At 70.3% G+C, this 113,156-nt stretch carries 108 protein-coding genes and 1 riboswitch (1 of these 109 running past the window's edge); of the genes, 53 read left to right on the top strand and 55 right to left on the bottom strand.

Annotated features, from left to right (window positions below; all coding sequences use genetic code 11):
• Positions 1-301 (top strand): zinc-binding dehydrogenase (locus KME78_RS21290; protein WP_219530881.1); only part of this gene is annotated, 301 nt, incomplete at its 5' end.
• Positions 301-1,179 (top strand): LLM class flavin-dependent oxidoreductase, encoded by an 879-nt coding sequence (locus tag KME78_RS21295; protein ID WP_219530882.1) that lies wholly within the window; start codon positions 301-303, stop codon positions 1,177-1,179. The genes KME78_RS21290 and KME78_RS21295, both read left to right, overlap by 1 nt.
• Positions 1,180-1,695: 516 nt before the next feature.
• Here the strand turns inward: KME78_RS21295 and KME78_RS21300 are convergent.
• The 4 genes from KME78_RS21300 to KME78_RS21315 are packed head-to-tail and all read right to left on the bottom strand — an operon-like array spanning position 1,696 to position 5,036.
• Positions 1,696-2,331, bottom strand: a complete 636-nt coding sequence (locus KME78_RS21300) for a TetR/AcrR family transcriptional regulator (RefSeq protein WP_219530883.1) — start codon at positions 2,329-2,331, stop codon at positions 1,696-1,698.
• Positions 2,332-2,335: 4 nt separating this feature from the next.
• Positions 2,336-3,256: a carbon-nitrogen hydrolase family protein gene (locus tag KME78_RS21305; protein ID WP_219530884.1), complete on the bottom strand. Its 921-nt coding sequence runs from the start codon at positions 3,254-3,256 to the stop codon at positions 2,336-2,338.
• A gap of 5 nt (positions 3,257-3,261) precedes the next feature.
• A complete protein-coding gene (locus KME78_RS21310; protein WP_219530885.1) occupies positions 3,262-3,639 on the bottom strand; it encodes a hypothetical protein in 378 nt (125 codons plus the stop codon).
• On the bottom strand, positions 3,636-5,036 hold the full coding sequence (locus KME78_RS21315) for an APC family permease (RefSeq protein ID WP_219530886.1): 1,401 nt from the start codon (positions 5,034-5,036) through the stop codon (positions 3,636-3,638). Before KME78_RS21315 ends, KME78_RS21310 begins: the two co-directional genes overlap by 4 nt.
• 256 nt (positions 5,037-5,292) lie before the next feature.
• Here KME78_RS21315 and KME78_RS21320 point away from each other — a divergent pair, with 256 nt between their 5' ends.
• A complete protein-coding gene (locus KME78_RS21320; protein WP_219530887.1) occupies positions 5,293-5,523 on the top strand; it encodes a hypothetical protein in 231 nt (76 codons plus the stop codon).
• Here KME78_RS21320 and KME78_RS21325 read toward each other — a convergent pair.
• Positions 5,497-6,987 carry a PucR family transcriptional regulator gene (locus KME78_RS21325; RefSeq protein ID WP_219530888.1) on the bottom strand — a complete coding sequence of 497 codons (1,491 nt, stop codon included), beginning with the start codon at positions 6,985-6,987 and terminating at the stop codon, positions 5,497-5,499. The two genes, KME78_RS21320 and KME78_RS21325, sit on opposite strands and share 27 nt — an antisense overlap.
• Positions 6,988-7,114: 127 nt before the next feature.
• On the opposite strand from KME78_RS21325, the gene speB reads away from it, so the two are divergent.
• Both speB and KME78_RS21335 read left to right on the top strand, forming a co-directional pair.
• Entirely contained in the window at positions 7,115-8,077 is a 963-nt protein-coding gene (gene speB / locus KME78_RS21330; protein WP_219530889.1) for an agmatinase, read from the top strand.
• A gap of 549 nt (positions 8,078-8,626) precedes the next feature.
• The gene (locus tag KME78_RS21335; protein ID WP_219530890.1) at positions 8,627-9,601 is read left to right on the top strand and encodes a hypothetical protein; all 975 of its coding nucleotides are present in this window, start codon (positions 8,627-8,629) and stop codon (positions 9,599-9,601) included.
• A gap of 243 nt (positions 9,602-9,844) precedes the next feature.
• Here the strand turns inward: KME78_RS21335 and KME78_RS21340 are convergent, their stop codons facing one another.
• A complete protein-coding gene (locus KME78_RS21340; RefSeq protein ID WP_219530891.1) occupies positions 9,845-10,870 on the bottom strand; it encodes a LacI family DNA-binding transcriptional regulator in 1,026 nt (341 codons plus the stop codon).
• A gap of 135 nt (positions 10,871-11,005) precedes the next feature.
• Between KME78_RS21340 and KME78_RS21345 the strand changes: the two genes are divergently transcribed.
• The 6 genes from KME78_RS21345 to KME78_RS21370 are packed head-to-tail and all read left to right on the top strand — an operon-like array spanning position 11,006 to position 16,872.
• Entirely contained in the window at positions 11,006-11,845 is an 840-nt protein-coding gene (locus tag KME78_RS21345) for an ABC transporter permease (protein WP_308127056.1), read from the top strand.
• Positions 11,846-11,852: 7 nt separating this feature from the next.
• Positions 11,853-12,875 carry an ABC transporter substrate-binding protein gene (locus KME78_RS21350; protein ID WP_219530893.1) on the top strand — a complete coding sequence of 341 codons (1,023 nt, stop codon included), beginning with the start codon at positions 11,853-11,855 and terminating at the stop codon, positions 12,873-12,875.
• On the top strand, positions 12,872-13,660 hold the full coding sequence (locus KME78_RS21355; protein ID WP_219530894.1) for an ABC transporter ATP-binding protein: 789 nt from the start codon (positions 12,872-12,874) through the stop codon (positions 13,658-13,660). Before KME78_RS21350 ends, KME78_RS21355 begins: the two co-directional genes overlap by 4 nt.
• 48 nt (positions 13,661-13,708) lie before the next feature.
• Positions 13,709-14,446, top strand: coding sequence for a hypothetical protein (locus KME78_RS21360; protein ID WP_219530895.1), 738 nt, complete (start codon positions 13,709-13,711; stop codon positions 14,444-14,446).
• A 39-nt stretch (positions 14,447-14,485) separates the two neighbouring features.
• On the top strand, positions 14,486-15,937 hold the full coding sequence (locus KME78_RS21365; RefSeq protein ID WP_219530896.1) for a PQQ-dependent sugar dehydrogenase: 1,452 nt from the start codon (positions 14,486-14,488) through the stop codon (positions 15,935-15,937).
• Between the two features lie 32 nt (positions 15,938-15,969).
• Positions 15,970-16,872, top strand: a complete 903-nt coding sequence (locus KME78_RS21370; RefSeq protein WP_308127058.1) for a LamG-like jellyroll fold domain-containing protein — start codon at positions 15,970-15,972, stop codon at positions 16,870-16,872.
• A 44-nt stretch (positions 16,873-16,916) separates the two neighbouring features.
• Here KME78_RS21370 and KME78_RS21375 read toward each other — a convergent pair whose 3' ends face one another.
• From KME78_RS21375 to KME78_RS21410, 8 genes are all read right to left on the bottom strand, one after another.
• Positions 16,917-17,258 (bottom strand): hypothetical protein, encoded by a 342-nt coding sequence (locus KME78_RS21375; RefSeq protein WP_246651558.1) that lies wholly within the window; start codon positions 17,256-17,258, stop codon positions 16,917-16,919.
• 183 nt (positions 17,259-17,441) lie between these two features.
• Complete coding sequence (locus tag KME78_RS21380; RefSeq protein ID WP_308127059.1) at positions 17,442-18,491, bottom strand: leucine-rich repeat domain-containing protein; 1,050 nt, start codon at positions 18,489-18,491, stop codon at positions 17,442-17,444.
• A complete protein-coding gene (gene cutA, locus KME78_RS21385; protein WP_219530899.1) occupies positions 18,478-20,880 on the bottom strand; it encodes an aerobic carbon-monoxide dehydrogenase large subunit in 2,403 nt (800 codons plus the stop codon). The genes KME78_RS21380 and cutA overlap by 14 nt, the downstream gene beginning before the upstream one ends.
• Positions 20,881-20,882: 2 nt before the next feature.
• Positions 20,883-21,359, bottom strand: coding sequence for a (2Fe-2S)-binding protein (locus KME78_RS21390; RefSeq protein ID WP_219530900.1), 477 nt, complete (start codon positions 21,357-21,359; stop codon positions 20,883-20,885).
• Positions 21,360-21,372: 13 nt separating this feature from the next.
• A complete protein-coding gene (locus KME78_RS67225; RefSeq protein ID WP_219530901.1) occupies positions 21,373-22,254 on the bottom strand; it encodes an FAD binding domain-containing protein in 882 nt (293 codons plus the stop codon).
• Positions 22,251-23,621: a uracil-xanthine permease family protein gene (locus KME78_RS21400; RefSeq protein ID WP_219530902.1), complete on the bottom strand. Its 1,371-nt coding sequence runs from the start codon at positions 23,619-23,621 to the stop codon at positions 22,251-22,253. The genes KME78_RS67225 and KME78_RS21400 overlap by 4 nt, the downstream gene beginning before the upstream one ends.
• A gap of 294 nt (positions 23,622-23,915) precedes the next feature.
• The gene (locus tag KME78_RS21405) at positions 23,916-24,119 is read right to left on the bottom strand and encodes an RNA-binding S4 domain-containing protein (RefSeq protein WP_372454919.1); all 204 of its coding nucleotides are present in this window, start codon (positions 24,117-24,119) and stop codon (positions 23,916-23,918) included.
• Positions 24,120-24,138: 19 nt separating this feature from the next.
• Entirely contained in the window at positions 24,139-25,785 is a 1,647-nt protein-coding gene (locus KME78_RS21410; RefSeq protein ID WP_219530904.1) for a PucR family transcriptional regulator, read from the bottom strand.
• A 131-nt stretch (positions 25,786-25,916) separates the two neighbouring features.
• Here KME78_RS21410 and KME78_RS67230 point away from each other — a divergent pair, with 131 nt between their 5' ends.
• The 4 genes from KME78_RS67230 to KME78_RS21430 all read left to right on the top strand — a co-directional run bounded on the left by KME78_RS67230 (position 25,917) and on the right by KME78_RS21430 (position 32,139).
• Positions 25,917-26,801: an oxamate carbamoyltransferase subunit AllH family protein gene (locus KME78_RS67230; protein ID WP_219530905.1), complete on the top strand. Its 885-nt coding sequence runs from the start codon at positions 25,917-25,919 to the stop codon at positions 26,799-26,801.
• Positions 26,798-28,165: an AllF/FdrA family protein gene (locus tag KME78_RS21420; protein WP_219530906.1), complete on the top strand. Its 1,368-nt coding sequence runs from the start codon at positions 26,798-26,800 to the stop codon at positions 28,163-28,165. Before KME78_RS67230 ends, KME78_RS21420 begins: the two co-directional genes overlap by 4 nt.
• On the top strand, positions 28,162-29,544 hold the full coding sequence (locus tag KME78_RS21425; protein ID WP_219530907.1) for a YlbE family protein: 1,383 nt from the start codon (positions 28,162-28,164) through the stop codon (positions 29,542-29,544). The genes KME78_RS21420 and KME78_RS21425 overlap by 4 nt, the downstream gene beginning before the upstream one ends.
• A gap of 249 nt (positions 29,545-29,793) precedes the next feature.
• On the top strand, positions 29,794-32,139 hold the full coding sequence (locus tag KME78_RS21430; protein WP_281428828.1) for a serine/threonine-protein kinase: 2,346 nt from the start codon (positions 29,794-29,796) through the stop codon (positions 32,137-32,139).
• A 59-nt stretch (positions 32,140-32,198) separates the two neighbouring features.
• On the opposite strand, the gene KME78_RS21435 is transcribed toward KME78_RS21430, so the two are convergent.
• On the bottom strand, positions 32,199-32,981 hold the full coding sequence (locus KME78_RS21435; protein WP_219530909.1) for an alpha/beta hydrolase family protein: 783 nt from the start codon (positions 32,979-32,981) through the stop codon (positions 32,199-32,201).
• Between the two features lie 77 nt (positions 32,982-33,058).
• Between KME78_RS21435 and KME78_RS21440 the strand changes: the two genes are divergently transcribed.
• A complete protein-coding gene (locus tag KME78_RS21440; RefSeq protein ID WP_219530910.1) occupies positions 33,059-33,874 on the top strand; it encodes an MOSC domain-containing protein in 816 nt (271 codons plus the stop codon).
• A 106-nt stretch (positions 33,875-33,980) separates the two neighbouring features.
• Complete coding sequence (locus KME78_RS21445) at positions 33,981-35,261, top strand: MFS transporter (protein WP_308127060.1); 1,281 nt, start codon at positions 33,981-33,983, stop codon at positions 35,259-35,261.
• 2 nt (positions 35,262-35,263) lie between these two features.
• Here KME78_RS21445 and KME78_RS21450 read toward each other — a convergent pair whose 3' ends face one another.
• Positions 35,264-36,829 (bottom strand): bifunctional 3'-5' exonuclease/DNA polymerase, encoded by a 1,566-nt coding sequence (locus KME78_RS21450; RefSeq protein WP_219530911.1) that lies wholly within the window; start codon positions 36,827-36,829, stop codon positions 35,264-35,266.
• 21 nt (positions 36,830-36,850) lie between these two features.
• Entirely contained in the window at positions 36,851-38,338 is a 1,488-nt protein-coding gene (locus KME78_RS21455) for a metallophosphoesterase family protein (protein WP_219530912.1), read from the bottom strand.
• 148 nt (positions 38,339-38,486) lie between these two features.
• On the opposite strand from KME78_RS21455, the gene KME78_RS21460 reads away from it, so the two are divergent.
• Positions 38,487-38,897, top strand: coding sequence for a tetratricopeptide repeat protein (locus tag KME78_RS21460; protein WP_219530913.1), 411 nt, complete (start codon positions 38,487-38,489; stop codon positions 38,895-38,897).
• 5 nt (positions 38,898-38,902) lie between these two features.
• Here the strand turns inward: KME78_RS21460 and KME78_RS21465 are convergent, their stop codons facing one another.
• Positions 38,903-40,498, bottom strand: coding sequence for an FAD-binding oxidoreductase (locus tag KME78_RS21465; RefSeq protein WP_219531213.1), 1,596 nt, complete (start codon positions 40,496-40,498; stop codon positions 38,903-38,905).
• A gap of 31 nt (positions 40,499-40,529) precedes the next feature.
• On the opposite strand from KME78_RS21465, the gene KME78_RS21470 reads away from it, so the two are divergent.
• The 4 genes from KME78_RS21470 (at position 40,530) to KME78_RS21485 (ending at position 43,931) form a co-directional block, all read left to right on the top strand.
• On the top strand, positions 40,530-41,039 hold the full coding sequence (locus tag KME78_RS21470) for a TetR/AcrR family transcriptional regulator (protein WP_214636010.1): 510 nt from the start codon (positions 40,530-40,532) through the stop codon (positions 41,037-41,039).
• Positions 41,032-42,543: a glycerol-3-phosphate dehydrogenase/oxidase gene (locus tag KME78_RS21475; RefSeq protein ID WP_219530914.1), complete on the top strand. Its 1,512-nt coding sequence runs from the start codon at positions 41,032-41,034 to the stop codon at positions 42,541-42,543. The genes KME78_RS21470 and KME78_RS21475 overlap by 8 nt, the downstream gene beginning before the upstream one ends.
• A gap of 60 nt (positions 42,544-42,603) precedes the next feature.
• Positions 42,604-43,518 (top strand): sucrase ferredoxin, encoded by a 915-nt coding sequence (locus tag KME78_RS21480; RefSeq protein WP_219530915.1) that lies wholly within the window; start codon positions 42,604-42,606, stop codon positions 43,516-43,518.
• A gap of 101 nt (positions 43,519-43,619) precedes the next feature.
• Positions 43,620-43,931 carry a WhiB family transcriptional regulator gene (locus KME78_RS21485; protein ID WP_080036407.1) on the top strand — a complete coding sequence of 104 codons (312 nt, stop codon included), beginning with the start codon at positions 43,620-43,622 and terminating at the stop codon, positions 43,929-43,931.
• Positions 43,932-44,217: 286 nt separating this feature from the next.
• Here KME78_RS21485 and KME78_RS21490 read toward each other — a convergent pair whose 3' ends face one another.
• Together KME78_RS21490 and KME78_RS21495 are read right to left on the bottom strand one after the other, a co-directional pair.
• A complete protein-coding gene (locus KME78_RS21490; protein ID WP_219530916.1) occupies positions 44,218-44,451 on the bottom strand; it encodes a DUF397 domain-containing protein in 234 nt (77 codons plus the stop codon).
• A gap of 115 nt (positions 44,452-44,566) precedes the next feature.
• Positions 44,567-45,454, bottom strand: a complete 888-nt coding sequence (locus KME78_RS21495) for a Sco1979 family transcriptional regulator (protein ID WP_308127061.1) — start codon at positions 45,452-45,454, stop codon at positions 44,567-44,569.
• Between the two features lie 129 nt (positions 45,455-45,583).
• Between KME78_RS21495 and KME78_RS21500 the strand changes: the two genes are divergently transcribed.
• A complete protein-coding gene (locus tag KME78_RS21500) occupies positions 45,584-46,060 on the top strand; it encodes an ATP-binding protein (RefSeq protein ID WP_219530917.1) in 477 nt (158 codons plus the stop codon).
• A 16-nt stretch (positions 46,061-46,076) separates the two neighbouring features.
• On the opposite strand, the gene KME78_RS21505 is transcribed toward KME78_RS21500, so the two are convergent.
• Both KME78_RS21505 and rsgA read right to left on the bottom strand, forming a co-directional pair.
• Positions 46,077-46,706: a phosphoribosyltransferase gene (locus KME78_RS21505; protein ID WP_219530918.1), complete on the bottom strand. Its 630-nt coding sequence runs from the start codon at positions 46,704-46,706 to the stop codon at positions 46,077-46,079.
• 17 nt (positions 46,707-46,723) lie between these two features.
• Complete coding sequence (gene rsgA / locus KME78_RS21510; protein ID WP_219530919.1) at positions 46,724-47,821, bottom strand: ribosome small subunit-dependent GTPase A; 1,098 nt, start codon at positions 47,819-47,821, stop codon at positions 46,724-46,726.
• 291 nt (positions 47,822-48,112) lie between these two features.
• On the opposite strand from rsgA, the gene KME78_RS21515 reads away from it, so the two are divergent.
• The 3 genes from KME78_RS21515 to KME78_RS21525 all read left to right on the top strand — a co-directional run bounded on the left by KME78_RS21515 (position 48,113) and on the right by KME78_RS21525 (position 50,836).
• On the top strand, positions 48,113-48,661 hold the full coding sequence (locus KME78_RS21515; protein ID WP_246651560.1) for a sigma-70 family RNA polymerase sigma factor: 549 nt from the start codon (positions 48,113-48,115) through the stop codon (positions 48,659-48,661).
• Positions 48,658-49,374: an anti-sigma factor family protein gene (locus KME78_RS21520; protein ID WP_219530920.1), complete on the top strand. Its 717-nt coding sequence runs from the start codon at positions 48,658-48,660 to the stop codon at positions 49,372-49,374. The genes KME78_RS21515 and KME78_RS21520 overlap by 4 nt, the downstream gene beginning before the upstream one ends.
• Positions 49,375-49,534: 160 nt before the next feature.
• Positions 49,535-50,836, top strand: a complete 1,302-nt coding sequence (locus tag KME78_RS21525; protein WP_219530921.1) for a CHRD domain-containing protein — start codon at positions 49,535-49,537, stop codon at positions 50,834-50,836.
• 540 nt (positions 50,837-51,376) lie between these two features.
• Here KME78_RS21525 and KME78_RS21530 read toward each other — a convergent pair.
• Entirely contained in the window at positions 51,377-52,246 is an 870-nt protein-coding gene (locus KME78_RS21530; RefSeq protein WP_219530922.1) for a helix-turn-helix domain-containing protein, read from the bottom strand.
• A 272-nt stretch (positions 52,247-52,518) separates the two neighbouring features.
• Between KME78_RS21530 and KME78_RS21535 the strand changes: the two genes are divergently transcribed.
• The 3 genes from KME78_RS21535 (at position 52,519) to KME78_RS21545 (ending at position 55,134) form a co-directional block, all read left to right on the top strand.
• Positions 52,519-53,496 (top strand): aldo/keto reductase, encoded by a 978-nt coding sequence (locus tag KME78_RS21535; RefSeq protein WP_219530923.1) that lies wholly within the window; start codon positions 52,519-52,521, stop codon positions 53,494-53,496.
• Between the two features lie 74 nt (positions 53,497-53,570).
• Positions 53,571-54,419 carry an aldo/keto reductase gene (locus KME78_RS21540; protein WP_219530924.1) on the top strand — a complete coding sequence of 283 codons (849 nt, stop codon included), beginning with the start codon at positions 53,571-53,573 and terminating at the stop codon, positions 54,417-54,419.
• Positions 54,420-54,435: 16 nt separating this feature from the next.
• Positions 54,436-55,134, top strand: coding sequence for a flavodoxin (locus KME78_RS21545; RefSeq protein WP_219530925.1), 699 nt, complete (start codon positions 54,436-54,438; stop codon positions 55,132-55,134).
• Positions 55,135-55,209: 75 nt separating this feature from the next.
• Here KME78_RS21545 and KME78_RS21550 read toward each other — a convergent pair whose 3' ends face one another.
• The 6 genes from KME78_RS21550 to KME78_RS21575 all read right to left on the bottom strand — a co-directional run bounded on the left by KME78_RS21550 (position 55,210) and on the right by KME78_RS21575 (position 60,377).
• Positions 55,210-55,707, bottom strand: coding sequence for a recombinase family protein (locus KME78_RS21550; RefSeq protein ID WP_219530926.1), 498 nt, complete (start codon positions 55,705-55,707; stop codon positions 55,210-55,212).
• A gap of 597 nt (positions 55,708-56,304) precedes the next feature.
• Positions 56,305-57,582: a serine hydroxymethyltransferase gene (gene glyA / locus KME78_RS21555; protein WP_443687477.1), complete on the bottom strand. Its 1,278-nt coding sequence runs from the start codon at positions 57,580-57,582 to the stop codon at positions 56,305-56,307.
• 1 nt (position 57,583) lies between these two features.
• Positions 57,584-57,662: riboswitch (ZMP/ZTP riboswitch) on the bottom strand.
• Positions 57,663-57,709: 47 nt separating this feature from the next.
• A complete protein-coding gene (locus KME78_RS21560) occupies positions 57,710-58,189 on the bottom strand; it encodes a protein kinase family protein (RefSeq protein ID WP_219530928.1) in 480 nt (159 codons plus the stop codon).
• A 6-nt stretch (positions 58,190-58,195) separates the two neighbouring features.
• On the bottom strand, positions 58,196-59,131 hold the full coding sequence (locus KME78_RS21565; RefSeq protein WP_219530929.1) for a YihY/virulence factor BrkB family protein: 936 nt from the start codon (positions 59,129-59,131) through the stop codon (positions 58,196-58,198).
• A 61-nt stretch (positions 59,132-59,192) separates the two neighbouring features.
• Positions 59,193-59,567, bottom strand: a complete 375-nt coding sequence (locus tag KME78_RS21570; protein WP_219530930.1) for a YccF domain-containing protein — start codon at positions 59,565-59,567, stop codon at positions 59,193-59,195.
• Positions 59,568-59,603: 36 nt separating this feature from the next.
• Complete coding sequence (locus tag KME78_RS21575; protein WP_219531216.1) at positions 59,604-60,377, bottom strand: TIGR03084 family metal-binding protein; 774 nt, start codon at positions 60,375-60,377, stop codon at positions 59,604-59,606.
• A gap of 243 nt (positions 60,378-60,620) precedes the next feature.
• Between KME78_RS21575 and KME78_RS68025 the strand changes: the two genes are divergently transcribed.
• From KME78_RS68025 to KME78_RS21590, 4 genes are all read left to right on the top strand, one after another.
• The gene (locus KME78_RS68025; protein WP_311132608.1) at positions 60,621-60,704 is read left to right on the top strand and encodes a putative leader peptide; all 84 of its coding nucleotides are present in this window, start codon (positions 60,621-60,623) and stop codon (positions 60,702-60,704) included.
• 108 nt (positions 60,705-60,812) lie between these two features.
• Positions 60,813-62,489 carry a nitrite/sulfite reductase gene (locus KME78_RS21580; protein ID WP_219530931.1) on the top strand — a complete coding sequence of 559 codons (1,677 nt, stop codon included), beginning with the start codon at positions 60,813-60,815 and terminating at the stop codon, positions 62,487-62,489.
• Between the two features lie 163 nt (positions 62,490-62,652).
• The gene (locus KME78_RS21585) at positions 62,653-63,381 is read left to right on the top strand and encodes a phosphoadenylyl-sulfate reductase (protein WP_219530932.1); all 729 of its coding nucleotides are present in this window, start codon (positions 62,653-62,655) and stop codon (positions 63,379-63,381) included.
• On the top strand, positions 63,363-64,190 hold the full coding sequence (locus tag KME78_RS21590) for a sirohydrochlorin chelatase (RefSeq protein ID WP_219530933.1): 828 nt from the start codon (positions 63,363-63,365) through the stop codon (positions 64,188-64,190). The genes KME78_RS21585 and KME78_RS21590 overlap by 19 nt, the downstream gene beginning before the upstream one ends.
• A gap of 9 nt (positions 64,191-64,199) precedes the next feature.
• Here the strand turns inward: KME78_RS21590 and KME78_RS67235 are convergent, their stop codons facing one another.
• Positions 64,200-64,760: a TetR/AcrR family transcriptional regulator gene (locus KME78_RS67235; protein WP_219530934.1), complete on the bottom strand. Its 561-nt coding sequence runs from the start codon at positions 64,758-64,760 to the stop codon at positions 64,200-64,202.
• 62 nt (positions 64,761-64,822) lie between these two features.
• Here KME78_RS67235 and KME78_RS21600 point away from each other — a divergent pair, with 62 nt between their 5' ends.
• Entirely contained in the window at positions 64,823-65,242 is a 420-nt protein-coding gene (locus KME78_RS21600) for a nuclear transport factor 2 family protein (protein ID WP_219530935.1), read from the top strand.
• A 24-nt stretch (positions 65,243-65,266) separates the two neighbouring features.
• Here the strand turns inward: KME78_RS21600 and KME78_RS21605 are convergent, their stop codons facing one another.
• Positions 65,267-65,971, bottom strand: coding sequence for a DUF1707 SHOCT-like domain-containing protein (locus tag KME78_RS21605; protein WP_219530936.1), 705 nt, complete (start codon positions 65,969-65,971; stop codon positions 65,267-65,269).
• A 272-nt stretch (positions 65,972-66,243) separates the two neighbouring features.
• Between KME78_RS21605 and KME78_RS21610 the strand changes: the two genes are divergently transcribed.
• Entirely contained in the window at positions 66,244-67,593 is a 1,350-nt protein-coding gene (locus KME78_RS21610; RefSeq protein ID WP_246651564.1) for an ankyrin repeat domain-containing protein, read from the top strand.
• A 45-nt stretch (positions 67,594-67,638) separates the two neighbouring features.
• Here KME78_RS21610 and KME78_RS21615 read toward each other — a convergent pair whose 3' ends face one another.
• Entirely contained in the window at positions 67,639-68,532 is an 894-nt protein-coding gene (locus KME78_RS21615) for a maleylpyruvate isomerase family mycothiol-dependent enzyme (RefSeq protein ID WP_246651599.1), read from the bottom strand.
• Positions 68,532-69,089 (bottom strand): sigma-70 family RNA polymerase sigma factor, encoded by a 558-nt coding sequence (locus tag KME78_RS21620; protein WP_219530938.1) that lies wholly within the window; start codon positions 69,087-69,089, stop codon positions 68,532-68,534. The genes KME78_RS21615 and KME78_RS21620 overlap by 1 nt, the downstream gene beginning before the upstream one ends.
• A gap of 151 nt (positions 69,090-69,240) precedes the next feature.
• Here KME78_RS21620 and KME78_RS21625 point away from each other — a divergent pair, with 151 nt between their 5' ends.
• A complete protein-coding gene (locus KME78_RS21625; protein WP_219530939.1) occupies positions 69,241-69,666 on the top strand; it encodes an OsmC family peroxiredoxin in 426 nt (141 codons plus the stop codon).
• Between the two features lie 33 nt (positions 69,667-69,699).
• Positions 69,700-71,802 carry a glycogen debranching protein GlgX gene (glgX, locus tag KME78_RS21630; protein ID WP_219530940.1) on the top strand — a complete coding sequence of 701 codons (2,103 nt, stop codon included), beginning with the start codon at positions 69,700-69,702 and terminating at the stop codon, positions 71,800-71,802.
• A 337-nt stretch (positions 71,803-72,139) separates the two neighbouring features.
• On the opposite strand, the gene KME78_RS21635 is transcribed toward glgX, so the two are convergent.
• Complete coding sequence (locus KME78_RS21635; protein ID WP_219530941.1) at positions 72,140-72,544, bottom strand: hypothetical protein; 405 nt, start codon at positions 72,542-72,544, stop codon at positions 72,140-72,142.
• A 167-nt stretch (positions 72,545-72,711) separates the two neighbouring features.
• On the opposite strand from KME78_RS21635, the gene KME78_RS21640 reads away from it, so the two are divergent.
• Genes KME78_RS21640 through KME78_RS21650 form a run of 3 tightly spaced genes read left to right on the top strand, consistent with a single transcriptional unit; the run spans position 72,712 to position 74,974 of the window.
• Complete coding sequence (locus KME78_RS21640; protein ID WP_219530942.1) at positions 72,712-73,434, top strand: pyrimidine reductase family protein; 723 nt, start codon at positions 72,712-72,714, stop codon at positions 73,432-73,434.
• Positions 73,431-74,603: an ATP-dependent DNA ligase gene (locus tag KME78_RS21645; RefSeq protein ID WP_219530943.1), complete on the top strand. Its 1,173-nt coding sequence runs from the start codon at positions 73,431-73,433 to the stop codon at positions 74,601-74,603. Before KME78_RS21640 ends, KME78_RS21645 begins: the two co-directional genes overlap by 4 nt.
• Before the next feature lie 26 nt (positions 74,604-74,629).
• Positions 74,630-74,974, top strand: coding sequence for a hypothetical protein (locus KME78_RS21650; RefSeq protein ID WP_219530944.1), 345 nt, complete (start codon positions 74,630-74,632; stop codon positions 74,972-74,974).
• A gap of 207 nt (positions 74,975-75,181) precedes the next feature.
• Here the strand turns inward: KME78_RS21650 and pgeF are convergent, their stop codons facing one another.
• The 7 genes from pgeF to KME78_RS21685 all read right to left on the bottom strand — a co-directional run bounded on the left by pgeF (position 75,182) and on the right by KME78_RS21685 (position 84,402).
• Positions 75,182-75,889: a peptidoglycan editing factor PgeF gene (gene pgeF, locus KME78_RS21655; protein WP_219530945.1), complete on the bottom strand. Its 708-nt coding sequence runs from the start codon at positions 75,887-75,889 to the stop codon at positions 75,182-75,184.
• 269 nt (positions 75,890-76,158) lie between these two features.
• Positions 76,159-76,914, bottom strand: coding sequence for a GntR family transcriptional regulator (locus KME78_RS21660; protein ID WP_219530946.1), 756 nt, complete (start codon positions 76,912-76,914; stop codon positions 76,159-76,161).
• Positions 76,911-77,726, bottom strand: coding sequence for a tryptophan synthase subunit alpha (trpA, locus tag KME78_RS21665; protein ID WP_219530947.1), 816 nt, complete (start codon positions 77,724-77,726; stop codon positions 76,911-76,913). Before trpA ends, KME78_RS21660 begins: the two co-directional genes overlap by 4 nt.
• A gap of 25 nt (positions 77,727-77,751) precedes the next feature.
• Positions 77,752-78,933: a tryptophan synthase subunit beta gene (gene trpB / locus KME78_RS21670; RefSeq protein ID WP_219530948.1), complete on the bottom strand. Its 1,182-nt coding sequence runs from the start codon at positions 78,931-78,933 to the stop codon at positions 77,752-77,754.
• 141 nt (positions 78,934-79,074) lie between these two features.
• Entirely contained in the window at positions 79,075-82,287 is a 3,213-nt protein-coding gene (locus KME78_RS21675; protein ID WP_219530949.1) for an efflux RND transporter permease subunit, read from the bottom strand.
• 241 nt (positions 82,288-82,528) lie between these two features.
• A complete protein-coding gene (locus tag KME78_RS21680) occupies positions 82,529-83,200 on the bottom strand; it encodes a response regulator transcription factor (RefSeq protein ID WP_219530950.1) in 672 nt (223 codons plus the stop codon).
• Entirely contained in the window at positions 83,197-84,402 is a 1,206-nt protein-coding gene (locus KME78_RS21685) for a sensor histidine kinase (RefSeq protein WP_443687413.1), read from the bottom strand. The genes KME78_RS21680 and KME78_RS21685 overlap by 4 nt, the downstream gene beginning before the upstream one ends.
• A gap of 140 nt (positions 84,403-84,542) precedes the next feature.
• Between KME78_RS21685 and KME78_RS21690 the strand changes: the two genes are divergently transcribed.
• Together KME78_RS21690 and KME78_RS21695 are read left to right on the top strand one after the other, a co-directional pair.
• Positions 84,543-85,982, top strand: a complete 1,440-nt coding sequence (locus KME78_RS21690; protein WP_219530952.1) for an aldehyde dehydrogenase family protein — start codon at positions 84,543-84,545, stop codon at positions 85,980-85,982.
• A 17-nt stretch (positions 85,983-85,999) separates the two neighbouring features.
• Entirely contained in the window at positions 86,000-86,878 is an 879-nt protein-coding gene (locus KME78_RS21695) for a tetratricopeptide repeat protein (protein WP_219530953.1), read from the top strand.
• A gap of 14 nt (positions 86,879-86,892) precedes the next feature.
• On the opposite strand, the gene KME78_RS21700 is transcribed toward KME78_RS21695, so the two are convergent.
• Positions 86,893-87,528, bottom strand: a complete 636-nt coding sequence (locus tag KME78_RS21700; RefSeq protein WP_219530954.1) for a response regulator — start codon at positions 87,526-87,528, stop codon at positions 86,893-86,895.
• Complete coding sequence (locus KME78_RS21705) at positions 87,525-88,640, bottom strand: sensor histidine kinase (protein WP_246651603.1); 1,116 nt, start codon at positions 88,638-88,640, stop codon at positions 87,525-87,527. Before KME78_RS21705 ends, KME78_RS21700 begins: the two co-directional genes overlap by 4 nt.
• Before the next feature lie 127 nt (positions 88,641-88,767).
• Here KME78_RS21705 and KME78_RS21710 point away from each other — a divergent pair, with 127 nt between their 5' ends.
• Positions 88,768-89,520, top strand: a complete 753-nt coding sequence (locus KME78_RS21710) for a CPBP family intramembrane glutamic endopeptidase (protein WP_219530956.1) — start codon at positions 88,768-88,770, stop codon at positions 89,518-89,520.
• Here KME78_RS21710 and KME78_RS21715 read toward each other — a convergent pair.
• On the bottom strand, positions 89,508-91,799 hold the full coding sequence (locus KME78_RS21715; RefSeq protein ID WP_219530957.1) for a M20/M25/M40 family metallo-hydrolase: 2,292 nt from the start codon (positions 91,797-91,799) through the stop codon (positions 89,508-89,510). The two genes, KME78_RS21710 and KME78_RS21715, sit on opposite strands and share 13 nt — an antisense overlap.
• Positions 91,800-91,935: 136 nt before the next feature.
• Between KME78_RS21715 and KME78_RS21720 the strand changes: the two genes are divergently transcribed.
• The gene (locus KME78_RS21720) at positions 91,936-92,505 is read left to right on the top strand and encodes an ArsR/SmtB family transcription factor (RefSeq protein ID WP_219530958.1); all 570 of its coding nucleotides are present in this window, start codon (positions 91,936-91,938) and stop codon (positions 92,503-92,505) included.
• Between the two features lie 55 nt (positions 92,506-92,560).
• Here the strand turns inward: KME78_RS21720 and KME78_RS21725 are convergent, their stop codons facing one another.
• Positions 92,561-93,241 carry an alpha/beta fold hydrolase gene (locus KME78_RS21725; RefSeq protein WP_219530959.1) on the bottom strand — a complete coding sequence of 227 codons (681 nt, stop codon included), beginning with the start codon at positions 93,239-93,241 and terminating at the stop codon, positions 92,561-92,563.
• A 240-nt stretch (positions 93,242-93,481) separates the two neighbouring features.
• On the opposite strand from KME78_RS21725, the gene KME78_RS21730 reads away from it, so the two are divergent.
• A complete protein-coding gene (locus tag KME78_RS21730; protein WP_219530960.1) occupies positions 93,482-95,569 on the top strand; it encodes an acyl-CoA dehydrogenase family protein in 2,088 nt (695 codons plus the stop codon).
• 15 nt (positions 95,570-95,584) lie between these two features.
• Here the strand turns inward: KME78_RS21730 and KME78_RS21735 are convergent, their stop codons facing one another.
• The 3 genes from KME78_RS21735 to KME78_RS21745 all read right to left on the bottom strand — a co-directional run bounded on the left by KME78_RS21735 (position 95,585) and on the right by KME78_RS21745 (position 97,594).
• Positions 95,585-96,298 carry a class F sortase gene (locus KME78_RS21735; RefSeq protein WP_219530961.1) on the bottom strand — a complete coding sequence of 238 codons (714 nt, stop codon included), beginning with the start codon at positions 96,296-96,298 and terminating at the stop codon, positions 95,585-95,587.
• Between the two features lie 21 nt (positions 96,299-96,319).
• Positions 96,320-96,817: a hypothetical protein gene (locus tag KME78_RS21740; protein ID WP_219530962.1), complete on the bottom strand. Its 498-nt coding sequence runs from the start codon at positions 96,815-96,817 to the stop codon at positions 96,320-96,322.
• A 159-nt stretch (positions 96,818-96,976) separates the two neighbouring features.
• Entirely contained in the window at positions 96,977-97,594 is a 618-nt protein-coding gene (locus tag KME78_RS21745; RefSeq protein ID WP_219530963.1) for a VC0807 family protein, read from the bottom strand.
• 118 nt (positions 97,595-97,712) lie between these two features.
• On the opposite strand from KME78_RS21745, the gene KME78_RS21750 reads away from it, so the two are divergent.
• A complete protein-coding gene (locus tag KME78_RS21750; protein ID WP_308127062.1) occupies positions 97,713-98,324 on the top strand; it encodes a TetR/AcrR family transcriptional regulator in 612 nt (203 codons plus the stop codon).
• Here the strand turns inward: KME78_RS21750 and ligD are convergent.
• Both ligD and KME78_RS21760 read right to left on the bottom strand, forming a co-directional pair.
• Complete coding sequence (ligD, locus tag KME78_RS21755; protein ID WP_219530964.1) at positions 98,321-99,319, bottom strand: non-homologous end-joining DNA ligase; 999 nt, start codon at positions 99,317-99,319, stop codon at positions 98,321-98,323. The two genes, KME78_RS21750 and ligD, sit on opposite strands and share 4 nt — an antisense overlap.
• 321 nt (positions 99,320-99,640) lie before the next feature.
• Complete coding sequence (locus tag KME78_RS21760) at positions 99,641-100,033, bottom strand: hypothetical protein (protein WP_219530965.1); 393 nt, start codon at positions 100,031-100,033, stop codon at positions 99,641-99,643.
• Between the two features lie 621 nt (positions 100,034-100,654).
• Here KME78_RS21760 and msrB point away from each other — a divergent pair.
• Positions 100,655-101,056 carry a peptide-methionine (R)-S-oxide reductase MsrB gene (gene msrB / locus KME78_RS21765; protein WP_219530966.1) on the top strand — a complete coding sequence of 134 codons (402 nt, stop codon included), beginning with the start codon at positions 100,655-100,657 and terminating at the stop codon, positions 101,054-101,056.
• Positions 101,057-101,282: 226 nt separating this feature from the next.
• Here msrB and KME78_RS21770 read toward each other — a convergent pair whose 3' ends face one another.
• The 4 genes from KME78_RS21770 to hemG all read right to left on the bottom strand — a co-directional run bounded on the left by KME78_RS21770 (position 101,283) and on the right by hemG (position 105,697).
• Positions 101,283-102,107 carry a patatin-like phospholipase family protein gene (locus KME78_RS21770; RefSeq protein ID WP_308127063.1) on the bottom strand — a complete coding sequence of 275 codons (825 nt, stop codon included), beginning with the start codon at positions 102,105-102,107 and terminating at the stop codon, positions 101,283-101,285.
• A 359-nt stretch (positions 102,108-102,466) separates the two neighbouring features.
• Complete coding sequence (locus KME78_RS21775; protein WP_219530967.1) at positions 102,467-103,504, bottom strand: hypothetical protein; 1,038 nt, start codon at positions 103,502-103,504, stop codon at positions 102,467-102,469.
• A 104-nt stretch (positions 103,505-103,608) separates the two neighbouring features.
• A complete protein-coding gene (gene hemQ / locus KME78_RS21780) occupies positions 103,609-104,310 on the bottom strand; it encodes a hydrogen peroxide-dependent heme synthase (RefSeq protein WP_219530968.1) in 702 nt (233 codons plus the stop codon).
• On the bottom strand, positions 104,303-105,697 hold the full coding sequence (gene hemG, locus KME78_RS21785) for a protoporphyrinogen oxidase (RefSeq protein ID WP_308127064.1): 1,395 nt from the start codon (positions 105,695-105,697) through the stop codon (positions 104,303-104,305). The genes hemQ and hemG overlap by 8 nt, the downstream gene beginning before the upstream one ends.
• A 137-nt stretch (positions 105,698-105,834) precedes the next feature.
• On the opposite strand from hemG, the gene KME78_RS21790 reads away from it, so the two are divergent.
• Positions 105,835-106,785, top strand: a complete 951-nt coding sequence (locus KME78_RS21790; RefSeq protein WP_219530970.1) for a DUF4349 domain-containing protein — start codon at positions 105,835-105,837, stop codon at positions 106,783-106,785.
• Here KME78_RS21790 and hemE read toward each other — a convergent pair.
• A complete protein-coding gene (gene hemE, locus KME78_RS21795; RefSeq protein WP_246651609.1) occupies positions 106,773-107,723 on the bottom strand; it encodes a uroporphyrinogen decarboxylase in 951 nt (316 codons plus the stop codon). The genes KME78_RS21790 and hemE overlap by 13 nt on opposite strands.
• Before the next feature lie 652 nt (positions 107,724-108,375).
• Between hemE and KME78_RS21800 the strand changes: the two genes are divergently transcribed.
• From KME78_RS21800 to KME78_RS21820, 5 genes are all read left to right on the top strand, one after another.
• Positions 108,376-108,972 carry a DUF3000 domain-containing protein gene (locus KME78_RS21800; protein ID WP_219530972.1) on the top strand — a complete coding sequence of 199 codons (597 nt, stop codon included), beginning with the start codon at positions 108,376-108,378 and terminating at the stop codon, positions 108,970-108,972.
• A 45-nt stretch (positions 108,973-109,017) separates the two neighbouring features.
• Positions 109,018-110,244, top strand: a complete 1,227-nt coding sequence (locus tag KME78_RS21805) for a ribonuclease D (RefSeq protein WP_219530973.1) — start codon at positions 109,018-109,020, stop codon at positions 110,242-110,244.
• 72 nt (positions 110,245-110,316) lie between these two features.
• On the top strand, positions 110,317-111,462 hold the full coding sequence (locus tag KME78_RS21810) for a Gfo/Idh/MocA family protein (protein WP_219530974.1): 1,146 nt from the start codon (positions 110,317-110,319) through the stop codon (positions 111,460-111,462).
• On the top strand, positions 111,459-112,619 hold the full coding sequence (locus KME78_RS21815; RefSeq protein ID WP_219530975.1) for a dihydrodipicolinate synthase family protein: 1,161 nt from the start codon (positions 111,459-111,461) through the stop codon (positions 112,617-112,619). The genes KME78_RS21810 and KME78_RS21815 overlap by 4 nt, the downstream gene beginning before the upstream one ends.
• A protein-coding gene (locus tag KME78_RS21820; protein ID WP_219530976.1) for a sugar phosphate isomerase/epimerase family protein crosses the window boundary here: on the top strand, positions 112,616-113,156 show its 5' portion. The gene runs 311 nt beyond the window's last position; the window shows 541 of its 852 coding nt (coding positions 1-541); the start codon lies at positions 112,616-112,618; the stop codon falls past the right edge of the window. Before KME78_RS21815 ends, KME78_RS21820 begins: the two co-directional genes overlap by 4 nt.

A 113,156-nucleotide genomic window follows, 5' to 3' on the forward strand; every position in this document is an offset into this window, starting at 1 on the left:
CGCCCGGACCGCCTTCCACCTGCTCGGCCACGGCGGCCGGATGGTCAGCTTCGGGCTGGCGAGCGGAGAGTGGGCCGGCATCGAGGAGGAGGCCGCTGTCGCGCGCGGCGTCACGCTGGTCCAGGCGCGACCCACCCCGGAGACGATGCGCGAGTACACCGAGAGCGCCCTCGCCGAGGCCGCCGCCGGACGGCTGCGGCCGCTGATCGGGCAGCGTTTTCCCCTCGAACGGGCCGCCGCCGCGCACGCCGCCATCGAGTCGCGCGCGAGCGTCGGCAAGACCCTGCTCGAGGTGCGCTGATGCTCAAGGTCGGCGTGAACCTACCGTCGTTCGGCGTGGATGAGACCGCCGGGGTGCGCGAGCATGCCCGGCACGCTGAGGAGCTCGGCCTGGAGTCGATCTGGGTCGGCGACCATCTGATCCCGGTGCGGCCGTTCCTCGACAGCACCATAGTGCTGGCCACGGCCGCCGCCGTCACCGAGCGCGTCAAGATCGGCTTCGGGGTGATGGTCTTGGCGCTACGCCCGGTCGCCTGGGCCGCCAAGCAGATCGCCAGCCTGCAGCATCTGTCCGGCGGTCGGGTGCTGCTCGGCGTCGGCTCGGGCGGCAACGTGCACGGCGACGCAGCCTGGCGGGCCGTCGGTATCTCCTACGCCGAACGCGCGCAGCGCACCGACGCCGCCCTGGAGATCCTGCCGAGCCTGGTCGAAGGCAAGCCCACGAACGTGAACGGCGAGGTGATCACCCTCTCTCCGGGCGCGACGATGCCGCCCGTCCTCATCGGCTCCGGCCCCATGCGCCGAGCCGCCCGTTTCGCCGACGAATGGTATCCGGCGTTCTCCACGCCGGCTGAGATCGCCGAACAGACCCGCCAACTGGCCGGCCTCGCCGCCGAATACGGTCGCCCGGCGCCGCGCGTCACGATCGGCCTCAGCGTCGGTCTCGGCGACCTGCCCGCGTCGGTGATCGCCGCTCAGGCCCGGTCGCTGATGGAGTACGGGATGACCGAGGAGGAGGCCCGTGGTGGCCTGGTCACCGGCCCACCCGCCGCGGCTGCCGAACGGCTGGCCGCACTCGCCGAGGTCGGCGTGCACCGCGTCATCGCGATGCCGTTCCCCGCCGACCGCCTCCGCCAGAGCGAGCTGCTGGCCGAGACCAACCGCCTCCTCAACCCCTGAAGATCTGGACCTGCCGCCAGGGTCCGTGCCACCAGCCTCAAAGTAGAGCGTCTCCGCAGGCCACAGTGAGTGACGGCTGCGGTGCCCAACGTCCGGTTTCGGCCCGGGCGTTCGGGGATGAGTTCGGCGCTCTCCGCCTCGAAAGCGACGCTGTGGGCGTTCTCGCAGGTCGCCCTGTTTGCGGATGACTTATGAAAAGCCGTCCGCAAACTTCCGGATACCCACAGCTACTTTGCGTCTGGTGACGCGGACCCGAGCGGAGGGCCAGGTTCTGCTCCCCGTGAGCAGGCGCCGATCGGGCCAAAAGGCGGTTCCGGAACAAGTGCCGGCTGGACGCACGCAGGCCCCGGCCACGGGTATTGACAGCGGGTCTTACGAAAGCCCGTGGCAGACCAGCGGCCACTGTCTGCCTATCGGCACCGTGGCGCCTGATCGACCTTGAGCCACTTTCCTGTGCGGGCAACGCCTGCGAATTGATCAATCACAGACTCCAGTAGCCGACAGAGTCCGATTGGGTCAGACCAGTTGTTCGAGTTCGGCCAGTTGGGAGGGATCGCGCAGGAGGCCACCGAGGATGAAGCGGGCGCCGGCGCGGGCGAGTTGTTCGGGGTCGCCCTGGTCGTACTGTGCGGCGTACTCGATGTGAGCGAGGGTGACCCCGGCGAGCATGGTCTGGCCGAGGGCCGGGTCGATGGAGGTGAACTCTCCGCTCTTCACGCCCTGTTCGATCAGCGAGCGCAGGGCCTGGTAGAGGACGTTGAGTTTGTCGGCCCAGTGGGAGAGCTCCGGAGAGAGCAGGACGTCATTGGCGTAGACGCCGGACAGGACGAGCGGGAGGCGGTGCAGGGCCGCCAGGTCCCCTACGACGTAACGATACAGCCGCTCGGCCGGGGAGCCCGGGGAGTGCGCCGCGCGGTCGGCGGCCGCGAGGGAGTCGTCGAGGCTGAGGGCGAGCAGTTCCTCGAGGATCGCCTGCTTGTTGGGGAAGTGGTAGAACAGCGTGGGCTGCCGCACCCCCACGGCCTCGGCGATCTGCCGGGTCGAGGTGCCCCGGTAGCCGTGGCGCCGGAACAGCGCCGCGGCCTCGGCGAGGATCCGCTGCCGGGTGTCGGTGCTGGCGGCGAGTTCGGCCGCTTGTCCTACTCGTGCCACTGCCTCAGCGTATCCGGGTTCTGTCCACGCTCCATTCCAAGATCCCCGGCCGATCGTAGTGGCCAGTGACGTCGAGGTCGTGCTTGAACGCGACGGTCTCGGCGAGGTTGACGTCGGCGACGACCAGGTCAGGGCCGTAGACCGGCCCGACGCGCCACTCCCCGTCGGGGCCGATGACCCCCGAGCCGCCGGGGAAGAAGATCTCGTCCCGCACATCGGCGCCCACTCCCCTGGCGTAGGCCTGGTGAAGCTGCAGCGGCACGGAGTCGACCGGGAGGTAGGTCGCGGCGGCGACCACGAAGCAGCGTCCCTCGAACGCGTAGCAGCGGGAGGCCAGCAGGTGCGGCTCGGGCATGTCCGGCCAGAGCGCGATGTGGACCTGTTCGTCGTCGGCGTGCAGCGCCTGCCGCGCGACGGGATGCCAGTGCTCCCAGCAGATCAGGCCGCCCACCTGCCCGGCAGGGGTGTCGTGGGCACGCAAGCCGTGGGCGTCGCCGGGGGTCCAGACGAGCCGCTCAGTGTGGGTCGGCAGCAGCTTGCGGTGGACGCCGAAGATCTGCCCGTCCGGACCAATGGTGATCATGCTGTTGTAGAGCGTCGCTGCGGTGGGGCGGGCTCGTTCATTGAAGCCCATGACGACGGTCACGGCGTTGCTCGCCGCCGCGTCGCACAGGACTTGGATGTGCGGTCCCGGCACGGTGGCACTGGCGTTGACCAGTTTCGTGAACCAGTGCCGGGCCTCGGAGTCGTCCCAGCCCGCCAGGCCGAAGACCCAGGCCGGGTAGCCGCCGAGCCAGGTTTCCGGGAAGACGACCAGATCGGCGCCCAGAGCCGCGGCCTCGGCGATGTAGCGGGAGGCGCTGCTGACTCCGGCGTTCAGGTCGAGCAGGTGCGGGGGTCGCTGAACGATGCAGATACGGGTCATTTTCCTTACCAGTTGATGATGGCGCGGGCCGCCACCCAGGTCCATGCGAGCGCGAAACCCGCAAAGCAGGCCCATTCGATGATCTGGAGCGGCCGCGAGCGGTCCACGAAGTCCGGCCACCACGCCAGGGCACCGGTGGACAGCGCGGTGTAGTAGCCGGTGATGAGCAGGATGATCGACGCGCCGAGGTCGACGACCCCGGCGGAGTCGGCCGCCACGAAGACGGTGCCGATGATGAGGGCGTCCACGTGGCCCTGGCGCAGCCGCGGCAACTGTTTGATGCCCGCCCAGCCCTTGGGCTTGGCCACGCACGCGTAGAGCAGCAGTCCCGACCAGGCGCCGATGACCAGCAGGACCAGCCCGCCGATGCCGAGAACGTTCATCGCCGCCGCCCCGACATGAGGATGACGGCCAGCGCGAGTACGGCGATCGCGGCGAAGACCCACACGCCCGCCCAGACCTGCCAGGCGGGCGCACCGGGCGATGCAAGCTCTGCGCGCGGCCAGGCGATGTTGACGGTTTCGAACGCCAGCCAGCCGAACGCAACCAGGTTCACCGGTGTCCCGGTCCGGCTCAGACGGAGCGATCCGGCGGGCCGCCAGCGCCCGGTCAGCCGCGCAAAGAGGGCGGCGGCCACGACCAGCAGGAAGGTGATGTAAAGCCCGCCGGTGCCGAAGGTAATCATCGTGCCCATCGCGCCGTCGTTCAGGCCGAGCAGCAGGCCCGCGCCGGCGCCCAGGGTCACGACGGTCATCGCGGCCAGCGGCACCCGACTGCGCGGGCTGACCCTGGCCAGGTAGCGGGGCAGCTTCTCGTCCCTGGCCAGGCCGAAGGCGACCCGCCCAAGATAGCCCTGCATCGACACCAGGCAGGCCAGGAACGTGGTGACCACGATGGCCAGGAACGGTTTGGCCGACCACGCGCCGAACGAGTCGAGCACGGTGGGCGTGACCGGATCCGGCACCTCGCCCCTGGCCAGGGCGCCCAGGTCCTTGGAGGCGAGAGTGACCGCGACCGCCACGAGGATCACCGCGCCGCCGACGACAGCGGTCGCGGCGGTGATGGCCCGTGGCACGTTCGCCCCAGCGCCCCTGGTCTCTTCGGCCACCGACGCGCTCGCGTCGAAGCCGACGAATGCCCAGCCGCACACCGCCAACGTGGCCAGGAACGAGCCGCCAGTTCCCGCAGTGTCGAAGAGCACCGAGAAGTCCTGCTCCTGGAAGAAGAGCAGCAGCGCCAGCCCGATGACCACGGACCCGATGATCTCGGCGACGATGCCCGCATTGACGATCGTCCGCATGACGCGGACGCCGTAGCCGTTCACCAGGAGCGCCAGGGCCAGCAGCCCGGCCGACACCAGCAGCCTGGTCGCGCCGCGCGGCTCGGCGCCGGTGAACAGCAGGCCGACCCAAGGCGCCGCCAGGTAGGCTACCGTGGCCAGCGCGGCGGTCACCGCCGCCAGATAGACGATCCCGGTGAACCAGGCGAAGCGCGGACCGACCAGCCTGCGCGCCCATTGGTATGGCCCACCCGCCACCGGGAACTCCGAGGCCAGCTCCGCGTATACGACCGCGACCAGGAGCTGCCCGGCCAGCGCCACCCCGAGCATCCACAACCAGGCGGGCCCGCTGAGCAGCGAGCCCAGCGAGAAGATCGCGTACAGGCCCACCACCGGTGCCACGGCCGCCACACCGATCGAGAACGTGGAGAAGACCCCCAGCCCTCGGCGCAATTGTTGCTGGTATCCGAGCTGTTCAAGCCGGGTGTCGTCAGTCTTCACGGGAACCTCTCTATCGATTGATAGAGAAGCATTCGTCAGACTTTCTAAAAAGTCAAGAGGATCCGATCCAGGGTCGTTCAGATAGCAGGCGATCATGATCGTTTCACTCTGATCGGCGGACCGGGTCGACCATCTCGCAGGCCAGGCCGCTTCAGCGGCGCCTCGCGTCCACGGACAAGCGGACGAACTGCGCCGTGGACGTTATCTGAGGTGACTATTAGTAGTCATCCATGTGGGCCAAGTAAGGCGGTCGTGGATGGTGGTCGATGAGGACTTCGGGTTGCATGTCGAGGCGTGCGCGTACCTGGCGCGCGGGGGCACGGGCCCGGAGGAGTACCACCTAACGCCCGCCGGCGAGAAACGGCTGCTCGTGCTGCAGACCACGATCCTTCCCGGAGGCGCCAGCGCCGAGGAGCCCTACGTCCTGCCTGGGCATGTGGAGTTCGTGCTGCTGCTGAGGTCACAACCAGTCAAGAGCGAGCCATAGCCGGGCCCGCTCACCGGCGTCGGCGAGGTCTGTGTCCAGCAGACGCTGGACGCGGGCCAGCCTTTGGCGGACGCTGTTGCGGTGCAGGCCGGTCGCCGCGGCCGTGCTCTCCCAGCCGCCGTGGTGCGCGAGCCAGGCGCGCAGCAGCGTACACAACTCTTCACCGTCCTCAGCGGCCAGAAGCGGACCCAGCACCGTCCTGGCCCAGGAGCCAGCGGTGCCCCGCTCCACGAGCGCTCCCACGCCGGGACCGGACGGGCGTGCGACAAGAGGCACACTCGCGGCCACGGCCCGGGGCAGCAGGTCGCGGGCCTCCCGGTCAGCGGTCGGAAGATCGGCGGGATGAACGGGACGGCTGAGCACCCCGAGGGCACCGGTGGAGTCCCGCAACGTGGCGAGGGCTTCCTCATCGGTGTCAGCCGACACCACGGCCCGCAGCTGCGTGCCGTTGATGTCCAGGATCGGACTGCTCAGGGCTCGAGCGGCGGCGGTGGCCTCCTCCGGGTCGGGTTGCCCCTCCGGACGGATGGCCCGCAGCACGCGGACGGGTTCGCCGGGAGTACGGCCGAGCAGCACCGCCAGAAGCGCGGCCGCGGGCGTCGGCGGTGTGTCGTCCGTGCCGAGGCCATCGCCGAGCAGCAGCCGGGTGAGAAGACGCCCTTGACTGTCGTCAGAACGGGCGGAGCGGGTGAGTAGGCCCAGCAGGCCGACGCAGACCGCCGTGACGGCCCGATCGGGAGCGGTGAACGGCCGGGCGCGCCCGACCAGGAGCACTGCGGAGCCGCCTCCTACCGGGTGCAGGTCTACCTGCCCGCCCGAGGTATGGGTGCTCGCCGCGCGTGGGCCCGCGGCCCGGGCAAGGCGCCGGGCTAGTGCGATCGTGTCGGTGTCGGGTTCGGGCGCGCAAGGGCTCCGGGCGATCGTCCGGCCGGACGCGCTGATGAGAAGCGCCCAGCCGTCCAGGACTTCGGCGGTCGCGGCCACCACCGCCCCGAGAGGCCTGCGGGCCTCCAGCGCCGCGCTCGTTACCCGGCTCTGGGCCTCGGCGAGTGCCCGCATCTGCTCGACGCGCAACTCCTCCCACGCCCGTGCGACGGATCGGGAGACCGCCAGGAACGGCGTGTGCTCCGGGACGGCCAGCAACGGAAGCCCGTGTTCGCCGCACGCTCGGGTAAGGCCGGGAGGGATCTCGCGGTGCACGGGCGCCAGGCCGAACCCCAATGCGGCGACGTCTGCGTCGATCAGCCCTCGCACATATCGGTCCAAGCGTTCGCCATCGGCAGGCAGATCCACGCCCGCGGTCAGCAGCAGTTCACCGCCGAGCAGATAGGGCGCGGGGTCGGTGAGCTCGCTGACATGTGCCCACTGCACGGGACGATCAAGCAACTGCTCGCCGGTCACAACGATCAGCCCAGTTTCGGCGACGATCCCGCGCAGGCTGACGAACGGCATGAGCTCCCCCATGGGAGGAATCATCCCAGATAGGGAGGTTATTGGTGCAAACCATCCAGTGCGCAGGCGACAACGCGCTCCTAGCCTGGACGCACTCGCCGCCCAGCCGTCAGCGCGACCTTGGAGAAAGACCGACTGTATGTTCGCTTCCGTTCCGGGCCCGATCGGCCCGATCGACAGTTCCGTCGTGCCGCGCTTCGCGGGGATCGCGACGTTCGCCCGGCTGCCCCGGCTGGATGAGGCAGGCCGCGCGGACATAGCGGTCGTGGGCATCCCCTTCGACTCCGGGGTGTCCTACCGGCCCGGAGCGCGTTTCGCGCCCGCTGCGATCCGTGAGGCCAGTCGGCTGCTGCGCCCCTACCACCCGGTGCTTGACGTCTCGCCCTTCGCGGCCGTCCAAGTCGTCGACGCCGGCGACATCGCGGTCAACCCCTTCAACATCGACGAGGCCATCGAGACGGTGCGGACCGAGGCCGGTCTGCTCATGAACACCGGGGCTCAGGTGGTCACCGTGGGCGGCGACCACACTCTCGCCCTGCCTCTGCTACGGGCCGTCGCTGACCGACACGGACCGGTGGCCCTGCTGCACTTCGACGCGCACCTGGACACCTGGGACACCTACTTCGGCCAGCCCTACACCCATGGCACCCCGTTCCGCCGCGCGGTAGAGGAAGGCCTGCTGGACACCGAGGCACTCAGCCACGTCGGAACGCGCGGACCGCTCTATGGGAAGGCCGACCTCGACGAGGACGGGAGGCTGGGTTTTGGGATCATCACGTCGGCCGACGTGATGCGCCGTGGCGTCGACGAGACCGTCGACGCCCTCCGCCAGCGCATCGGCGACAGACCGCTGTACGTCTCCATCGACATCGACGTCCTCGACCCTGCCCACGCCCCCGGCACCGGAACCCCAGAAGCGGGCGGAATGACGTCGCGGGAACTCCTGGAGATCCTGCGCGGACTGCGCGGACTGAACCTCGTCGGCGGTGACGTGGTGGAGGTCGCCCCCGCCTATGACCACGCCGACATCACCTCCGTCGCCGCGGCCCACGTAGCCTACGACCTGATCAGCCTGCTCGCCCTTCGAGCAGCCTCCGCATGACCCGTTACACCGTGATCGATCCCGCCACGGGAAGAACACTCAAAAAGCCGTGCGGGACCAGGTCGGGCGAGCCGCGACCGCATACTCCCGGTCTGACTGTGGCTGAACGCGCCGGATGCTTGAGCCGCGTGGCCGATCTGCACACCGAACGGCGCGAACGACTCGCCGAGATCATCGTCGGGGAGATGGACAATCCTGCGACCTGACCAGCTTCTACGACGTCATGTGGGTGACCAGCGGCGAAGGTCAACCGCTACGCCGCAGACGAGCGTCAGCCCGCCTGGGAGAACGCCGGAAGCGAAGCGGAGACCCGTTGTGGGCGGGCATCAGACGGCATGGACACGGTCGGCCCCGAGGCAATCCCCTTCCCCTCCCTCGTGCGGGGGACGAGACCATCGCGGTTCACACCGTGGAGGGATCCTGCCCGATCGACGGCTCCAGAAAGATCGACGGTGTCGAGATCCGTCGGCTTAGGGGGTTCGGGTTCAGGTGGCACAGGATTCGGCGGGCTTTCCGGCTGCGACGAATGTGGGCGCGCGATGGAGCAGGGTGCGCACGCTGGCGGGCTATACGGCGGCACTCGGGATGTCGCTCTATTTGGCCGTCAAGGTGGTCTGGGTCGCTGCGGCTCTGCTGGGGCACGGTCCGGACGACTACAGCACCGCCGACTGGGTGGCGCTCAACGCCGTCACCGTGCTGATGGCGGTGACCGGGATCGGGTTGGGGCTGGCGCTGGCCCAGCCGTGGGGCCGTCGGTTACCGGCCATACCAGTGATCTTCGTTTCCTGGGTGGGTGCGGGGTTCCTGGTCCCGATGCTGCCCAATGTGGTGATCAATAATGTTCTCGGCGCACTCGGGATCGACCTGGGTGGCGGAGGTGACGACTCCGCCTCGCGTCCACAAGGTGAGGAGATCTTCATCACCATCGGCTTCGCCGCGATGGCAGTGGGGCTGGCCGTGGCCTTGCCGATCTACCTGAGAGAGCGATGGCCGCATCCCTTTCTCGGCCGGGTCGGGGACGGCACCACCCGCCCATCGAAGCCCGTCACGGCGGCGATGGCGGTGGCCGTCGGACTGGGCCTGCTCTGGTGCTACTGGGCGCTGGGCGGGACGTTGGGCCTTGACCCGGCTCATCGCGATCACTGGGATCTCAACGGGCGACTGCTGAACGCGAGTTCGGGACTGTGGGCCCTGCTGGGCTCCTGGAGCATCTGGACGGTCACGCGGCGCCGGCCGGTCCGCCTCCGACGGTGGATCCCCATGACGCTCGCCTTCGGGGCCTCGGGCTCGCTGTTCGCGTGGAGTTGTTGGAAGCTCCCCATGGCGATTCTGCGGCCCGGGGGGTTCGTGACCGCGGAATATGCGACGGTCGCCATCATTGAGCACGTCTTGAGCATCGGTGTGGGCCTGACTCTCATGGCCGCCATGCTGCAGGTCGCTAGGTCGCTAGGTCGCCAGGTGGCCACGGGGGCGGTGCTGCACGGCTGGAGAATGTCGCACCCTCCGAATGAGCACTCCGCCTAGCGAATGAGGGCGCTGTCGCGGGATCAGGAATTCGTGGGTGAAAGGGTGGCTGATGAGTTGGGTCAACGCATCCAGCCAGCTCAGCGAAGCGTCTAAGAAGTGGGTCCGAGCGGAGCGAGGTCCTTCAGGAGGGCGGGCGGCAGCCCGCCTGGGAGGACGTCCGGAGCGAAGCGGAGGGCCGTTGTGGGCGGGTGGGCATCAGACGGCCCACCGGATCGGGTAAGGGGCGGGGGACGAACGCCTTCAAGACGGCCCGGCGGTGCTGGCACGAAGAACGACCCGGCCCGCGATCCGTTCGATCCGCCGCCGCCCCCGACTCCCACCCCGCAGCGCAAGGGCCATCACCCGCTCCCCCATCTCCTCCAACGGCAGTGCCACCGTGGTCAGCGGCGGCGTCAGGTCACGTACCACGGGAATGTCGTCGAACCCCGCCAGCGACACGTCCTCCGGCACCCGCAGCCCCCGCTCCCGCAAGGCCGCGAGCGCGCCGACGGCCATCACGTCGGTGGTGGCGAACAGGCAGGTGGCGTCCAGGCCTCGGTCCAGCAGAGCGGACGCCCCGGCGTAGCCGCCCTCGCGGCTGAACGGCCCCTCCACGACCTGGCCGACCGACACCCCGGCCGCCGCCAGCGCGTCGCGGAAGCCGCCGACCCGGTCCACGACCGTGCTGAGGCCGGGCGGCCCGGACAGGACGGCGAAGCGCCGGTGTCCGAGCGCCAGCAAGGCCCTGGCCAGGGCGGCGGCGCCCTCGCGGTTCTCCGGCAGTACGGTGTCGACGCGCAGGCTGCGGTGCCGGCTGACCACCGCGACCCGGCCGCCGGCGTTCAGGTAGGGCCGCAGTTCGACGTCCATGGCCCGCTCCCACCGCCGGTCCTCGAAGCCGGAGCCGATCAGCAGGATCGCGCGGGCGCGCTGGGCGCGCAGCATCGAGACGTAGGCCACCTCGCGGGCGCTGTCTCGGAACGTGCTGGCCAGCATCACCAGCAGGTCGCGCTGCGCGGCGGCGCGCATGACGCCTCTGGCGATGCCGGAGAAGTAGGGGTCGCTGACGTCGTGGCAGATCACGCCGACGGTCTCGTTGGAGGCCCGGACGAGGGCCTGGGCGTGGGCGTTGGGTGTGTACGCGAGCTCGGAGGCGGCGGCCTCGACCCGGTCGCGCAGGTCTTCGCGGACCTTGGCGGTGCCGTTGAGGACACGTGAGGCGGTGGCGAGGGAGACTCCGGCGGCCGTCGCCACATCCCGCAGGGTGACGTGAGCGCGATCGGCCACTCGCCCTCCTGTAACAGGAAGTTCACGACCTTGACCCCTCGACCGTACCGGGTTAGCGTACCGCAGGAAAGCGCTTTCAGATAGCGCTTTCTCGCATATGGCCTGATGGCACGCGGTGAAGGGAGACCTTCGATCGTGGTACAGACCGTTGATGGGATCGTGCGGCGCGAGAGCCCGGCCTCGCGCGACCGCGTCGTGGAACTGGTGGACCGCTCCTGGCGGCCCCTCGCCCTGCTCGCCGCCTGCTATGCGATCTGGTGGGCGATCACCGAGTTCGAGATCGTGCCCAAGTATCTCGTACCGTCGCCCGGGATCACCCTCCAGGTGATGGCCGACAAGGCCGGCTACCTCGGTCACCACACGCTGGTGACCGCCTATGAGACGGTGCTCGGCTTCGCGATCGCCGTCGTCGTCGGCGTCGCCGCGGCCGTGCTGATGGTGGCCTCGGCGGAGGTCGAGAAGACCCTTTACCCGCTGCTGCTGTTCGCGCAGGTCGTCCCCAAGATCGCGATCGCCCCGCTGTTCGTGGTCTGGCTGGGGTTCGGGCTGACTCCGAGGATCGTGGTCGCCGTGCTGATCGCGTTCTTCCCCGTCGTCATCTCCATGGTCACCGGCCTGAAGTCGGTGGACCCGGAGATGCTCCAGCTGGCTTCGACCATGGGCGCGAGCCCGTCGAAGACCTTCGCCAAGATCAGGTTTCCCGCCTCCCTGCCGTTCCTGTTCTCCGGGTTGAAGGTCGCCGTGACGCTCGCGGTCACCGGGGCGGTCGTGGGCGAGTTCGTCGGCGGCAACGACGGGCTCGGCTCGGTCATCCTGCAGGCCAACGGCAACATCGACACGCCCATGCTGTTCGCGGGACTCCTTGTCATGTCATTCCTCGGCGTCGTGCTCTTCGTCGCCGTCGAGTTCGCCGAGCGGCTGCTGCTGCCCTGGCACGCCAGCCGCCGTGGTGACGCCGTAACCGTGACTTATTGAGGACGCCATGAAGACACGCACGCTGATCGCCGCCTTAGCCCCGGCCCTGCTCCTGTTCGCCACCGCGTGCGGCTCCGGCGGCGGCGAGAAGACCACCAGCTCGTCGGGCAAGCAGCTCGACAAGGCCACGCTCACGCTCAACTGGTATCCGTACGGCGAGCACGCCCCGTTCTACTACGGCAAGTCGAAGGGCATCTTCGAGAGGCACGGCATCGACCTGACGATCCAGGCCGGGCAGGGCTCCCAGAAGACCGTGCAGGCCACCGGTGCCGGCCAGACGGACTTCGGCTGGGCCGACACCCCGGCGCTGCTCGGCGGGGTGAGCCAGGGCGTGCCGGTGAAGAGCCTGGGCGTCTTCCTGCAGACGACCCCGGCCTCGGTGCAGTTCTTCCAGGAGAAGAACATCACCAAGCCGGCCGACCTGAAGGGCAAGACCATCGCCTCGACGGCCGGTGACGCGCTCACCAAGACGTTCCCGGTGTTCCTCAAGGCCAACGGGATGACCGACGCCGACGTCAAGATGCAGAACACCGACCCGGCCGGCAAGATCGCGGCGGTCATGTCGGGGCAGACGGACGCGCTGCTCGGCTACGCCTCCGACCAGGGCCCGACCATGCAGAACAAGGCCGGCAAGCCGGTGGCCTACCTGCGCTTCTCCGAGTTCGGCCTGAACTACTACAGCAACGGCCTGCTCACCTCCTCGAGCTTCCTGCAGAGCAAGGCCGACCTGGCCAAGCGGATGGTCGCGGCCACCAGCGAGGCGTGGGCGGCGGCGGAGAAGGACCAGCAGGCCGCGGTGGACGCCATGAAGGGCGCCTCGGAGCAGCTGCCCCCGGCGCAGGTGCTGCTCGACCAGTTCAAGACCACGACCACGCTGCTGCACACGGACGCCACCCAGGGCCAGGCGCCGGGGGTCAACACCGAGGCCGACTGGCAGAAGACGATCGACACGTTCGCCAAGGCCGGCCTGGTCTCCAACCCGCAGGCGCCCAGCGCCTACTGGGACTCCAGCGTGGCGCCGAAGGGATGACCGTGACGCAACAGGCCCCCGCCGTCGAGATCGACACGGTGGCGGTGCGGTTCCGGGCGAAGAAGCGCGACGTGCTCGCGCTGGAGAACGTGTCGATGGACGTCCGCCCCGGCGAGTTCGTGTCCATCGTGGGCCCGTCGGGGTGCGGCAAGTCGACGCTGCTCAAGCTGGTGTCCGGGCTGCTCAAGCCGTCGGCGGGCGCGGTGCGACTGCTCGGCGGCGCCGTCGGCGGCCCGCGTCATGACGTCGGGTACGTCTTCCAGCGCGCCGCCCTGCTGGAGTGGCGTACGGCGCGCAAGAACATCCTGCTGCAGGCAGAGATGCGCGGCATGCCGCAGAAGGAGGCCGCCGCCCGGGCGGACGAGCTGATCGCCATGACCGGGCTGACGGGCTTCGAGGACTCCTTGCCGCACGAGCTGTCCGGCGGGATGCAGCAGCGGGTGGCGCTCTGCCGCGCGCTGCTGCACCGGCCGCCGGTGCTGCTCATGGACGAGCCGTTCGGCGCGCTCGACGCGCTGACCAGGGAGCAGATGAACGTCGAGCTGCACCGCATCTGGCACGAGACCGAGACCACGGTCCTGCTGGTCACGCACTCCATCGCCGAGGCGGTCTACCTCGGCAACCGGGTGGTCGTCATGACGCCGCGGCCGGGCACGATCGCCGAGGTCATCGACGTGGCGCTGCCGCGGGTGCGTGACTACGCGGCGACCATGTCCCAGCCCGCGTTCGCCGCCGCGACCAGCCACATCCGCGATCTGCTGGGGGCCGCCGGCCACAACGACTGACCGCCCCGGCCATTCGGATCCGCCCCTCCCCCCACTGAGAGGATTCCGATGCCCACGTTCATCCGCCTATGCGCGCTCGGCCTGGTGCTGATCCTGGCCCAGTTCATCGCGCCCACCGCCCACGCGACCGCCGCGGATCAGCCGGCGACCGGCCAGGCGGGAGCCGCGGCCGAGTGCGGCAGGGGCCGTACGGTCGTCCGCAACACCAACGCCGCCGCCAACTGGGCGCCGGTGACCCCGGCGAAGTGGCAGTTCCCCGGTGACCAGGTGATCCTGGCCGAGGCGGGCGAGCAGCGTCCGGGCCCGCGCCGCCCCTTCGAGTACGCCGTGCTCAAGAAGGGCCCGGAATTCGGCTCGGTGCAGATCGACGCCGAGGTACGCCTCGACACCCCGACCAGCGTCAGCAACCGTGACGTGATCATCGTGTTCGGCTACCGCTCGGACACGGAGTTCTATTACACCCACCTCTCCCAGGACAACACCATCTACCCGCACAACGGCATCTTCGTGGTGAACAACGCCGACCGGCTGCGCATCGACGACCAGTGGAACGGGCAGGTCGGCGCGCCGCCCGCGGTCACCGACGAGCAGTGGCACAAGGTCCGCGTCCGGTTCTGCACGGACACCGGCCGCATCTCGGTCTTCGTCGACGGCTCGGCCACGCCGCTGATGACGGCCACGGACCACACCTTCACCGCGGGCCGGGTCGGCTTCGGCTCGTTCGACAACATCGGCAGGGTGCGCGGCCTGACCGTCACGGGCACCCCGGCCTGCAAGACCGACTGAACAGACAGACTCCCAACAACCCTCAGGTGGTGGACAGGAATGCCGAAATCCCTCCGGTATCTCTTCGCCGCGCTGCTGACGACCGCGTTATGGGCGTCGCCGGCAGCCGCGCTGGACTCGACCCCGCTCGACGATCCCATCCCGGAGAATCCCACCGCGTCCAATCTCACGCTGACGCTGACCGAGTACGCCACTTTCCCCAAGACCGAGCCGGTCCCCACGCCCACCGACGCGCGGCTGATGCGCTGGGCCAGGATCAACAACATCGGCGAGATCCCCGACGGGTCGCACCGCCAGTTCGTCAACGACCTCAACGGCAAGCTGTACCTGCTGAAGAGCGGCCAGCCGCAGGAGTACCTCGACGTCGGCGCCACGTTCGCGCCGGACTTCCTCTCCGGCCGCGGCCTGGGCTCCGGGTTCGGGTACGTCGCCTTCCATCCGGACTTCGCGCGTAACGGGAAGTTCTACACCGTACACACCGAATGGGGAGCGGCACTCACCACCAAGACGCCGGACCTGACCCCCCAGCCCGACACCAAGTTCCACGGCGTGCTCACCGAGTGGACGGCCACGAACCCGAAGGCCGACACCTTCAGCGGCACCCGCAGAGAGGTGCTCAGGCTCGGCTTCACCGGCCAGGTCCACGGCATCCAGCAGATCGACTTCAACCCGTTCGCGCGGCGCAGGGACGCCGACTACGGCCAGCTCTACATCGCGGCCGGCGACGGCGGCCGGGGCGTGTCGAGCGACGACCCGCAGAACCTGGCCATCCCGCAGGGCAAGCTGCTGCGCATCGACCCGCTGGGCACGAACGCGGCCAACGGCAAGTACGGCATCCCGGCCAACAACCCGTTCGTCACCAAGGCGGGCGCGATCGGCGAGATCTACGCCTACGGCATGCGCGACCCGCACCGGTTCAGCTGGGACCCGCAGGGCAACAGGCTGTACCTCGGCCACATCGGCGAGCACGCCATCGAGGCGATCTACGAGGTCAAGGCCGGTAACAACCTGGGCTGGAGCGAGCGCGAGGGATCCTTCGTGTTCAACAAGGCCGACCGCTGCCACCTCTACACGCTGCCCGACAACGACGCGACGTTCGGCTACACCTACCCGGTCGCGGCCTACGACCACGACCCGCCGCCCGGGCACTCCTGCACGGCCGACAGCGGTCACGCGGTGGCCGGCGGATTCGTCTACCGCGGCTCGCGGCTGCCGCTGCTCAACGGCAAGTACCTGTTCGGTGACATCGTCGACGGCCGCGTCTTCTTCACCATCGCCGGCCAGATGAAGCAGGGCGCCCCGCGCGCCACGATCTACCAGCCCAAGCTGGTGAACGCGAGCGGCACCGCGGTCACCATGCGCGACCTGGCCGGGGACACCCGGGTGGACCTGCGCCTGAGCCGGGACGCCGCGGGCGAGCTCTACCTGCTGTCCAAGGCCAACGGCAAGATCTGGAAGGTCACCGGCGCCTGCTTGACGGCGACGCCATGAGACCCCGGTATCTGGCTCCATTGGTGGCTCTCGTGCTGACGGCGACGGTCGCCACGCCGGCCGCCGCCCACGACCGGCCCGGCGTGCTGCCCACGCTGCGCCACAACCTCGTCGCCGCGTACGACTTCGACCACCCGGTCCCCGCGGACCCCGCGCAGGAGCGTGACCAGGGCAGGTCGGGGACGAACATCACGCTGATCAACGGCGGCGCCGCCATGCGCGTGGCCGACAACGCCCACCGGGGCAGCGGGCACGCCATCCAGCTCCAGCAGGTGAACCCCGCCACGATGGGCAACGACGACTGGAAGGCCGGGATCTACTCCGAGACCGGAGTGCCCACCCTGCATGCCTTCAACGCCGTCAAGGGCGCCACCGTCATGGGCTGGTTCAAGATGACCGGCCAGAACCCCAGCCCCAACTCCAACACCGAGGACCCGGCCGACCAGTTCGGCGCGATCGGGCTGGCCGGGGTGCTCAGCGGCAACTCCCAGGGCCACGACGTGCGGGCCCTGCTCGAACTCATCACGGTGAACGGGGAGCTGCGCGTGGTCGCGCTGGGCAGGCGCGTCGACGGGAGCAGCTCCCAGACGTTCGCCGCGAGCGAGCCCTGGCAGAGCGTGCTCCCGCTGAACGAATGGGTCTTCCTCGCGGCCACGTTCGACTTCGACAACGCGACGATGAAGCTGTACAAGAACGGCCACCCGCTCGACGGCTTCTACACCCTCACCGGCGACCCGTGGGCCGTGGAGGGCGCGCCCGAACCCGATCTGACCTCGGCCACCGACCCCCGAGGCATCAAGATCGGCGGAAGCTACCCGCAGAACACCAGAGAGAACAACCCTTGTAACTGCCGGATGGACGACCTGATGTTCCTCGACAGGGTCGCCGCGCCCCTAGAGGTCTGGGCCCAGTACAAGCTGGCGACCCGAGGCTGAACGGCTGGGGCTGGGAGGACTCCCACCGCCTTCCCAGCCCTCCGTCAGCCGCTGGTGCCGCTAGTCTGCATCTGCTTGGTCCTGTGGTCCTTGAGATGGAGCTCACCGTGCAGCCGCTCCTTGATCAGATCGAGCACCTTGCGGCTGGACAGCACGGTCCACCGGTTGCCGACCAGGTGCGGGTTGTATTCGGGCGCGGTGTCCATCCAGGCGTCCTTGCCTTCCTGGGTGGCGAAGGTGTTCACGAAGAACTCGCCGTCCTGGGTCTTGCAGAAGCCCGTACGAAGCTCTTTGGCGTCCACCTGGATCTTCGGCTTGCAGCCCACCTTCTCGGACAGTTGCTCGACGGTGTACACGTTGTTGTCGACCACCTTGGGCTTCTGCACGATGGCTTCGCCCCCAGCATTCGCAGCGCTCTCGCCTGCTCCTACTGAGCCGCTGGCGTTCGTACAGCCAGCGACGAGCCCGACCAGCAGCGCAGTAGCGGCCAGACGTGGAAATGTCGTCATGTGCCGAGATACGCAACCCTCATAGGGGCGGTTCACTTCCGCCTGAGATAAAACCGAGATTCACCGCAGGACGACGCAGCCACGCTCGGTCAGGCGGCGCAGCGCGTCCGGCTCGCCGTCGAGCTTGTTCCAGCGCAGGTCGAGCTTCTCCAGCGCGGGCAGGTCGCCGAGGCTCTCCGGCAGCGTCCTGAGCCGGTTGTTGCGGAGGTCCAGGTGCGTGAGCAGGGCCAGCCCGGCGACCGCGCCGGGGAGCGAGCGCAGCTGGTTGTTGCGCAGGTCAAGCACGCGTAGCTCGCCGAGCTCACCGATCGAGGCGGGCAGCGCGGCCAGCCGGTTGCCCTGCAGGTGCAGCTCGCGCAGCCGGCCCAGGTCGCCGATGGAGCCGGGCAGCTCCGCCAGCCGGTTGTTGTAGAGCCGCAGCTCGACCAGCGACGCCATGCCGCCGAGCGCCTCGGGCAGCCCGGTCAGCAGGTTGTCGGTCACGTTGAGGTAGGCGAGCCGGTCGAGCCGGCCGATCGCGGCGGGCACCTCGGTGAACCGGTTGTCGCTCAGGTAGAGGTAGTCGGTCAGGTCCAGGTCGCCGATCTCCGGCGGGATCGCGGTGAGCTGGTTGTGCCCGAGGTCGAGCATGCGCAGCCGGGTCAGGCCGCCGATCGCGGCGGGCACCTCGGTGAGCGCGTTCTCGGCCAGGTTGAGCGATTCGAGCCGGGTCAGCTTCCACAGCGCGTCGGGTACGCCGGTCAGCCGGTTGCCGCCCGCCGCCAGGTGCCGCAGCCCGCCGGGGAGCAGCGTGGGCAGCGTCTCGATGGCGTTGCCGTACAGGTAGAGCGTCTCCAGGGACGGCGGGCAGCCGGGCACCTCGGTCAGCCGGTTGCCGTCGAGGTGCAGCGCCCGCAGCCCGGTGAGCCCGGCCAGGCTCGGCAGCGAGGTCAGGCGGTTGCCGTCTAGCCGGAGCTCGGTCAGCGACGTCAGGCCGCCCAGCCACGCGGGGAGCTCGGCGAGCTCGTTCCAGGCCAGGTCGATCAGCCGCACCTCGCCGAGCTCGGCGGCCGAGCCGGGGAACGTGGTCAGGCCAGCGCCGGGTGCGCGCAGTTCGTCATGGATCGTCACGGCGCCGATCATCGCACGCGCCGCCGCCGGCCTGTCCGGCGAGGTTTCTGAGGTCGAACAGCTCGGACGGCGAGATCGGCATGCGGTCGATCTCGATGCCCTCCGCGTCCTCGATCGCCCCCGCGATCACCGCCGAGACCGGGATCACCCCGGCCTCCCCCGCCCCCTTGACGCCGAGCGGGTTGAGCGGCGACGGGGTCTCCAGGTGGGCGGTCTCGATGTGCGGGATCTCGGTGACGTACGGCATGAGGAAGTCCATGAACGAGGCGTTGAGCAGTTGCCCGTGCCCGTCGTACACCATCCGCTCGTACAGGGCGCCGCCGACGCCCTGGGCGACTCCCCCGTGGATCTGCCCCTCCACGATCATCGGGTTGATCAGCCGGCCGCAGTCGTGCACGACCGCGTACCGCAGGATCTTGATCTCGGCGGTCAGCGGGTCGGTCTCGACGATGGCGGCGTGCATCCCGGCCGCGAACGTGGACCTGATCGGCGAGTAGTAGTCGCGCCCCTCCAGCCCCGGCTCCTCGCCCTCGGCCACCGGCGGCTTGTCGGGCGAGGAGTTGCCGGAGAACTGGGTCGCCTTGGCCGTCTCCTCGTCGAAGGCGTACCGCAGCGGGTTGGCCAGGACCGCCACCGTGGACAGCGGGATCGAGGCGGACGGCGCGCCCACCACGTGCACCAGGCCGTCGGCGATCTCCAGGTCGCCCGGGTCGGCCTCCAGCGCCTCGGCGGCGATGCGCAGCGCCTTCTCGCGCACCTTGCGGCAGGCCAGCGCGACGGCGTTGCCGCTCATCACGGCCGCGCGGGAGGCGAACGTGCCCACCGCGTAGCCGAACCTGCGCGTGTCGCCCGTGACGACCGAGATCCGCTCGATGGGCACGCCCAGCTCGGTGGCGGCGATCTGGGCGAACACGGTCTCGTGGCCCTGCCCCTGCGAGGTGAGCCCGGTGGAGACGTGTACGCGGCCGTCGGAGGTGATCTGGACGTGGCCGCCCTCGTACGGGCCGACGCCGGTGCCCTCGACGTAGCAGCCGATGCCGATGCCCCGGTGCTCGGCGGGCTCGAAGTCGTCCCAGCCGATGAGCTCCTTGATCATGCGGAGCATCTCGGGGTAGTCACCGCTGTCGTAGATGAGCGGGCGCCCGTCCTGGAACGTCATGCCCTGGTCGTAGGGGAACTCGTCGGGCCCGATGAAGTTCGCCGCGCGCACCTCGGTGCGGTCCTTGCCCAGGTAGCGGGCGATCTTGTCCATCGTCCGCTCCATGCAGAACACGGCCTGCGGCCGTCCCGCTCCCCGGTACGGGGTGACCTGCACGGTGTTGGTGTAGACGGCGGAGAACTCGACCCGATAGGCACCGATCCGGTACGGCCCGAGCAGCTGCGTCGAGGTGATGATCGGGACGATGATCCCGTACGGCGTGTAGGCGCCGTGATCGTGCAGGATCGTCACGTCCAGCCCGTTGACCACCCCGTCGTCGTCGAACCCGACCCTGACGTGCTGCACCTGACCCCGCTCGTGCGCCGAGGAGATGAAGTGCTCGCGCCGGTCCTCGGTCCACTTGACCTCCTGGCCGAGGCGCATCGCCGCCCACGGCACCAGGATCTCCTCCGGCCACGGGTGCACGATCTTCACCCCGAACCCGCCGCCCACGTCGGGCGCGATCACCTCGACGTGCGGCAGGGGCAGGCCCAGGGCGGCGGCGACGGCCATGCGGACGCTGGTCGAGGTCTGGGTGCTGGTGTAGACGCGCAGGTCGGAGCCGTCCCACCGGGCATACACGCCGCGGCCCTCCAGCGGCATGCTCGCGCTGCGCTCGATGTCCAGCCGGAAGGACAGCGTGTGCGGCGACGCCTCGATGGCCTCGCGAGCGCTCCGGCCCGTCCGGCTCGGCACCTCCTGCACCAGGTGGGCGCCCACGTTGCCCGGTACGTCCTCGTGCACGAGCTGCACGCCCTGAACCGCCTCCTCCAGCCCCACCACCGGCTTGAGCGGCTCGTAGTCGACCTCGATCAGCCCGCACGCGTCCTCGGCCAGGTAGCGGTCCCGCGCCACGACCATCACCACCGGCTCGCCCACGTGCCGGACGACGTCCCTGGCCAGCGGGTAGGCGGTGCGGCCGTGGGTGAGCGCGGGATGCGGGATCAGCAGGGGCAGGGGGCGGCCCACCCGCTCGGGCAGGTCCTCCCAGGTGTAGATCGCGACCAGGCCGTCGACGTCCAGCGCGGCGCTCACGTCGATGTCGCGGATGCGGGCGTGGGCGTGCGGCGAGCGCACGAACGCCGCGGCCAGCGCGCCGGAGCCCAGGTCGTCGAGGTACCGGCCGCCGCCGGTGAGCAGCCTGGGGTCCTCCCGGCGCTGGACCGCCTCCCCGAACAGCCTGGTGGTCATCCCTAGGTCTCCTCGGCGATCAGCTCCGCCGCCCGGTGGACGGCCTTGACGATGTTCTGGTAGCCGGTGCAGCGGCACAGGTTGCCGGAGATGCCGTCGACCACCTCCTCGTCGGTGGGCGCCGGGTTGTCCCGCAGCAGCGCGGTCACCGTACAGAGGAAGCCCGGCGTGCAGAAGCCGCACTGCAGCCCGTGGCACTCCGCGAACGCCCGCTGCACCGCCGACATCCCGTCCGGCCCGGCCAGACCCTCCACCGTGGTGATCGCCTGCCCGTCGACGGTCACCGCGAACGTCAGGCACGACCGCACCGGCTCACCGTCCAGCAGCACGGTGCAGCACCCGCACACACCGTGCTCACAGCCCACGTGCGTGCCGGTCAGCCCGAGGTCGTGGCGCAGGCAGTCGGACAGCAGCCGCCGCCCGGGCACCCGCACCCGCCGCGCGGCGCCGTTCACCACCAGCGTGATCTCGCGCTCCAAACCGGCCTCCCTTTCACGTCCCTGCTGGATCGCTACCCCACGGTCGCGCCGCCTCACGGGCCGCGTCCTTCAGCGCCTGCTCGGCGAGGACGCCGACCAACTGCAGGCGGTAGGCGGCGCTCGCGTGGATGTCGTCTTCCGGCTCGGTCGCTTCTCGTACGGCCTGCGCCACGGCCGCCCAGTCGACGGTCGAGGCGGGCCGGCGCTCGCACAGCCCGCCCACGTCCACGACGACCGGCACCGGGCCGACGCTGACGCAGGCCACCCGGGCGGCGGCGATGTGCAGGTCGTCGTCCAGCGTGACCATCGCGCACACCCCGGCCAGGGCGTAGTCGCCGTGCCTCCTGGCCACCTCGCGGAACGCCGTGCCGGACCTCGCCGGAAGTGACGGGAAATATGCGGACACGGCCAGCTCGCCCGGCTGGACGGCCGACTCCATCGGCCCGACGAAGAACTCGGCGGCCCCCACCTCGCGGCTGCCCTCCAGCCGGGCCAGCCGCACGGTCCCGCCGAGCAGGGCCAGCACGGCGGGGAGCTCGGCGGCCGGGTCGGCGTGCACCAGGCTGCCCACCACCGTGCCCCGGTTGCGGATCACGGGGTGGGCCACCAGCCGGAGCGCCTGCCGCAGCAGCGGATGCCCGGCCTGCCGCTCCACCTGGGAGTGCCTGGCCAGCGCGCCCACGGTGACGCCTTCCGCGGACAGGTCGACGGTGGCCAGCGATGCGATGCGGTTGATGTCGACCAGGTGCTCGGGCGCCGCCAGCCGCATGTTGAGCATGGGGATCAGGCTCTGGCCGCCCGCGAGCACCTTGCCGTGCGGGCCCACCTCGGCGAGGACGTCGAGGGCCTCGCCGAGGTCGCGCGGCGCGTGGTGTTCGAACGGCGGCGGCTTCACCCGGCGGCGCTCCCGTGGGGGGCCTGGCCTTCGTCCGGGGCCCGCCCGGCGATGGCGCGCAGCAGGTGATAGCCGCCCACGACGACGATGGTGCCGAACGCGATGCCCTCCAGCCGGAAGTCGCCGCTGATCAGCTGCTTCACCGGTCCGATCGCCAGGATGATGCCCGCGCCGATGGGGACCATGTTGACCGGGTCGGCGAAGTTCACCCGGTTCTCGATCCAGATCTTGGCGCCGAGGAGGCCGATCATGCCGTACAGGATGACGGTCACCCCGCCCAGTACGCCAGAGGGAGTGGCGGAGACCAGCGCGCCGAACTTCGGGCTGAGCCCGAACACGATGGCGATGACGCCGGCGATGTAGTAGGCGGCGGTGGAGTAGACCTTGGTGGCGGCCATGACGCCGATGTTCTCGGCGTAGGTGGTGGTGGGTGAGCCGCCGACGGCACTGGTCACCACGGTCGCGATGCCGTCGGCGGCGATGGCGCGGCCGACGTAAGGATCGACGTCGGTCCGCGTCATCTCTCCCACGGCCTTGACGTGACCGATGTTCTCCGCGATCAGCGCGATCACCGCGGGCAGCACGAGCAGCACGGCCGAGAACTTGAAGTCTGGCAGATGAAACGACGGCAGGCCCACCCAAGGCGCGTCACCGAGCTTGGAGAAGTCGACACGCAGGTGTGGGGCGATCTTGAGCGTGCCGTCGGTGTAGGCCGGGACCTGGCCGAAGAGCTGGTCGGCGACCCAGGACAGCGCGTACCCGACGATCAGCCCGATGAGGATGCCGATGCGCCCGATGAAACCCTTGAACGCCACCACGACCACGAACGTCACCAGCATCGTGATCAGCGCCATCCACTGGTCCTGCGGCCAGTAGACGTCCGCCACCACGTACGCCAGCCCGAACCCGATCAGCATGACCACCGCGCCGGTGACGACCGGCGGGAAGATCCGGTGGATGATCTGCACACCGAGGAAGTGCACGGCCACCCCGGCCAGCGCGAGCACCAGCCCGACGACCAGGATCGCGCCGGTCACGATGGCGTCGGCACCTGCGGTGTCACCGCCGAAGATCGCCCTGATGGCGAACACCCCGCCCACGAACGAGGCGCTGGTGCCCAGGTAGCTGGGTACCTTGCCCTTCACGATCAGCAGGAACAGGATCGTGGCCACACCCGACATCATGATCGCGACGTTGGGGTCCAGCCCCATCACCAGCGGGAACACGAACGTCGCGCCGAACATCGCGATCACGTGCTGCGCACCGAACCCGATCATGCGCGGCCAGGTCAGCCGCTCGTCGGGCCGGACGATCTCACCGGGAGCCAGGTGCTTGCCGTCGCCGTGCTTGGTCCAACCGAAAACCATGTGAGCCCCTCTTCACCCGGGCCGCCGCTTCCAGTGCCGCCCCGCAGGCTCCTTCTGCATCCCGCCTGAGATTCGTGCTGCCGTTGCGGGCACATTAGGCCCGTGGGCGGGCTCGTACACGGGCATGATCTGCCAAATTCGCTTTCCTGACCAGAGGTGTGGTTGCGCACTACCTTCGGCGGGTTCGGTGAACGGTCAGTTCCAGTGCGGCGGACGGTGGTAGACGGCCCCTCGTCTTGGCGCCTCTACGGCTCCCGGCGACGGGGGCCGTTTCTTTTCGCCTCCAGCGGTGACTCAGTGCACCTGGATCGAGAACCCGTCCCCCGTGACCACCTGCCCCGCCCGGATCTTGCACGTCTTGCGGAGCTCCACCTCCCCGTCCACCGACACGAGCCCCTCGGCGATCAGGTGTTTGGCCATGCCGCCCGTCTCCGTGACCCCGCAGTACTTCAGCAGGTCACACAGCGGGATCCACTCGGAGCGCAGTTCGAAGTCCACGACCACTCAGCCTAGATGCCTAGATGCCGCGCATGCGCAGCACGTGCAGGGCCAGGGTCAGGTTGAGGCGCAGGTGCGGGTCATCGGTGAAGTTGCCGAGCAGGCGCTCCAGCTTGCCGATGCGGTAGCGCAGCGTGTTGTAGTGGAAGTGCAGCCGTCTGGCCGTCTCCGCCACGTTGAGGTTCGTCTCCAGGAGCACCTGCAGGGTGCGGCGCAGGTCGGAGTTCTCGGCGTCGTTGTCCAGGGCCAGCGGTCCCAGCGTCTCGCGGACGAACGCGTGCAGTTCCTCCGTGTCGTTCACCAGCGACAGCAGCCGATAGACGCCGAGCTGGTCGAAGTGGGCCACCGCGCCGGGGCCGTGGAGCTGGCGGCCGACGCGGGCCGCCTTCAGGGCCTGCGAGTACGCCTCGGGCAGCAGTTCGGCGCCGGGCGACGGGCGGGAGGTGCCGGTCGAGAACGTGGCGGGCGGCACGTCGGCGAACGCGGAGGCGGCGTCCTTGGCCACCCTGGCGGCGTCCACCGTGGCGTCCAGCACGGCCACCACCTCGTGCGAGAAGCCCGCGACCGCGCCCTGGGGGTCGTGGCGGCGCATCGCCGCGACCCAGCACGCGACCAGGCGGTCCTGGGTGGCGCGTTCGTCGCCGTCCGGGTCGAGCTCGGCCACGAGCACGGTGACCGGCCGTTCCAGATCCCAGCCGAAAGCCCTGGCCCGCGCCGTGACGCGCTCGGCCGTGCCCGCCCGGCCGGTGAGGACGTCGCGCAGGAAGTCCGCCCGATACTTGCTCTCGACGGCGTTGACCGCCTCCTGCCTGGTGACGACGAGCGCGGCGACGGTCGCGGCGCGCTCCAGGATGCCGACGTCGCTGTCCCGGATCGTCCCGGCCGGGCTGTAGGCGACGATGCGGCCGTGGTGGTGCCCGCCCGCGACGACGGGCACGGAGGCAAACGCCCGCGTACGCCCGGCCGCACCGGAAGCGGACGTGCCCGAAGGGGTCCGGCCCGAGGCGGGGGCGGGGATGAGCGGCGGTCCCTCGTGCGCGATCGACTCCCACAGGAGGGTCACGTGGTCGGCCGGCCCGGCCGTGGCGAGCACCCGCCCGCCGCCGTCCACCGCCGCCACCGCGACGTCGAGCAGCGTGGCCACCTCGGCGGTCACCTCGTCGAGGCCGCCCCCGGCCAGCACCACCTGTACCAGCGCCCGGTGCGCCTCCTCGGCGCGGGCCAGCACGGCGGCCTGCCGGTTGAGGATGTCGGTCAGAACCTGGTTCAGGATGTCGTCGAAGCCGACGTCGTTCGGCAGGATGATGAGCGGGAACCCGAGCCGGTCGGCCTGCTCGACCATCTCGTCGGGCAGTTTGTCCACGTATCTGCCGAGTTTGATGGCCAGCGCCGCCAGCTTGCGCTCGTCGAGGTCGGCCACCAGGCGGCCGAGCGACTGCGGGGTGTTGCGCAGCGGGTAGCCGGTGGTCAGCAGCAGTTCGTGCGGCTTCACCCAGGCCAGGATGTCCGGCACCTCCATGACGTTGAGGCGCTGCACGATGCGGCCCAGACCGCTCTCCCCCGCGATCAGGCGGGCGTCCGCGAGGGTCGATACGCCGAGCACCTCGCCCACGGACACGCCGTGGGTGATCGTGCCCGTGCTGGCGAGGCGGACGGGGGGCTCCATGTGGAGATTGTGACCCGAGAAGCGGTCTGTCAGGAAGAGCCAACCTTCCCGCTGACTGTTGGCAAATTTCTCCGTACGGAGGGTTGTCCGAGACGTTCTACGGTCAGGTCCAACGTCGGTAGGGAGGTTCGGTGACCGTCGGTACTCATGCGAGGCGCCCGCGTACCCATGTGACAGGGGCGGCCAGCGCGGCGGTACGCCCTGTGCTGGAGGCGCCGCGGAGCCCCGCCCGCGTGCTGGCCGTCTTCCCCGCCGGGGTGTACGTGGAGGTCAGGACCGATCTTGAGCCTTCCGTGCTCGCCGTCATCACGGGCGCGGCGACCCGGCTGCCCAACTCCGTGCTGCTGGCCGCCGAACTGCCGCACCTCACCGTGGGTGACGAGGCCGCCGTGGGCGACGGCTCCATCGACCTGGGCCGGCTGAGCCTGCGGGCGCGCCGCTGGTGGGACCCCGCGCCGCCGCTCGGTCAGGTCGATCCGGTACGACTCAGGCAGACCGCCCCTCGCCTGACCCCCGGCGAGCCGGGACTGGCGGGCAACGCCGCCATCGCACTCCTGGCCACCAGCTGCGCGAGCGGCCGGTTGCTCGGCGTGGTGACGGCGGCCGAGCAGCTGGTCGGCCTCGGTCCTGGGCTGACGCCGAGCGGGGACGACGTGCTCGCCGGGCTGCTGGTGACGCTCAGGCACCTCGGCGCGGCGGCCGGCTCGGACCGGGCGGTGTGGCTGGCGGACTGGCTGGCCGCGACCGTGACGTACGACGCCCGCGCCCGTACGACGCCGATCTCGGCGACGCTCCTGCACTGCGCGGCCAGAGGCGAGGCGAGCCCCGAGGTGATCGCCGTGCTGCGCGGCCTCGCCGGCCGGCAGGAGCTCGAACCGGCGCGGCGGCGGCTGCTGGCGCTCGGCCATACCTCCGGATCCGACCTGCTCCAGGGCATCTCCATCGGTCTGAACGCCGTCCTTGCCATGACCGAAAGCCCGAGCGGGACCGGAACCCCGGTGAGCGTGCTCGGATGACCCGCGACGCGGTGCTCGTCCGCAAGGGCGTCTACCACGACTCGGTCACCCTCATGCGGGTGAGCCGCTCGCTGTCGGACCTGCCCGGCATGCAGGTGGCCATCGTCGCCATGGCCACGGAACTGAACCTCGGCCTGGCCCGCGACCTGGGCTTCGACCTGCCGCCCGCCGACCCGGGCGACCTGCTCGTCGCCCTGCGCGGCGACGGCGTGGAGGCCGCCGCGGGCGAGCTCGACCAGGCCCTGGCCCTGCTGTCCGCCTCCCGGACCCAGGCGGCGGCCGACCAGCCCCCGCTCACCACCCGCTCGGCCGCCAGGACCCCGGCCGACCTGGTGCTGGTGTCGGTCCCCGGCGAGCACGCCTTCTGCGAGGCGTTCGACGCGATCCACGCGGGCCTGCCTGTGATGATCTTCAGCGACGGCGTCCCGGTCGCCCAGGAGCGGCGGCTCAAGCTGCTGGCCGAGGAGCGCGACGTGCTGGTCATGGGCCCCGACTGCGGCACCGCCGTGATCGCCGGCGCCGGGCTGGGCTTCGCCAACGTACTCAGGCCGGGCCCGGTCGGCGTCGTCGCGGCCTCCGGCACCGGCGCCCAGCAGGTGACGTGCCTGCTCGACCAGGCGGGGGCCGGGATGAGCCACGTGCTCGGCGTGGGCGGCAGGGACCTGTCGGCCGAGGTGGGCGGCCTGTCGACGATGCGGGCGCTGCGCATGCTGGACGACGACCCGGCCACCGAGCTGATCGTGCTCGTCTCCAAGCCGCCCGACCCCGCGGTGGCGCGGGCCGTACGGGACGTGGTGGAGACGATGCGTACGCCGGTCGTCTCCGCGCTGCTCGGGGAGCGCGACCTGACGTCGGCGGCGGAGGAGGCGCTGCGCGCCCTCGGCAGGCCGGTCCCCGCATGGGAGTCGTGGCCCGGCTGGTCGCCCACGTCGACGTACACGAAGCTCAAGGGCATCTACTCCGGCGGCACGCTCTGCGCCGAGGCGAGCCTGATCGCCGGGACGGGCGAGTTCACCGACTACGGCGACGACGCCTACACCCGGGGGCGCGCCCATCCGATGATCGACCCGACGCTGCGCCTGGAGGCACTCGCCCAGGTGGAGCCGGGCGACGTGATCCTGATGGACGTCGTGCTCGGCCACGGCGCCGACCCCGACCCGGCGGCCTCGCTCGCCTCGGCCATCGCCCACGTCACCACCCACCACACCCCCAGCCACGGGGCCGCCACCGTCGTCGTCGCGCTCATCGGCACCGAAGGCGACCCGCAGGGCCTGCACCGGCAGGCCGCCGCGTTCCGCGAGGCGGGCGCGACCGTCTTCACGTCCAACGCCCAAGCCGCCCGGCACGCCAGGAACCTCCTATGACCCTGCTCTCCGGCCCGCCCCACGTGATCACCGTCGGCGCCGGCCTCCTCCAGGAGTCGCTCGACGCGCAGGCCGTGCCCACGACCGCCGTCGCGTGGCGCCCGCCCCTGCCCGGCACCGCGGACGCGCTCGCCCGGGTGCTCGCCGACCCACGCCTGCCCGCGGCCAACGAGCGCGCCGTCGGCCGCCTGACCTCGGCCCGGCCCCAGCTCGTCGGCGTACGGCGGGCGTCGGAGGTGCTCGGCCTGCCGGACCTGATGTTCCTGCACGCGGGCCCGCCCATCGACTGGGAACGCGCGTCGGGCCCGATGCGCGGGGCGCTGATCGGCGCGATGCTGCTGGAGGAGTACGCCCGCGACGTGCCGTCGGCCGAGCAGTTGCTCGCCTCCGGTCAGGTGCGCCTGGAGCCCTGCCATCGGCACGCGACGGTCGGCCCGATGGCGGGCGTGGTGAGCCCGTCGATGTGGATGCTGGAGGTGCTCGACACCGAGCATGGCGGCACGGCGTACTGCTCGCTCAACGAGGGCCTGGGCAAGGTGCTGCGTTACGGCGCGTACGGGCCCGAGGTGCTCGAGCGGCTGCACTGGATGGACCGGGTGCTCGGGCCCGTCCTTTCGGCGGCGATCGAGCTGAGCGGGCCGATCGACCTGCGCGCGCTGATCGCGCAGGCGCTGCAGATGGGCGACGAGCTGCACAACCGCAACCGCGCGGCCACCTCGCTGCTCCTGCGCGAGCTGGCCCCCTGGGTGGTCGAGGCCGCGGCCGGCAGCGCCGCCGAGGTGCTGCGCTTCGTCAACGGCAACGACCACTTCTTCCTGAACGCCGCCATGGCCGCGGGCAAGGTGAGCACCGACGCGGCCAGGAACGTGCCGGGCTCCTCGATGGTCGTCGCCATGGCCCGCAACGGCACCGATTTCGGGGTGCAGGTCTCGGGGCTGGGCGATCGGTGGTTCACCGGTCCGGCGGGCGTACCTGACGGGCTCTACCTCGGCGCGTACGGCCCGGCGGACGCCAACCCGGACATCGGCGACTCCACGATCACCGAGACGTCCGGCCTGGGCGGGTTCGCGATGGCGGCCTCCCCGGCCATCGTCCGCTTCGTCGGCGGCGAGGTGGCGGACGCGGTGGCGGCGACCCGGTCCATGTACGAGATCACGCTGGCCGAGCATCCCGCCTACCAGATCCCGGGGCTCGGTTTCCGCGGCACGCCGGTCGGCATCGACCTCACGCTGGTGGCCAGAACGGGTGTGCTGCCCGTTGTCAACACGGGTATCGCGGGCCGTGTGGCGGGCACCGGCCAGGTGGGAGCAGGCCTGGTGAAACCGCCCGTAGAGGCATTCACCAGCGCATTGATGGCCCTGGCCGACGGCGTTGACTGATCCATTTGATGGATGATATTTCCGCACGTCAAGGCAGTTGTAAGAAGCGAGTTGGGTTCCTTTGGCGATGACCTGCCTATATCGTGGCCAACGCTCATAATCTGGAAGTATGGCGGCGCGACGCTTGTGACCGATGAGGCTGGAGATTGGGGCGGGAACATGGCAGCCGACCGCTTGCTCAGCGGCCCCGGTGCGGAGGGAAACGCTTCACAGAGCCAGGGTCGTCTGATCGGCAGGCGTTACCGGTTGATGTCACCGGTCGGCCGAGGCGGCATGGGGATCGTGTGGCACGCACATGACGTGCTGCTCGCCCGCGACGTGGCGGTCAAGGAGCTGATCCTGCCGTACGGGCTGGACCAGACGGGCAGGCAGGTGGCCCACCGGCGCGTGCTGCGTGAGGCCAGGTCCGCCGCGCGGCTGACCCACCCGGGCATCGTGACCGTGCACGACGTGGTCGAGGAGGACGGCCGGCCATGGATCGTCATGGAGCTGGTCCGGGCCTGGTCCCTCGAACAGGCGGTCCGGCAGAGCGGACCGCTCCCGGTGATCCAGGCCGCGGAGATCGGCATCCGGGTGCTCGACGCGGTCAGGCACGCGCACGCGGCCGGGATCCTGCACCGTGACATCAAGCCGGGCAACGTCCTGCTCACCGCGGACCGCGTGATCCTGACGGACTTCGGCATCGCCGCGATCGAGGGCGACGTCACGATCACCCAGACCGGGCTGCTCATGGGCTCGCCCGCCTACATCCCGCCGGAGCGGCTGTCCGGGCAGTCGATCACCCAGGCGGCCGACCTGTGGTCGTTCGGGGCGACGATGTACGCCGCGGTCGAGGGGCGCCCGCCGTACGAGGGGCCGGACCCGATCGCGGTGCTGGGCGCGGTCCTCACGCAGGAGCCGGTCGAACCGCAGCGGGCGGGCGCGCTGGCACCGGTGATCGAGGGCCTGCTGCGCAAGAACCCGGCCGAACGCCTCACCGCCGAACAGGTCAGCGACATGCTGGAACGGGTCCTGCACGCGCACGGCTCGGTCCGCCCGCGCCCCGCCGAATCCGCGCGGTCCCTGCCGACGCGGACGGACTCGACGCCGGCCGAGTTGCTGCCGCCGCTGGACTCGCCGCCGTCCGGGCCGATGCCGTCGCGGATCGTGGAGACCCCCTCGGGGCCGGTACGCGTGCCGTACGACCCGCTGAACAGCCCGTCGGGCGGCTACTCCATGCCGTACGACGGGCTGTCCACCCCCTCCGGTAGCCACCGCACGGACGCGCTGCCCCGGGCGGACGGGTTCGACGCGTTCACCAGCCCGTCGGGGTCGCACCGGATACCGGAGGCCGGCCCCGGGCAGAGTGGCGCGCACCCGTCACTTGGCGGCCCGCCCGGACCGTCGGTGGTACGCCCCTTCACCGGCGGCCAGACAGGACCGCTGGGCGGCCCCCCGTCACGGGACTTCCCGTCACGGGACTTCTCGTCGCATGACTACGCCTCGCAGGGCTTCCCGTCCCAGGATTACGCGTCCCAGGACTACGCGTCGCAGGACTACGGGTCTCAGGGCTTCCCGCCGCCGGACTACCCGTCGGGCGGGCCACCGTCGTCGCCGGGCTTCCCGCCAGGGGGGCCACCGTCGTCGCCGGGCTTCGCCTCCGGCGGGCCGCTCGGAGCACCGCCTTCGTCGCCGTCCGGTGCGCCGCCTTCGTTCGGCAGCCCGTCGGGATCGCACCAGGTGCCCGGCGACTCACCGTTCGGCGGCCCTTCGGGACCGCGCCGTGGCCCGGAATCGCGCGACCCCTTCTCGTCGGGACCGCAGCCGATCCTGCCCTTGACCAGTGACAGCCGCGCCACCCCCTGGCCTCTGGCCTCGTCAGACCATCTGCGCGACCAGGCCATCGACCTGTCGCGCGACCTGACCCACAACCGCCTGGCCAGCCTGCCCACCGCCTCGCAACGCCTGACCAAGAGCAGGCGCAGGGTCGAGGACGACGGCGGCGGCTGGCTCCGCGGCGGCCGCCCCACCCCGCGCCTGATCGTCACCGCCATCGCGGCGGTCGGCGCGGTCGTGGCCGTCGTCCTGTTCGTCCGCACGGATGGCACGCCCGCTCCGGTGCCGAGCGCGGCCAACACCCTCCAGTCGCAGCCCCCCGCCGACGATCCCCTGACGGCGACGGTGCCCGACGGCTTCGGCGAGCAGACGCCACCCGGTTTCTCCGCCGCCGTGCCCAACGGCTGGAAGCTGACCGCGTCAGGCGGCGACGCCACGTTCACCGGCCCCAAGGACTCGGGCATGACGACCCGGGTCGAGCAGGCGACCCCGCAGCCGGACGGCGGCCTGGCGGAACTGACCCGCGAGGAGGCGGACGGCCGCGTCGACGGTTACATCCAGGTCCAGCTCCAGGCGACGCGGTATCGCGACTGGAAGGCGGCCGACTGGGAGTACACCTACACGCTGGCCAACGGTGTCCCCATGCACGCCCTGACCCGGTACGTCACGATGGACGACACCAACGCATTCAAGATCATCTTCACCATGCCCGAGCTCAAGTGGGACGACCAGGCCGAAACCCGCAAGGTCTTCTTCGACACCTTCCGCCAGACCACCTGACCCCCGCCCACCGCGCCATGAGCGCGGATGGGCGGGTCACGCGGCCGGAAGCTGAACGGTCACCGCGCGCCGAGTGCGCGGTCGAGGAAGTCGCGGACCGTCGTGGCCAGCTCGGCGCGGTGGTCGGACAGGGCGTGGTCAGTGGCCCATTCATGGTGTTCGAGCGCAGCACCCGCATAGGCGGGCACCAGCGGCCGGTGGTGCACTTCGGCGGGCGTCACGGGGTCGAGCCCGGTCCCGATGAGCATCACCGGGCGTCCGGCGAACGCGGGTGCCAGCGAGGCCAGGCTCCACTGCTCCCCCGCGGCCTCCATCTCGGCCACCAGCGCCGCACCGCTGGTGCCGGTGAGCGGGAGCAGCTCGTCGTCGAACGCCTCGACGTACGCCCGCCGTCCCTCGGCGTCGAGCCCGCGGGAGACCGTACCGAAGTCGAAGGCGGACACCGACACGGTGGCCGCGATGCTCGGATCGGCGGCGCCCGTCATCAGCGCGACGAACCCCCCGAAACTATGTCCGACCACGGCGACCCGCTCCGGGTCGAGCCGGTGCTCCACCGCGAACGGCTTCTCCCGCACGGCCGCCACCACCCGCGCCGCGTCCGCCAGGCCGTTCGCCCAGGACCAGTGCCCGCCGACTCCCCAGGAACCCCGGTAGTGGAAGACCAGGCTGGCGTACCCGGCCCGGCGCAGCTCCTGGGCGAGATCGAAGTTGCGCTCGTTTCCCGGAAAACCGTGCAGCAGCACCGCCACCGGATGCGGCCCCTCACCGGCCGGCAGGTGCAGCACGCCCAGCAACGGCACCCCGTCGCTGTCGAAGGTCACCGCAGGTGTGGCAGCTCTCATGAAGCTCTCCTCTCAGAATGATCGGTACGCTAACAGCCGCCCGACCAGCCACCCAGACGTCGGGTACCGTCGGCCGCATGAAGCTGGCGAGCATCCACTTTTATCCCGTCAAGTCGACGAGCGGACACGACGTAGGAGAGGCCGAGGTCCAGCCTTGGGGCCTGGCCGGTGACCGGCGCTACATCGTCCTCGACGAGCACGGCGTGATACTGACCGCCCGCGAGATCCCCCGGTTGCTGATGTGCCTTCCGGAGCTGGACGGCGAGACGCTCACGCTCACCGGCCCGCATGCCGCGCCACTGCGGGTCACCCCCACCTCCACGCGGTCCGTGATCGACATGCGGAACACGCCGGTGGAGCTGACCGACTGCGGTGACGACGCCGCCGCGTGGCTGACCGCGCTGATCGACCGCCCCGCCCGGCTGGCCTGGCTGGACGACCCGACCCGCCGTCCCGTCGATCCCGCGTACGGCCGGCCGGACGACCGGGTCAGCCTGGCCGACGCCTACCCGCTGCTGCTCACGTCCACGGCTTCGCTGGCGCAGCTCAACGACTGGATCGCGGAGACGGCGGTCGAGCGCAGCGAGGAGCTGCCCGAGCCGCTGCCCATGAGCAGGTTCCGGCCGAACGTGGTCGTGGACGGCGCGGACGCCGCCTTCGCCGAGGACGGATGGAAGCGGATCCGCATCGGCGACGTGGAGTTCCGGGTGGTCAAGAGCTGCGACCGTTGCGTGCTGACCACCGTCGACACCCGTACCTACACCAAGGGCAAGGAGCCCATCCGTACCCTGGCCAAGCACCGCAGGTGGGACGGGAAGGTCTGGTTCGGCAGGAACCTCATCCCGGAGGCACCGGGCCGGATCGCACAGGGCGATCCGGTAGCGGTCCTTTGAACCGGACGGTCGAGAACCCGAAAGCTGCCAGCAAATGGTTGAATACCGCCGGGTGGGGTGATTTGGGCTTTTAGGGGGATCTCGGGGGCTATGCGAGACTTCACACGTGACCAGCGCCCCTATTAAGCCCGATATTTCGTCCCCTGACCGGATCCGGGTCGTCCAGCGGCGCACTCTCGCGATCCTGTCCGCCGCGCAAATAGTGGGTGGTGTAGGCGTCGCCGTCGGCCTCGCCCTGAGCTCAGTGGTCGTCGACGAGCTCTCCGGCTCCACCGTGATCAGCGGCTTCGCCGGCACCGCGACCGTCCTCGGCGCGGCCCTGCTCGCGCTGCCGACCGCCAAGGCGTCCGGCCGGGGCGGCCGGCGGGCGGGCCTGACGCTGGCGTACGTCGCCGCGCTGGCGGGCTGCGTGTTGTCGGTCGGCGCCATCAGCCTGCGCAACTGGCCGCTGCTGCTGGCCGGGCTGGTCCTGGTGGGCGGCGGCAGCGCGGGCAACCTGGCGGCCCGTTACTCGGCGACCGACCTGTCACCGTCGGGGCACGCCGCCAGGCACCTGTCCCTGGTCGTCTGGGCGGCCACCATCGGCTCCGTCGCCGGCCCGAACCTGGCCAAGCCCGCCGACCAGATCGGCATGTCCGCGGGCCTGGTGGAGAAGGCCGGGCCGTTCGCGTTCGCGGCGCTGGCGTTCGCGCTGGCGATGCTCATCATCCTGGTGGGCCTGCGTCCGGACCCGCTCAAAGTGGCCCGCGAGCTGAACGGCACGCAGCCCCCCGCCCCCGGCCGGAACCGGACGATCAGGAACGCCTGGACGACCCTGCGCACCACCCCCATGGCCCGCAAGGCCCTGGTCATGATCGCGATCAGCCACACCGCGATGGTGTCGGTCATGTCGATGACCCCGGTCAAACTCCACCACGACGGCTCGAACCTGGACGTCATCGGCCTGGTGATCAGCCTGCACATAGCCGGGATGTACGTCATGTCGCCGGTGGTGGGCTGGCTGGCCGACAAGGCGGGCAAGGTGCCGGTGCTGCTGCTCGGCATGGCGCTGCTGCTCAGCGCCGCCATTCTGGCGGGCACAGCCGGGCACCGCGTCTGGCAGGTGAGCACCGCGCTGGTCCTGCTCGGCCTCGGCTGGTCGTGCGGCCTGGTGGCGGGCTCGGCGCTGGTCTCCGAGTCGGTGCCGGTCGAAAGCCGCCCCGCCGTGCAGGGCCTGTCCGACCTGCTGATGAACGTGTGCGGCGCCACCGGCACGATCGTCGCGGGCGCGATCGTGGGCGGGCTGTCGTACGGGGTGCTCGGGCTGGTGGTGGGGGTGATGGTGACGCTGGCCGGAGTCTGGCTGGCGATCTCCTGGCACCGCGCGCCGGGAGAGGTCACCGCCTGACGTCACTTCGCGTCGGCGTAGCAGGCGACCGCGACCGCCTCCATCGGGAACCGCACCGGCGTCTGCCCGAACAGCAGCCGGCTGGCCTCGGCGGCCGACTCCGACACCGCGGCGATGACCTCTTCGGCCTGGCCGAGCGGGCAGTGCACCATGATCTCGTCGTGCTGGAAGAACACCAGCCGGGCCGGCCCGGACAACCGCCCCCGCAGCACCGCCATCAGCACCAGCGCCCACTCGGCGGCCGTGGCCTGCACGACGAAGTTGCGGGTGAACCGCCCCCGGTCGCGCAGCGCCCTGCTCCCCTCGGGCCCCGACACCAGGGACTTCCACCGGTCGGACGGCGGCGGGCTGGTGCGGCCGAGCCAGGAACGCACCAGCCGCCCCTCCTCCCCGGCCTTGGCCGCGTCCTCGACGAACTGGTAGGCCTTGGGGAAGCGCTGCCGCATGACCGCCAGCAGCTTGGGCGCGTCACCGCTGGTGCCCCCGTACATCGCGGACAGCATCGCGATCTTGGCGTTGTCGCGCTCGCCCCCGAACGACTTGGCCAGCGCCGAGTAGAGATCGATCTCCCCCGCCGCCCGCGCCAGCCCGTTGTCTCCGGCCATCGCGGCCAGCACCCGCGGCTCCAGCTGGGCGGCGTCGGCGACGATCAGGGTCCAGCCGTCGTCGGCGACCACCACGCGGCGCATCACCTTGGGGATCTGCAGCGCGCCGCCGCCGCTGGTGGCCCACCGCCCCGACACCACGCCGCCCACCACGTACTCGGCACGGAAACGCCCGTCGCGCACCCATTGGTCGGCCCAGACCCACCCGTGGAAGCTGTAGAGCCTGGCCAGCTCCTTGTAGGCGAGCAGCGGCGCGACGGCCGGATGGTCGATCTGCTTGAGCTCCTCCGACCGGGTGGTCCTGAGCGCGACCCCCGCCCCCTTGAACGCCTTGGCCAACTGCTGCACGGAGTCGGGATTGACCGGATGCCCGAACGCCGCCGACACCTCGTCGGCCAGCGCCTGGAGCTTGGCCGGGCGCATGCCGTGCACCGGGCGCGGCCCGAGCAGGTCGGTGAGCAGGGCGTCGTGCACGTCCCGGCGCCACGGCATGCCGTCGTGGCCCATCTCGGCGGCGATCAGCGCACCGGCCGACTCGGCCGCCACCAGCAGCCGGAACCGCCCGGGGTCCGGCAGCGCCTCGATCCGGCGCAGCTGGTCGGCCAGCACCTCCGCCACCGCCTCCGCGCCGAGCGGCTCGGGCGCGAACAGGGTGTCGGGCATGTTGGGCTGCTCGTCGGGCACCGGCAGGCCGTGCAGCCTGGCGTGGGCGGCCTTGGCCGAGCGCGGCTGACCGTAGCGGCCCTCGTGAGCGAGCAGCAGGCCCTCGGTGAGGGCCAGGTCGTGACAGCGTGACACCCGCACGCCGCCGCGCAGCAGGGGCGGATATGTCTCCCGCGCGTCCGCCCAGACCCAGCGCGGCCGCTCGGCTTCGAGCTCTTGTACGGCCCGCGCCAGGTCGTCGACCTGACGAGCCGCACCGCCGACCGGAAGGATCGTCCGGTCTGTCACCACTACGTGCACGCCGTCCAGCCTGCCAGGTGACTACGACAAACTGATGTGCACCTCGTCCTCCATCGGCGGATCCACCTCCTGCGGCAGGCAGCCGGTGGCGGCGAAGCAGCGCACCTTGAGCAGGTCCGGCGTGACCGAAAGGTGCAGGAACTGCTTGAAGAACGGTGGTGTGTCCCAGTCGGAGAGCTCGGAGAGGTACCGGTGGAAGACCGTGCCCACGGGCAGCCGGAACGGCATCGGCCACGCCCCGAGCAGCCGGGCCGCCCACCTCATCCTGCGGGTGATCGTGATGGGTCCCGCGACGGGCCGGACCGGGGTGTTCTTGATCTGCTCCGCCATGATGCAGGCGGCCTCGGCCGGCGTGAGGTAGATCCACTTCATCCGGAGCCGCTTGGCGTACAGCTGGCTGTAGAAGGACAGCGAGTCGCCGCGCAGCGGGTAGCACTTGAAGTCGTCCTCGTGCACGCCCGCCACGTCCACCCGGCGGGTGGTGTGGGTGGCGTGCATGAACGCGCCCCCGCCGCCGGAGACGATGTACTGGATCACCCGGTCGCCCACTCTGACGGGGTAGCGCTGGTAGTTGTGCACGTCGCCGCCGATGGCGGCCACGTAGCGGTGTTCGGGGGCGCGGATGATGTCGTCGATCGTGCCGCCGCCCTCGAGCGGGGACGGCTTGTAGTCGTTGCGCGTGTAGATCGGCTTGCCGGTGACGAGGATCTTCGGGCGCGGGTCCAGGGAGACGCGGCGCAGCCACTCGGTCTGCTGCGCGTCGATCCCCCCTTGGATGCCGGTGTCGACGCCCACGATGAGCAGGCTGGGGGTGTCGATCACCCAGTACGGCCCCGGCTGCGTGGCCTGCTGCGACGGCCGCTCCCTGAACCTGCGCGCCTCGGCCAGGCGCCGCTCGTCGATCGTGTCCGACTTGCGCCAGAGCAGGGCGCGTAGCCCGAACTCCCGCTTGGGCTTGAGCGGCGGGGCGTCGCAGAACACGCGCATGAAACCGCCGAGCCCGTCGTACCAGTCGTGGTTGCCGGGGATCGCGTAGATCGGAGGGTCATAGTCCTTGTACGGCCGGAAGAACTTGTTCTCGTACTCGTTGCCGGACCCGGCCGGATACAGCACGTCGCTGGCGATGACGGCGAAGGAGGTACCTTCGCCCACCTTGAGCAAGCCGGGCACGACCGCGTACTGGGAGGCGTCACCCTCACCCGTGTCACCGAGCAGCAGGAAGCTGAAGCTCTCCCCCACCTCGGGCCGCACGCGGAAGTCCGGGTCGGCGCCACGGGCCGCCTGCTCGGCCACCCACCTGCGGCGCACCTGCCCGGACGGGTCGCCTAAGAGCCCGGCGACGATCTGGTTGCGCGAGTGCCACAGCGTGCGCGGGCTGAACCAGGTGAACCCCTTCGTGTCCGGTCTCAACCCGGTGAACGTGCCGATCCGCTGGCACGACCACCCCGCGCCTTCCTCCGACACCCGGGAGGAGAGCTGCTTTCCACGCTCAGCCGCGACTTCCACCATGACCACATCTTTACCGCGATCTTCCCCAAGCCGCACCCACTTCCCCAAGCACATCCGGAACGCAGCGTGCCGCAGGGAACACAATCGGTTCGTGATGGTGTACTCTCACGCCCCAAGCAAGCGGTTCGTCGCCGTGAGGGGGGCTGCCATGGCCCGGAACGGTTCGGACGACGCCACCCGGAAAGGCACCATGGGGGTGGCCGCCGTTGAGGGGTTGCTGGCGTACGCCGGCAGACGGTCACGCTGGGGCGGGGGCGCGCTCAGCAGGGTCCACGAGGCGATCGGGCTCAGCCGGGAGCTGGCCGCCGCGGACCCCGACGAGCACTCCGTGCTGCTCGCCCGCTGCCTGCGGGCCGCCGCCAAACTGCTGCTGCGGCGCGGCCGGGCCCAGGAGGCGCTGCCCTTCGCCCAGGAAGCCGTCGAACTCTGCCGCCCGTCGGGTGGCGCGCCGCTGATCGTCTCGCTGGCCTGCGTGTCGGAGGTCTACGAGGCCCTCCAGCGCTACGGCGACGCGGCGGAGGCCATGACGGAGGCCACGGCGGTCGACCCACCCGACTGACCCCCTCAGGGGATCAGGATGCCCGGGTTGAGGATGCCCGCGGGGTCGAGCCGGGACTTGACCGCCCGCAGGATGTCCACGCCCACCGGCCCCAGCTCCGCCGCGTACGCCTCGCGGTGGTCGCGGCCGACGCCGTGGTGGTGCGAGATCGTGCCGCCCGCCGCCACGATGGCCGCGCTGACCGCCTCCTTGGCCCGCTCCCACTGCTCCACCGGGTCCCCCTTCTGGGCGGTGACGACGGTGAAGTACAGCGAGGCCCCGGTCTCGTACACGTGCGAGACATGGCACATGACCAGCGGCGACTCCAGGGCCCCGAGCAGCGCCAGCCGCACCGCGTCGTACAGGCGGGGCAGCGCGGACCAGAACCCGGCCGTCTCCACGGTCTCCACCGTCGCGCCGACGGCCAGCAACGAGTCGCGCAGGTACGGCGCCGCGAACCGGCCGTGCTCCCACGCCTGTCCCGGCTCGGTCCCGAGCGGCACCCCGCCCATCCGCGCCAGCACGGCCCCCGCACCGGCCCGCCGCCCCTCGACCGACGTCGCGGCCTCGGCCGACGTCGCGGAACCCTGCGCCGCCGGTCCTTCGTAGCCCGCGATCACCAGGCAGCCGGAGTCCCCGCCCCCGATGGCGTCCGGCCGGGCGAGCCCGATCATGGTCTCCGTCTCGTCCGAGAGCCGCAGCACCGTCGGCAGCGGCCCTTCCTGCGCCAGTGCCCGCAGGGCGGCCGTCCCCTCCCGGAACGACCCGAAGCGCCACCCTTCGTACACCCGCCGCTCGGGCACCCGCCGCACCCGCAGCCGCAGTGCCGTGATCACGCCGAACACCCCCTCCGACCCCAGCAGGAGCTGCCGCAGATCGGGCCCGGCCGCCGACTTCGGCGCGCGCCCCAGGGACAGGTCGCCGGAGGGCGTGGCGACGGTCAGCCCCACCACCATGTCGTCGAAGCGCCCGTACCCCGCCGAAGCCTGCCCGCTGGACCGGGCCGCCGCGAAGCCGCCCAGCGTGGCGTACTCGAACGACTGCGGGAAATGTCCCAGGGTCAGCCCGTGCCGTTCGAGCAGCCGCTCGGCCTCGGGCGCCCGGAGGCCGGGCTCGACGGTGACGACCATCGACTCGGCGTCGACCGAGACGAGCCGGTCGAGCCGGGCCAGGTCCAGCGCCACCACCCCGGCGAAGCCGGACCGGGACGCCGCCAGGCCGCCCACCACGGACGTGCCGCCGCCGAAGGGCACCACCGCGATCCGCTCGGCGGCGCACACCCGCAGCAGCGCGGCCACCTCGTCGTGCGAGCCGGGCAGCACCACGGCGTCGGGCGCGTCCGACCCGTCTCCCGCGCGCATGCGCAGCAGGTCGGGCGTCGACTTGCCGCGCGTGTGCCCGATCCGGGCCGCGCGCGAGGTCAGCACGTGCTCGTGGCCCACCACCTCGGCCAGAGCGGCCAGGAGCGCGGGCGAGAGCGCGACTGTGGCCAGCCGTACGGACTCGAACGAGGAGGAGGGCGCGGCCGGCTCGCGCACGCCCAGCAGGTCGTGGAGCAGCTCGCGGATCTGCGGGGGCAGCTCACGGGCCTTGGCGGGGTCGCCCCAGCCCGACCAGAGCATGGGTTCGTTCAGCACGTCTACACTGTGACATATGACGTCGATTCGTCACAATGACGGCGTGCTGGACGCGGCCCGCGACTGCGTGCTCGCCTACGGGGTGCGGCGCACCACGCTCACCGACGTGGCGCGCCGGGCGGGGGTGTCCCGGATGACGCTCTATCGCCGCTGGCCGGACGTGCGGAGCCTGGTCGCCGATGTGATGACGCGGGAGTGGGTGCTGGCGGTCACGGATCTCGACATGTCGGATCCGGTGGCGGCGGTCGTCGAAGGGGTACGACGGCTGCGTGGGCATCCGCTCTGGCGCAAGATCGTGGAGGCGGATCCGGAGCTGCTCCTGCCGTACCTGCTGGATCGGCGCGGCGCCACCCACGAGGCGGTGCTGGCCGTGCTCGAAGACGTCGTCGGCGACCGCCGCAAGGCCAGGGCGGTGCTGCTGGTGGCGCAGTCGTTCCTGCTGTCGGCGCCCACCATGCTCGACCCCGTGACCCTCGACGAACTCGACGCCGAACTCGCCACCCTGCTGGAGGCCTACCTTGGATAGCTCGCTGAACGCGCCGCGACGGGCCCGCGAGCTGGCCGTGGTCGCGGAGGAGACCGTCGATGTGCTGGTCGTGGGCCTGGGCGCGACGGGTGCGGGCGCGGCGCTCGACGCCGCTTCGCGTGGTCTCAGCGTAGCGGCGATCGACGCGCACGACCTGGCGTTCGGCACATCGCGGTGGAGTTCCAAGCTCATTCACGGCGGGCTCCGCTACCTCGCCAGGGGCCAGGTGGGCGTCGCCCGCGAGAGCGCCGTCGAGCGCGGCATCCTGCTGCGGCGGACGGCTCCGCACCTGGTCAAGGCACACCCGTACGTGCTGCCGCTGACGCCGGAGGTCTCCAGGCCCCAGGCGAAGCTGCTGATGACCGGCTACCGACTCGGCGACGCGCTGCGCGCCACCGCCCTGACGCCGCGCCGGCTGCTGCCCGGCCCGTCCCGGCTGACGGCCGCCCGGGCGCACACGCTGGCGCCCATGCTGAGCGAGCACGGTCTGCGGGGCGGGCTGCTGTCCTGGGACGGCCGCGTGCTCGACGACGCCCGGCTGGTCGTCGCCATCGCCAGGACGGCGGCGGCGCACGGGGCGCGGATCCTGACCCGTTGCCGCGCCCTGGAGCTGACCGGCGAGGGCGCCAAGGTCCGCGACGAGCTGACCGGCGCGGAGTTCGGCATCCGGGCCAGGACGGTGATCAACGCGGCGGGCGTGTGGGCGGGCCTGCTGGATCCCCAGGTGACACTGCGCCCGTCGCGCGGCACGCACCTCGTGCTCCGCCCCGGGACCCTGCCCGGCCTCCTGTCCGGGCTGCACATCCCGATACCCGGAGAGAGCAATCGATTCGCGCTCGTACTCCCCCAAGCCGACGGCCGCGTGTACGTGGGCCTGACCGACGAACCCCTCGACGGCCCCGTCCCCGACGTGCCCGAGGCGCCCGAGGAGGACATCAGGGCGCTCCTGAGCGTGCTCAACACGGTACTGGCGGTGCCAGTGGCCCGCGAGGCCGTCGCGGGCGCCTACGCGGGGCTCAGGCCGCTCCTGGCGGCGGACGGGCGGACGGCCGACGTCTCCCGGAGGCACGCCGTCTTCGCGGATGGAGGCCTCATCACGGTCGTGGGCGGCAAGCTCACGACATACCGGCGGATGGCGGAGGACGCGGTGGATCGAGCGGTCTCGGCGCGGAACCTCCCAGCGGGCCCGAGCCGCACCACCTCGATGCCGCTCGTCGGAGCCGTCCAGAATCATGGTGCCCCGCCCCCGGCCGGCGGGCCGGACCGCACGCCCGAGCGGCTGGTCGCCCGCTACGGCTCCGAGGCGGCGGCCGTGCACGAACTCGTCAAGGCGCATCCCGAAGAGGTCTGTCTCGGCATCACCCTGGGCGAGCTGCGGTGGTCCGTCGCCCACGAGGGCGCTCTCGACGCGGACGACCTGCTCGACCGCAGGACCAGGATCGGGCTCGTCCCCGAGGACAGGGCGGCGGCGCTGCCCGCCGCGCGGGCGGCGTTTGCCGGATAACACCTTTACCCCCTCACCGTTAGGTTAGTCTTACCTAATTCGCTATGAGGGAGGAAGGCGTTGACCAGGGCCTGCGAGCATCCGGACGGCTCCCACACCGGCGCTGTGCCGAATCTGGCCAGCGCCACCGTGGGAGCCCGGCTGTGGCTACTCGTCGAGTACGACGGGCCGTGGCCGTCGCATCTGGAAAGCTTCGAGCTTCCTGAGAGAATCTCGAAACTCGTGCAGCGCGCCCTCGAACGTGGCATCCGGCCCCAGCTCATCCGCCGCCCCGGCCGGCGAGCCCGCCCGCAGGAGCAGGACCTGCGTGTGCTAGTGGGCTACGCCGTCGGCCCCAACCCCTGGCTGGCCAGCGGAGTCATCGCAGGTCCCGAAGATCTCGACCTCGACGCGCTGGTGGCCGGAGTGGTCCCGGAGTCCTGCATACTTGAAGACGAGCCGGTATTTCTGGTCTGCACGCACGCCAAGCGCAATGCGTGTTGCGCCCGCATTGGACTACCCCTCGCTCGGACACTGGCCGAAAACTGGCCGGACAGAGTGTGGGAAACGTCACACGTTGGCGGCGATCGCTACGCCGCCAACCTCGTGTGCTTGCCACACGGAATTTTCTACGGCAGCATGTCTCAGGCTGCTGCGATCGCAGCGGCTAACGCGTACCGGTCGGGCGAGATCATTCTCGACCGTTACCGGGGACGCGCAGGCATCCCTGAGCCATTGCAAGCCGTCGAGCACTTCGCCCGAACCCATACGGGAGAGCGTTCTGTCGGCGCAGTGGCCGTGGAATCCTCCAGGTCGGACGGCGACGTCACCGAAGCCATCGTGCGCTGCGGCGACGTCCGGTTCCAGGTTGTGGTTGAGCCATCGGTGCTCCAAGCGCCGTGTGGTACGGCTTGCGCCGAGCAGATCACCACCTACCGGCTGGTTTCGCTGGACAGGCTCAGGCCTGTGCGGTACGCCACGCCCGCGCTTACCTGATCACGGGAACATCACGGCCTACCTTTGCGTTGGAACAGTGACGCCGAAAGCGTCCAATGCGGCTCAATTACTGAAATACCTCTCACGAAGGTGGTTTTCTCATGTCTCAGGTACGTCGGCAGCTCGCCCGCCCGCGCCCCAGCTGGGGTTGGCAGGATGATGCCGCGTGCCGGGGTGAGGACCTCGTGCTCTTCTTCGGCCCCGATGGGGAGCGGCAGCCCGAGCGTGACGTGCGCGAGCGGAAGGCCAAGGCGATCTGCGCCCAGTGCCCTGTCCGCAACGAGTGCCTGGACTACGCGCTGTCCCGTCCGGAGAAGTACGGCACGTGGGGTGGCCTGAACGAGGACGAGCGCGCTTCCGAGCGTCGCCGTCGCATGCGCCGCGCGGCCAGCGCCGGCATCTCCGCCGCCTGACTCCACCCGGCAGCGTCCGTGATCACCGCGTGATCACGCAGTTGTCCCGATGAGCCGGAGCCTGGCCCGCCACGTCCAGGCTCCGGTGAACCCGGTCGGGACAACTGCTTGATCAAGCACCAGCTCTACCCCGAGCACGCGCTTCAGCCCGGCGTCATCCGTGACGCCGGGCTGAAGTGGTTTCCGGATCTATGTGCCCCAGGATCAGCACCTTCCGTGACAGGTGCCGCTGGATCGTTACCTCTGACTCGGTACCGCCGGCTCAGGCCATCTCGGTGCCGCCGGCTCAGACGATCAGGTCGTCGAACTCGCCGTCCTTGGCGCCCAGCACGAACGCGGTGATCTCCGCCCGCGTGTACACCAGGGCGGGCCCCTCAGGGAAGCGCGAGTTACGCATCGCCACCTCCCCTGTGGGCAGATCGGCCACCTCGACGCAGTTGCCGTTCGGGTTGCTCCACTTGCTCTTTCGCCAGACGGCGGAAAGGCGACCGGCGGGCGTTCCGTTCCGGAACTCATGCATGGGGAAGCTCCCTCGCGCGCTTACGGATGCACGTGCAGCCGTGGTTGCGAGATCACGATACGGTAGCGACAAGATCGCTATATAGGTGATGACCAAAATCCTCTTATGGTGTGGATCACACCGAAAGCAGGCGCTCCAGGAAGCGTTTGGTCTGCTCAGGGGAGTCGGCCTGGACGCTCAACCGGTCCATGACCTGCATGTAATGCTCGGACTCCGCCGGCTTGTCGAGATAGAGGGCGCTGGTGAGCTGCTCCAGGTAGACGACGTCGGGCAGGTCACGCTCGGGGAAGCGCAGGATGCTGAACGGCCCGCCGGCCGCCGCGTGCCCACCGCGTTCGAACGGGATGACCTGAACGGTGACGTTCGGCCGTGCCGTCATCTCCAGCAGGTGCTCGACCTGCTCGCGCATCACCTCGCGGCCGCCCAGCGCGCGCCGCACCACGGCCTCGTCGATGACCGCCCACAGCTTGAGCGCCCGGTCGCCGGTCAGCCGGTCCTGGCGCCTGGTGCGCAGCGCGACGCGCCGGTCGAGCTCCGCGACGGGAGTCGTCTCGTGCGCCAGCTTGATCACCGCCCTGGCGTAGGCGGGCGTCTGGAGCAGGCCGGGCACGAACTGGTTCTCGTACGTCCTGATGACCGAGGCCGCGCCCTCCAGCCCGATATACACCTCGAACCAGCCGGGCAGCAGGTCACCGTACTTGTGCCACCAGCCGGGCGCGTTGGCCTGCCGGGCCAGTTCGAGCAGCGGCGCCCGCTCGGCGGGGTCGGTGACGCCGTAGAGCGTGAGCAGGTCGGCCACGTCGCGCTCCTTGAAGCTGACCTGGCCGAGCTCCAACCGGCTGATCTTCGCGTGAGAAGCGCGAATCGCGTACCCCGCGTCCTCCCGCGAGATACGCTGCTCCGTGCGGAGCCTGCGCAGCTGCGTACCCAGCAGAATCCGCAGGACCGTCGGGCTTCCCGGCGAGTGGCCGATCACGTTCCCTTCCGCACTCAGTGCGCTCACACTACCGCTCCCAGATCATCTGCACGTGCAGATGCGATTTGCATCTGTAAACACCAAAAGTCTTGCATCGGTAAGCACACGCCGTAAAGATGGGCATTGGATCACCTAGACCGCGCTTCGGGGGCCAAGATGACGACTTTCGACGCTCGGCCGCAAGCCGCCACCGGCGCTCAGGCGCCGGGTTGGCTGCTGCCCATTCTGCTCGAAGGGCGACGCGGTCCGTGTGACGCGGTCTTCCCTTTTCGCGAACTCAGCACGTTCGAGCCCGAGTGTGTGGCCTCTGCCAGGCGGTTCGTCGACCGGACGTTGACCTCGTGGGGCTCCGACGGCATCGTCTTCGATGCCCAGCTGGTGGTCTCCGAGCTCGTCACCAACGCGATGCGGCACGGCGGCGGCGCCATTCAGCTCCGGTTGCTGAGCCGGCTGCGTGAGGTGGCATGTGTGGTGAGCGACTACAGCCGGCACGCGCCGGCCGCCACCCCCGCCACCGACATCTTCGCCGAATACGGTCGCGGCCTGCGGCTGGTCGAGGCGCTCACCACGGGCTGGGGCTGGCTCACCCCCGGCGGCCAGGGCAAGCTCGTCTGGGCCGTCCTGAGCGCCTGACTCTGCTCCGAGCACCTCAGACCTCGGCCAGCAGTTCGAGCACGTCGGCGTCGCTGAGCTGGTCGAAGTGCTCGTACCACTGCCCGACCGCCCGGAAATCGGCCGGCATCCGCAGCACCACCACCTCGTCGGCCTCCTCGCGCATGGCCTCGACGGTGTCGCGGGCGCCCACCGGGACGGCCAGCGTCAGCCGGCCCGGCCTGGCCACGCGGACTGCCCGGAGCGCGGCCCGCGCGGTCGCGCCCGTGGCCAGGCCGTCGTCGACCACGATCACCTCGCGACCGGCGATGTCGGGCAACGGGCGGTCACCCCGATAGACCTTGACCCGGCGGGCCAGCTCGCGCCGCTCCTCCGCGACCACCTCCGCCACCGACGCGGGCGTCATCCCGAGCCTGCGCAGCAGGAGCAGGTCGAACACCGGTTCGCCGCCCTCGGCTATCGCGCCGACGCCCAGTTCGGGCGTCGGCGGATAGCCGATCTTGCGGGTGACGAGCACGTCGAGCCGGCCGCCGATGCCGCGGACGATGGGCACGGCCACCGCCACGCCGCCGCGCGGCAGCGCCAGCACGAGGGGGTTCCGCGCGCCGCGCAGGCGTTCCGCGAGCATCTCCCCTGCTTGCGCACGGTCCGCGAACAGCAGGTCCATGCAGGGGTATTACCCGATCAGGGCCGGTTTCTGCCCGTCCGGCGCATCTCCTTGTGAATGACCTTCCACTTGTCCCGCTGCTCCTTGCGGAGCCGCGCGTCGGTGCGCGAGGCCATCCAGGTGGCCTCGCGCTGGAGCTTGCGCCAGCTCAGCAGCCGCCGCTCGGGCAGCTCGCCGTTCTCCAGCGCGGCGAGCACCGCGCAGCCGGGCTCGCTCTCGTGGCCGCAGTCGTCGAACCGGCAGCCGGCCGCCAGCTCCTCGATGTCGGAGAAGACGAGTTCGACACCCTCGCTCATGTCGTAGAGGCCGACCCGGCGGATGCCCGGCGTGTCGATGACCAGCCCGCCGCCCGGCAGCGGGATCAGCTCCCGGTGCACGGTGGTGTGGCGGCCCCGCCCGTCGGCGGCGCGCACCTGCTGGGTGTCCATCACCCCGCCACCCGCCATGGCGTTGACGAGCGTGGACTTGCCCGCGCCCGACGGGCCGAGCACGACGGCCGTGCGCGAGCCTTCGAGGTAGCCGCGGGCGAGCTCGACGCCGTCGCCGCGCATCGAGGAGACGGCGTGCACGTCGACGCCCGGCGCCGCGGTGCGCACGTCGGCGAGGAGCTCGTCCAGGCCCCGGTCGAACAGGTCGGACTTGGTGACGAGCACGACCGGCGTGCCGCCGGACTCCCAGGCCAGGGCGACGAGCCGCTCGATGCGGCCCAGGTCGGCGAAGTCCGTGGCGTGCATGGACGGCTCGGCGACGAAGACGATGTCGACGTTGGCCGCGAGCACCTGGCCCTGGCCGTCGCCGGACAGCCCGCCGCGCGAGTCGCGGCTGACGCCGCCCCGGACGAAGGCGCTGGTTCGCGGCAGGACCGCGTCGAGCTCGTACCGGCCCTCTGGGAGCTCTCTGAGCGCGACCCAGTCTCCGACACAGGGCAGCGCCACGGGGTCGTCAGCGGACGCCCTGCGGACGCGGGCGCCGTATTTGGCGTGCTGCTGCCCGTCGGCGGCGATCACCTCGGCGGCGCCGCGATCGACCCGGGACACCCGGGCCGGGACGGTCAGCGGTGGCAGCTCGGCGGCGCGGGATTCGGTCCAGCCGAGCAGGAACAGATCGGAAAACAACGGAGTGACACCTTTGTGGTCGAGAAGGACCCGGGTCGCTACGCGTGACTACGCGGACACCCGGAGGTTGACAGACGGCAAGCGGAACAGAACAACCCGCATGGTCTTCACCTCCTCGCTCCTGTTGGGGACAGACTCTACGCATCCCTGCTGGGGATTCGCAACGACTTTCTTCCCGATCTATTGAACCTGGGGCCACATTCTGCGCGTACTTCCTGCCGACTGCACTTTGAAAGGGGAATGATGCGAGTCAGCACGTGTCCCCCGCCCTCGGCCGAGGGAGTCGCCCCCATGGGCAAGCCACGCTCACGCCACCGGATGAGGCGAGTACGTCCGGATGACGAAGTGGTCGTCTCCACGCTCTACCGGGAGTACCACCGGCCGCTGCTGGCATTCGTGATCCGGCTGACGGCGGGCGATCGGCAATGGGCCGAGGACGTCGTGCAGGAGACCATGATCCGCGCCTGGCGAAGTTCCGAGCAGCTCGATCCTGACTCAGCTTCCCTTATGCCCTGGCTAGCGACGGTCGCACGCCGTATCGTGATCGATGACCGGCGGCGCAAGGAAGCCCGCCCGCCGGAATCAGGCGACGGCCCGCTGGAGAGCATGCCTGTGCCGGACGAGATGGAGGGACTGCTGCACCAGGTGGTCGTATCCGAGGCGCTGATGGCGTTATCACCGGCCCACCGCGAGATCCTCAACGAGACGATCTTGCGAGACCGGTCGGTCAACGACGCCGCGTTGGCGCTCGGCATACCCGTTGGCACAGTGAAGTCCCGGGTTTATTACGCGGTCCGCGCGTTGCGCGTCGCACTGCAGGAGAGAGGGGTGACGGCGTGAACAGAGTCGAGCATACGGACGTAGGCGCCTACGCCCTCGGCCTGCTGGACGACGACGACAGGCTGGCCTTCGAAGCGCACCTCGCCTTCTGCCCGTCGTGCACGGCGGAACTGTCCGAGCTGGCCGGGGTGGCCAGCGTGCTGACGGGGATCGGGCCGGTGCGAGCAGACCCCCCTCCTGATTACGGGCAGGCCGATGTCATCGACCTGCTCCGGCGTCAGAAGGCGGAGGACCGGCGGTCCAGGAAGAGCACGTTAGTGATCGGGCTGGCGGCCTCGGTCGCGCTGGTGGCCGGCGGACTCGCGGTCGGCACCCAACTCGGGGGCAATGACGCGGCGCCGGTCGTGGCGTCGGACCAGCACGCGCATCTGGGCCCCGCGGAGCAGTTCTACGCCGACGGGACGCCGATCCCGGGCGTCGGCGCGGACGGCGTGTCCGGCGGGCTGGTGCTGGAGTCCAAGGGCTGGGGCACGCATGCCGCGCTCAAGCTCGCGGGGGTGAAGGGACCGCTCGAATGCGAGCTGATCTCGGTGTCGAAGTCGGGGCAGAAGCGGATCATGACCGGCTGGTCGGTGCCGCCCGCCGGATATGGCGTGCCCGGTTCGCCCGAGCCCCTCTACATGCACGGGGGCAGTCCATGGAAGATTCAGGACATCGATCATTTCGAAGTGGTCACCACCACAGGTAAGACTTTACTTACCGTCAGAGCCTGAACGAGCACTTCAGAAGCCCTTCCACCGCAGGTGGGAGGGCTTTTTTATACCCCTCGCCTTATGTGTACTTTTACCGATAACTCGATTGAACCCCTTCGAGGCCGGGTCGCGTACTGCTTGCCGTACCAACCCGAATGACAATCCTTGAAGAGGTTTCATCATGTCGATTCGCACGCTCGCCCTGTCCGGGGCACTGCTCGCCACCGGCCTTCTCGCTCCCGTCACCGCGGCTCAGGCGACTGTCGCGGCCTCCGGTGACGACGTGTACCTCGCCGCCGGATTGCGTGGCGCCAACGAGGTGGGCGTCAAGGGTGACGCCGATGGCCGTTCGACCGTCGTCATCAAGATCAGTGGCAACGAGGTCACGTTCGCGGCCCGCTGGAACAAGATCGACTCACCTACCGCCGGGCACATCCACCAGGCTGCCAAGGGTGCCAACGGCGACGTCAAGCTCGAGTTCTTCACCAAGCCGCTGCCCACGTCCGCGCTCGGCGTGACCGGCACCGTCACAGCCGACCCGACGCTGGTCAAGGCGCTGATCGACGACCCCGGCGGCTTCTACGCCAACCTGCACGACGCCGCCCACCCCAAGGGCGCGGTCCGCGGCCAGTTCCACCGGCTGAACAAGCCGATCGACCTCAACGGCGTCCTCCAGGGCAGCAACCAGGCCACGCTCTCCTCACGCGCCGACGGCACCAAGGAAGTGCCGGCCGACGACGGCAAGAAGCGCGGTGACCAGGACGGTCAGGCCACCTGGTGGCTGCGCCCGAACGGCTCGGTCATCGGCTACACGGCCTTCTGGACCGGGCTCGCCCCGGTGACCAACGGCCACATCCACAAGGGAGCGAGCGGCAAGAACGGCGACGTGGTCGCCGACCTGTTCGCCGACGCCGCGGGCCTGCCGTCGAACCTGACCGGCATAGCGGGCGAGACCAAGGTCGCCGCGCCGATCGTCAAGCGCATCGCCGCCAACCCCGGCCGCTACTACACGAACCTGCACACCACGGAGTTCAACGGCGGCGCGGTGCGCGGCCAACTCTCCGGCGACCCGTTCGACCACCCCCGCGCGGTCACCGCCGAGGTCCTGAAGGGCGCCCAGATCTACGCCTGCACCCAGCAGCCCGGCGCGGCCCCCGCCTTCACCCAGTTCGGCGTGTCCGCCAAACTGCGGCGCGGCATCGACCACTCCTTCGTGACCCCCGCCGCCGGACCACCGCAGTGGATCGCTCCAGACGGCAGCGCGGTGCGCGGAACCCTCGTCACCAAGACCCCGAACGGCGACGGCAACATCCCCGAACTGGTCCTGGACGCCACCCAGTCCGGCAAGAACACCGGCCTGCTGGCCCACGCCACCACGATCCTGCGCCTCAACACCGAGGGCGGCGTGGCCCCCGCGGGCACCTGCACCGTGGGCGCCAAGACCCAGGTCGACTACAAGGCCGACTATCTCTTCCTGGGCTGACTGTTCCTGGGCCGGCCGTTCCTGGGCCGGCCGACCAACTGAAGACCAGGTCCGAGCGGGCGATTCGGTCCCGCCCGCAAGGACCGCCCCCGGCTGATGGCGGCGACTTTCCCCCGCCCGCCACCGGCCACCGCCTTCGGGGGCAAACCGGCCCGCCCCCGAAGGCACCCGACGCCCCGCCGTAACCCTCCGTACGGCGGGGCGTCCGCGTGTCTTCTCTGCTGTTACGGCCTCTCTTGTTACGCGCCGCCGCGCTCATCCCCACCGACCAGGGCTTTTCAGAGCCGATCTGTTACGCACCCCCCGCTGACCAGCGCTCCCTGAAGGATTCAGCCTGGCAGCAGAAGATGACCGACGCCGACAAGCGCGGCCTGACCCCGCTGTTCTGGTCCAACGCCAACCTCTACGGCATCATCGGCCTCGGCCTGGCCGCCTGACCTGCCCCGCTCCTGGCGATCAGGCCGATCGCGATATCGGAGCGGCACGACGCAGAGCGGCAGGGACAGCCGCTCCCCAGTGGGAGGTCCGAGGCCGGGATGTTCATTCGGTGATGTGCCAGGCCCGAGCAGAGGTTTCGGTGTTACACGCGGCCAGGAGTCGCAGGCCGTCGCCGGAAGGGGTGCCGGGTTCGGCGGAGTAGGTCAGGAGGGTGAGGGCCTGGTCGCCGGGCAGCTCGAAGGCCTCGAAGTCGAGGTCGAGGTCGCCGATGGCGGGGTGGTGGAAGCGTTTGGTGCCGTGCTGGTGCACGTAGACATCTTGGGCGGCCCACCAGGCGCGGAAGGGGTCGCTGCGCATGGACAGCTCGCCGATGAGGCCCGCCAGGCGCTCATCGTGGGGGTTGCGGGCGGCGGCGATGCGCAGCGCGGCCACCGCCGAGCGGGCGACCTGCGCCCAGTCGGGGTAAAAGCCCTGGGCGTGCGGGTTGAGGAAGGTGAACCGCATCGAGTTCACCGGCAGAACCTCACCGGCGAACATGGGCGCGTACAGAGCCATGCCGAGGGGGTTGGCGGCCAGAATGTCGAATCGATGGTCGCGCACGAACGCCGGCACTCCGGTCATCGCCTCCAGTACCCGGCGGACCGGGGCCCGTACCTCAGGTGTTTTGACGCGGCGGGCGCGGGCCGGTGGGGCGGCGGCGGCGCGGGCCAGGTGGTGCAGGTGCGCGGTCTCGGTGTCGTCCAGTTGCAGCGCGCGGGCGATGGCGTCCAGCACGCTGTCGGAGGCGCCGGCGAGGTTGCCGCGCTCCAGCCGCGTGTAGTACTCGACGCTGACCCCGGCCAGCGCGGCGACCTCGCCGCGCCGCAGGCCTTCCACCCGGCGGCGGCCGTGGGAAGGCAGGCCGGCCTGCTGCGGGCTGACTTTGGCCCGGCGTGAGGTGAGGAATGCCCTGACCTCGCTACGGTTGTCCATATCCCCAGGTTAGGCATCCCGTCCATGGTGAGGGGGTCCCTGCCGGTACCCCTTTAGCCGGTGACTGTCTCCCCCCGCCGGTGAGGGGTTAGCTGGAAGCACAGGCCCCCACCAGAGGAAGGCCGATCGCGCACGGCCGCTAGGGCGGGCAAAGAAGCGTTTGCCCGGTCGCGGCAGCCGGGATATCCCGGGCCGACCTGGCCGAGGTAGGTCAGCGGCCAGGCTCCCGAGCAGCACGACCACCGGGCCTGGCCACACGAGGGAGAACGGTCATGAAGTATGTGAAGCTGGGCGATCTGAACGTGTCCCGGATCGGGTTGGGTGCGATGGGCATGTCCCACGGCTACACCGATTCGGGAACCGACGAGGCCGAGTCGATCGCCACGCTGCACCGCGCCCTGGAGTTGGGTGTCACGCTGATCGACACCGCGGAGATCTACGGGCCCTACACCAACGAGGAGCTGCTGGGCCGGGCGCTCAAGGGCCGCCGCGACCAGGTGGTCCTGGCGACGAAGTTCGGGCTGATCTCGCACGGCGGAGCGGGTGCATGGACCCTGGACTCCCGTCCCGCCAACATCCGCACCGCGGTCGAGGGGTCCCTGGCGCGGCTGGGCACCGATCACATCGACCTGTACTACCAGCACCGCGTCGACCCCGGCGTGCCGATCGAGGATGTCGCCGGCGCTGTCGCCGAACTGGTCGAACAGGGCAAGGTGCGGGCGTTCGGGCTGTCGGAGGCCGGGCCGGACACCATCCGCCGCGCCCACGCGATCCACCCGGTCGCCGCGGTCCAGTCGGAGTACTCGCTGTGGACGCGCGGCGTGGAGGAGCGGGTCCTGCCGGTGCTGCGGGAGCTCGGGATCGCCCTGGTGCCGTTCGCGCCGCTCGGCCGCGGCTTCCTCACCGGCACGATCAGGTCGGCCGAGCAGTTCAGCGAGGGCGACTTCCGGCACGGCAACCCGCGCTTCACCGGCGCCAACCTTGAGGCCAACTTGCGGATCGCCGATGAGGTCCAGGCGGTCGCCGCTGAGGCGGGAGCGAGTGCGGCGCAGGTGGCGCTGGCGTGGCTGCTGGCCCAGGGCGAGGACATCGTCCCCATCCCCGGCACCAAGCGTGTGCACCGGGTGGAGGAGAACATCGCCGCCGCCGACCTCCAGCCGACCGGAGAGCAACTCGCCCGGCTGTCGGCGTTGCCGCCCGCGGCAGGCGACACCCACACCGAGTCCGGCCTGGCGATGCTCGAACGCTGACCGCGCCCCTCGGCAGATCTTCCCACCAGCCGGCCGTATCAAGCGGCCGTACCGATCATGATGAAGGAACATCCATGCAGACCGTCACGCTGAACAACGGCGTCCATATGCCGATCCTGGGATTCGGGGTCTTCCAGATCCCGGCAGGGCAGACCGAGCAGGCCGTCACCGACGCCCTGGTCGCCGGGTACCGCAAGTTCGACACCGCCGCCTCTTATGAGAACGAAGAGGCCGTCGGCCGGGCCCTGGCCGCCAGCGGCATCCCGCGCGAGGAACTATTCGTCACCACCAAGCTGTGGGTCCAGGACAACCCCGCCGAAGAGCACACCCGCCGGGCGTTCGAGACCTCGGCCAAGAAACTCGGCCTGGACTACCTCGACCTGTACCTGATGCACCAACCCTACGGCGACGTCTACGGCCAGTGGCGGGCGATGCAGGCCCTGCACCGCGAAGGACGGACCAAGGCGATCGGGATCTCAAACTTCTACCCCGACCGCGTCGTGGACATCGTCGACCACAACGACATCACCCCGGCGGTCAACCAGATCGAGGTCCACCCCTTCTTCCAGCGCGCCGCCGACCAGCAGATCAACAGCGAGCGCGGCATCGTCATCGAGTCGTGGGGGCCGTTCGCCGCAGGCAAGAACAACCTGTTCACCGACCCCGTCCTCACCGAGCTCGGCCAGGCGCACGGCAAGAGCGTGCCGCAGGTCGTGCTGCGCTGGCTGATCCAGCGGGGCATCCCGGTCAACGCCAAGTCCGTCAGCCCCGAGCGGATGAAGGCCAACCTGGACGTGTTCGACTTCGAACTCACCGCCGAGGAGATGGACCGCATCGCCGGCCTGGACAACGGCGCCTCACTGTACTTCGACCACCGCGACCCCGCCATGGTCACCTGGCTCGGCAACCGCCGCACCAGCTGATCAAGGAGGCCAGGCGATGGACCGCACCCCACGGACCCTCGACCGCCGCCAAGTCCTGCGCGGCACGCTGCTCCTAGGAGGCACCGTGATCACCGCGACCGCCTGCGGCGGCCGGGACCAACCGGCACCCACGCCAAACAGCGAGCCGGCCTCGCAACCGGCGAGCCCGCCGCCCTCCGCGGCGGCGGCCCGCACGGTCCTGCTGGTCTACTTCTCCCGCCCCGGCGAGAACTACCATTACGGCGGCCGCCGCACTCTCAAGGTCGGCAACACCCAGGTCCTCGCCCAGATGATCAGCCGTCGTCTGGACTGCGACACCTACCGCATCCAGTCCGCCGACCCCTACCCCGACGACTACGAGCAGACCGTCGCCCGCAACGTCCAAGAACAGAACACCGACGCCCGCCCCGCCATCGCCGGCGCTCTGCCCGACCTCGGCCCCTACCAAATGGTCCTGCTGGCCAGCCCCGTCTGGAACGTCCGCGCACCCATGATCATGACGACGCTCACCGAACAGCTCGACTTCACCGGCCAGACCATCCACCCACTGACCACCTACGCCATGAGCGGCCTGGGCACCACCGAAGCCGACTACGCCGCTTCCTGCCCCGGCGCCGCCCTCGGCCAAGGCCTCGCCGTCCGTGGCGAACAAGTCACCGACGCCGGCCCCGCCATCGACGCCTGGCTTCGCCGCACCGGCCTGCCGCGCGCGTAACCCCCCGGCCGCTGCCGACTTCGGTGATGGGCCCGCGAGGCGGCGGTCTCGGGCAATCGCTTTGGCTGGGCCGCCTCAGGCTGAAGAGCCGGGCAGCAGGCCGGACAGCGCCGTCCGGATGGCGGCCCGGCTCACCCCGTGGGTGCGCGCCAGGGCCGCGATCGATGCGCCCTGGTCCCGAAACGCGGTCCGAACCTCCTCGCGCAGGGCACCGGCCAGCGCGGGCGGCCGGCCGCGGTATCGTCCTTCGGTTTCGGCCGCGGCGATCTCCTCGGCGGTCAGCAGGTTCTGCAGATCGCGCTGGAACTGTCCCACAGCGGTGATCACATTGATGATCAGCGCCGTTGTCGCGTCATCGGCGGACAGGTCGTGGAAGTTCGACAACGGCCCCGACAGGACCCGCAAGACGACTCCGCGGGCCTGGCACCAGTTACGCACGGCGTGGATGTCGACCAGGTCGCGGCAGAGCCGGAACAGCTCCGACACCATGGGGGTGTCGCCAGGGTGCGCAGCGGCAGCGACCTTGGACGAGGTAGGTGAGCGGCCTGTCGGAAAACCAGCTAACCCCGACACTCCGGGCGAGGGCTCCGCAACGTAGTCAGAACTTCATCCCGGAGGCTGGAGGTACGTCTGCGGAGTGAGCGCCTACCTGGCGGCTGGGGACACGCTCGGGGGTGGAGGGCCAGCACCGCACGCCAACAGCGCCCCGCAGCTGGCGGACGACAGCACCGCACGCCAACAGCGCCCGAAGCTGACAGATGACGGCACGGCATGCCGACGAATCGCCGCCAGCAGGCAGACGGTGGCACGGCACGCCCACCACGTCCCGGCTGGGGGCGAGGCGCCGCACCGCGCATATGTGGGCGCGGGCAGAACCTGGCCGCGAGCCCACCCGCCGCGTCCTCCCGGTGGTCGCCGTCCGGGAGGACGCCTCCGGCCCGCCGGACCACGCCACCGGCCAACTGGACGCACGTAACGGCGCCTGGCCCTGTGCGGGTTCAGCGGGCGTTTTCCTGGAGGCCCCCGGCCATGTGCGGCGGGTGGCGGTGGGTGCGGCTTGCCGTAACGGATGAAAGCCGTTCACCCGAAAAGACAAGCCGGATTCAGCGGCCGTTTTTCCCAAAGGCCCTCAGCCACGTGCGGCGGATGAAGGCGGTCTATCCGAAGAAATCAGGCCAGGCCGGGCGCCGGGAACTGGGCGGTGAGTTCGCTGACCTCGTGGTGGACGCGGCTGATGACGTGCTCGGCGTCGCCCTTGGCCAGGGCGGTGACGACCTCGTCCATCCATGCGCCGATCTGCCGCATCTCGGCCGGTCCCATGCCCCGCGAGGTGACAGACGGGGTGCCGATGCGGATGCCGCTCGGGTCGAAGGGCTTGCGGGTGTCGAAGGGGACCGTGTTGTAGTTGGTCTCCAGGCCCGCGCGGTCGAGCGCCTGCGCGGCCGGCTTGCCGCCGATGCCCTTGGGCGTGAGGTCGAGCAGGATGAGGTGGTTGTCGGTGCCGCCCGAGACCAGGTCGAAGCCGCGGCTCGACAGCTCTTCTGCCAGCGCCTTCGCGTTGGTCACCACCTGGTGCGCGTAGGCCTTGAAGTCGTCGGTGGACGCCTCGTGCAGGGCCACGGCGATGGCGGCGGTGGTGTGGTTGTGCGGGCCGCCCTGCAGGCCGGGGAAGACGGCCTTGTTGAGCGCGGTCGCGTGCTCGTCGGTGGTGGCCATGAGCATGGCGCCGCGCGGGCCGCGCAGCGTCTTGTGCGTGGTCGTGGAGATCACGTCGGCGTGGCCCACCGGCGACGGGTGCGCGCCGCCCGCGACGAGGCCGGCGATGTGCGCGATGTCGGCGGCGAGTACGGCGCCCACCTCGCGGGCGATCGACGCGAAGCCCTCGAAGTCGATCGTGCGCGGGATCGCGGTGCCGCCGCAGAAGATCAGCTTCGGCCGGTGCTCCAGCGCCAGCGCCCTGACCTCGTCGAGGTCGATGCGGCCGGTGTCCTGGCGCACGCCGTAGCGGACCGGGTTGAACCACTTGCCGGTGGCCGAGACCGACCAGCCGTGCGTGAGGTGGCCGCCGAACGGCAGGCCCATGCCCATCACGGTGTCGCCCGGCTGCAGGAAGGCCATGTAGATGGCGAGGTTCGCGGGCGAGCCCGAGTAGGGCTGAACGTTGGCGTGGTTGACGCCGAACAGTGCCTTGGCCCGCTCGTTGGCCAGGGTCTCGACCTGGTCGATGACCTGCTGACCCTCGTAGTAGCGCTTGCCGGGGTAGCCCTCGGAGTATTTGTTGGTCAGGACGGTGCCCGTGGCCTCGAGCACGGCCTTGGACACGTAGTTCTCCGACGCGATGAGCTTGACGGTGTCGGCCTGCCGGCGCTCCTCCGCCTTGATGAGCTCGGCGATCTGCGGGTCTACCGTAGCGAGAGAACTCATGACGCTCCTGTCATCGTTGACAATGCGCGAAGACCCAGGCGCACGGCCTTCGCCCCTCCGCTCCCCGGTGGTTCGCCCCACCTAACGCGCCAGTCGCTACGTTTTAGACGATAGCGGATCCCACAGGGGCGGCTGGGCAAGGATCAGGTGATCAGGCGGATGAGAGGGCCACGTTCTTGATCATGCCGAGCGGTCCGAGGTTGACGTCCACGTGCTCCGCGTCCTCGGGCAGGCCCTCGAAGACGGCCCATAACTGGAGCTGCATGCCGCCCTCGAACGTGGCCACGCCGACGGCCAGCGCCTCGAGGTTCGAGCCGGTCAGCGGGCCCCGCCGGGTGACCACGCCGGACAGGTCGGGGCCCTCGACGTATTCGGTGACCAGGTAGGCGGTCCCGTCCTCGATCCCGGCGTCCAGCACGGGCGCGGTGCAGAACCTGGCGACCCTCCTGGCGGCCTCGGCCTCCTTGCCGAACCGGCGCCGGAACTCCTCGCGGGCGGCCAGCTCCGGCCGCATCATCTTCAGCGCGACGGGCCCGCTCGCCGCGTCCCGCACCAGGTAGACGAACCCCATCCCGCCCTCGCCCAGCTTGCGGACGAGGGTGTACGGCCCGACCCGCTGCGGTAAATCCATCGGTTCCTATTTCGTCCGGCTGGCGCCCGGCCAGAGCCGATCGACCTCGGCGTTCAAGATGGCCCCGATCAGCACGGCGAGCGCGGTGATGTAGAGCCAGAGCAGCAGCGCGATGGGCGCGGCCAGGGAGCCGTAGACGGACACGGGCGAGAACCACGCGGCCAGTACGGCCCGCAGCACCGCGGCGCACACGATCCACAGGAACAGCGCCAGGATCGCCCCCGGCAGCTCCCGGTACCACTTCGTGCGAATCGGCACGCTCACGTGGTAGAGCACGCTCAGGAACAGCACCGAGCCGATGACCACCACCGGCCAGTACAGCAGGTCGACGAGGACGCCGTACTCCCCCGGCAGCGCGTCCTTGATCAGCGTCGGCCCGATGACCAGCACCGGCATCACGATGATCCCGATGACCAGCCCGATCACGTACAGGCCGAACGACATCAGCCTGGTCCTGATGATGCCGCGCGCCTCGCCGAGCCCGTAGGAGACGGAGATGAGGTCGACGTACACGTACAGTGCCCGCGAGCCCGACCAGAGCGACAGCAGGAAGCCCACCGAGATGATCGACACCTTGCTCGCGTCGTCACTGAGGACGTCGGTGATGAGTGGGTTGACCACCTTGTGCACGGCGTCGTCGGTGAACAGCAGGCCGGCCTGCTCGATGACCCAGGCCTTGACCTGCCCGATTACCTGGGGCCCCAGCCAGCTGCCGAGCTTGGCCAGGACGCCGATGAGGCCCAGCACGAACGGCGGCAGGGAGAGCAGCGCGAAGAAGGCCGCCTCGCCCGCCAGACCCGACACCCGGTAGGTGACGGCCGCGTTCGTGGTCGCGCGGACGGTCGTCCACGACTTCGTGTCGCGCACCCAGCTCAGCCTGGCACGGGCGTTGGAGGCGAGCCGCCTCCGCTTCGACCGGCTAGGCGCATCGGTGGACGTCATGGCACCCAACGGTTGTGTGGCAGTGACTCTTCGGGACAGCTTACGTCCCCCGAGTACTGCCCTAGTCGACGTCGACGATGCGTGCGCCCAGCGGTAGGAGCGAGACGGGGATCAGCTTCAGGTTGGCCACGCCCAGCGGGATGCCGATGATCGAGAGGAACAGCGGGATCGAGGTGACCACGTGCCCGACCGCCAGCCAGAAGCCGGCGAAGATGAGCCAGATGACGTTGCCGATGGTGGACAGCGCCCCCGCGTCCGGGTCGCGGACGACGGTCCGGCCGAACGGCCACAGCGCGTAGGCCGCGATCCGGAACGAGGCGATGCCGAAGGGGATCGTGACGATCAATATGCAGCAGATGATCCCGGCGATCGTGTAGCCGATGGCCAGCCAGACCCCCGCGAAGATCAGCCAGATGATGTTCAGGATTGTCCGCATAACACCAGCATGACACCGCGAACCCTCCTCAGATCATCAGGAATGCCCCTTGCTTTTCCCTGATCGTCCCTTACCTGGTGGTCCGGCGAACGCCTGCGCGATCTCCATCCAGGCGCGGGCCGTCTCGCCGGTGATCTCCAGGGTGGTGTCGTCCCGGTGGACGCGCTGGGTGACGAGCAGGCAGAAGTCCAGCATCGGCCCGCGCACCGCGTCGGCGGCGTCCTCGGGCCCCGCCGTCCACGGCGTCTCGTCGGGCATCGTCAGCTCCACGCGGACCGGCCGCTCCGGGAGGGGCAGGTTCCGTACGGCGAAGCCATAGGGCATGGCCCTGACGCCGATCATCGCCACGTGCCGTAGCCGGCGGGTGGGCTCCCTGGTGACGCCGAGCGCGTCGGCCACGTCCTGGCCGTGCGCCCAGGTCTCCATCAAGCGGGCGGTCACGAAGGACGCGGCCGACATGTCGGGCCCGTACCACGGCAGCCGGTCGCGGGCCGACAGCCTCGCGAACACCTCGATGCTGCGGGCGCGGGCCGTACGCCACCAGTGGAGCAGTTCGTCGGCGGCGAGACCGCGGAATTCCGCGGCGAGGTCGTCGGTGGAGGTGAAGTGAGCCGCCGCCGCGCGGAACACGTCCGGGTCGGTCGCGGCGGTGCGCGCGGCCTCGTCGAACCAGGCCAGATGGCTCACCTGGTCACGCACCGCCCACCCCTCGGCGGGCGTGGCGAGCTCCCAGTCTCCGGGTTCGAGGGTCAGTAACAGATCGTCGAGTGACGCGGTCTCCGCGCGCAGGTCGGCCAGCAACTCGCCCATCAGGTCCACGCGGGCCAGCCTAACCGAACAACGTTCTACGAGGAATAATGCAAGGGTGATCTGCGAGAACTGCAAGAACAAGCGCCACGAGGAGTGTCGCGGCGGATCCTGGTGCGATTGCCAGCACCAGCAGGCGGAGGAGCCCGCCGAGTCGGACCTGGACTGGCCCCGTCAGGGGTAGTGAGGCGTCCACAGTCTGGACCCTGTCTTGGACATAACGGATACCTAGCGTATCTTCGAGATATGCCAGCGGACCCCATGCTTGTCGGTCGACGACACGTCGATCTTCAGCGTGTCCGCAGTGCCATCTGTTGCGACGCCCGCTAACCCACCCGTTTTCTCCGTTGCGCGCGTCGCAAATCTCCTCCTTCACCCCTGCACTCAATGATGAGGCGGGAGGAAGCCTGCGCGCGCCCACCAACCGAAGGACGCGCAATGAGCACCCCTGCCACCAGCCGGCATCACAAACGCCCGCGCGGCGAAGGCCAGTGGGCTCTCGGTTACCGGGAGCCGCTGAACAAGAATGAAGAGAACAAGAAGAACGACGACGGCCTGAACGTCCGCCAGCGGATCATCGACATCTACTCCAAGCGTGGTTTCGACTCGATCGACCCGGCCGACCTGCGCGGCCGGATGCGCTGGTACGGCCTTTACACCCAGCGCAAGCCCGGGATCGACGGCGGCAAGACCGCGATCCTGGAGCCCGAGGAGCTCGACGACCGCTACTTCATGCTCCGGGTGCGGATCGACGGCGGTCAGCTCAGCATCCCGCAACTGCGGGTCATCGCCGACATCTCCAACGACTACGGCCGGGGCACCGCGGACCTGACGGACCGGCAGAACGTCCAGCTGCACTGGATCGAGATCGAGTCGGTGCCCGACATCTGGGAGCGGCTCGAGGCGGTCGGCCTGTCGACCACCGAGGCGTGTGGCGACACCCCGCGCGTCATCCTGGGCTGCCCGCTGGCCGGGATCGACACCGACGAGGTGCTGGACGCCAGCGAGGAGATCCGCCTGCTGAACGAGCGGTTCATCGGCGACCCGGCCTTCTCGAACCTGCCGCGCAAGTTCAAGTCGGCGGTGAGCGGGTGCCCGTCGCACTGCACGGTGCACGAGATCAACGACGTGGCGTTCGTGGGTGTCGAGCTGCCCAGCGGGGAGAAGGGCTACGACCTGTGGGTCGGCGGCGGGCTGTCCACCAACCCGATGTTCGGCAAGCGGCTCGGCGTGTTCGTACGTCCTGAGCAGGTGGGCGACGTCTACGGCGGCGTGATCGGGATATTTCGTGATTACGGGTACCGGCGGCTGCGGCACCGGGCGCGGATCAAGTTCCTGGTCAACGACTGGGGCGTGGAGAAGTTCCGGGAAGTCCTCGAGACCGAATACCTCAAGGAGGCGCTGCCCGACGGGCCCGCGCCCGAGGCGCCCCGCGGCTCCCGCCGCGACCACGTCGGGGTCCACCCGCAGAAGGACGGCAACTTCTACGTGGGCTTCGCGCCCAAGGTCGGCCGGCTCGACGGCGACAAGCTGCACGTGATCGCCGACATCGCCGAGCGGCACGGCTCCGGCCGGGTCCGCACGACGGTCGAGCAGAAGATGGTCGTCCTCGACGTCCCGCCCGACCAGGTCGACTCCCTGGTCGCCGAGCTGGAGGCGAACGACCTCCAGGTCAACCCGTCGACGTTCCGCCGCCAGACGATGGCCTGCACCGGCATCGAGTTCTGCAAGCTGGCCATCGTCGAGACCAAGGCCACCGCCGCCAACCTGATCGACGAGCTGGAGCGGCGCCTGCCCGACTTCGCCGAGCCGCTCACCATCAACGTCAACGGCTGCCCCAACTCCTGCGCCCGCATCCAGGTCGCCGACATCGGCCTCAAGGGCCAGCTCGTCGTCGACGAGAACGGCGAGCAGGTCGAGGGCTACCAGATCCACCTGGGCGGCTCGCTCGGCGTCAACCCCGGCTTCGGCAGGAAGGTACGCGGACTCAAGACCACCGCCGAGGCGCTGCCCGACTACGTGGAGCGGGTCGTGAAGCACTACGACGCCCAGAAGAAGGAAGGCGAGTCGTTCGCCGACTGGGTGCAGCGCGCGGACGAGGGTGACCTGAGATGACCACGCGGGCCGTCCCCTTCCACTGCCCTTACTGCGGCGACGAGGACCTCGAGCCCTACGAAGGCGATCCCAACGCCCCCGACTCCGCGGCGCACGGCGGCTGGTACTGCCGGTCCTGCGCCCGCGCCTTCAAGCTTAAATTTCTCGGAATCGGAGTGAAGATATGACGCTCGTCGACATCGAGGTCGGTCTAAGAGATCAACGCGGCACGCTCGACCTGCAGGACATCGTCGAGTCCGCCGCGGTCTTCCTGGAGGACGCGTCCGCCCGCGAGATCATCCGGTGGGCGGCGGCGACGTTCGGCGATCGGTTGTGCCTGACCTCCTCGATGAGCGACGCCCTGCTCATCGATCTGGTCAGCCGGGTCAAGCCCGGGGTTGACGTGTTGTTCATCGACACGGGGTTCCATTTCGCCGAGACGATCGGCACGCGTGACGCGGTTCAGCAGGTCTATGACGTCAATGTGATCAATGTGCGGGGGCCGCGCACGGTGGAGGAGCAGGAACGCGAGCTCGGGCCGCGCCTGTTCGGCCGCAATCCGGACCTGTGCTGCTACCTGCGCAAGGTGGAGCCGCTCAACCGGGCGCTCGAACCGTACCTGGCGTGGATCTCGGGCATCCGCCGCGACGAGGCGACCACCCGCGCCGACACCAAGGTCGTGGAGTGGGACGCCAAGCGGCAGATGGTCAAGGTCAATCCGATCGCCAAGTGGACCCAGGACGACGTCGACAACTACATGGCCGACAACGGGGTGCTGATCAACCCGTTGCACTATGACAACTACCCCTCGATCGGCTGCGCTCCCTGCACCCGGCAGGTCGCAGAGGGCGAGGACCCGCGCAGCGGCCGCTGGGCGGGGCTGGGGAAGGTCGAATGCGGCATTCACCTGTAACCCCCAGCGTTTGGCCCGTCTCGTTGGCAGACGGGACGGGCCAGGACGTGCCACTGGTCGCGGTGGCGCACGGGTCCCGCGACCCGCGCGCCGCCGCGACCGTGGAAGCCCTGCTCGACGAGGTACGGCGGGCCCGGCCCGGGCTGCCGGTGCGGACGGCGTACCTCGACCACGCGACCCCGTCCCTGGCGCAGGCGCTGCGTGGGCTGGACGAGGCCGTGGTGCTGCCGCTGCTGCTCACCGAGGCGTACCACAGCCGGGTGGACCTGCCGGCGGCGCTCAACGAGGCCAGGGCGCGTAACCCGCTGCTGCGCGTGCGCTACGGCGCGACGCTGGGACCGCACCCGCTGCTGCTGACGACGCTGGAGCGGCGACTGGCTGAGGCGGGGGTGGTGGCCGGCGATCCGGATACGGCGATCGTGCTGGTGTCGGCCGGGTCGAGCGATCCGCGGGCCAACGGCGTGGTCGTGCGGATGGCCCGCGACTGGGGGCGTCCGGCTCTCCCCGGGGCAGGTTTGGGTGTGGTGGGGCGACGTTGGTGGGCGGTGACGGCGGCGTACGCGTCGGCGGCCGAGCCGACGCCCGCGCAGGCGGTGGCGCTCCTCCGTGAGGCGGGCGCGCCGCGGATCGCCGTCGCGCCGTACCTGCTGGCGCCCGGATATTTCGCCGACAAGGTACGGCGGACCACCCTCGAAGCAGGTGCCGACGTGGTCGCCGACGTGCTCGGCCCGGCACCCGAACTGGCCGAGGTCCTCTTGGAGCGCTACGCCACCGCAGCCTGCGCGCCCGCCGGAGCGGCGGCCTCGTAACCGAAAACGTCAGCCCGACTCCCCCGCCAGGCTCTCGAAGCACGGGCGCAGGAGGGCGAGGATGTCGTCGGCGGGGGCGTCCGCCAGAGAGCTCAGCTTGAGCAGGTAGCGATCGAGCACCACCCCGTTGATGATCGCGCTGATCAGCCCGGCCCGCAGCTCGGCGTCGGCGGCCGGGATGGCCGCCCCCACCCGGTCGAGCCAGGCCGACGCCGCCACCCGGAACTCCCCCGACGCCTCCGCGTGCGTGAGCATCGAACGCAGCACGACGAGCGACGCGACCGGTTCGTCGTCCAGTCGCCGGCGCAGCGAGGTGAGCAGGGCCTCCGCCGGATGCCCCACCGGCAGCTCCTCCTCCGGCAGCATGGCCGCGCGCGAGAACAGCTCCTCCTTGCTGCCGAAGTAGTGCATCACCAGCCCCGCGTTGACCCCCGCGGCGGACGCCACGCCCCGGATCGTCGTGCGCTCGTAGCCGAGCTCGGCGAAGGTGGCGCGGGCGGCGGCGAGGATCCGGGCCTCGGTCTCACGGCGCTGTTCGGCGCGGGTACGGCGCGGCTTCTCGTCGGACACCGATTCATTGTACGGGTGTTGACTGAACCACGATTTTGATTATACGGTCGTTCAATGAACACATGTTCAACGAAAGTGGGGTGGCCGTGAACGCGCGTGAAGTGGTCGAGCGGGTACTGGAGACGAGCCTGTCGGCGGATGTGGAGCGGTTCGTGGAGTTGATGGCTCCCGACGGGGTCATCGAGTGGCCCTACCGCCCCGAGGGCGTCCCAGAGACGCTCAGCGGGCGGGACGAGATCCGCGCGTTCATGGCGACGGGTGGGCGGCTGATCACGTTCGAGACGCACGTGGATGTGGTGATCCACGAGACGGCCGATCCCGAGGTGGTCATCGTCGAATACACCGTCCACGGTCACGTCGCCGCCACCGGGGCGCCGTTCACCCAGCGGGTCATCGCCGTGATCCGGGTGCGTGACGGATTTATCGTGCACTATCGCGACTACATCAACCCGCTGCCGCTGATGGCGGTGCTGGGCTCGTAAGGGCGCGCCCAGCCCCAGAACGTGTCAGTAGCCGCGGCGCAGGGTGCGGCGCATGTTGCGGTGCTCGTCGCGGAGCTGCCTGCGCATGTTGCGCCATTCGTCGCCGTGCAGCATGCGCCAGTGCTCGCGCCAGGCGGACAGGCCGCGCTGGAGCGGCTGTGCGCGGGAGTCGCCGATCACCTTGACGTCGCCCATCACCGCGTACGCGTGCACCCGGATGACCGGCGCGTTCGTGCCCGGCGCCGCCTCCAGGACGTCGACCCGCTTGTCGCCCATGACGGCCATGCCGTCGAGGTCCACGTTCACGCCGTCGGGGACGATGATCTTCACGTCGCCCATCACCGAGACGGCCATGATGTCGACCACGTTCGTACGGACCTCGGCCTCGCGCAGGTCGAGCAGCACGTCGCCCATCACGGCGACCGCGCCCAGCTCCTGGTCGATCCGCCAGCTGCCGCGCCGCTTGGAGTCGCCCATGATGCCGACGAACCAGCGCCGCTTGCGCACAGGCTGTTCCTGGTGGGCCGGGGGCATAGGCGCGGCACCGGAGGCGGGCAGGTCCTGGACGAGCATGGCCAGCTCGGCGTGGGTGGTGGCGGTATAGGCGGCCTCCGTACGGTCGGTCAGCTCGACGAGTGTCAGCCGCCCGTCGACCGAGGCGACGCGGAGGCGCTCCACGACAGCTTCCCGCTCGGCGTCCGAGGCCCTTACCTCACCAGGGTCAGTCATACTCGCAACATATCGCGTTTCAGGATGATCTGGCTCCTCCCGCGGGAGGAAGAGTCATACCTCTAACAGCTGAGGCGGATGGCGGGCTGCGACCGATGGGTCAGGCCCCGACAACGCGGTTCTCAAACCACGGTCCGACCGGCTCGCCGGACGGACGCGGCATCGGCTTCCACCAGATCGCTTCCCGACCTCGGCCGGCAGGCGACGAGGCTACGCTGATGTCCGTTTTACTCAAGCAAACACAGAGAGCCGAAGACGCTAGGGTCCAAGTCATGCATGAGGAACAGCTCTACCGGGCCGCGTTGAACGGCGAGTCGGAGAAGGTGAGCGAGTTGCTCGCCGGTGGCACCGACCCCAACCAGGCCAGTGCGGGCGAGGAAGGCGGGCTGCCGCTCTGCGCGGCCGCCGCCTGGGACCGGGCCGAGGTCGCGGGCATACTGCTGGCCGCCGGTGCCGAGGTGAACGGGCGGGAGGACGGCGGCTGGACCGCGCTGCTCTGGGCCGCGGCCAAGGGGCACGCCGAGACGGCCGAGTCGCTCATCGAGGCCGGGGCCGAGGTCGACGCCGCCAACGACGACGGTGACACCCCGCTCTCACTGGCGGCCAGGCGCGGCGCCCTGGGCGTGGTGCGGCTGCTGCTGGACAGCGGAGCCGACGCCGGCAAGTACGACGGAGACGGCGACAGCCCGCTCGACATCGCGATCGACTGGGTGGGGGTGCATCTGGAGACCGCGCTGCTCGACCAGATCGGCCAGGACGACTGGGAGTACGTCGTGGCGCGCCAGTTCGCCAAGGACGGCACCGAGCTCGTCACCGTGGCCGGGCGCTCCCCCGACGGCGAGCAGACCGAGCAGGTGCAGGCGCAGCGCGGGCACGCCGCCATCGCGACGCTGCTGGAGGACGCCACGGGCGTCTACACGGCGGCCGACCAGCTCGTGGCGCGGGCCCTGGCGCACCGCGACACCGACGAGGACGCCGAGACGTGGTGGATCGTCGCCGACTCGCTGGGCAAGCGGGCCGACGACGAGACGTACGAGGTGCTGGCCGGGCTGTGCGTGAGTGAGGACGCCAGGGAGCGGGAGTTCGGGGTCGACGCGATCGCCCAGTTCGGGTTCGCCGACGACGCCAAACCCTACCTGGAGCAGACGCTGCCGCTGCTGCAGAAGATGGCCACCACCGAGGGCAACCCGCAGGTGCTCCGTTCGGTGCTGGCGGCGCTCGGCCATCAGGGCGACCCCCGGGGGCTGCCGCAGGTGCTCGGCATCATCGGCCGTCCGGACCACCGGCGCACCATGACCGACGCGATCGCGCTGGCCGACGTGCTGCCGCCGGACCACGAGGAGGGGCTGGAGCTGCTGATCGGCATGACGCGGGACGACGAGGCGGAGGTCCGCGACTGGGCCACGGCGGGGCTGGCCTCGCTCAAGGCCGACACGCCGCAGATCCGCGAGGCGCTCGCCGACCGGCTCGACGACGCCGACTTCCGTACGGTGGCGGAGGCCACGCGCGGGCTCGCCGAGCGGGGCGACGCGCGGGCCGAACAGGGCGCCAAGCGGGTGCTGGCGGAGAGCGACGACGAGTACGCCAGGGATCTGGTGAGCCAGGCTCAGTCCCAGTCCTGACCGCACGCTCCGCGGGAGACACAGGCGCCGCGACGCCGGCCCGCGTCAGGGGCCGGAGAGGGCCGGGGCGGTGTTGAGGACGTCGTGGGCCAGGGCGAGGTCGCCCTCGAGGTCGGCGGGGAACGACCCAGGGTCGCCCCGCCCGCCCAGCAGGAAGCAGAACTCCACCACGTCCGCCGTGATGTGCGCGTCCGGGGCGCCGCCGCCGGCGGCGTCCGCCACGCCCAGCGGCACGTGCCACTCGCCGCCCCCTGGCCCGGTCAGCGTGAGCAGGAGCGTGCGCCCGCTGCCGTCCAGACCGGACAGGAGCATCGTCCACGGCAGCAGCCGCGCGCACAGGTCGGCCGTGGGGTGGATGTGCTCCGGGATCGGGTGTGGCAGCCGCAGGCTGGCGGTGCGGGCGGCGTCGTCGGCGTGTACCCACGTCTCCAGGCATCTGGCCAGCACCTGGTCGGACACCGGCGCGTCGAGGCCGTCGACGCTCGCGACGGTGCCGGGGGCGAGGTCGGCCAGGTGGCGGCAGAGGGCGTCGGCCTGGGCCCGCCAGTCGCGCCTGGTCTGTTCCGGGCTGCGGGCCCGCTCGTAGTTCTGGACGTCGGCGGTACGGCCCAGCGAGTCGGTCGCGCCGATGGCCGGGCCCAGGACGGGGGCGCCGACCGAGGCCGCCAGCAGGCCGTCCTTGGCGGCGAGGTGGGCGACGAGTTCCTGAAGCGTCCAGCCCTCGACGATGACCCGTGACCAGTCGTCCTCACCGGCGGAGGCGAGCAGCGCGTCCATGGCGGCGACCCGCCCCGCGTACGGCTCAGCCCAGGGCGCGGTGGGAGCGGCGGGCCTGCGGCGGGCCCTGGCCCCGGCGAGGAGCTGGGGTCGCAGAGACCGTTCCGGTACGGCCGGGTCCTCCATCAGCGCGTCCAGGTAAAGACGCTCGACGGGCTCCATCACACCTCTTCCTCTGCCAGCGCGTCGGCCAGACGACGCAACGCCAGCCGGATCCGCGACTTGACCGTGCCCTCGGGCACGCCCAGTTCCTCGCCCACCTGGCGGTATGTCCTACCACCGTAGTAGGCCAGTTCGACCGCTTCCCGCAGGCTCTCGGGCAGCGCGGTCACCGCCTGCCGTACCCGTTTGGCCTCGTCGGCCGCGAGCACGTTGTCCTCCAGCCTGGCGGGCTCCGGCTCGTAGAGCCGGGGACCCAGCGTGGAGACCCGCCTGCGCTCCTCGGCCCGCACGTGGTCGACCGCGCGGCGGTGCGCGATCGTGGCGAGCCACGCGCGCAGCGTGCCACGCTCCGGGTCGTAGGCCAGCGGCCGTTCCCAGAAGACCAGGAACACCTCCTGCGTGATGTCCTCGGCGATCACACGGTCCCTGGTGACCCGCAGGGCGAGACCGAAGATCAGCGAGGAGAGCCGATCGTAGACCTCCCCGAGCGCGGCCTCGTCGCCGCCGACCACCCGCTGATGCAGCAGGCGGTCGTCGTACGGTGCCTCCACTGGCACCACACTCCCGTGATCCGGACCAAGGCGGCGGGTGCGCCGCGACCCGAGCATGTCATTATTCGCCGGAAAAGTGCACACGGATGACCGAGCCGCAGAACTTTGTCGAGCTCGCGATAGGGTCGGAACCCCACGACCAGAGGGAGCAACCGATATGGCCACCACTCGCACCGCCACCACTCAGTGGAAGGGCGCGCTGCTCGACGGGTCGGGCACGGTGTCGCTCGACACCTCGGGTGTCGGCACGTTCGAGGTCTCCTGGGCTTCCAGGGCCGAGGCGGCGAACGGCAAGACCTCGCCCGAGGAGCTCATCGCGGCCGCCCACTCCTCCTGCTTCTCGATGGCGCTCTCGCACGGCCTGGCCGGCGCCGGCACGCCGCCGGAGTCGCTGCAGACCAGCGCGGACGTGACGTTCCAGCCGGGTGAGGGCATCACCGGAATCGTCCTCACCGTGAAGGGACACGTGCCCGGGATCACGGCCGAGCAATTCCAGGAGGCCGCGGAAACCGCGAAGGCCAATTGCCCGGTGAGTAAGGCGTTGACGGGCACGACGATCAGCCTCAACGCCGAACTCCTCTAGCGGGACCGCGATCGCGTGCGACAATTGGGTCACATGCGCGAAGTCTGGCCGGGAGAGCCCTATCCACTTGGCGGCACCTGGGACGGCGTGGGCACCAGTTTTGCGGTGTTCTCCGAGGTGGCCGAGCGAGTTGAGCTATGCCTTTTTCACGATGACGGCTCCGAAGAACGGGTGGATCTGCCGGAAGTCGATGGATTCGTCTGGCATGGCTACCTGCCGGGCATCGCGCCAGGACAACGTTATGGATATCGGGTGCACGGCCCGTACGAGCCGTCGCAGGGGCACCGGTGCAATCCGGCGAAACTGCTCCTCGATCCCTATGCCAAGGCGATCGACGGTGATCTGACGTGGAATGAGGCATTGTTCCCGTATCACTTCACCGACCCGACCCGGCTCAACACGGCCGACAGCGCCCCCTTTATGCCGAAAAATGTGGTCGTCAACCCGTTCTTCGAGTGGGGAAACGACCGGCCGCCGCACATCCCGTACCACGAGACCGTGATCTACGAGGCCCACGTGCGGGGGCTCACCATGCGCCACCCGGCGGTGCCTGAGGAGCAGCGCGGCACGTACGCGGGCGTGGGGCACCCGGCGATCATCGACCACCTGCTCTCGCTCGGCGTGACGGCGGTCGAGCTGATGCCGGTGCACCACTACATGCCCGAGCACTTCCTGGTGGCGCGGGGGCTGACCAACTACTGGGGCTACAACACGATGGCCTACCTGGCCCCCCACGGCCGCTACAGCAGCTCGGGCACGCGGGGCGAGCAGGTGCTGGAGTTCAAGGCCATGGTGCGGGCGCTGCACGAGGCGGGCATCGAGGTCATCCTCGACGTGGTCTACAACCACACGGCCGAGGGCGACCACATGGGGCCCACACTGGGGTTCAGGGGGATCGACAACGCGGCCTACTACCGGCTGCACGACGGTGACCGCCGCTACTACCTCGACTACACCGGCTGCGGCAACTCGCTGAACGTCCGGTCGCCGCACGCGCTCCAGCTCATCATGGACTCGCTGCGTTACTGGGTGCTGGAGATGCACGTCGACGGGTTCCGGTTCGACCTGGCGGCGGCGCTGGCGCGGGAGCTGCACGACGTCGACCGGCTGAGCGCCTTCTTCGACCTGATCCAGCAGGATCCGGTGATCTCGCAGGTCAAACTGATCGCGGAGCCGTGGGATGTCGGCCCCGGCGGCTACCAAGTCGGAAATTTCCCGCCTTTGTGGACGGAGTGGAACGGGAAATATCGCGACATAGTGCGAGATTTCTGGCGGGGCACGCACTCGGCGCTGCCCGAGTTCGCCTCCCGCCTGACCGGCTCCGCCGACCTCTACGCCTCCTCCGGCCGCCGGCCCGTCGCCTCCATCAACTTCGTGACCTGCCACGACGGCTTCACCCTCACGGACCTGGTGTCGTACGACCGCAAGCACAACGAGGCCAACAGCGAGAACAACCGCGACGGCACCGACGACAACCGCTCCTGGAACTGCGGCGCCGAGGGGCCCGTCGAGGACCCCGAGATCGTCCGGCTCCGCCTCCGCCAGCGCCGCAACTTCCTGACGACGCTGTTCCTGTCACAAGGCGTGCCGATGCTCTCCCATGGGGACGAGCTGGGCCGCACGCAGCGGGGCAACAACAACGGCTACTGCCAGGACAACGAGCTCGCCTGGATCGACTGGTCGCAGCTCCACACCGAGTCGGAGATGCTGGACTTCGTCCGTGAGCTGTCGCGGCTGCGGCGCGAGCACCCGGTCTTCCAGCGCCGCCGCTTCTTCCACGGGCGCCACCCGGATGACGGCAAGCGCGACCTGGTGTGGCTCACGCCCGGCGGCACGGAGATGACGGCCGGCGACTGGCACATCGGCTACGCCAAGTCGCTGATGGTCTACCTCAACGGCGAGGCGATCACCGAGCCGGGGACGCGCGGCGAACGGATCGTGGACGACTCCTTCCTGCTGCTGATCAACGCCCACCATGAGGACATGACGTTCACCTTGCCGGGCGCGGAGTTCGGCGACCACTGGCTGCCCATCCTCAACACCGACGACAAGGGCGTCAGCGATGGCGAGCGTCCGTTCTCCGCTGAGGTGCTTGTGACCTCCCGCAGCATGCAGGTGCTTCATCGGCCGCGCTGAGTACGAACATTCTGGTTTTACGGCCGGCACGGTGGGCCCCACCCGCCATACGTGGTCGGCCTCTGTCCAGGGGGACGCTCCTGCGGTTCACGTGGCTGGGCGCCGTGACGAGACGGTGAGACCGGGGCCTTCCCGGTCCGCCTGCCTCACGGGCCGGTAGACGTTCAGGGGCGGCGGGCCTTCCCGGTCCGCCTGCCTCACGCGCCTGGAGACGCTCAGGGGCGGCGGGCCTTCCCGGTCCGCCTGCCTCACGCGCCGGGAGACGTTCGGACGGGCGAGCGTGCTCACGGCGAGCCGGCCTTTGCGGCTCGGCCGCCCCATCCCGGCCGGTAACCGTTCAGAGGTGGCCGGCCAGGCTTGCGGTGAGTAGGACCAGGACGAAGGTCGCCACGCCTGCCAGGCCATGCAGGAGCACCGCCAGGAGGGGGAAGCGGCGTTCGGCGCCTCGGGCGTGGCGGCCTGTGCCCAGCCAGCGGGTGAACATCGTGAAGCCCAGCAGGGCCGCCACCGCCAGCACCCCGAACGCCGTCCAGGCCAGCAGGCGGCTGCCCGTGATCAGGAAGGCCATCCAGCAGGTCAGCGCCGACAGCGCCAGCACCGGGTGAGAGAAGATCAGCGTCACCGGGAAGCGCGTGACCTTCGCCGCCTGTTGCCGCAGGCCGCCGCCCGACAGCCAGAGGTAGAGCAGGTAGATCCCCACGAGCGCGGTGAACAGCCATGTCACGGCAGTGATCAGCCCCATTGGGCCTCCCTCGCGTGCCCGATCCCCAAGTGCCCCGATCCCCATGTACCTGCCGCCACGTTATGCGCATCACGCTACGTGCGTCCCTCGATACAGCAAAGTGCTATCTCTGCTGTCGAAGGCCCCTACATCGGCTCGTTGTCGGAGGCGTGTGCCAAGGTGGAGGAGTGCGTCGCATCCATCCCGACATTCAAGACGAGCCAGACATCGAGCAGGCTTATGCCTATCCCGTGGGGCAGCCATGGCTGCGCCTCAACATGGTCGCCAGCACCGACGGGGCCGCCTGGCTGAAGGGGCTGTCGGGCGGGCTGTCCAGCGAGGGCGACCGGCGGATCTTCCGGGTCCTGCGCGGGATGTCCGACGTGGTCATGGCGGGCGCCGCGACCGTGCGCACCGAGGGCTACGGGGCGGTCAAGCCGCGCGAATCATGGCGGACGCTGCGGGAGGGCAGGCCGCCGGCCCCGCCGCTCGCGGTGGTCACCCGCCGGCTCGACCTCGATCTGGGCAGCCCGCTGTTCGTCGGGGCCGCCAGCCGGACGATCGTCATCACCTGCGAGGCCGCGCCCGCCGAGCGCCGCGCCGACGCTTCCCGGGTGGCCGACGTCGTGGTTGCGGGCGGCGACGCGGTCGACATGTCGGTGGCGGTGCGCGAGCTGCACGAGCGCGGTCTGACGCGGATCCTGTGCGAGGGCGGCCCCCGGCTCAACGGGCAGCTCGCGGCGGCCGACCTGATCGACGAGCTCTGCCTGTCGATCAGCCCGCTGCTGGTCGGGGGCGGGGCCGCGCGGATTCTGAACGGCGAGGCATCACAGGTCGAGCTGCGGCTCAGCCAGGTGCTGGAGGAGGAGGGGGTCCTCTTCTGCAAGTACACGAGGGAGTCAACGACATGACCGAGCCCACCCAGCCGCCCGTCGAGGCCGACATCCCGGTTCCGGTCGCCGAAGAGCCGGAGCCGGTGCCCAATCTGCCGGTCCGGCCGCCTGTGGCGCCGATGCTGGCCAAGCCGGTCAAGAAGATGCCCGAGCAGGACGGCACGCTGTTCTACGAGCCGAAGTGGGACGGGTTCCGGTGCATCGTGTTCCGCGACGGTGACGAGGTCTATCTGGGCAGCCGCAACGAGCGGCCGTTCACCCGCTACTTCCCCGAGCTGGTCGAGGCGGTCAGGGCGGAGTTGCCGGACAGGTGCGTGGTCGACGGCGAGATCGTGCTGCCGCAGGGCTCACAACTCGACTTCGACGCGCTGCAGCAGCGCATCCATCCGGCGGCGTCGCGGGTCACGATGCTGTCCGAGCGGACTCCCGCGTCGTTCGTGGCGTTCGACCTGCTGGCGCTGGGCGACGAGTCGCTGATGGAGGCGCCGTTCAGCGAGCGGCGGGCCCGGCTGGAGCAGATCTTCCCGGAGAAGGGCAGGTCCATCCGGCTGACGCCGGTCACGACCATCACCGAGCAGGCGTCCGAATGGTTTGAGATGTTCGAGGGCGCGGGACTCGACGGCATCATCGTCAAGCCCGGCGACCAGCCGTACATCCCGGACAAGCGCACGATGCTCAAGGTCAAGCATGAGCGCACCGCCGACGTGGTGGTGGCCGGTTACCGGGAGCACAAGACGGGGCCGATCGTGGGCTCGATCCTGCTCGGCCTCTACGGCGACGACGGCCGGCTGCATCATGTGGGCGTGGCGGCGTCGTTCCCGATGGCGCGCCGGGCCGAGCTGGTCGAGGAGCTCAAGCCGTACATCGCCGAGCTGGGCGAGCATCCGTGGGGCCACTGGGCCGAGCAGGCGGCGGCCACCGTCGGGCAGCCGGCGGCCGGGCCCGCGACGGGCGGGCAGCGGGTGCCGGGCGCGGTGTCGCGCTGGAACGCCAAGAAGGACCTGTCGTTCATCCCGCTCCGGCCGGAGCTGGTGATCGAGGTGGCCTATGACCAGATGGAGGGCGATCGGTTCCGGCATACCGCGCAGTGGCGGCGGTGGCGGCCGGACCGCACGCCAGAATCGTGCACGTACGAGCAGTTGGAGAGACCGGTCTCGTACAACCTCGACGACATCCTTGCTCGATAGCCCCTTAACCCGTTATATCTCGACATATGAGTACCGGTGATGAGTTACGGGCGGCGGTGGGCGCCCGTCGCGATCTTGGGCCCGATTATGAGGACGCGATAGTCGAATCCTTCCTCGAGAAGATGGGGCAGGAGGTCGACCGGCGAGTCGACGAACGGCTCGCCGCTCTGGGGCCCAAGGGGAAGAACAAGGACGTTGCCAAGCGGCAGGGGCCGAGCGACGGTCAGCGGCTGGCGCTGGCGATCGTGTCGCTCGCCCTGGGCACCGTCGTGACTCTGGCCGTGATCTTCGGCGGCAAGGAGATGTGGGTCATCGCACCGATCTGGATCGGGGTCGTCATGCTCAACGGGATCTTCGGCAACCGTAACTGACCGCGACACCCACCGCCGGAGCGGGAACGCCAGATCAGCCGGAGTCAGGCGAGCCAGATCGGCTGGGGTCGAGCCGAGCCGGGGCCGCTCGGTCGGCCCGGCCGGGTCAGGCGAGCCGATCCGCGCGGTCAAGCCCAGCCGGGATCAGGCGAGCCAGATCAGCTGGGCTCAAGGCGAGCCGGATCCGCCCGGTCAGGCCCGGTCGGGTCAGGCGAGCCAGATCAGGCCGGCGAAGCGGCCGCCTGGCTGTTCGCGGCGGTGGGAGTAGAGCTCCTGGGACTCGATCGTGCACCGGGCGTCGTGCCGTACGTCGGCGACGCCCGCTGTGCGCAACTGGGCCTCGATGCCTGCCCGGAGGTCCAGTGCGGGTGTGTCCCATGAGGTGGTCGACCAGGTCGCCGGCACCCGGGACGCGACCCGTTCGCGCAGCTCGGCGGGCACCTCATAGCAGCGGCCGCACGCTCCGGGCCCGATCAGTGCCACCATCCGCCCGGGCGCCGCGCCCTTGGCCGTCATCGCCTCGACCAGGGCGGTGGCGATGGCCGCTTCGGTGCCGGGACGGCCGGAGTGGGCGGCGGCGACCATGCCCGCGACCGGGTCGGCGACGAGCACGGCCGGGCAGTCGGCGCCGAGTGAGGCGAGCGCCAGCCGGGGCTCGGTGGTGAAGACGCCGTCGAGCGGTGGCGCGTCGTCGCCGAACGGTTCGCTGACGTACGCTACGTCGGCGCTGTGGACCTGCCGCATGAACACGACGGCCCGCACACCCAGCTCGGCCGCGACACCCGCCCGGTTGGCGCGCACCGCGTCGGGGTCGTCGCCGACGAGGCCGCCGAGATTGCGCGACGCGTACGGCGGAGCGCTCACTCCCCCGTGGCGGTCGGTGATGGTGACGTGCACTCCGGGGGCGAGCTCCATGCCTCCGATTTTAGGGCCGCCCGCCATCCTGCCCGCCCTGGGGATGGGCGGGGGCCCACTGGTCCCGGGTCCCGGGTAGCGGGTAGCGGGTAGCGGGCCCCGGGCTGGCTGGTCCACGCACCCTGGCCGCGCCTGCGGATGGCTCCATCCTGCCTCGCGCCTCGCCGTGCCTCGCGCCTCGCCGTGCCTCGCGCCTCGCCGTGCCTCGCGCCTCGCCGTGCCTCGCGCCTCGCCGTGCCTTGTGCCTTTTGTTCTGCCTGGTGTGGGCTCTAGCTGGTGGCGCGCCAGGACAGGGACAGGCCGGTGGCGGCGCGTTCGGTGCGGATCTCCATCATGGTGCCCAGGATGGTGGCATGGTCGGACACCACGGGAACGGCGTCGGGCGTATAGGTGATCCGGGTGCTGACGAGTACAGGGCTGCCCTCGGGCTCGTGGAGGCGGCGGGCGGCGGCAGGGTCGAGCAGGCCGGGCCGGACCACTTCGGACGCCCGGGCGACCGCCACTCCCGCGTCGGCGAGGGCCGTGTAGAGGGAGACGGCCGTGAAGTCGCGGTCGCGGATCTGGTCGGCCACCGGCCGGCGGACCCAGGACACCTGGTGAACGGCGGGACGGCCGGCGAACTCGCGGACCCGCTCCAGCCGCAGGGCGGTGTCGCCGGGCCGCAGCCGCAGCTCCGCGGCGATCGGGGCCGGGGCCCGGCGCATCGTCCGCCCGGCCACCACGGTGCGCACGTCGTGGCCCTGTTCGCGCAGATCGTCGGCCAGGCTGCGGAGCGAGCCGAGCTGGTACGCCAGGTGGGGCGGGGCCACATACGTGCCCCTGCCGGGCCGCTGCACGATCAGCTTCTCGTCGCTGAGCTCCCGCAGCGCCTGGCGCAGCGTCATGAGGGTCACCCCGTAGGAGGCGCTCAGCTCCCGCTGCGGGGGCAGGGCCTCGCCGGGGGCGTAGTGTCCCGACCGGATCTTCGCGGCGAGGTCGGCGGCGATGGCGCGGTATCTCGCCTCGTACCCGGCGTCGGGGGTCATCGTGGTCGGTCACACTCCTGGTCGAGGGCTTGCCGCAGGGTCGCGAGGAAGGCCCGCAGGTCGTCCGGCCCCGCCCCGTCGAGCACCCGCCGCATGACCGCGGCGCCGACCACCACGCCGTCGGCGTGCCGGCGGGCTTCGCGTGCCTGGTCCGGGGTGGAAATGCCAAATCCTAGCAAGACCGGCCGGTCGGTGCCCCGTCTGATCCGCGCGGTGAGCTCCGCCGCCGAGGCGGCGAGGGCGGTTCGCTCGCCGGTGGTGCCCATCAGCGACACCGCGTAGACGAATCCGCGGCTGCGGCGCGAGATCTCCGCCAGCCTCGGCTCCGGCGTCGCCGGCGAGGCCAGCAGGGCCAGCTCGATCCCGGCGGTGGCGGCCACCTCCGTCAGCTCGTCCGCCTCGTGCACCGGCAGGTCGGGCACGATCAGACCGCTGACGCCGGCCCGGCGCAGCGCGGCGCAGAACGCCTCGCCCCCGTCGTGCAGCACCAGGTTGTAGTAGGTGCTGACGACCAACGGCACGCCCAGGTCCGGGATCCCGGCCAGGTCGGCGAGGATCCGGCGGGTGCTCGCCCCTCGGGCCAGCGCCGTCTCACTGGCCTGCTGAATGGTGACGCCGTCCAGCGTGGGGTCGGAGAAGGGCAGGCCGAGCTCGATCGCGTCCGCGCCGGCGGCGGCGAACGCCCGCAGGTAGTCCGTCCAGCCGGGCGTGATCCCCCCGGTGACGTACGGCATGAGCAGGCCGCGGCCCGTGTCGCGGCGGGCACGCAGGTGGCGTTCGACCACGCCCGGGGTCAGGGTGGGGGTCGTCATAGCAGCTCCTTCAGCGTGGGGTTCGTCACAGCAGCTCCTTCAGCGTGGAGATGTCCTTGTCGCCTCGCCCGGACAGCGTCATCAGGACCGTCGATCCGGCGGGCAGCTCGCCGTCGTCCGCGGCCCGGATCACCCAGGCCAGGGCGTGCGCCGATTCGAGCGCCGGGACGATGCCCTCGGTGCGCGCCAGCCGTATCGCCGCGCCGATCGCCTCGTCGTCGGTCACCGTGACGTACCGGGCCCGGCCCAGGTCGCGCAGGTGGGCGTGTTCCGGGCCGACCCCCGGGTAGTCGAGCCCGGCGGCGATGGAGTGCGCCTCGGTGATCTGCCCGTCGCCGTCCTGCAGGAACAGCGAGCGGCAGCCGTGCAGGACGCCCAGCCGGCCGCGGGACGCCCCGGCGCCGCCCTCCGCCTCCACGCCGACCAGGCGCGCCGGGGTGTCGGCGAATCCGGCGAACGTGCCGGCCGCGTTGGAGCCGCCGCCCACGCACGCGACGACGTGGTCCGGCACGCCGGTACGCAGCTCGGCGGCGAACTGCCCGCGGGCCTCGTCGCCGATGACCCGCTGGAACTCCCTGACCATCCACGGGTACGGATCCGGCCCGACGACCGAGCCGACGCAGTAGTGGGAGTCGCCGGTGACGCCCACCCAGTGCCGCATGGCCTCGCTGGTCGCGTCCTTGAGCGTACGGCTGCCCGTGGTCACCGGGACCACCTCGGCGCCCAGCATGCGCATCCGGAAGACGTTCAACGCCTGCCGCTCGATGTCGCGTTCGCCCATGAACACCGTGGCCTCCAGCCCGAGCAGCGCGGCGGCGGTCGCGGTGGCCACGCCGTGCTGGCCCGCCCCCGTCTCGGCGATCAGCCTGCGTCGTCCCATCCGCGCGGCGAGCAGGGCTTGGCCCAGCACGTTGTTGATCTTGTGTGATCCGGTGTGGGTGAGGTCCTCGCGCTTGAGGTACAGCCGCACGCCCAGCGCCTCCGACAGCCGCCGGGCCGGCGTGAGCGGGGTCGGACGGCCGGCGTGCAGGGCGAGCAGCTCCGCCAGGGCGCCGCGGAAGCCCGGATCCGCCCACGCCTCCCTGAACACCTCCTCCACCTCGCGGCACGCCTCCACCAGCGACTCCGGCGCGTACCGCCCGCCGTATTCGCCGAACCGGCCCCGCGCCCGGGGCTCGCCCATCATCCCCATCGATGCGTCTCGCATCCCACACTCACCTCGTTCTATAACTCTGCGGAGAGTTCTATAACAGCGAGTGTGACACGGGCGGCGCGAGCGCGCCACCCCTGGGCGTACCAAAGTGCCCCTGGCCTGGGGCTCAGGGGCACGTGGGTTGGTTTGGCTGCGTTATGGGCTGGAGTGGGCCGGTTCCTTGGGGGTCTCGGCCAGGGGCGGTGTGTCGGTGCGGCCCGCGCGGCGGGTCCGGATCTTCTCCTTGCGGCTCTCGACCATGGTGTAGAGGGTCGGGACCAGGACGAGGGTGAGCAGGGTGGAGCTGATCAGGCCGCCGATGACGACGATGGCGAGGGGTTTGGAGATGAATCCGCCGCCGCCGGTGATGCCCAGGGCCATCGGCAGCAGGGCGAAGATCGTGGCCAGTGCGGTCATCAGGATGGGGCGCAGCCGGTTGCGGCCGCCTTCGACGACCGCCTCGTACAGCGGCATGCCCTGGCGGCGGTACTGGTTGATCAGGTCGAGCAGCACGATGGCGTTGGTGACGACGATGCCGACCAGCATCAGCAGGCCGATCATGGCGGCCAGTCCGAGTGAGGTGTCGGTGATGAGCAGCAGGCCGATCGCGCCGGTGGCGGCGAACGGGATCGACACCAGGAGCAGCAGCGGCTGGATGAGGCTGCGGAAGGTGGCGACCATGACGAAGAACACCAGCGCGATGGCCGCCACCAGGGCCAGGCCGAGGCTGGCGAATGCTTCGTCCTGGTCGGCGCTGGCGCCGCCGACGGAGTAGGTGGCGCCGGCCGGCAGGGTCAGCTTGGCGAGCCGGGTCTCCAGGTCCGCGCTGACGGCGCCGAGGTTGGCGCCGGTGCTCTTGCCGGAGACGGTGACGGTGCGGTCCCCGTCGATGCGGGTGACCGATACGGGCCCGTTGACCTGCTTGACCTCGGCGACGTCGGCGAGGTCCACCTTTCCGGGCAGATCGAGTTTGCGTAGCTCGGCGAGGGAGACGGGGGCGTCGCCGGTGTGTATGAGAACGTCGGCGGTGGTGCCGTCGAAGGTGAGCTGGGTCACGGTGCTGTCGCGGAACGCCTGGGACACCGTCTGGCCGATGACCGCCTCGGACAGGTCGTGCTTGGCGGCCTTCTTGCGATCGACGGTGACGTCGACGCGGGGCGCGGTGTCGGCCAGGCTGCTGGTCGTCTCGGTGACGCCGGGCATCGCCGCCATGGTCTGCTGGACGACTCGCGCCGCGTCGCTCAGCGTGTCCTGCTCACTGGCGTGGACCAGGACCTCGAGCTTGTCGCCGCCGAACCCGCCGCTCTCGCCGATGCTGATCTGGCCCGCGTCGGTCAGCTTGCCCAGCCGGTCGCGCAGGGTGTTCTCCACGGCCGCGGTGTCGCTGCCCTCGCGCAGGGTGAGCGAGTAACTGGCGCGGGCCGTGCCTCCGCCGCCGCCTCCGCCGGGACGCCCGCCGCCGAACCCGACGCCGCTCGCGCCCCCTACGGTGACCTGGTACGACTGGATGTCGTCGAGGCCGGTCAGGATCTTCTCGACCTCCTTGGCCTTCGCGTCGGCCGAGGCCAGGGACGTGCCGGCGGGCAGGTTCTGGGTGACGTTGACCGTGTTCTGGCCCGCGTTGTCGATGAAGCTGGTCTGCAGGCTGGGGACCAGGGCGAGAGTGCCGATGAGGATCGCCAGGGCGCCGGCGACCGTGGTGAGCCGGTGCCGGGTGGCGAAGCGGATCACCGGGACGTAGGCGCGCTGGAGCAGGCTGCGGCGCTCCTTCTCCTCGGCCTTGTCGCGGTCGCCGTTCTTGGGCGGCTTGAGGAACCAGTAGCTCAGCACCGGCACCACGGTCAGCGACACCACCAGGGAGGCGATCAGGGCCACGGTGACGGTGATGGAGAACGGGCCGAACAACTCGCCGACGAAACCGCCGACGAAGGCGATCGGCAGGAACACCGCGACGGTGGTGAGGGTGGAGGCGGTGACAGCGCCCGCGACCTCGCGTACGCCGTTCTCGATCGCCTGCCGTTTGCGTTCGCCGTAGGACAGGTGGCGTTTGATGTTCTCCAGGACCACGATCGAGTCGTCGACGACGCGGCCGATCGCGATGGTCAGCGCGCCGAGGGTGAGCATGTTCAGGGAGTAGTCCTTGACCCACAGCCCGATCAACGCGATCAGCACCGACAGCGGGATGGAGACCACGGTCACCAGCGTGGAGCGTACCGAGACCAGGAAGACCAGGATGACCAGCACGGCCATGGCCAGGCCCAGCAGGCCCTCGGTGGTCAGGCTCTCGATCGACTTCTCCACCTGCGGCGCCTGGTCGTAGACGATGGTGAGCGCTGTGCCCGTGCCGAGCGCGGTGGCCAGGGCGGGCAGTTTGGCGCGTACGTCCTCCGAGATCGACACCGCGTTGCCGTCGGGCTTCATGGTGATCGAGATGCCCAGGCTGGGCTTGCCGTCGGTACGGGTGAGCGTGGCCGCCTCGGCCAGCCCGAGCTTCACGGTGGCCACGTCGCCCAGCCGTACCGGCTTCGGCTTCGCGGGGGCCTTCTGGGCCTGCGGCGCGCCCGGACGCTGACCCTGAGCTGTGGGCTGGGCCGGGGACGTCTGGGCGGGGGACGCCTGCGTCTGGGCGGCGGGGGTCAGGTAGAGGTCCTTGAGGTCCTCGATCGAGGCGTACCGGGCGCCGACCTGGACGCTCAGGGTGGTGTCCGACTTGGTGAGGGTACCGGCCGGAATCGGCTGGCCCGCGTTCTGGATGGCGGTGGAGATCGCGCCGGTGTCCAGCCCGTGTTCCTTCAGCTCATCGTCGTCGGGGGTGATGGTGATGACCTGATCCCGGGTACCGGTGACCGAGGCCTCCTTCACCCCCTCGATGCCGGTGAGCGCCGGCACCACCTGGGTGTCCAGCCGCTCGGCGAGCCGCTGCTGGGAGCCGTCGGAGGCGGCGGCGAGCTGGATGACCGGCAGGTCGTCGGTGCTGCCCACGACCACCTGCGGATCCACCCCGTCAGGCAGCCGGCCGGACAGTCCGCTGACCACCTGCTGGATCTTGCTCTGCGCGTCGTCGATGTCGGTGCCGAAGTCGAAGGCCACCTGGATCGTCGCGCTGGCCTCCCGCGAGGTCGAGTTCACGCCGGTGACGCCGGCGACCCCGCGTACCCCCTCCTCCAGCGGTACCGTGACCCGGTCCTCGACGATCTCCGGGGCAGCACCGGCGTACGTCGCCACGACCGACACTTGCGGAAACGACAGCGAGGGCAAGAGCTGCTGCTGCAACGCCGGGGTTATGTAGGCACCGAACGCGACCACCACGATCGTGATGAGCGCGATGAGTCCCCGATTCGCGAGGCTCAATCTAGCCAAAAAAGACATCTTTCCACTTCTCTTCAGCTGGGTGTCAGACCGCACAGCGCGCAGGAACGAAAGAGCCGGAGGCGCCGGCTGCCGCACCACGGGTGAGCAGCGTGGTCCACTCGGAGCGCGGCATCGTCGTGGTACTTACTCAAGACTCGTGGCCTCATCCCAGGAGAACGTCACCCTGGAGGAGGGTCTTGGTCTGCGGCGATCGCGGTAGACGGAGGGGCGGGCTACCGCGCCCGCGGTTCCCGGCCGATCAGCGAGCCTGGGGGCGGATCAGGCCGGTCTCGTAGGCGATGATCACCAGTTGGGCGCGGTCGTGCGCCTTCAGCTTGATCATCGCCCGGTTGACATGCGTCTTGGCGGTCATCCGGCTGATCCCCAGCAGGTCGGCGATCTCGTCGTTGGTACGCCCGCAGGCCACCAGGATCATCACCTCCCTTTCCCGCTCGGTCAGCACGGCCAAGTCGTCCGGCACGTGTTCGGCCGATGCACCGGGGCTGGCCAGGAAGCGGGTGATCAGTCCTCTGGTCGCCGACGGCGACAGCAGCGCCTCGCCCCTGGCCACCACCCGGATGGCCTCCTGCAACTCGCCGGCCTCCACGCTCTTGCCGAGGAACCCGCTGGCGCCCGCCCGCAGCGCGGCGAAGACGTACTCGTCGATCTCGAACGTGGTCAGGACCAGCACCCGGATCCCGGCCATGGCCTTGTCGGAGGTGATCTCACTCGTCGCGGCGAGACCGTCCATTCCGGGCATGCGGATGTCCATCAGCACCACGTCGGCCATGGTCTCCCGCGCCAGCCGTACGGCGTCATGACCGTCGGCGGCCTCGCCGACCACCTCCAGGTCGGGCGCCGAGTCGACCAGCACCCGGAAGCCGGCGCGGACCAGCGCCTGGTCGTCGGCCAGCACCACTTTGATCGTCACGGGCTGTTCTTCCTCGGGGTGGGGAGCACGGCGCGTACCCGGAACCCACCGTCTTCCACGGGCCCGGCGACGAAGGTCCCGCCGACCGACCGGGCCCGCTCCCGCATGCCGATCAGCCCGTGACCGGTCCCGGAGGAGATCCCACCCGGATCGCTCTCACCGTCATCGGCCACGTCGACGACCACCGCGTCGGAGGCGTAGTCGATCCGCACGGTCGCGGTCGCCCGGGGCGCGTGCTTGCTCACGTTGGTCAGGGCCTCCTGGACGATCCGGAAGGCGGCGAGGCCCACAGGAGCGGGCAGCGGCCTGGGGTCTCCGTAGATCAGCCAGCCGAGCTTCAGCCCGGCGCCGGTGAACGAGTCGACCAGATCAGGCAGCCGATCCAGGCTGGGGGCGGGTTCGGTCAGAAGTTCGTCGCGGCTGCCCGGACGGCGCAGCAGCCCCACCGTGGTCCGCAGTTCGTCCAGCGCCTCCTTGCCCGCGTGCCGGACGTGGCCCAGCGCCGTGCGGGCCTGGTCGGGTTCGGTCGCCAGCAGGTGGGCGGCGACCTGCGCCTGCACGTTGATCAGCGCGATGTGGTGGGCGAGAACGTCGTGCAGTTCGCGGGCGATGTGCAGGCGTTCCTCCATCACCCGGCGTTCGGCCTCCTCCTCACGCGTCTCCTCGGCCCGGCGCGCCCGCTCCTCGATGGCGGCCACATAAGCCCGGCGGCTGCGCACCGCGTCCCCGATGGCGGCGGCCATGCCGATGAACGCGATCGGGCCCAGCACCTCGGGCGCCAGCAAGGTGCTCCCGGCGAACACGACCCTGGCCGCGGTGACCACCAACGCGACGAGCCCTCCGTAGACCCACACGTGCCGGCGCGGGTTGCGCGAGGCCACGGTGTAGACCGCCATCCCCAGCCCCAGCTCCAACGGGCTGCGCCCGCCGGCGACCACGAGGTAGGCCACGAACCCGGTGATCGCGACGGCGAGAACGACGCGCGGCCACCGGCGCCGGAAGACCAGCGCCCCGCAGACCACCGTCGCCAGCGCGATGTCGTACGAGGTGAGGGGCTGCACCTGGCCGCGCCACATCGCCCCCGGCGGCTGGGGCCCGCCCGGCGTCAGCAACGTGACCACGTACAGGAACACGGCCAGGGTCATGTCCGCCACAAAGGGTCGTGAACGGAGTTCCTGTCTCAGCCAGGTCAGCGGACGCACCCCTACACGTTAGGTCTGAGCTGGGCGCATTCCCTCATCCGGTGGTACCGACCCGCGCTACTGCGACCGCGGTACGCGGGCCGGGGGTCGGCAGTCGGGTCCCTAGCCCGTACGAGGCAAGCAAGCATATGCTTGGCCTCGTGGCTGACTATCGCAATCTCATCGGCGGCAAGCTCGTCCCGGCCGCCGACGGCAAGACCATGAACTCCGTCAATCCGGCCACCGGCGAGGTATGGACCACCATCCCGGCCAGCGGCCCCAAGGACGCCGAGGCGGCCGTGGCGGCGGCTCAGGAGGCGTTCCCCCACTGGTCGGCCATGCCGGCGCTGGGCAGGGCGTACTTCCTGCGCAAGGTGTCCGAGCTGTTCGCCCAGCACGCCGAGGAACTGGCCCGGCTGGAGACGCGCGACAACGGCAGGATCCTGCGCGACACCCTGAAGAAGGACCTTCCGGGCATGTCCCATCTGTGGCAGCTCGCCGCGGGCCAATGCCTCGACGCGGTCAAGGGCGACACCGTCATCCTGGGGCCCGATGCCCTGGGTATGACGCGTCGTGAGCCGTACGGCGTGGCCGTGTGCATCATCCCGTGGAACTCCCCCATCTCGACGTTCTCCGCGAAGGCGGCATTCGCCCTCGCGGCCGGCAACACGGTCATCGTCAAGCCCGCCGAGCAGGCGAGCGTGTCGGTGTTGCGGCTGGGTGAGCTGCTCGCGGAGGTGTTCCCGCCCGGGGTGCTGAACATCGTCAGCGGCATGGGCGAGGACGTGGGTGACGCTCTGGTGCGGCATCGGGGCGTCGGCAAGATCAGCCTCACCGGCTCGACGGTCACCGGTCAGGCCATCACTCGCGCCTCCGCCGACTCGCTCAAGCCGATGACCTTCGAGCTGGGCGGCAAGTCGCCAAATATCGTCTTTCCTGATGCTGATCTGGAGGCAGCGGCCCAGGGCATCACCGTGAACTCCATTTTCACCGGCAACGCCGGGCAGGTCTGTGTGGCCGGGTCGCGGATCCTGATCCATCGGTCCATCTGGGATGAGGTGCTGGAGCGTACCCAGCGGATCGCGGAGAGCCTCATCCTGGACGAACCGCTCGACCTGGCGACCACGATGGGGCCGATCGTGTCGGCCGGCCAGTACGAACGCGTCGTGTCCTACCTGGAGGTGGCCGAGAAGGAGGGCGCCGAACTGGTGTTCGGCGGCCGGACGGGCGCCGAGGTGGTGCCGCATCTACCGGGCGGGTACTGGGTCTCCCCCACCCTCTACACGACCGGCGACAACGGGCTGCGCATCTGCCAGGAGGAGATCTTCGGGCCCGTGGCGGTGGCGATCCCGTTCGACACGGACGAGGAGGCGCTGGCGATCGCCAACGACTCGCCGTACGGGCTGGCGGCCGGGCTGTGGACGCGTGACCTGGGCCGCGCCCACAGGTTCATCCGCGATCTGCGGAGCGGGACCGTCTGGGTGAACACCTTCCGGCAGATGCCGCCGGGGCTGCCGTTCGGCGGCGTGAAGGACAGCGGCTACGGGCACGACTCGGTCCTCGCGTACACCCGGGAAAAGGCGGCCATCATCCAGATTTAGTTAGATAGATTCCCCTCATGAGCGAGGGGATCAACGAAAAGCCGGAGCTTTCCGAGGCTGCCGCACAGTCTCGCGCCTCGGTGCTGCGCAGCCGGGCCGAGTCGTACATCGCGCTGTCGAGACACGACGCCGCCATCGCCGATCTTACGGAGTCGATCGCGCTCGTACCGGACAATGCCCGAGCCTGGCGGCTGCGGGGCGAGAGCCATCGCATCATCGAACGCTACGAGGCCGCGCTGTCCGACTTCGACGAGGCGCTGCGGCTGGAGCCGGACAGCGGGTACGCCCTGGGCTCGCGCGGCCAGACGTACGCCGCGCTCGGCCGTCTGGAGGAGGCCATGGCCGACTTCGAGCACGCGCTGACCCTGACGCCCGAGTCGCTGTGGATCCTGGAGGCCAAGGCGGACGCCCTGGCCGATCTCGACCGCCTGGACGAGGCGCTGGAGGAGCACGCGAAGATCATCGCCCTGAACGAGCAGATCGCGTACTCGTGGCTGGCCAGAGGCGACCTCTACCAGCGCATGCACCTGTACTCCGAGGCCATCGACGACTACACCCGCGCGCTGGAGGTGGACCCCGAGTACGTACGGGCGTTCAGCAGGCGCGGCGAGGCCCTGCGCATGATCGACCGCTACGACGAAGCCCTGTCCGACCTGAACCGGGCCATCGAGCTCGACCCGGAGAACGACCGCGCGCTGGGCAGCCGTGGCGCGGTCCTCAGCGAGATGGGCGACAACGAGGCGGCGGTGCGGGACCTGGACCGGGCGATCGAGCTGGACGAGGACTACACCTGGGCGTACCGGGTGCGCGGGGAGGTCCTGCAGGAGATGGAGCGGCACGAGGAGGCGGTGGCCGACTTCACCCGGGCGCTGGAGCTGGAGTTCGGCGACTCCTGAGTCAGCCGTTCCGCTCACGAGCCGGACAGGTGCAGGGCGAGCTGGGTGCGGTCGCGTAGTCCGAGTTTGCGCAGCATGCTCGACACGTGGTTCTTCACCGTGCCCTCGGTGATGAACAGCCGGGCAGCTATCTCCCGGTTCGTCGCGCCCACCGCGATCATCCCGGCCACCTCGAGCTCCCGGCTCGACAGCAGCTCCTGACCGCGAAAGGAGCTCACCGGGCCGCGCGGCCACCCGCGCAGCTCGGCCACGAGCCGGGCGGCCACCGGCCCATCGAGCACGGTCTCGCCCTCGTACGCCTTGCGGATCCCGTCGATCAGCTCCTCGGGAGAGCAGTCCTTCAGCAGGTACCCGCGGGCTCCGGCACGCAGCGCGCCGAAGATGTAGGCGTCCTCCTCGAAGGTGCTGAGCACCAGCGCGGCGACGCGCGGGTGCTCGGCGGCGAGCCGGGCGGTCAGCTCGACCCCGTCCATCCGCGGCATCCTGGCGTCGACGAGCACCACGTCGGGCGCGCAGCGCGGCACGGCGGCCAGCGCCTCCCAGCCGTCGGCGGCCTCGCCCGCCACCTCGATCCCGTCCTCGATCTCCAGCAGCTTGCGCAGTCCGCGGCGCATGAGTGCCTGGTCGTCCACGAGGAGCACGCGGATCATGGCCGGGCCACCGGCACCTCGGCCCGCAGCTCGAACCCGCCGTCCCGCGCGTTGGCCGCCCGGAAGCTGCCGCCGATGGCCCGCACCCGCTCGGCCAGCGAGGACAGGCCGAACCCGGCCGTGTCCACCGTGCCCTTACCGTCATCACCGATCACCAGCACCACCCGATCCTCGCCGAAATCCAGGCGGGCGCGCACCTGGCGGGCCTCGGCGTGCCGCAGCGCGTTGGTGAACCCCTCCTGGAGCACGCGGTAGAGGACCAGCTCGGAGTCGGGGTCGATGCGGCGTTCGATCCCGTCGACGGTGAAGCTGACCTCGACCCCGGCGCCCTCGAAGGAGCGGGCCAGCCGGCCGAGCGCGGTGCTGCCGACCTGGCCGTCCAGGGCGAGGGGACGCAGCGCGCGCACCCACCGCCGCGCCTCGGCCAGCGCCCGGACGGTCATCTCCTTGGCCTGGCGCACTTCCTCCCAGATCAGGTCCGGATGCCGTTCACGGTAGCGCTCGGCGTTCTCCAGGTTCACCTTGATCACGGTGAGCTGGTGCCCGATCGAGTCGTGCATGTCCCTGGCCATCCGGGCGCGTTCCTCGGCCACCGCCAGCTCCCTGATCCGCTCGATCAGGCGCTGCGCCGCCTCACGCTGCCGCCTGGCTTCGAGCAGGGCGGAGGTCATGGCCAGGGAGGAAACGGCGAGCAGCGTCACCGGTACCAACTGATTGAGCAGTTGGAGCCAGCTCACGTCGAACACCAGCGGGAGGGGCACGCCCACGAAGAGCAGGTAGATCACTGTGATCACAATGGCGGTGCGCATGGCGTACACGAAGGCGAGGTTCACTATCGCGGCGAACATCAGCGCGATATGCCATCCGCCCAGGACCTGGCCGATGAACGTGGCCGTCACCAGCAGCGCCGGCGCGGCCAACTTGCGCAACGTGCTCGCGGCGGGGCTCCACGGCATGATCAGCCACAGCGCCCCCACCAGCGCCAGCATGCCGGAGAAGAGTGCGAGGCGCGGCCATTCGCCGGTGGTGCCGACACCGGCGACCAGGAGCGTCGCGAACAACACCCAGAACACCACCGAGAGCAGAACAGGCCGGTCCGGGTCGCGAAGCATCACATCTGCGGACCCTACGCGGATGCCGACCTCCGGGGCATCCCCCCAGCGACACGGTACTTCGGTCATGTCCGGATCTATCCCGCGCTCGATGTGCGCGCCAACCGGTGAGCCCTAGCGTGCCGCCATGCGAATCCTAGGTGCTGTCCTGGTCACGATCGCGATGCTGTTCGCGGCCACGTTCGGAGTCATGGCGATCGGCAACGTCCTGTTCGGCGGCTCCCAGGCGGTGGCGCCGTTCATCACGGTGCTGGTGCTCCTGCTCGTCTACGCCTACCGGCGCTTCGTGAGCCACCGCCCGTGGTCCGGCCTCCGCGTCACCTTGACCTGGTGGGCCCTGCCCCAGGTGGTGCTCGGCATGGTGGTGGGCCTGGCCGCCCTGCTCGGGGCCAACGCCGTCTCCGTCTGGGTGGGCGTGGCGACGTGGCTGCCGCCCGCGGACGTCCCGCCTCTCATGCTCCCGCTCGCCATCGTCGTGATCGCGCTGAAAGCCTCATTCCCGGAGGAGCTGCTGTTCCGCGGGCATCTGTACGACACGCTGTCCGACCGGCTCAGCCCGCGCGCCGTCCTGGCGGTCACCACGCTGTCCTTCGGCTCGATCCACATCCTGTCGCAGAGCCCCGCCTCGGGGATCGCGGAGAAGCTGCTCTATGTCGTGATGGCCACCGCGCTCGGGCTGCTGTGCGGGGCGGCTCGGGAGCGGACGGGGGCGTTGTGGATGTCGGTGGGGGTGCACAACGCGGTGTACCTGAGCCAGTTGTTTCCCACGCGGGGCATCGACTACGGGGTGCAGCTCATCCTTCAGGCCGCCGCTCTCGTCCTGTCCGCCGGTGCGGTGCTCAGCTTCCCGGCGGTCCGTGAGAAGAGTCAAAGGGCATAGAGCTTGGTGACGGAGATCCTGGCATCGCCGAGGAACAGCCAATCCGGTGGGGTGATGAAGCCGGGAATCGCGGACATCTCACGAGGATTCGGGCTCACATCGGTGACCCGCAGCCGGATCTTGCCGCCGGAACCCTTTACGGCCAGCGACACCTCGACTCCCGCCGGTCCCGGGGCGTGGAAGACGAATCCCGCCGGATCGGCCGTTATCGAGCGGCCCTCGACGGACAGCGAACGCACCGTCGAGGTGTCCCCCTCCACCCGCAGGCCGACCGTGTTCGCTCCGCGCTCGGAGCGGATCCGGACGCGCAGGGTCCGCATGCCCTGCCGGGTCGTGTCCGCGAGCACCCGCAGCGAGGGCGCCGGCAGCGCGGCGGCCTTCGCCGGGCTGAGGCGCTTGGACCCGCCGCCCCAGAGCTCCGCCTGTGGCCGACCGGTCGCGTCGGCGCCCCCATAGCGGCGGGCCCACTGGTCGGGCGCCTTCGAGGTCAGCCAGACGGCCTTGCCGGTGTCGGCGTCGAGGCCGTAAGCCAGGCTGGTTCGCCGCGGGTGCTCCTTGTCGATCGGCTCGACCAGCAGGCCCGCCGCCACCAGCGCGATCGAGACGACCAGCGCGGTCAGCGGGATCAGCGGGGAACGCCTGGCCGGCCAGACCATCTCGATCAGCGGCAGCAGGAGGCCGCCGAACAGGATCACCAGGGGCATGGGGGCGTAGCCCGCGTACTGCAGGCCCATCGGCAGGGTGTTCCACGCGCTGGCCAGCAGGATCAGGGCGCCCGGCACGAGACCTGCGGCGAGGACGAGGACGCGCCACCGCGGCGGGCACCGGAGTGCGGCCAGCCCGCCCAGCGCCGCCCCCAACGCGGGCCAGGCGGCCAGGTGCGACGCTCCGGGCGACACGATGCCCAGTCCGAGAGCGATCAGGGCCGCCCAGGTCAGCATGCCCAGCGCCAGTTCGGCGGTGCCGACGCGACGGCGCAGCAGCGCGTACCACGCGAGCAGGATCGTGCCCGCGAGCATCAGTACGGCGAGCCAGAACAGCTCCGGCCGATACGGCGTCGTGGTGGCGGTTCCGCTGAGTCCGGGCCGGATCACCTTGAGCAGGTCCCAGAAGAAGACACCGACGCCCACGCCGAGTCCGATCGGGATCAGAGCGAGCGCGGTGGCGAGGAGCGTGCGCCGCAAGGTGACCATGCCCCGGCGGCGGGCCAGGAAGATCAGTGCCAGTGCCGCCAGCAGCGCGGCGGCGCCCAGCAGGCCGGCCGCCCAGGCCGGATAGCGGACCAGCAGGCCGGGCGGGAGGTTGAAGTAGACCAGGTCGTTCCCGGTGGTCAGCCGTGCCAGGTCGGTGCCGCCGAACGCGCGCACGAGCGCCAGCGTGTTGTCGCCCATCTGCTGCAGTGCCGCGAGGTCGACGTGCGCGGGGTCGTCGAGAACGCTGTGGTACAGGGTGCCCGCATTGGCGTAGGCGGAGTCGAGCACGGCCATCCCGCCGAGTGCGAAGGCGGTGAAGTCGGTGTCGTTGTTGAGCAGTTTCATCAGCTCGGCGTACACGGAGTCGGCCACGGGCATGGGCGCCGCCGATCCGAACAGGGAGATCAGGCCGGAGTTCGACTCCGTGCTCCGGAACATCAGCACCGGCCCCTTGGCCCCGCGCGCCTCGTTGTTGAGCACCACGCTCCGCCCCTTCGCGAGCGGGTGTTCTTTGACGAACGCCGCCGAGCCCAGGAGTCCGGTCTCCTCGGCGTCGGTGATGAGGAACACGACGTCGTTGCGCAACCGTGTGCCGTCCGCGACCAGCGCCCTGGCCGTCTCGATCGCGCTCGCCGTACCGGCCCCGTCGTCGTTGGCGCCCGGTCCCTCGGGAACCGAGTCGTAGTGAGCGGTGACGAAGACCCGGCCGGTGGGAGCGGTCCCGGGTATCACGGTGACGATGTTGAAGACGCGCCCGGCGGTGACGGGGTCGCCCTGCTCGTCCATCGGTGAGACGCCCACCGCCTCCTGCACCTCGGGCCGCAGGCCCAGCCGTCGCAACTCGCCGACCAGGTAGTCGCGGACCCGGGTGTGCTCGGCCGTGCCGACGGGGTGGGGTTCGACGGCGAAGCGCTCGACCTGGGCGAAGGCCCGCTGCGCGCTGAACTCCCGGTCGGGGGCGCCGGCCGGGCTCACCGCGGTGGGGGTGGTGTCCCTGATCGCGCCGATGGCGATCAGCAGGAGCGCGCACAGGGCCATGAGTCCGGCAGCGAGTGAGCGCCGTCCTGATGCGTGCTCTGGTGTCATCCTCGTTCACTCCCCGTGGCTTGTGTCCCAGATGTCCCCTTGTGGTGGCATCGGGAGCATCGCGACGGAGTATTGCAGAAGAAATGCTGCAGCGAAAGTTCTGCAATGCCGGGGCGAGGGGCTGTAGGCTCGCAGCGTGGCGAACAGACCGGCGATCAGGCAGCTCAGCGATCCAGGTGCACTCAAGGCGCTCGGCCATCCGCTGCGACAGCGGATCCTGCAGCATCTCGGCATGCACGGCCCGGCCACGTCCACCACGCTCAGCCGGGCGCTCGGCGAGAACACCGGGACGCTCAGCTATCACCTGCGCCAGCTTGAGCAGAACGGATTCATCGAAGACATCCCTGAGCGCTCGAACGGAAGGGAGCGCTGGTGGCGGCAGATCAGCCGCGACCTGAGGTGGCCCTCGGCGGATGAGCTGGACGAAGAGTCTCAGCAACTCCTCGACGAGATCACCGAGTTCAAGGTCGAGGAGGAGCTGGAACTCGCCCGGCGCTTCTTCAGAGACCATCGGCGGTACGGCGAGTGGGCGAAGGCGTCCCGCGGGCTCACCCACCTGACCCGGGAAGAAATCGACGAGTTCTTCGAGGCGTACATGGAGCTGCTGTCCAGGTTCAGCCGCGCGCCGGACAACGCCTCGCCCGGCGCGCGGCCGGTGTTCCTGAGATTCTTCACGATGCCCGCCTCCGAGGACCCGTCGTCCTGACCCTCCGGCCCCGGCCCCCGGCCGCTGCCGTCCGCGCGAGTCGGCCTGGTCGCAATTATCCGATGCCGGATTCGTCGAGCAGTAGCGCGGCGACCGCCTCCGGGGCCTCATGCATTGCATCGTGCCCGGTCGGGAGGTCGTGGACCTGCCAACCGGGATCGGTTTGAAGCCGGGTGCGGAGTTCAGCGAACGGCGTCCGGTCTTCCCATCCCGAGCAGTAGATGAACTCCCGACGGGGGACCTGGGCGAGCTTGCCGGTGAGCCGGATCGTTTGCAAGAACGAGGCGAGGGGGTGGGGACGGCGGCGGGGATCGCCGCCGTCCGGCGGTCGGACGGCGTAGCCGGTGGCTGCGGCGCCGGCAGCGAACACTTCCCGGAAATGCTCGTTCGTGGACGACCAGCACGACTCGCCATCGCGCGGTACGTAGGCGTCGAGATGCACCAGACGTGAGATCCGGCCGTCAGCGCGGTCGGCGGCGGCGGCGATCACCATCCCGGCGTAGCTGTGGCCGACCAGCGTCGCACTGGTGATGTGGTTGCGATCGAGGTGCCGCAATACGTCGTCGGCGTGCGTGTCGAGGTTGGCGGTCGCGACCGTCGCGTTGTCGTCGTCTGGCCGCAGACCGGTCAGGGTCAGGGCGTGAACGGTGTGACCGGCACGCTCCAGCAGCGGAACCACCGCCTCAAACGACCAGGAGCCCTTCCAAGCGCCGGGCACGAGGACGAACGTCGCCATGCGTTTCTCCTTCTCTCAAGCCGCGGCATTGAGGCACGCTGCCTCGATGCCAGTGGTTCGGCCGGACGCTCCGCGCCGCCTGGAGCCAGTGTCACCAGACCAAGGTGTGGCGGGCTACCGATAGGAGGCCAACTGATGCCTGTTCGCCGCCAACCTCGCCCGATCGCTGGTGTGACGCGTGCTTCCGTCCAGCCGTCTGACCTCTGGAGATCTACCGAATAACGTTCTAGATTCGGTCGCATGGGGATCGGGCTGACCGAGGAACACCGGGCGCTGGCCGCCTCCGTACGCGGGCAGGCCGGGCGGGACCCGAGCCATCGGGCGCTGGCCGAGCAGGGCGTGCTCGGGCTGCACCTGCCCGAGGAGTACGGCGGGCAGGGCTACGGGATGCTGGAGCTGGCCGTGGCGCTGGAGGTGCTCGGCGAGTCGCGCGTGCCCGGCACCTACCTGCCGACCGTGCTCGCCTCCGCGGTGCTCGCGCGGTCCTCGGGGACGTCGGACCTGCTCAGCGGTCTCGCCGACGGGTCGCTGACCGCGACGGTCGCCCTGCACGGTACGGCCGGCGGGGACGCCCTGCTCGCCCCACACGGTACGACCGGCGGCGACAGGCTGCTCGCGCTGGGATCGGCCGAGGCCGATGTCTTCCTGCTGCCCGTCGGGGACGGGGAGTGGTCGTTGTTCGAGCGGGAGGACGTCACCGCCGAGCCGTTCGCGGGCGTGGATCTCGACCGGGCCGTGTGCTCGATCGCGGGGTTCGCCGGGACGCGGCAGCGGCCGCTCGGTGTCGTACCGGTGCGCGAGGTGGCCGCCGTGCTGCTGGGCGCGGACTCGTGCGGGGTGGGGGCGTGGGCCGTGGCGACGGCCGCCGAGTACGCCAAGGTACGGGAGCAGTTCGGGCGGCCGATCGGGCAGTTCCAGGGGGTCAAGCATCGGGTGGCGGCGGCGCTGGTGGCGCTGGAGCAGGCACGCGCCGCCGTGTGGGACGCCGCCAGGGCCCTCGACGAGGCGGGTCCCGCTGGATCGTGGATGGTCGGTGATGAGGCGCGGCTGACGGCCGGGGTGGCGGCGGTGCTCGGGCCCGATGCGGCCGTACGGTGTGCCGCCGACGCGATCCAGGTTCTCGGCGGCATCGGTTACACCTACGAGCACGACGCCCACCGCTACTACCGCAGGGCCCTGTCCGACAGGATGCTGGCCGGCGATCCGGGCGTGTGGGCCGAGAAGGTGGCCGAACTGGCCGTGGCGGGGGTGCGGCGGCGCCTGGAACCCGATCTGCCCGAGGAGGCGGCGAACGTACGAGACGCGATCCGGGCTGAGGCGGCGTCCCTGCGGGCGATGGAGCGGGGAGCCCGGCTGGGGAGGTTCGCCCGGGAGGGGTGGATCATGCCTTTCCTCCAGAAGCCGTGGGGTCGGGCGGCGTCACCGCTGGAGCAGGTGATCATCCATCAGGAGTTCCGCGACCTCCACCGCCCGAACCTCGGCATCGCGGCCTGGGCCGTGCCGTCCATCCTCAAGTACGGCACCCCCGAGCAGGCGGAACGCTTCCTGCCCAGAACGTTCGCCGGCGAGATCGTGTGGTGCCAGCTCTTCAGCGAGCCGGGCGCGGGCTCCGACCTGGCGGGCCTGTCGACGAAGGCGACGCGGGTGGAGGGCGGCTGGTCCCTGACCGGCCAGAAAATCTGGACTTCTCTCGCCCAGTACGCACATTTCGGGATATGTCTGGCGCGGACATCTCCCGAAAAATCCAAGCATGAGGGCATCACCTATTTCCTGGTGGACATGGCCACGCCGGGGATCACCGTCAGGCCGCTCAAGGAGATCAACGGCGAGGAGATCTTCAACGAGGTGTTCCTGGATGACGTCTTCGTACCCGATGACCTGGTGGTCGGCGAGGTCGACGGCGGCTGGCGGGTGGCCCGCGACACGCTGTCGCACGAACGGGTCGCGCTCGGCGACTCCTGGGGCCCCGGCTCCCAGCACACCGACATGATCGAACTCGTCGGCGAACTGCCCGGCCTCCGGCAGTCCCAGCGGGAACAGGCGGGCCACCTCTGGGCCGAGGGCCAGGCCATCTCGGCGCTCGGCCTGCGCGTGACGCTCTCCCAGCTCTCGGGCGCCGACCCGGGAACGGCTCCCAGCGTGCGCAAACTCCTCGGCATGCGCCACGCGCAGGCCATCTCCGAGTTCTGCTGGTCGCTCGACCCGTCGAGCGCCCGCTGGTCACGGACGATCCTGACCACCAGGGCGTTCACCATCGGCGGCGGCACCGCCGAGGTCCAGCTGAACATCATCGCCGAACGCGCCCTCGGCCTCCCCCGCGATCCCTAGCGTTTCGGATAGCCCTTAGGTTTTCGGATAGTACGGCGCCGCCAGGTGGGCGAACACGATGGTGTTGTCGCGGTAGCTGTGCGCCTGCCGGTCGAAGGTCCCCCCGCAGGTCACCAGCCGGAGCCCCGGGTAGTTGATCTTCCCGTACACCTTCTTGGCGGGGAAGCTCTTCTTCGGCGTGTGCTCGACCCGGTCCACCACGAACACCGCCACCGACCGGTCGGCCCGCAGCACCTGCACCTGTTCGCCGCGTTTGACGTTCTTGAGGCTCGCGAACACGGCCGGGCCGCTCTTCGTGTCGAGGTGACCGGTGATCACGGCGGCGCCGCGCCCGCCGGGGACGGCGCCGTAGCGGTACCAGCCCGCCAGGTTCGGCGGGTCGAAGGGCGGGTTCTGGATCGCCCCGGCGGCGTCGAGCCCGAGCTCGATCAGCGGCGCCGACACGCCGATCGAGGGGATGTAGACGGCGGTGGGCCGCGCGGCCTTCATCGGCTTGGCGACCTTGTCGAGCGGCACGTCCAGCGACGGCAGCCTGGTGGCCTTGAGCGCCTGGGGCCCGGCGGCCGCCACGGGCGCGGACTCGGACTCGGGCTCGCCGTCGCCGAGCATGCCGTTGATCCCGAACCCGATCAGCAGCACCCCGGCCAGCGAGACCGCTCCCGCCCCGGCCCAGATCAGCTTCGCCCCGGCCGCCCGGCTCACCGGACCGTCACCCACGCCATCGCCCACACCGCCCGCTCCGCGCCCTCGTCACCGCCGACCGGCCTGCGCCATCCTCGCCGCGTCCTCCTCGCCCTTGCCGCGCCGTACGGCGAACCCGGTCAGGCCGGCCCCGGCGAGCAACGCGACGCCGCCCGCGGCGAACGGCCACACCGGCGGCTCGGGCACCAGTCCGCCCGCGCCCGTTTCGGGATGGCCCTGCGGCATCCGGTGCTCGTCCTCGTCGACCGGCTTCCACCCCCGGTCGGGCTCCTTGGAGTGCTCCGGCTCGCCAGGTGGTGGCGACCACGAGTCGTCCGGCTCGGGCGCACTCGACCAGCTGTCGAGCGGGTTGGGAATGGGCAGGTCAGGCACCCCGAGCGACGGCTGGACGTCGCACGGCAGGATGGGCAGCAGACAGGTGGCCGCGGTGTTCGGTTCGTCCCGTGTGGCGGCCGAAGCGGTTCCGATGCCCGCCACCATGCTCACGCCACCGGCCACGAAGGCCGCCAAGGCTCCGGCGGCTGCGAGACGTCGTGCTCTTGCCATTGCCATAACAAGGCTCCGAATCGGTTGTCACGTCCCGAGATAGAAAGAGAGCCTCGCGAATTATTAGACCATGAGTCAAGTAATGTGACCGAAGTGAAATCAGTCACTTACTCAGCGTTTTCTCCGGGCTAAAAACGCACGGAAATGACCCACAGGCAGTTACCGCAACTGGGCGGCCCTGGCCATCCGCCGCTGCCGATACAGCAGGGACCAGCCGATCAGGAGCGCGAACGTGGCCAGTTGCAGCACCGTGGACAGGCCCGTCATCACGTCGAGCGGCAGGCGATAGATGAGCGGGATCCGGATGACCGCCTCGGCGAGCAGCCCCACACCCCAGACGAGGGTCAGGGTGCGGAACAGCCGCCGGAACTCAGGCGCGGAGCCCCAGAGCCGATCCCATTCGGCCGGCTTCTGGGGATCGTCGGCGGTCAGGCGACGCATGAGGGCGTACATGAGCGGGCGGCCGACCAGGCAGGAGCCGAGCAGGAGAAGGCCGAGCAAGCCCGACAGGATCGACTCCTTGGCCAGGACGAACCGCGGGTCGCCGGTGAGGAACGCCAGCAGCAGCCCGATCGCGAACCCGCCGCAGACCAGGGCGGCCAGGCCGTTGAACCGGCGCCGTACGGCCGCCACGAGCAGGACCCGGACGAGGGCGGCGGCCGCCCCCAGCAGGAGGGCGACCTGCTCGTCCACGCCGAACCCGCGGCAGGCGTAGTACACCGCGATGGGCAGCGCCACATCCGGGAGGAGGGTCTTGAGCAGGGTGGATTTGTTCATGAGTGGCTCCCTGGAGGATGCAACTTGAGTCCCCTATTAAGGGACGGAGAGGACCTTACAAGAGCATGCCCTAGGATGCAATAAGGGACCAACCGGACCGTAATCAGAAGGAGTAGCCGTGACGGTGCCACCAGCGAAGGAGGCCGCAGGCGACAAGCGGTCCCGGCGTCGAGGAGCCGAGCTGGAGCGGGCGCTGCTGCAGGCGACCCTCGACGAGCTGGCCGACGGCGGCTACGCGCGGTTGACCATCGACCGGGTGGCGCAGCGCGCCGGCACCAACAAGACCGCGATCTACCGCCGCTGGCCCAACCGCGCCGCGCTGGCGCTCGCCGCGTACCACGAGTTCGTCAGGGAGCCGGCGGCCCTGCCGGACACGGGCGACCTGCGATCCGACGTCCTGCTGCTACTGCGCGGAGCGGTGGGCCGCATGGGATCACCGGCCGGCGGCGAGATCCTGCGTGGCGTGATGTCCGAGATCCACGCCCACCCTGAGCTCAGGCGGCACCTGCGCGAGGAGTTCGCCCAGGAGCCGAACCTCATGATGACCATCCTGGGCCGGGCGGTCGCGCGCGGCGAGGCCCGCCCCGAGGCGCTGAGGCCGCGCGTCGCGTCCGTGCCCGTGGTCATGCTGCGCCAGGAATACCTGATCTACCAGGCCGCGGAGATCTCGGACGAGACCCTCATTGAGATCGTCGACCAGGTGTTCCTGCCGATGGTGCGGCTCTCTTAGCTGTCCCTGGCCTTGCTGGGCTGCACGCGCTTGGGCTCGCCGGGCATCTTCGGATAGTTGGGGGGATAGGGCATGTCGCCGCGTTCGTCACCGTCGAACCATTCGAGCAGGGTGTCGAGCGAGTACGCCTGGTCGTCGATGGTGGCGTGGACGTCGCCCAGCTTGGCGAAGCGGGCCGGGACGGTGCGGATGTCGAAGTCGCGCGGGTCGGCGTCCGCCAGCTCGTCCCAGGTGAGCGGGGTGGAGACGGTGGCGTCCGGCCTCGCCCTGACCGAGTAGGCACTGGCCACGGTGCGGTCGCGGGCGTTCTGGTTGAAGTCGATGAAGACCCGTTCGCCGCGTTCCTCCTTCCACCAGGCGGTCGTGACCAGGCCGGGGTCCCGCGCCTCGACGGCTCTGGCCAGGGCGATGCCCGCGTGCCGTACCTGGACGAAGTCCCAGCGCGGCTCGATCCGCACGGCGATGTGCACGCCGCGGTTGCCCGAGGTCTTCACGAACCCGGTCATGCCCAGCTCGTCCAGCACCTCGCGGGTCAGGAACGCGGCCTTGCGCGCGGCGTCGAACTCCAGGCCGGGCTGCGGATCGAGGTCGATGCGGAGCTCGTCGGGGTGTTCGGTGTCGGCGGCGCGCACCTGCCAGGGGTGGAAGTCGATGGTGCCGAGGTTCGCGCAGTAGGCGATGGCGGCCACCTCGGTGACGCGCAGCGAGTCGGCCTTGCGCCCGCTGGGGAAGGTGACGGTCACGGTCTGGAGCCAGTCGGGATGCTTGGGCGGCATCCGCTTCTGGTAGATCGCCGGACTGTGCACCCCGTCGGGGTGGCGTTTCAGGTTGGTCGGCCGATCCTTCAGCGCACGCAGGGCGCCGTCGCCGACGCTCACGTAGTACTCGACCAGCTCGCGCTTGGTCGCCCCGATCTCCGGGAAGTACACCTTGTCGGGATTTGTGACCTTTACGGTCCGCTCCCCCACCTCAATCTCAACAAACGGCGACGCCATGCGCCCAACTTACCCGCTCATTCTTTTTCTATCTTGTACGGCAGGCCCAGTGGGCCCCACCCGCCGCACAGAGCGGAGGTCTGTCCAGGGACACGCTCCTCCGGTGGAGGTGGTCGGATGCCGTGACGTGCGCATGCTTTACTGCCGGACAGCAGGGCCGAGCGCATGCCGAGGCCGAGCCATTGACGCGCTCCTCGTCCTGAAGAGATGAGGATTCCCGTGCTGCTTACGCAGCAGTCCATGCCGCATGAGCAGCACGAGCTGTGGAACGGGATGCTTGACGCTTCACTGACCCGCCTACCGGCAAGTCTCCACGTCCTGTCACCGCCCGTCCGGCGGCCTCGTTATACCGATGAATCCAGGAAGTGATCTCACGGCCAGCTTGGTTATCGCTTGCCAGTTCGACCACGGAAACATTACCGTACGTGATTGAGACATCGCAAGCAGTTCCGGTAACTGCACGCTCGCGCCCAGATGGCACTCACGCGCGGGCCTACACCATCCCGCCTGAAGGCGGGAGCACTGGCCCGCATCTCGGTAGATCGGGAAGGCCTGGGCGCTCCACCGCACCCACTCCGGCAGCACCGTGAGCGGGTAGAAGATGCCGGAGATCGCGATCAGGCCGAGGATCGGGAGCAATCCCAGGCCGCTCTTCAGGCCACTGATCGCGAGGCCGGAAACGAGGAACATGCCGGAATGCAGGACGTCGGTCATGCCGAAGCGCTAGCGCAGGCTGTCGACATCGAGCACGACTTCGCTCGTCGCCGTTGTCTTGCCTCTCATGTGGTTGCCATGGTGAAGGGCACACGACTGGACCCGGCAAAGCACATGAAGCCGATCGGCGGGCTCTTGGGAGACGGGGGCCGAGCGCCATGTGCGCAGTCGCTCGTCTCAGCCATGCCACGCGGATGGTCGTGCCGTCACGTCACGTCGCCCAGCCACCTCCACCGGAGGAGCGTGCCCCTGGACAGGCCCCAGCCCCGTATGGCGGGTGGGGCCCACCGGGCTTGCCGTAAAGAAAAACAAAGATTGTGAATTTAGCTGTGAGGCGGCCCGGCCCGGAGCCGCCGCGGTGGCGGGACCGGGGGCTCGACGGGACGGACCTAAAGATCACTCAGCACCGTTCCGGGCGCTGGCGCGCCACCCGGCCGATTGTCGGATCGTCGGCGGCGCCAGCACGGGCGTGGGCTGTGCCACCCAGGCGATCCGGCGAGTGATCTCACCTCTGGGCAGGAGGTGACGACACCCCCTTGTCGTCAAAGACGCGAATTAGTCCCAGAAGGGATGCTTCACCCGACGGAGATCTCTTTTTGCCGTATCTCGTACGCTGGAAGCATGGAAAAGGTGGTCAAGAGCGATGCCGAGTGGCGGATCCAGCTCTCTCCCGATGAGTTCCACGTGCTCAGGGAGGCGGGCACGGAGCGCCCGTTCACCGGCGAGTACGTCGACACGAAGACCGAGGGCGTCTACTCCTGCCGGGCGTGCGGGGCTGAGCTGTTCAGGTCGGACACGAAGTTCGAGTCGCACTGCGGGTGGCCGAGCTTCTTCCAGCCGTCGGATTCGGACGCGGTCCGGCTGATCGAGGACTCCAGCCACGGCATGGTGCGGACCGAGGTGCGGTGCGCGCGCTGCGACTCCCACCTGGGCCATGTCTTCCACGGCGAGGGGTACGCGACGCCGACGGACGACCGTTACTGCATCAACTCCGTGTCCTTGCGGCTCGAACCCAGCGCGTGAACAACCGGCGACACCGCGTATCGGCTGTGCGGGGCGGGTAAGAACACGGCCGTGAACCTTGTTCATCTTCGCCACCGCTGGCTCACGATCGAGGCCATCGGCCGCGTCGTCACCCAGCGGTGCGAAGTGTGCTTCAAGACCCGCACCCGAGTGCGCTGACCGGGCGCTCCCGACGAGCGCCCGGTCGAAGCTGCCTGCCTGGTTCTGGCTCAGGAGAACGTCTTGGTCACGTCCACAGCGCGGCGACCCGGTCGACGAGCGCGGTGCCCTGGGCGTATCCCGCCTCGGCGCTGACCCCACGCACCTCGGGGTCGAGCGGGTCGGCGCCGACCGCCGCCACTGACGCCTCGTCGGGCTCGATCACCTCGATCCGGCCGCCCACCGCCTCGAAGCCGGGAAGAAGTTCGGGCATCGGTGCCAGGATGAGAATCCGGTCGTAGCCGGAGGCGAGGTCGGCGTTGGCCATCGAGCGTATGCCGCCGTCGATGTAACGCACGCCGTCGATCGTCACCGGTGGCCAGACGCCCGGGACCGCGCAACTCGCCGCGACCGCGTCGACCAGCGCCACGCCCGAGCCGGGCCGGAACAGGGCGGGCTCGCCCGTGACCGCCTCCACGGCCACGATGACGAGGTCGCGGTCGGGCCAGTTGTGCGCGGGCAGGCGCGCCTCGATCACCTTGCGGCGTTCGGCTTCGCTGACGGTGTCCGTGGCCAGAGCCATCGCACCGACCCTGCGCCGCTGCTCGGCCGGGTCGCCCGTGCTCTCGTAGATCTGCTGGAGGGTCGCCCACAGCTGGTCCATGGGTACGCCGCTCTGGAGCTCGGGGGCCTGGAGGGCGGGGTTGGTCTGGCGTTCGAGGAGTTCGGGGAGCGACAGGCCGCTGGTGACCTGCGCGGCGACGGTGGATCCCGCCGAGGTGCCGATAATCTTGTCGGCGGAGCCGGCCACGTCCACTCCGCCGGCGGCCAGGGCGGCCAGCACGCCGGTGGTCCACGCGATCCCGGCGACCCCGCCGCCGCCCATCACCAGTGCCCGCTTGATCTCGCTCACCAAAGGCCCCCTCGCCCGCTACCAAGAATGTCGATCACACCAACCTGAACCAGCCGGGAGCCGGTCGTCTTCCCTGGTGCGGACGGTGGTCCCGTATTCACTACGTCCCCATCTTCCGCCCTCCTCGCCGCACTTCGGCTGAGGTCCTTCTGGGGAGTGGGAACGCTGGGGTCCTTCCGGTGAACGGGACCGCTCAGGTCCTACCGGCCCGCCGCACTTCGGCTGAGGACCTACTGGGGAGTGGAGCGCTGGGGTCCTTCCGGAGAGCGGGACCGCTCAGGACATTCCGGAGAGCGGGAGTGGGAGCGGCGATCGGGCGCGGTGCGGGGGACGAAGCGGTACGTGCGGAAAGAATGCGGCTAGTCGGGTTCGGGGTGGGTGACGCGGCAGGTCTTGTCGGTGGAGCCGAGGATGTTGGCCAGGACCGGGTTGCCGTTCTCACCGAACTTGGCCTGGACGAAGACGATCGGGTTCGGCTCACCGCTCTCCCTGAGGTACTGCAGGCCGCGTTCGCACAGGGTGATGGCTTGGCTGGAGTTGCCGGCCGACTCCGGGAGGTCGGTGTATATGCGGAGATATCCGCCCACGCTGCGGATGTCCTTGAGGCGTTTGGCCGCCTTGTCGTCCGGGGGCCAGTGCGTACGGAAGTACTCGGCCGCCTCCTGGTCGGTGTGCGTCGAGGGCCCGTCGGCCTTGTAGTCGGACGGGTCGTCTCCCGTCGATGGGTCTACGGCCCCGGCGTCCAGGGGCGCTTCAGCCTGGGGTTCGGCTCCGGTGACCGACCCCGGCGTGGCGCCGGTCGGGGCGCCGGTCGGAGTGCCGTTCTTCGAGCCGCCCGATGGCGGGGCTCCTCCGGAGCGAGGGGTGCTCGCCGGCGACGGGACGACGCTCATCGGGATGCGGGTCGTGCCGCCCCGCGCGAGGTCCGGCTCCCCTGAACCGCCGTTCCCGGCCGAGCCGTTGTCGGTGCTGGAATCCGTACCTCCGGACGGGCGCGCGTCCTCGAAGACATTCCGGCTCGCGTCCGATCGGGGCGCCGGCGTACCGTCCGTGCCGAGCAGCCACAGGGCCGTGCCCGCCAGCACCACCACCCCCGCGGACAGCCCCACGGCCCACGGACGCCGGGCCTGGGGACGGCGCCGCCGCCCAGCCCGCCGGGACCTCGGCGACGGCCCGTACGGGGAGACGGCCGCCGCACGCTGCTCAGGAGGTTCGGAGAGACGGCCGGCCACACGCCGCTCGGGGGGTTCGGAGAGACGGCCCGCCGCACGCCGCTCCGGAGGGTCGAAGAGTGTGCGGCGGCCCGGCGGCGGCGTGCTGGACCGTTCCGCCGCGTGTCGCCCAGAGCCGTGCCCGTCCGACCGCCGCACTCCGCCCGCCCCCTTGGAACGTGACACCCTCGCTCAGCACCGCACAGGCAAGGGAATTCCCATGATTGTGACAAGAGGCGGTAGATCAATTCAGTTGGATCCCCAACTTGGGGCGGCAGTGACGATTGTGGCTACGGAAGCGCCGCGACGAGCTCCTGGACGGGCTTGCGCACGCCGGTGTAGAAGGGCACCTCGATACGCGTGTGCTCGCGCGCCTTGGCCCCCCGCAGATGACGCATCAGGTCGACGATCCGGTGCAGCTCGTCGGCCTCGAACGCCAGCATCCACTCGTAGTCGTTCAGCGCGAAGCACGACACCGTGTTGGCCCGGACGTCCGGATAGTCACGCGCCATGTGACCGTGCTCGGCCAGCATCGCCCGCCGCTCGGCGTCGTCGAGCAGGTACCACTCCAGCGAACGGACGAACGGGTAGACGCTCACGTAGCCACGCGGCTCCTCCTCGGCAAGGAAGGCCGGAATGTGTGACTTGTTGAACTCGGCCGGCCGGTGCAGCGCCATCGCCGACCAGACCGGCGCGCTGTGGCGGCCGAGCGCGGTGCGGCGGAAGCGGGAGTAGACGTCCTGCAGGTCCTCGGCCGTCGGCGCGTGCCACCAGAACATGTAGTCGGCGTCGGCCCGGAACCCCGCCACGTCGTAGAGACCACGGGTGACGACGTCCTTCAGCGCCGCCTCCTCCAGCAGGTCGACGACCTCGCCGGTCATGCTCTCGCGGTTGTCGGGACACGGATCGGTCGCCTTGAAAACGGACCACATCGTGTAGCGGATCACCTGGTTCAGATCGCGGGCCTTCGGCCGCGGTGCGCCCTCAGTCATGCGTCCATTGTCCTTCCGGCGAGAGGTGGTCCAGAATCCGGGCCGCGGCCGTACGCGCGGTGGAGACGCACGCGGGGATGCCGAGCCCGTCGTAGGCCGCCCCGCAGACCGCCAGCCCGGGTTGCACGGCGACCGCCGCGCGGATGCGGGCCACCCGGTCGAGGTGGCCGACGTTGTACTGCGGCAGCCCCCCTCCCCAGCGCGACACCCGGGTGTCGACCGGCAGCCCGCGTACGCCCATGACGCCGCCCATCTCGGCCGTGGCCAGGGAGACGAGCTCGGGGTCGTCGCGCTGGAGCACCTGTTCCTCGCCGATCCGGCCGATGGAGCAGCGCACCAGCACCAGGTCGCCCGCCAGGTGCGGCCACTTGACCGAGCTGAACGTGACCGCCTTGACCGGCCGCCCCTCGACCGGCGGTACGAGATAGCCGCTGCTCGTCGGCGGCGAGGGGAAGGCGTCGACGGGATAGGCCAGGGTGACGATGGCCATGCTGGCGTAGTCGATCCGCTCCAGCTCGCTCGCCGCCTTGGGCACCTCGGCCCGCAGCAGCCTGGCGGCGGGGGCGCCCGGCGTGGCGACGATCACCGCGTCCGCCTCGATGATCTCGGGTCTCGGCACGGGGCCGGTCACGAGCCGCCAGCCGTGTTCGGTGCGGTGCAGTTCGCGTACGGTGACGCCGGTCCTGACGTCGGCGCCCGACGCCTTGGCGACCGCTTCCGGCAGGCTGCCGAGCCCGGTCCTGAGCGAGGTGAAGACCGGTCCCGCGTCCCGGGGCGTCTCCTCCACGATCTGCCTGGTCGCCGTGAGCAGCGAACGCTCGGAGCGCGCGGCGGCGGCGATCCCCGGCATCGTGGCCTCCAGCGACAGCCGGTCGGCCCGGCCCGCGTAGACACCGCCGAGCAGCGGCTCGACCAGCCGGTCGAGCACCTCGCCGCCCATCCTGGCCCGGATGTAGGAGGCTACGGAGACGTCGGTGCGTACCAGGGTGGGGGGCAGGATCTGGTCGAGCGGCACGCGCGCCAGCCCGCCGGGCGACACGATGCCGGACTTCGCCAGCTCCATCAGGTCGGCGGGCACTCCCATGACCTGCCCCTTGGGCATCGGCCGCAGCGCGCCCCGGGTGTAGATGGCGGCGCGGGTGACGCCTGGGTCCACCAGGTCGTCGCCGAGCCCGACGGCCTTGGCCAGCTCCTTGCCCTCGGGCCGCCTGGCCAGCATGGCCTCCGCGCCGGCATCGACGTCGACGCCCGCGACCTCGGAGACGAGCAGCTTGCCGCCGATGCGCGGGCTGCCTTCCAGCACGGTCACCTTCACGCGCTCGCCCGCGCCCTGCTTGAGGTGCCACGCGGCGGCCAGCCCAGAGATCCCGCCCCCGATGACAACCACGTGCGCCTGTTTCCCTACCACGCCTCCTGACGCTACCGCTTTATGGGCGCGACCTGCGTTTCGGGGGCGAGGACGCGCGTGACCGGACCGTGACGCTCGCCGTCAAACCCGCCCGAGGCGCCACCCGTCTTATGTTCATGGAGAGAATCCGGTACGGCGTAGCGTTATCGGCCGCCTGTGCGGTCCTGGTCCTGTCCGGCTGTGGTGGTGGCGAGGCGACCCTCCAATCCGGCAAGGCCATAGCCCCGGCGTCGGCACCCGACGCGGCGTCCGGCGAGAGCAGGGAGGCGTACGCCGCCCAGGACAGCGCGTCCACCCCGCAGAAGCAGCCGGCCGCCAAATCCGCCGAGAACATCGCCTCGAACGTCAAGGTCACCCAGCAGGACCGCCAGGTCATCTACACCGCGAGCATGACCGTACGGGCCAAGGAGGTCACGGGGGCGGCGCTCCAGGCCAAGCAGATCGTCACCACCGCCGGCGGCTACCTGTCGAAGGAGGAGTCGAACTCGGCCGAGGGCAGCGAGGCCAGCGCCCTGCTGGAGTTCAAGATCCCGCCCGCCCGCTACGGCGAGGTGCTCACCACGCTGGGCAAGAACCTCGGCAAGCAGCTGTCGGTCCAGCAGGGCACCCAGGACGTCACACTGCAGGTGGCCGACGTCAACAGCCGGCTGAAGTCGGCCCAGCAGGCCCTCGAATCGCTGCGTACGCTGCTGAAGAAGGCCGACACGATCGGCCAGGTGTTGCAGGTCGAGCGGGAGATCTCCGACCGCGAGGCCGACCTGGAGTCACTGCAGTCCCAGCAGAAGGAGCTCGCCACCCAGGTCGGCATGGCCACGCTCACGCTCCGGCTGGTCGGCCCCGTCGCGGTCGTGGAGGAGCCGTCGGAGGAGCCGGCCGGCTTCCTCGGCGGCCTGAAGTCGGGCTGGGCGGCGCTGGTCGGGTTCGTGAAGGTCGCGTTGACGGTCGTCGGCGTGGTACTGCCGTGGCTGATCGTGGTCGTGCCCCTGACCGCCCTGATGGTCTTCCTCGTACGGCGCCGCCGCCCTTCGCGCCCGGCCCCGGCGGAGACTCAGACTCAGGCTTCGTGAACCAAATCGGTCAGCCGCTTGAGCTGGTCGGGGTCGGTCGAGGGCAGCACGCCGTGGCCGAGGTTGAAGACGTGGCCCTCGGCCGCCTCGCCACGGCGCAGCACCTCGCGGGCCTTGCGCTCGACGACCTCCCACGGGGCCAGGAGCAGCGCGGGGTCGAGGTTGCCCTGCAGCGCCTTGCCGGGCCCCACCCGGCGGGCGGCCTCGTCGAGCGGCACCCGCCAGTCGACGCCCACCACGTCGGCCCCGGCCTCGCCGAACAGGCTCAGCAGCTCGCCGGTGCCCACGCCGAAGTGGATGCGCGGCACGTCGAGGTCGGCCAGCCCGTCGAAGATGCGGCGCGTGTGGGGCAGCACGAACTCGCGGTAGTCGTCGGGGGCCACCGCGCCCACCCACGAGTCGAACAGCTGGACGGCCGACGCCCCGGCCCGGACCTGGATGCGCAGGTGCTCCAGGACGATGGTGCTGAGTCGGTCCATCAGCGCGTGCCACAGCTTGGGGTCGCCGTACATCATGGCCTTGGTGCGGTCGTGGTTCCTGGACGGGCCGCCCTCGATGAGGTACGCGCCGAGCGTGAACGGCGCGCCCGTGAAGCCGATCAGCGGCGTGGCGCCCAGCTCGCCGGTCAGCGCCTCGATCGCCTCGGTCACGTAGGGCATGTCGCCGGGCTCCAGCGGGCGCAGCGCCTCGATCCCGGCGGCGTCGCGGATCGGATCGGCTATGACCGGGCCGACTCCCGGCTTGATGTCGAGGTCGACGCCGATGGCCTTGAGCGGCACGACGATGTCGCTGAAGAAGATGGCCGCGTCGACGCCGTAGCGGCGGACGGGTTGCAGGGTGATCTCGACGATGAGGTCGGGCGTCGCGCACGCGGTGAGCATCGGCACGCCCTCGCGGACCTTCAGGTATTCGGGCAGCGAGCGCCCCGCCATCCGCATGTACCAGACCGGGGTGTGCGGAACGGGCTGGCGGCGGCAGGCGCGCAGGAACGCTGAGTCGGCGAGATTCACCCTCCAAGGGTGCCATGACCTCGCGCCGGTCCGGCCACCGGTGCGAGGTGTCGGAAAAGCATGCATTGAATGGGCCAAATCATGATCAGATAGCTAGATGGATGTTTACCGGTCGGCTCGGCATCGGCGGCACACACGGGTCGTCCGTACCCCATGGGTGACCAGAAAGCCGGTCTCGTCTGGACCAAAAGTTGGCCAAGCCACCGCGCGGCATCGATTCAGCATCCACTTTCGGGACACGCCGAGCGCGTTGCGGCGAATTGTCAGCGTGCCGTGCCAACGTCGGAGCGACGACCCGAAGAAAGGCTCCGGTGCGATGACCGCGTTGTGGGGTTCCCCAGGACACCGCAGTGAGCACTGCGCTCCCTGCGCCGGCGAGCGGCTGTTCGAGCAGCCTCCGTGTCCCGATGGGCACGAGCCGGGCGACTGTCCGGAGTGGGCCTGCCTCGACTGCGGCCACGCGATCATCCTCGGCGGCATCACTCTGCCGGTCCGTCAGCTAGCTATGGCATCGGTTTGATCGCGAACTATGAGCACCCCCGTGGTCCCCTTCCGCCCGTCTTCGACCTACGCTTCGGCTATGACCCTCGGTGAGCAGCCGCCGGCCCCCGCCTCTTTCAGGCGCGCGGTCGAAAGCCTGCGTCAGGCCGAGGTCCGGCCGGAGATCGAGCTCGAAGACCTGCCCGCGCCCCAGCGGCTGGCCCCCTTCGCGGCCGCGATCGGCGCCTCGGTCTACCGCGAGGACGACGAACTCGCGGTCGGCAGGCTGATCCTGCTCTTCGACCCCGACGGCCAGCGCGGCTGGGAGGGTCCGTTCCGGCTGGTCGCCTACGTCAGGGCCGACATGGAGCCGGAGATCACCTCCGACCCCCTGCTCGGCCCCGTCGCCTGGAGCTGGCTCACCGAGGCGCTGGAGGCCCATCAGGCCGACTACTCCGCCGCTGGCGGTACCGTGACTAGAGCCGTGTCCGAGGGGTTCGGCAACAAGGCCGAAGATCCGGTCACCACCGAGCTAGAGCTGAGGGCGTCCTGGTCGCCCGCGCATGAGGATCTCTCCGGCCATGTGGCTGCCTGGTGCGATCTCATGTGCCTGGCGGCCGGGATCCCACCGCTCCCTCCCGACGTGGCCGCCATGCCGCGCCGACGTGAAGATCCGGAGAGTGACCGTACGAAGTGAGGGCACCAGTCAATACCGCACAAGGGTCATGAGGTCGGTGAACTCATGACAGAAGAACGAACCGTCGTCCCACTGCTGGAGCCGCGTGACGGCATCCCGCCGGTCGTCGAGGATGCGGCGTCGTTGGCGCGCGTCGTCGAGGCCTTCGGGGCCGGCACCGGTCCCGTGGCGGTCGACGCCGAGCGGGCCTCCGGCTACCGCTACGGCAACCGCGCCTACCTGGTGCAGCTGCGCCGGGCGGGCGCGGGCAGCGCGCTGATCGACCCGATCGCCTGCCCCGACCTGTCGGGGCTGGACGAGGCGGTGTCGGGCGCGGAGATCGTGCTGCACGCCGCCTCGCAGGATCTGGCGTGCCTGCTGGAGGTCGGGTTCCGGCCGCGTGACATGTTCGACACCGAGCTGGCGGGCCGGTTGCTCGGCTACGAGCGGGTGGGGCTCGGCACGATGGTCGAGACCGTGCTCGGGCTGCGGCTGGAGAAGGGCCACTCGGCGGCCGACTGGTCCACCAGGCCGCTGCCCGAAGACTGGTTGCGCTACGCCGCGCTCGACGTCGAGGTGCTGGTCGAGCTCCGCGACGTGCTCCACGACGAGCTCGTGGAGAGCGGCAAGCTGGAGTGGGCGCGCGAGGAGTTCGCCGCCGTGCTCAACACCCCGCCGCCGGTCCCCCGCTCCGATCCGTGGCGGCGTACGTCGGGCATCCACAAGGTACGCAACATGCGGGCGCTGGCGATCGTGCGTGAGCTGTGGACCATGCGTGACCGCATCGCCCGCGAGAGCGACCTGGCACCCGGCCGGGTGCTGCCCGACTCGGCGATCGTCACGGCCGCGCTGGAAGTGCCGCGCACCAAGAAGGCGCTCACCGAGATCTCGGCGTTCACCGGACGCAGCGCGCGCAGGCACATGAGCGACTGGCTGGCCGCGGTGAGCAGGGCGCGCGGGCTGCCCGAATCCCAGTTGCCGCAGCCGAGCACGCCCGGCGACGGGCCGCCCCCGGCCAACCGCTGGGCCGACCGTGATCCGGCGGCGGCCAAACGACTCGCCGCCGCCCGCGCCGTCGTGGCCGCGCTCGCCGACGAGCACCGCATGCCCACGGAGAACCTGCTGCAGCCCGACGCGGTGCGCAGGCTCACCTGGGAGCCGCCGGAAGAGGTCACCGACGACACCGTGACCGCCCGGCTGCGCGGGCTCGGCGCCCGCGAATGGCAGCTCTCCCTCACCGCCCATCCGCTCGCCAAGGCCCTGTCCCGTCTGGAGACCAAGGGCGAGCTCTAGGTACGGGCCACTTGACGCCCCCACGGGGGCGGCCTTACCGTTCGGGAAAGCGCTTTCCGTGAAAGGATCCTCATGAGCGTGCGCACCATCGGCGTCGTGATGAACGGCGTCACCGGCCGGATGGGCTACCGCCAGCACCTGGTCCGCTCGGTTCTGGCCATCAACGAGCAGGGCGGAGTCGTCCTGTCCGACGGCAGCCGGGTCAAGCTCAGGCCGGTCCTGGTGGGCAGGAGCGCGGACAAGCTTTCCAAGATCGCTGCCGATCACCATATTTCCCGCTACACCACTGACCTCGACTCAGCCCTGGCCGACGATGACAACCTGATCTACTTCGACGCCCAGGTCACGGGCGCCAGGGTGAAGGCGGTGCTCAAGGCCATCGAGGCGGGCAAGCACATCTACGCCGAGAAGCCCACGGCCGAGTCCGTCCAGGAGGCGGTCGCGCTGGCGGAGGCGGCCACCGCCAAGGGCGTCAAGAACGGCGTGGTGCAGGACAAGCTGTTCCTGCCGGGCCTGCTCAAGCTGAAGCGGCTCATCGACGGCGGCTTCTTCGGCCAGATCCTGTCCGTGCGGGGTGAGTTCGGCTACTGGGTGTTCGAGGGCGACTGGCAGGAGGCCCAGCGGCCGTCGTGGAACTACCGTGCCGAGGACGGCGGCGGCATCGTGCTCGACATGTTCCCGCACTGGCACTACGTGATGGAGAACCTGTTCGGCCGCGTCGAGTCCGTCTACGCCAAGGCCGTGACGCACGTTCCCCAGCGGGTCGACGAGCAGGGCAGGACCTACGCGGCCACCGCCGACGACGCCGCGTACGGCATCTTCGAGCTGGCGGGCGGCGTGATCGCCCAGATCAACTCCTCCTGGACCGTGCGCGTCAATCGCGACGAGCTGGTGGAGTTCCAGGTGGACGGCACGCACGGCAGCGCGGTCGCGGGCCTGCGCAACTGCCGCTTCCAGCACCGCGCCGCCACCCCCAAGCCGGTCTGGAACCCCGACCTGCCCGCCACGGCCCGCTTCCGCGAGGGCTGGCAGGAAGTACCGGACAACGCCGACTTCGACAACGGCTTCAAGATCCAGTGGGAGCGGTTCATCCGCCACGTGATCGAGGACGCGCCGTTCCCGAACGACTTCGCCTCGGGCGCGCGCGGCGTGCAGCTCGCCGAGCTGGGCCTGCGCTCGAACGCCGAAGGCCGCCGGATCGAGGTGCCCCACCTGTGAACATCAACCTGCCCGGCGGCGCCTACACCCTGCGTGAGCCCGTGACCTGGCCCGTCGTCGAGCAACCGGCGGCCGGCCGCGTCGTGTACGCGGCCGCGCACGTGGTGGCCGACCCGCTCGGCGACAACACGCCCGGCTCCCCCGCCGCCGTCGACTGGGACGCCACGCTCCGCTTCCGCAGGCACCTCTGGTCGCACGGCCTGCGCGTGGCCGACGCCATGGACACCGCCCAGCGCAACATGGGCCTGGACTGGGCCGCCACGAAGGAGCTCATCCGGCGCAGCGCCGCCGAGGCCCGCTCGTTCGGTGACCCCGCCGCGCTGGTGGCCTGCGGCGCGGGCACCGACCACGCCCCCGGCGCGGCCGACCTGCCCGCGATCACCGCCGCGTACGCGGAGCAGTTGGAGACCGTGCAGTCGGCGGGCGCCGGCGTGATCATCATGGCCTCGCGGCAGCTCGCGCGGGTGGCCAGCGGGCCCAAGGACTACCACCAGGTGTACAGGGAGCTGCTCGGGCAGGCCGACCGGCCGGTGATCCTGCACTGGCTGGGCGAGATGTTCGATCCGCAGCTGGCCGGTTACTGGGGCTCGCCGGAGGTGGGCGCGGCCACGGAGTCGTTCCTGGAGCTGATCCACGCCCACGCCTCGGTGGTGGACGGCGTGAAGGTCTCGCTGCTCGACGAGGAGCACGAGATCGGGCTGCGGGCCGCGTTGCCCGCCGGGGTCAAGCTCTATACCGGGGACGACTTCAACTACCCGTCGTTGATCAGGTCGGGCTCGCACGCGCTGCTGGGCATCTTCGACGCCATCGCTCCGGCGGCGGCCGCGGCGTTGCGGGCACTGGACGCGGCCGAACAGGGCACCGGCGCAGAGGCCGCCCGAAATTTCGCACTTTACGATGAGATCTTGGCGCCGACCGTGCCGCTGTCCCGGAAGATCTTCGAGTCGCCCACGTACAACTACAAGACCGGCATCGTCTTCCTGGCCTGGCTGAACGGCCACCAGGACGCCTTCGCCATGGTGAACGGCGCCCAGTCGGCCCGCTCGCTGGTCCACCTGTCGGAGGTGTTCCGGCTCGCCGACCAGGCCGGGCTGCTGGCCGATCAGGAGCTGGCCGTACGGAGGATGACGGCGTTGCTGGCGGTGAACGGGCTGTGAGCCTCTCCCTGAACCAGCGGACGACCAAGCGGTGGTCGGTGGCGGAGGCCGTCGACGGCTGCGTACGGCATGGCCTGGAGGCCGTGGGGCTGTGGCGCGAGGAGGTGGCCGAGCAGGGGCTGGCCGAGAGCGTCAAGCTGGTCCGCGACGCCGGGCTGCGCGTGTCGTCCCTGTGCCGTGGCGGCTTCCTCACGGCCCCTGGCGGCCCGGCCCGGCAGGCGGCGCTGGACGACAACCGGCGGGCCATCGATGAGGCCGCGGAGCTGGGGGCGGCCTGCCTGGTCATGGTCGTCGGCGGTCTCCCGGGCGTGCGGCCGGGCGAACCGCTGTCGGACAGCGGGGTCTCGCGCGATCTGGCCGGGGCACGCGGGCAGGTGGCCGAGGCGCTGGAGGTGCTGGCGCAGTACGCCGGTGAGCGGGGCGTCAAGCTGGCGCTGGAGCCGCTGCATCCGATGTACTGCGCCGACAGGGCCGTCCTGTCGACGCTGGCCCAGGCGGTCGACCTGTGCCTGCCGTACCCGGAGGAGCAGGTGGGGG

It is taken from the genome of Nonomuraea guangzhouensis (assembly GCF_019396345.1).
GTDB classification, from domain to species: domain Bacteria; phylum Actinomycetota; class Actinomycetes; order Streptosporangiales; family Streptosporangiaceae; genus Nonomuraea; species Nonomuraea guangzhouensis.

Bases quoted from the DNA above. Each gene is read 5' to 3' on its own strand.
- KME78_RS21660 (WP_219530946.1), bottom strand. From the start codon at position 76,914: ATGACCCCCGACGCCGGGTACGAGGCGAGATACCGCGCCATCGCCGCC.
- KME78_RS21605 (WP_219530936.1), bottom strand. From the start codon at position 65,971: ATGACTGACCCTGGTGAGGTAAGGGCCTCGGACGCCGAGCGGGAAGCT.
- cutA (WP_219530899.1), bottom strand. From the start codon at position 20,880: ATGACCACCAGGCTGTTCGGGGAGGCGGTCCAGCGCCGGGAGGACCCC.
- KME78_RS21615 (WP_246651599.1), bottom strand. From the start codon at position 68,532: ATGGAGCCCGTCGAGCGTCTTTACCTGGACGCGCTGATGGAGGACCCG.
- KME78_RS21295 (WP_219530882.1), top strand. From the start codon at position 301: ATGCTCAAGGTCGGCGTGAACCTACCGTCGTTCGGCGTGGATGAGACC.
- KME78_RS21410 (WP_219530904.1), bottom strand. From the start codon at position 25,785: ATGGAGCCCCCCGTCCGCCTCGCCAGCACGGGCACGATCACCCACGGC.
- KME78_RS21575 (WP_219531216.1), bottom strand. From the start codon at position 60,377: ATGGGCGAGTTGCTGGCCGACCTGCGCGCGGAGACCGCGTCACTCGAC.
- KME78_RS21800 (WP_219530972.1), top strand. From the start codon at position 108,376: ATGACCCTCGGTGAGCAGCCGCCGGCCCCCGCCTCTTTCAGGCGCGCG.
- ligD (WP_219530964.1), bottom strand. From the start codon at position 99,319: ATGGCGTCGCCGTTTGTTGAGATTGAGGTGGGGGAGCGGACCGTAAAG.
- KME78_RS21355 (WP_219530894.1), top strand. From the start codon at position 12,872: ATGACCGTGACGCAACAGGCCCCCGCCGTCGAGATCGACACGGTGGCG.
- KME78_RS21435 (WP_219530909.1), bottom strand. From the start codon at position 32,981: ATGAGAGCTGCCACACCTGCGGTGACCTTCGACAGCGACGGGGTGCCG.
- KME78_RS21485 (WP_080036407.1), top strand. From the start codon at position 43,620: ATGTCTCAGGTACGTCGGCAGCTCGCCCGCCCGCGCCCCAGCTGGGGT.
- KME78_RS21515 (WP_246651560.1), top strand. From the start codon at position 48,113: ATGGGCAAGCCACGCTCACGCCACCGGATGAGGCGAGTACGTCCGGAT.
- KME78_RS21580 (WP_219530931.1), top strand. From the start codon at position 60,813: ATGAGCACCCCTGCCACCAGCCGGCATCACAAACGCCCGCGCGGCGAA.
- KME78_RS21565 (WP_219530929.1), bottom strand. From the start codon at position 59,131: ATGACGTCCACCGATGCGCCTAGCCGGTCGAAGCGGAGGCGGCTCGCC.
- KME78_RS21490 (WP_219530916.1), bottom strand. From the start codon at position 44,451: ATGCATGAGTTCCGGAACGGAACGCCCGCCGGTCGCCTTTCCGCCGTC.
- KME78_RS21560 (WP_219530928.1), bottom strand. From the start codon at position 58,189: ATGGATTTACCGCAGCGGGTCGGGCCGTACACCCTCGTCCGCAAGCTG.
- KME78_RS21305 (WP_219530884.1), bottom strand. From the start codon at position 3,256: ATGACCCGTATCTGCATCGTTCAGCGACCCCCGCACCTGCTCGACCTG.
- trpB (WP_219530948.1), bottom strand. From the start codon at position 78,933: ATGCGAGACGCATCGATGGGGATGATGGGCGAGCCCCGGGCGCGGGGC.
- KME78_RS21675 (WP_219530949.1), bottom strand. From the start codon at position 82,287: ATGTCTTTTTTGGCTAGATTGAGCCTCGCGAATCGGGGACTCATCGCG.
- KME78_RS21540 (WP_219530924.1), top strand. From the start codon at position 53,571: ATGCAGACCGTCACGCTGAACAACGGCGTCCATATGCCGATCCTGGGA.
- KME78_RS21710 (WP_219530956.1), top strand. From the start codon at position 88,768: ATGCGAATCCTAGGTGCTGTCCTGGTCACGATCGCGATGCTGTTCGCG.
- KME78_RS21500 (WP_219530917.1), top strand. From the start codon at position 45,584: ATGACGACTTTCGACGCTCGGCCGCAAGCCGCCACCGGCGCTCAGGCG.
- KME78_RS21645 (WP_219530943.1), top strand. From the start codon at position 73,431: ATGACCGAGCCCACCCAGCCGCCCGTCGAGGCCGACATCCCGGTTCCG.
- KME78_RS21325 (WP_219530888.1), bottom strand. From the start codon at position 6,987: ATGGGGGAGCTCATGCCGTTCGTCAGCCTGCGCGGGATCGTCGCCGAA.
- KME78_RS21530 (WP_219530922.1), bottom strand. From the start codon at position 52,246: ATGGACAACCGTAGCGAGGTCAGGGCATTCCTCACCTCACGCCGGGCC.
- KME78_RS21610 (WP_246651564.1), top strand. From the start codon at position 66,244: ATGCATGAGGAACAGCTCTACCGGGCCGCGTTGAACGGCGAGTCGGAG.
- KME78_RS21525 (WP_219530921.1), top strand. From the start codon at position 49,535: ATGTCGATTCGCACGCTCGCCCTGTCCGGGGCACTGCTCGCCACCGGC.
- KME78_RS68025 (WP_311132608.1), top strand. From the start codon at position 60,621: ATGCCAGCGGACCCCATGCTTGTCGGTCGACGACACGTCGATCTTCAG.
- KME78_RS21455 (WP_219530912.1), bottom strand. From the start codon at position 38,338: ATGGTGGAAGTCGCGGCTGAGCGTGGAAAGCAGCTCTCCTCCCGGGTG.
- KME78_RS21570 (WP_219530930.1), bottom strand. From the start codon at position 59,567: ATGCGGACAATCCTGAACATCATCTGGCTGATCTTCGCGGGGGTCTGG.
- KME78_RS21730 (WP_219530960.1), top strand. From the start codon at position 93,482: ATGGGGATCGGGCTGACCGAGGAACACCGGGCGCTGGCCGCCTCCGTA.
- KME78_RS21725 (WP_219530959.1), bottom strand. From the start codon at position 93,241: ATGGCGACGTTCGTCCTCGTGCCCGGCGCTTGGAAGGGCTCCTGGTCG.
- KME78_RS21695 (WP_219530953.1), top strand. From the start codon at position 86,000: ATGAGCGAGGGGATCAACGAAAAGCCGGAGCTTTCCGAGGCTGCCGCA.
- KME78_RS21715 (WP_219530957.1), bottom strand. From the start codon at position 91,799: ATGACACCAGAGCACGCATCAGGACGGCGCTCACTCGCTGCCGGACTC.
- trpA (WP_219530947.1), bottom strand. From the start codon at position 77,726: ATGACGACCCCCACCCTGACCCCGGGCGTGGTCGAACGCCACCTGCGT.
- KME78_RS21505 (WP_219530918.1), bottom strand. From the start codon at position 46,706: ATGGACCTGCTGTTCGCGGACCGTGCGCAAGCAGGGGAGATGCTCGCG.
- KME78_RS21460 (WP_219530913.1), top strand. From the start codon at position 38,487: ATGGCCCGGAACGGTTCGGACGACGCCACCCGGAAAGGCACCATGGGG.
- KME78_RS21420 (WP_219530906.1), top strand. From the start codon at position 26,798: ATGACCCGCGACGCGGTGCTCGTCCGCAAGGGCGTCTACCACGACTCG.
- KME78_RS21430 (WP_281428828.1), top strand. From the start codon at position 29,794: ATGTCACCGGTCGGCCGAGGCGGCATGGGGATCGTGTGGCACGCACAT.
- KME78_RS21740 (WP_219530962.1), bottom strand. From the start codon at position 96,817: ATGGCAAGAGCACGACGTCTCGCAGCCGCCGGAGCCTTGGCGGCCTTC.
- KME78_RS21350 (WP_219530893.1), top strand. From the start codon at position 11,853: ATGAAGACACGCACGCTGATCGCCGCCTTAGCCCCGGCCCTGCTCCTG.
- KME78_RS21545 (WP_219530925.1), top strand. From the start codon at position 54,436: ATGGACCGCACCCCACGGACCCTCGACCGCCGCCAAGTCCTGCGCGGC.
- KME78_RS21635 (WP_219530941.1), bottom strand. From the start codon at position 72,544: ATGGGGCTGATCACTGCCGTGACATGGCTGTTCACCGCGCTCGTGGGG.
- KME78_RS21745 (WP_219530963.1), bottom strand. From the start codon at position 97,594: ATGAACAAATCCACCCTGCTCAAGACCCTCCTCCCGGATGTGGCGCTG.
- KME78_RS21760 (WP_219530965.1), bottom strand. From the start codon at position 100,033: ATGACCGACGTCCTGCATTCCGGCATGTTCCTCGTTTCCGGCCTCGCG.
- KME78_RS21705 (WP_246651603.1), bottom strand. From the start codon at position 88,640: ATGCTTCGCGACCCGGACCGGCCTGTTCTGCTCTCGGTGGTGTTCTGG.
- KME78_RS21360 (WP_219530895.1), top strand. From the start codon at position 13,709: ATGCCCACGTTCATCCGCCTATGCGCGCTCGGCCTGGTGCTGATCCTG.
- speB (WP_219530889.1), top strand. From the start codon at position 7,115: ATGTTCGCTTCCGTTCCGGGCCCGATCGGCCCGATCGACAGTTCCGTC.
- KME78_RS21310 (WP_219530885.1), bottom strand. From the start codon at position 3,639: ATGAACGTTCTCGGCATCGGCGGGCTGGTCCTGCTGGTCATCGGCGCC.
- KME78_RS21425 (WP_219530907.1), top strand. From the start codon at position 28,162: ATGACCCTGCTCTCCGGCCCGCCCCACGTGATCACCGTCGGCGCCGGC.
- KME78_RS21535 (WP_219530923.1), top strand. From the start codon at position 52,519: ATGAAGTATGTGAAGCTGGGCGATCTGAACGTGTCCCGGATCGGGTTG.
- KME78_RS21440 (WP_219530910.1), top strand. From the start codon at position 33,059: ATGAAGCTGGCGAGCATCCACTTTTATCCCGTCAAGTCGACGAGCGGA.
- KME78_RS21790 (WP_219530970.1), top strand. From the start codon at position 105,835: ATGGAGAGAATCCGGTACGGCGTAGCGTTATCGGCCGCCTGTGCGGTC.
- hemE (WP_246651609.1), bottom strand. From the start codon at position 107,723: ATGCGGATGGCGGGGCGCTCGCTGCCCGAATACCTGAAGGTCCGCGAG.
- glgX (WP_219530940.1), top strand. From the start codon at position 69,700: ATGCGCGAAGTCTGGCCGGGAGAGCCCTATCCACTTGGCGGCACCTGG.
- KME78_RS21650 (WP_219530944.1), top strand. From the start codon at position 74,630: ATGAGTACCGGTGATGAGTTACGGGCGGCGGTGGGCGCCCGTCGCGAT.
- KME78_RS21365 (WP_219530896.1), top strand. From the start codon at position 14,486: ATGCCGAAATCCCTCCGGTATCTCTTCGCCGCGCTGCTGACGACCGCG.
- hemQ (WP_219530968.1), bottom strand. From the start codon at position 104,310: ATGACTGAGGGCGCACCGCGGCCGAAGGCCCGCGATCTGAACCAGGTG.
- KME78_RS21320 (WP_219530887.1), top strand. From the start codon at position 5,293: ATGGTGGTCGATGAGGACTTCGGGTTGCATGTCGAGGCGTGCGCGTAC.
- KME78_RS21625 (WP_219530939.1), top strand. From the start codon at position 69,241: ATGGCCACCACTCGCACCGCCACCACTCAGTGGAAGGGCGCGCTGCTC.
- KME78_RS21600 (WP_219530935.1), top strand. From the start codon at position 64,823: ATGTTCAACGAAAGTGGGGTGGCCGTGAACGCGCGTGAAGTGGTCGAG.
- pgeF (WP_219530945.1), bottom strand. From the start codon at position 75,889: ATGGAGCTCGCCCCCGGAGTGCACGTCACCATCACCGACCGCCACGGG.
- msrB (WP_219530966.1), top strand. From the start codon at position 100,655: ATGGAAAAGGTGGTCAAGAGCGATGCCGAGTGGCGGATCCAGCTCTCT.
- KME78_RS21585 (WP_219530932.1), top strand. From the start codon at position 62,653: ATGACGCTCGTCGACATCGAGGTCGGTCTAAGAGATCAACGCGGCACG.
- KME78_RS21700 (WP_219530954.1), bottom strand. From the start codon at position 87,528: ATGATCCGCGTGCTCCTCGTGGACGACCAGGCACTCATGCGCCGCGGA.
- KME78_RS21400 (WP_219530902.1), bottom strand. From the start codon at position 23,621: ATGGTTTTCGGTTGGACCAAGCACGGCGACGGCAAGCACCTGGCTCCC.
- KME78_RS21810 (WP_219530974.1), top strand. From the start codon at position 110,317: ATGAGCGTGCGCACCATCGGCGTCGTGATGAACGGCGTCACCGGCCGG.
- KME78_RS21465 (WP_219531213.1), bottom strand. From the start codon at position 40,498: ATGCTCTGGTCGGGCTGGGGCGACCCCGCCAAGGCCCGTGAGCTGCCC.
- KME78_RS21590 (WP_219530933.1), top strand. From the start codon at position 63,363: ATGCGGCATTCACCTGTAACCCCCAGCGTTTGGCCCGTCTCGTTGGCA.
- KME78_RS21470 (WP_214636010.1), top strand. From the start codon at position 40,530: ATGACGTCGATTCGTCACAATGACGGCGTGCTGGACGCGGCCCGCGAC.
- KME78_RS21805 (WP_219530973.1), top strand. From the start codon at position 109,018: ATGACAGAAGAACGAACCGTCGTCCCACTGCTGGAGCCGCGTGACGGC.